The following is a 114754-nucleotide window of genomic DNA, read 5'->3' on the forward strand; positions in this document are numbered from 1 at the left end:
GGGGGGGGTTTTTTTTTTTTCAATAAACCCCTCCCTAAATCTCCCCCCCCGCCCGCCGCGGGGGGGCGGGCGGGGGGGGTTTTGGGGGGGGGGGCGCCCCCCCCCCCCCCCACGACCCGGGAGTGGACGCAATTGCTCGCGCTGACGGTGCGCGTGGCGTCGTTGCCCGGACTGCTGCCCACCTCGACCGTGTTCGGCGTCAAGGAGGAGTTGCCCGACGATCCGGAGCCCGGGACGGTCGGATTGCTGGTCGCCGAGGGGCCTGTCATCGGTGCCGAGGCCGTGACGCCGGAGCGATTCGCGGATCGCCGGCCGTCGGCGCTCATCATGTTGCATCCCCCCTCGGAGACGACTCCGACGCTGCCCGAGAATACGGGCGCTGCGTCGGGGTGTGTGTTGCTTCCGGGCCTTCCCTATCTGGGCCTCGACCACCGGGCAGCCTGGGTGGAAGCGGAGCCGGACGGTACGGTGACGTCCCTGGTGAGCAGGGTCGGAGTCGATCCGAGCAGCGACCCCGACACCGCAATTCTGGCGATGCTGCTGGCCGCGTGACCCGCACCCGCATAAGAGAGTTCGGTTCTCCGAAACTGAGCATGCCCTTTACCGATGCGTTGTCGGGCCGGTATCGTTTGCTTCGCGAAGGGGAGTAGCCCCCAATCGCCGAGTCGACATACTGGCGGCGCCGCGCAGGCGGGCCGCCCGGCACGGCGAACCGGACGGTCGTCCGGTGGGCGAGACCTTCGGCCGTCGGCGCACCGTGCGCCCGACGTCCGGAGGAAGCCCTATTTTCCTCCAGCGGGTGAGGAGGAATGCCGATGTGGTCCGCCGTCGTACTGAGCTTCGCAGTCATCTTCGTTGCCGAACTGGGCGACAAATCCCAGTTGATGGCCATGACGTTCGCGTTGCGATACCGCTGGTGGGTCGTGCTGTCCGGCATCCTGTTCGCCACGACAGCCGTGCATCTCGTATCCGTGGCCGTCGGTCACTACCTCGGCGTCGCCATTCCCGCCGTCGCCATGTCCATCGTCGGCGGCATCGCGTTTCTGTTCTTCGGTCTGTGGACCTTGCGAGGAGATTCGCTCGACGACGCCGAACAATCGAAGGCCGGGCGCATGGTGCGTTCCGCGTTCCTGGCCGTGGTCTCCGCCTTCTTCCTCGCGGAACTCGGCGACAAGACGATGCTCGCGACCATCACCCTCGCCGCCGACAACGACTGGATGGGCGTGTGGATCGGATCGACCGTCGGCATGGTTGCCGCCGACGCGCTCGCGATCATTGCCGGTGTGGCGCTGGGCCGTCACATGCCGGAGAACGCCATCCGGCTCGGCGCGTCCGCGTTGTTCTTCGGGTTCGGCGCGTGGATGCTCGGCGACGGACTCGCGCCGGACTCGCCCGTGGTCGGTCCGGTCGCCGGAGGGATCACCCTCGTCCTCGCCGCTGCGGCGTCGGTCGTCGTCGGGAGGCGGGCGGCACGCCGGACGACTGCGGAGGTTCCGGCTCCCGTCGAGCCCTGATCTCCACCCGGCTTCCTGAGCGTGACCAACGACACCCGCTGAGCTCCGCAGGTCAGGAGTCCGACTTCTCCAGAAGAGTATGCTTGCCGATAGGCAAATACTTGTTCGAGGAGTTGAATGACGCCACCGATAGGAAGCCCACACTTCGACGACGACGACATCCACCGCTTACGCATCGCCCTCGGCCGGATCGCCCGGAGTGTCGGCCGATCCGCAGCCGACGAGGGGCTCACCCGGTCCCAGTCCTTGCTGCTGACGACCGTGGCGAAACACGGGACGATCGGGGTGCGCGAACTCGCGGAGCTCGAGGGACTCAACCCCACGATGTGCTCGCGGATGGTCGGCAAGCTCGAAGAGGCACAACTCGTCACACGTTCCTCCGACGCCGGCGACAAGCGCGTCGTGCGGATCCACATCACCCGGGCGGGGTCCCAGCTGTCGGATGAGCTGCGCGCTCGCCGGACGGCGATGTTCGCCCGGCACCTGGCGGAACTGGACGACGACCGGCTCGACGCACTCCACGACGCCCTGCCCGCCCTCGAAGCACTCGGTGAGCGGATGTGCCGGGGACGGGAGGTGCGTGAGTGACCGTCATCGACGACATCCGCGGACAGACCTTCGCGGCCCTCCGCGGACCCAACTTCCGCCGCTACATCGGCGGTCAGGCGATTTCGCTCGTCGGCACATGGATGCAGACCATCGCCCAGTCGTGGCTCGTCCTGCAGCTGACCGGCTCGGCCACCGCCATCGGCATCGTCCTCGCGCTGCAAACCGTGCCGATGCTGATCCTCGGCCCGTACGGCGGGGTCATCGCGGACCGCACCGACAAACGGCGGCTCATGATCGGGCTGCAGAGCCTCATGGGTGTGCAGGCACTCGTGCTGGGTCTGCTCGTCGTGACCGGAAACGTCGAGTTGTGGCACGTCTACGTCCTCGCCGTACTGCTCGGCCTCAACCAGTGCTTCGAGAACCCCGCACGGCAGTCGTTCATGCTCGAGATGGTCGGGCCCGATGATCTCCGCAACGCGGTGAGCCTCCAATCGGTGCTCGCCTCGTGTTCGCGCATGATCGGCCCGGCGGTCGCAGGCATCGTGATCGCCGCAGGCGGCATCGGACTGTGCTTCCTGCTCAACGCGGCAAGCTTCGTCGCCGTCGTCACGTCGTTGCTGACACTCGACGTCTCGAAACTCGTGCCGTCACCACCCGCGGCCCGCGCGCGCGGCCAGCTACGCGAGGGACTCGCCTACGTGCGGCGCACACCCGATCTCGCGGTGCCTCTGCTGATGATGGCGCTGGTGGGCTGTCTCGCCTTCGAGTTCCAGGTCGTGCTTCCGGTCCTCGCCGACCAGACTTTCGACGCGGGTGCCGAGGCGTACGGCTTGCTCACCGCGGCGATGGGCGCGGGATCGGTGGTCGGTGGTCTCGTAGTCGCGACCTGGGGGCACACCGGCACCAAGCCTCTCGTCCTGACGGCGCTCGCATTCGGTGTCGCAATGGCCGTGGCTGCGGCGTCCCCGACCATGCCCATCCTGGTAGCGACGATGGTCGTCGTCGGCGCTCTGAGCGTGACGTTCACGTCCACCACCAACAGCACGCTCCAGCTCACAGCCGCGCCGACCATGCGTGGCCGGGTGATGGCCCTCTGGTCGGTCGCATTCCTCGGTTCCACCGCGATCGGCGGTCCCATCGCCGGCTGGGTCTGCGAGCAGGGCGGCGGACGAGCCGGGCTGTTGCTGGGAGCGGGCGCGTGCCTCGTCGCCGCCGCGATGGGTGCCGCGGTGATGCGCCGACGGGCTGCGTCCGAGCTGACACCTGCACGCTAGGGTTCGTGACGGACCACACACGCGTGCCGCAAGGCCCGGACGAGGAGTTACGAACAGTGGAAATTCAGGGATCTGCCGCACTGGTGACCGGCGCCGCATCCGGCCTCGGTGCCGCCACCGCCCGTCGCCTCACCGACGCGGGGGCCACCGTCTTCGGTCTCGACCTCGAACAGTCGATCGAGCGCGTCGGCGACGCGGCACCCGAAGGCGTCACGCTCATCCCCACCGACGTGACCAGCGCCGAGGGCGTTCAGTCCGCAGTCGACCGCATCGTCGAGTCGGGACTGCCGCTGCGCACCGTCGTCAACTGCGCCGGCGTCGGCTGGGCCGGCCGGATCCTGTCGAAGAACGGGCCGCACGACCTCGAACTGTTCCGCACGGTCATCACCGTCAACCTGCTCGGCACCTTCAACGTCATGCGTCTCGCCGCCGACGCGATCGCCAAGACCGAGCCGGTCGACGAGTCCGGCCAGCGCGGCGTCGTCATCAACACCGCGTCCGTCGCAGCGTTCGAGGGCCAGGTCGGGCAGATCGCCTACTCCGCGTCGAAGGGCGGCGTGCACGGCATGACCGTTCCCGCAGCGCGCGACCTCGCGCAGTACGGCATCCGCGTCAACACCATCGCGCCGGGCATCGTCGACACCCCGATGCTCGCCGGGGTCACCGAGGAGTACCGCAAGGGCCTCGAGGCGGGCGTGCCGTTCCCGTCGCGCCTCGCACAGCCTGCCGAGTACGCACAGCTCGTGCAGATGATCGTCGAGCACGACTACCTCAACGGCGAGACCATCCGCATGGATGGTGCGCTGCGCATGGCGCCGCGCTGATCCGCGACGCACAACGCTTTCCACGCCGGCGCGGTGGAGTCACGTACTGCGTGCCCACCGCGTCGTCGCGCGCGGTCAGAGATCGTCGATGTGCGGAATCTCGAGCACCGCACGATCGGACATCCACTCCCGCAGGATCTTGGTCGCGACCACGTCGTCCTCGTTGTACTCGAGCAGCCGCGCGCGCTGACTGGGGTCCGGTTCGCCGTCCAGTCCGACCGCCTCGCGGTACCAGCTCATCGACGCCTCTCCCCCGGCCTCGTCGTCGCGCCAGTGGTGACCCGCGATCGGGGCGACCTTCTTGAGCCCCTTCCCGTTCGGGCACACGAACTGGTCGGTGACGGCCTGGTAGATGTCCACCCATTCGGATGATCCGATGAACGCCTTGATCTCCGCTTCGGGGGGCACACCCGGAAAACCGCGGAACCGCCGCGCCGACGACAACAACCACTTGTCTTCCGCCGACCTCGAATAGCAGTAGGCCGCAAAGGTTTTCCCACGACGCTCGGCAGTACGCCGCTGGTCCGACAACCACGCCCAGAACTCGGCGAACGACCGTGCCTCGTCGTCGGTGGGTACCGGAACCCAGGTCGCGAACGGCCGGTACTCCGACTGCGATCCGGAGTTGAGCAGCGTCCCCCACAGATACGCGCCGTGCTCGTGAAAGCTCTCCATGTCGACATCGACCTCGATGTCGGCGCGGTGGACGTGCACGTGGCGATAGCGGCGGACGAGGGGGGCGCCCGCGAGCCACGCCTTCGCGATCACCACCGCGTCCTCGAAGGGACCCTGCGGCCAGATCTCGGGCGGTTCGCCTTCCCAACCCGCGAGACCGTCGATCGTGTGGACTCCGAGTTCGCGGAGGACTTCGGCGCGCTGACCCGACGCCACCAGCGACACGTCGCGTTCGCGGGTGAGTTCGGCCCGGCACCGATCCCACCACGGGCACGTCCTGCACTCCCCGATCTGCGACGGTTTCGTCGGCGTCCGGCCGCGGGCGATCTCGACGCGATCGGTCAACCGGGCGTCGTAGTCGTCGAGGACCGCGGTCAGGTCGTGCACCAGAATGCAGTCACCGCCGTACCCGATCGCACCCCCGACGTGCCCGGGACTCGCGAGACCGTGTCGCTCGAGCATCCGGTACAGGTGCGCGAGGCGCATCTGGTCGCGGACCTGGCTGCGTACTTTGCGGGTCTGGTCCACCACGGGCTTCCACTCGAACATCCCGGTGGTCGTGGCGCCCTGGCCGGGATCGGTGACCTTGTGGTTCACGACGATCACCGGGATGTAACCCCCGCGCACGGTGTCGCGCAGCAGAATCTCCGACCTGCCCCGGCGTCCGGTGTCGACCTCGACGGGCAGCACCGCACCCCAGATCCGGTCGGCGCCGGCGCGACACGCCTCGAGAGTCTGTTCTGCGCGCTGCGACATCGAGCCGTCGGGGCCGATGAGCACCCAGCCCTCGGGGTCCGCCTCGAACAAGTGCTGACGGATCGCCTCACGGTGGGCGGCGGCGGCCTCCTGGCGCTGCCGCGCACCCGCATTCTCGGCGGCACCTGCCAGTTCGTGAGGGAATGTCGCGTCCAGATACACGCGGTGCCGGCACCGCGTCAGCGCACTCGCCTCGACGGAAACGGGTGTTCGCCGCAAATCACGGGTTGGCTCCACAGCGCTCCAGGGTATTCGCTGCGCACGGATCGCCTCGCACCAGCACCATCACGTTAGGCTGACGCGGGGCGCCGGAGCGTCGTGTCGTACCGAATGGAGGGTGCTGTTCGATGGGGTTGTTCACACGGAAACGTCGCGCCACTCGCAAGGCGGAAGCCAAAGCTCTCAAGCACAGGGCGAAGCTCGAAGCGAAGCTGGTGGCGAAGAACCAGCTCAAGAACGACCGGCGAGCAGCGAAAGCGCAGCAGAAGCTGAGCAAGAAACTGGCGAAGTCGCAGGTCAAGCTCGATCAGGAACTGCTGAATTCGCAGGCGAAGATCGAGAAGGAACAGATCGCAACGCTCAAGGCACAGAAGAAGGCCGCAGAGAGCCAGGGCCTGACCGCAGCCAAGGTGCGCCGGTACCTCGGTGTCGCCCGCTTGCTCGCGCCGGTGCTCGTTCCGATCGTCTACCAGGCGGTCACGGCGTTGCGCGGTCAGCTCGACGCGCGGCGGGCACAGCAACTCGGTGTCCCCATCGACGAGCTCGGCTCGTACACGGGCCGCGGTGCGCGCCTGAGTGCACGGATCGCCGGCGCCGAACAGTCGCTCACCAAGATCGAGTCCCTGCACCCGAAGGATGCCGAGACGCAGAAGTTCGCCGCGGCGATCCGCGGTCGTCTCACCGACCTGACCGCGGCGGTGCAGGCTGCCGAGCAGATGCCCGGGGCGCGCCGGAAGTCGGCGCACGCCGCGATCTCGTCCGAGCTCGACGGCATCGAGGCCGATCTGCTCGCCCGGCTCGGGGTCCGCTGACCCGGACGTGAACACGAACCCGGCCCTCCTCGGCAGCACCGCGGGCATCACGACCGCGGCGCTGGCTGCGGCTGCGCACGGCGCGGCCGGTGGCGGTGTGCCCACGGGCCCCGCCTCGGCACTGCTGGTCGCAGTCGCCGCGGGGGTCGGGATCGTGGGCGCGTACGTGCCCACGTTGCCGCCGATCGCGCTTCTCACCGTCGGGCAACTCGGCACCCACGCCGTTCTCTCCGCCCTCACCGAGGGTCACCCGCACACGTCGGGATCGATGTTCGCCGCACACCTCGTCGCCGTCGCAGGCTGCGCGGTGCTGCTGGTCGCCGCCGCCCGTCTCTTCGACGCGTGCAGTACCGCGATCCGGGCCGTAACGCTGCGGCTCGGCGGCGTACACGCGCCGGCGTCTCTCGCCCCGACGAGAACGACCGACCCGCTGGTCTGGGGCCGCGCTCCCCCGGCGATCTCCCGGAGAGGTCCTCCGGTCGCGCGGTGACGCGCAGCCGTATTCGTTCTCCGAGAAAGATCCACCCATGAAGACATCACCTACCCGTGCCCTCGTCGGCGCGGGTGCCACCGCTGTGCTGATGCTGGCCGGTTCCGGTCTCGCGTCCGCACATGTCACGGTCGTCGCACCGGGCGCCGAGCAGGGTGGTTACACCGTGCTGACGTTCCGCGTGCCCACCGAATCCGACACCGCCGGTACCACTGCGGTGTCGGTCGGCCTGCCCGGTCTGAAGTCGGCACGCACCGAACCACTGCCCGGCTGGTCCGCGACGATCGAGAAGGATCCCGACACCCAGCTCGCCACCGCCGTCACCTGGACCGCGGATCCGGGAGTCGCCGTCGGTCCGGGCGAGTTCCAGCAGTTCGTGCTCTCGGCCGGGCCACTCCCCGACGAGGCGGAGGTGTCGTTTCCCGCGGTACAGACCTACAGCGACGGTGAGGTCGTCGCGTGGGACCAGCTCACGACCGGGGACACCGAACCCGAACGTCCCGCTCCGAGCCTGACACTCGCCGCGAGCAGCAGCGACGGGCACGGCGGCGGAGCGCACACCACCGGCACCGACGCCGGCACCACGTCGGACGAGTCGGGCACCGATGTCACTGCACGGTGGCTCGGCGGCATCGGTCTCGTCCTCGGTGCGCTGGGCGTGGCCCTCGGCCTCGGCGCCGTGATCCGGGGACGGCGCTCATGAGACGCCTCTTCGTCGTTCTCGCAGCGTTGTTCACCGCACTGGCGCTCTCGGCCGGTCCCGCGTCGGCGCATTCCGTGGTGCTGTCGAGCTCGCCGGAGGACGGCGAGCAGATCGCGCAGGCACCCGAGCGGGTGAGCGTGACGTTCAACGAGCCGCTGCAGGAGCAGTTCGCGGCGATCACCGTCGTCGGACCGGACGGCAACCTGTGGTCCGTGGGCGACCCCGCCGTCGAAGGCTCCACCGTCAGTGTCGCTGTGGACGGCCTCGGTCCGGTCGGCGAGTACACCGTGGCCTTCCGGGTGACATCCGCCGACGGGCATCCCGTCAGCGGTACCCGCACCTTCACCCTCACGCAGGAGGGCACCGGCGCGCCCGGGAAGCCGGCGTCCGGCACGTCCGACACATCCGAGACGGCCGACGGCAATGAGAGCGGCGACAGCGGACCCGCCGTGTGGTGGTTCGTCGTCACCGGTGCGGTCGTGATCGCCGCCGGACTGGCCTTCGCCCTTCGCAAGCCGAAGGCATGATCGGATGATCTCGGTGCGCCGGCGGTGGCTGCTCGGTGCCGCCGCCGGTGTACTCGCCGGCACCGTCGCCGGAGTGGCCTGCGGCTGGATGCTCGCGACCCCGGAGGCATCCAGCTGGGTTCGGGCACTGTCGGTGGGCACAGGATCGACCGTGCTCGGTATCGCGGTCCTCGCCGCGATGATCCGCGGTGAGCGCCGGCCCGGAATCGAACCCGACGACGTGTGGCGCGCGATCGCCGCGCTGAGCGGAGTGTGGCTCGCGCTCGAATCCGTCCAGCTCGTCCGGGAGGCCGCGTCTGCGGTCGCCGTGCCGGTGGGCGACCTGCGCGCCGGCTTGTTCGCCGAATACCTCTCGACTCCCGGTTCCGGGCGCGTCGAAGCGGCCGCCTGGCTGTGCGTCGCCGTGTGCGGCATCGTCGCGGTGGTGGCGTACCGGCGGTCGGCGACGTGGTCCACCGCACCGGTACTGGTGTTCGCGGCGCTGGCGCTGATCGCGCGGCCCGCGACCGGGCACATGGCTCAGCAGACGCTCGGTTCCCTGCTCAATGCCGCGCACGTCCTGGCTGCAGCCGTCTGGTTCGGGGTGCTGGCGGCACTGGCCCTCCTCGTGCGCAGACGCGGTACGTGGGCGCAGCTACTACCGCGCTACTCGTCGCTCGCACTGCGATGTGTGGCAGTCCTCGCGGTGACCGGCGCCATCGACGCTGCTGTCCGGATCGGGTCGCCGAGCGGATTGTTCGGCACGGGCTACGGCCGCATCGTGCTGGCGAAGACCGCTGTGCTCGCGGTGTTACTGGTGCTGGCGTGGACCTGGCGCCGAACGTGGGTGCCGGGGGCTGTATCGCACCGCGTCACCGCCGAGGAGTCGCTCCGCAACGCGGTCGTGGAGGTGTGCGGCATCGCCGTCGTCTTCGGCCTCGCCGCTGCCCTCGCCACCGCCTCCTGAGCCACCGCCTCCTGAGCTACCGCCTCCTGAGCTGCCGTCACTGCCCCAAGCCGGCGGCGCGGCGCAGGTCACCGACCAGCGACCGGAGCGCGTCGTCACGGTTCGATCGGGCGCGGAGAACCGCGGACGGATGGATGGTCACCACCACCGACGGATCCTGCTCGCCGCGCACCTCGTCGGGCAGGCGCAACACTTCACCGCGGTGTTCGGTGAGCCTGAATCCGTTGCCCAGCAGCGCTTGCGCCGCGCTCGCGCCCAGACACACGACCACCTCGGGCCGTATCGCCTCGAGTTCGGCCAGCAGCCAGGGGCGGCACGCCGCTATCTGTCCGCCCGACGGCTTCTTGTGGATGCGGCGCTTACCGTTCACCGAACGGTCGAAGCGGAAGTGTTTGACGGCGTTGGTCACATAGACCGAGCCGCGATCGACACCCGCCTGCTCGAGGGCCTTGTCGAGCAGATACCCCGCCGGTCCGACGAACGGCTCGCCGGCGCGGTCCTCCTGGTCTCCCGGTTGCTCGCCGACGAGGAGCATCCGTGCGCTCTCGGGCCCCGCTCCGAAGACGGTTCGGTCGGCGGCCTTGTACAAGTCGCATCCGCGGCAACCGCGCGCCGCCGCCGCGAGTGCGGGCACCGCGCGTGTCTCGGGTAGGTACTCCTGGGCACCGGGATAGCTCACCACGACGACGAGATACCCCCGGACGCCGCCGATCCACGCGCGCGGCGACACGAGCGTCCGGGGTGCCGACGGGCGGTGTTATCGACGACGAACTCGTGGAACCACCGGCCTGCGAGACCCGCGACGGTCATCGCGTTGCCGATGACGATGCCGCCGAGCGCCGGCGCGTACAACGACGCGAACCTGTGCGGAACCCCGAACACCCACAACACCGACGTGGCCACCGCTGTGAGCGCGAGGACACCGATCAGTGTGCGGAGGAGAACGTCAGGGTCGTCGATCATCGGTTCGAGCGTGTCCACCCGGTCACGCCACGGCGGCGCCGTGCGCGATACGGTCGAAGCATGGCACGCAAGTCCGCTGTTCGCCGTCACGAACCCGAGTCCGACGACTACCTCTACGAGCCCACCGAACGGAGGATCCGGGGGCAATTGTTCGATCGGACGATCGTCGACAGCAGCCGGGCTCTGCTGGTCTGGGCGCCGGGGAAGCCGGTGCCGTTCTACGCGTTCCCCCGCGACGACGTCCGGCTCGATCTGATCGCGGCGTCACTGTCCCCAAGTCGCAGCCGACCGGATGTGTGGCAGTGGTACGACGTCGCGATCGACGAGCAACGCGCGTATTCGGTGGTTTACCAACTCGACGTCGACGGTCTGGAGGATCGCCTGATCTTCCAGTGGTTCCGGCACGGGGAGACGGGGCCGGGTGACGAGGTCGACGAAGGCGAACGCTGGTTCGAGGAGGAGACAGAAGTGTTCACCCATCCACGCGACCCGCACCATCGGGTCGATGCTTTGCGCAGCGGGCGCCACGTTCGGGTCGAGATCGGCGGCACAGTGGTCGGCGAGACGCGCAATCCGGTGCTCGTCTTCGAGACGGGATTGCCCACCCGCTACTACCTGCCACCGGACGATGTCGATTTCTCTGTCCTCGAGGAATCCGAGTGGCGGACGAGTTGCCCCTACAAGGGGACCGCGCGGTATTGGTCGTTCGTCGGCCAGCCTCCCGCGGAGAACGTGGCGTGGTCGTATCCCGAGCCGTTTGCCGCGGTCGCCGACATCGAGGGCTACCTGTGCTTCTACGACGACGCCGCGGAGATCACCGTCGAGGACTGACCGCAGCACCGCGCGCACCGGTAATGTTGTTCTCATAGAGAGAGAACAACATTTGCAGATTCCTATATTTGCACTAATGTAAAACTTCATGACTGCAGCGGAGCCCAGGGGCCAGGACGCGAAAGGTTCCCATCGCGAGCGCAAGCGGGCCCGCACGTGGGCCGCAATCCATCTCGCCGCGGCCGAGTCCGCCGCCGTGCACGACCGCCTCTCGGACGTGACAGTGGAAGCGGTCGCGGAACGGGCCGAGATCTCGCCGCGCACCTTCTTCAACTACTTCAGGTCGAAGGAGGACGCCGTCCTGGGCCAGCAGGCACCGGTGATCCACGACGACATCGCCGACGGTTTCCACATCGAGGCGGGTGACGACGTCGTCGAGAAGGTCGCGTTCCTGTTGCTCGCGGTGTTCCGCACCTCGGTCCACCGCCTCATCACGTACGGCGAATACGTCACGCTGCTCGACCGCCACCCGGAACTGGCGCGCCGGCGCCTTCAGCACATCGATGCCGTGGAGGCACTCGTCGCCGACCTCGTCACCGCACGCCTCGCCGAGTCTCAGACGCCCGGCACCTCCCCCGACGGACACGACGGGCACACCGTCGAAGAGACAGCCCTGCTGATCGTGACGGTCGCCGGTGCCGTGATGCGCACCGCGATGGCTCCCGTGCTCGACCTGCGGAACGGGACCGAGGGCGACGCGGACTCGATCCTCCGCCGCACCTGCGCACACTTCAGGGAGGTCACGCGAGCGTGAATGCCACCGCCACCGCCGCGCCGCGCAGCCACACCGAATTCGACCGCCGCGCAATCACCTTCATCTTCATCGGACTGATGGCGACGATGCTCGTCGCGTCGCTCAACCAGACCGTGCTCAACCCCGCGCTCCCCACCATCGTCGGCGAACTCCACGGTGTCGACAAGATGCTGTGGATCGTCACCGCGTACATCCTCGCGTCCACGATCACGATGCCGATCTACGGAAAACTCGGAGATCTGTTCGGCCGCAAGCCACTTCTGCTGACCGCCCTGACCATCTTCCTGGTGGGCTCGACCATCAGCGCGTTCGCAGGAGATATCACGTGGTTGATCATCGGCCGCGCCGCCCAGGGTGCGGGCGGTGGCGGACTGATGGTGTTGTCGCAGGCCACTGTCGCCGACGTGATTCCGGCCCGGCAACGCGGAAAGTACCTGGGCATCATGAGCAGTGTCTTCGCGGTGTCCTCGGTCGCCGGTCCCCTGCTCGGCGGCTGGTTCACCGAGGGACCGGGATGGCGGTGGGTCTTCTACATCAACCTCCCGCTGGGCGTACTCGCCTTCATCGCGGTGGCGTTCTTTCTACGGCTACCCCGCACCCGCAACTCGCGGCCCCGCATCGACGTCGCCGGGATGACGGTCCTGTCCCTCGCCACGACGCTTCTCGTCTTCGTCGCCACCTGGGGCGGCTCGCGTTACCCGTGGACCTCTCCCGTGGTGCTGGGTCTCATCGCGGGGACGCTCGCCACGGCAGTTCTGTTCCTGTTCATCGAAAGCCGTGCGGCAGAACCTATTCTGCCGCTGCACCTGTTCCGGGACCGCAACTTCGACGTGAGCACCCTCGCCGGTCTCCTCAACAGCATCGCGTTGTTCGGTGTCGCGGCATACATGCCGACCTACCTGCAGATGGTGGCCGGACGGAGCGCAACGGTCGCTGGCCTGCTCATGTTCCCGATGATGGGATCGATGCTGATCACCTCGACGCTGGCCGGACGTGTGGTGAGCCGGACCGGCCGATACAAGGTGACGCCCATCGTCGGCTCGGTGCTCGTCGCGGTGGCGATGCTGTTGCTGTCCCTGCTCACCGTGGACACACCGATCTGGGTGCTGTGCTGCTTCCTCGCCGTGCTGGGGATCGGGCTGGGCGCATCCATGCAGATCATGGTGCTCGTCGTGCAGAACTCGTTCCCGGTCGAAGAGGTCGGCACCGCCACGGCGGGAAACAACTACTTCCGGCAGATCGGAGCGACGCTCGGTTCGGCCGTGGTCGGCAGCGTGTTCGCCACCCGCCTGAGTGTTCTTCTCCTGGAGCGGGTCCCGGAAGGGGGCCTCGCCGCGGAGGACGCCAATTCCCTCACCCCGGCCATGGTGCACACGCTGCCCGACGCCGTGCAGCAGCCGATCCTCGAGTCCTACAACGATGCCCTCACACCGATCTATCTGGCGATCGGCCCGTTGGCGATGGTGGCCGCGGTACTGCTGTGCTTCGTCGTCGAGAAGCCCCTCGCGACCACCATCACGCGGCGTACGGACCCGGCCGTCAGCGACCCGGCAGCCACGCCATCGCCTTGACGAGCGGGGGCAGCATCTTGGCCCAGACCTGCCTCGGAAGGCCGCGCGGACCGTCGAGGTTCAGCACCCGGGTGACGGCCACGGTCTGCGACTCGGTGTACTTGAGAAGCCCTTCGGCGCCGTGCCGGCGGCCCACGCCGGAGATCCCCACGCCGCCCATCGGAGCATCCATGCTGCCCCACGCCGGTGCGTAACCCTCGTCGACGTTGACAGTGCCGGCGCGAACCTTCGCCGCGATCTCTTCGCCCTGCGCCTTGGTCGCCGCCCACACGGAGGCATTGAGCCCGTACTCGGTGTCGTTCGCACGCCGGATCGCTTCGTCGACGTTGTCGACCGGGTACACCGACACGACCGGACCGAAGGTTTCGTCGCGGTAGCACTCGGCGTCCTCGGGAACGTCGGTGAGCACGGTCGGTTCGTAGAACAGCGGACCGAGGTCGGGGCGGGCCTTGCCGCCTGCCACCAGCGTCGCGCCCTTCGCCACCGCATCGTCGACGTGGCCCGACACCGTCTTGACCTGGGTCTCGTTGACGAGGGAGCCCATCTCGTTGTCGAAGTCGTAGGACGCTCCGAGCTTGATCGCGCGCACGCGGTCGCCGAACATCCGCAGGAACTCCGGAGCGATCGACTTCTCGACGTAGATACGTTCGATGGAGATGCACAACTGCCCGGAGTTCGAGTAGCACGCGCGCACGGCCGCGTCGGTGACCTTGCGCAGGTTCGCTCCCGCGGTGACGATCATCGGGTTCTTGCCACCGAGTTCGGCGGAGAACCCGATCAGGCGCCGACCGGCCTGCTCGGCGAGCAACCGGCCCGTCTGCGAGGAACCGGTGAACATCAGGTAGTCCGAGTTCTCGACGATCGCCGTGCCCACCACCGATCCGGGGCCGGGCACCACGGCGAACACATCGCGCGGCACGCCTGCCTCGTACAGCAGTTCGGCGACTGCGAGAGCGCAGTACGGCGTCTGACTGTCGGGCTTGAGCACCACCGCGTTGCCCGCGAGCAACGCGGGAATCGCGTCGGACACCGCAAGGGTCATCGGGTAGTTCCACGGCGCGATGACGCCGACGACACCCTTCGGATGGTGCAGAACCGTGGTCTTCGTCAGGACGGGAAGCATCCCGGTCGCCCGGCGGGGCTCGAGCAGTTTCGGAGCGACGCGCGCGTAGTGGCGCGCCGTCATCGAGATGTCGAGCACCTCCTCCTGCGCGGACGTTCGGGACTTACCCGTTTCCGCCTGAGCCATGTCCATCAGCCGGTCGCGCCGCGCGAAAACCAGTTCGCGGTAACGGAGGATGATCTCCGCGCGCTCGGCGACGGGCATCCGCGCCCAGGCCGCCTGCGCCGTGCGGGCACGATCGATCGCCGCCTTTGCGTCGTCGGCGGTTCCGACGGGAATGGACGCGATCTCCTTCCCGGTGAACGCCTCGACGACAGGCCGCGTGGGCCGGTCCGCCGTGTCGGGAATGGCGATGAGATCGGCGAGACGTGCGAAGGTCGCAGCGCTCGGAGCAGGCATAAGACACCCCTACCGGTGAGTAGTTCTCGGAGTTACACCAAACGTACCCTCGGAAGGTGGCCCCTGTCACAACCGCCCGCCTCCGTTCGGGTCGTGAGTCGCCCCGCGAAACCGGGCCTCCCGCGCGGCACGGCTTCCTAGACTGGGGCATATGACCACATCGAAGGGCATACCCGATGAGAAGGTCGATCGAGACAAGATCGAGAACCGGGCGCCCTCTGTGGCCCACATGTTCCTCGACCGCATCACCGCGTCTCCCGATGCCGAGGCCTTCCGGTTTCCGATGGGTGCGGAGGAATGGATCGGGGTCACGTGGGCTCAGACGGGTGAGCGCGTGCGCCTGCTCGCCGCCGGTCTCATCGCGCTCGGTATCCAACCCGAGGACCGTGTTTCCCTCGCCTCGACCACGCGGTACGAGTGGGTGCTCGCCGACCTCGCAGTGATGTGCGCCGGCGCGGCCACGACCACGGTCTACCCCACCACGAACGCCCACGACGTCGCGTTCATCGTGGCGGATTCGGGAAGCCGGGTCGTCATCGCCGAGGACGCCGACCAGGTCGGCAAGCTGGTCCAGCACCGGGACGAACTGCCGGATGTCTCCGCGGTGGTGATCGTCGACGGCCACGGGGACGGCGACTGGGTACTCGGTTACGACGATCTCGAGGACCTGGGACGCACGCTGCTCGCCGAGAACCCGAACGCCGTCTCCGACCGTATCCAGCGGATCCGGCCGGATCACCTCGCGACCCTCATCTACACGTCGGGGACCACGGGAAAGCCCAAGGGTGTTCGTCTGCCGCACTCGGCCTGGACGTACGAGGCCGCCGCGATCGACGCCATCGGCCTCCTCGGTCCCGACGACCTCCAATACCTGTGGCTTCCGTTGTCGCACGTGTTCGGGAAGGTGCTGCTGACCCTTCCCCTCCAGATCGGTTTTCCGACAGCGGTGGACGGGCGAGTCGACAAGATCGTCGAGAACCTCGCGGTCGTGCACCCGACGTTCATGGGGGCGGCACCACGGATCTTCGAAAAGGCGCATGCCCGAATCGAATCCATGATGGAAGACGAGGGTGGTGCGAAGAAGAGGATCTTCGACTGGGCCGTCGGCGTCGGGCTGAAGATGTCGCAGGCCCGGCAGGACGGCAGGTCCCCGGGGGCGCGCGACAAGCTCGGCTACGCGCTCGCCGATCGACTCGTGTTCTCCACCGTTCGCGAGCGGTTCGGCGGCAGGTTGCGCTTCTTCATCTCCGGTTCCGCGCCGCTCGATCCGGACATCGGCAGGTGGTTCGACGCGGTGGGTATCCCGGTGCTCGAGGGGTACGGGCTCACCGAGACCGCGGCCGCGTCGTGTGTCAACCGTCCGGACTCCAACCGGATCGGCACGGTCGGGCGTCCGGTGCCCGGCACCGAGATCGCGGTCGCCGACGACGGCGAGGTGCTCATCAAGGGCCCGGGCGTCATGACGGGCTATCACAATCGGCCCGACGCAACGGCCGAGTCGCTCACCGAGGACGGCTGGTTCCGCACCGGTGATATCGGCAGCATCGAGGACGGTTATCTGAAGATCACCGACCGCAAGAAGGACATGTTCAAGACCTCGCAGGGCAAGTACGTCGCGCCGTCCGCGACCGCGGCGACGTTCAAGGGGATCTGCCGGTACGCGTCGGAGATCATCGTGTACGGCGAAGGCAGGCCGTACTGCGTCGCGCTGGTGGGCCTGGACCCGGAGACCGTGACCGCATGGGCCGGGAGGAACGGCCTCGACGGCGCGAGTTTCGCGGAGATCTCACAGCACGAGAAGACGCGCGGCCTGATCTCGACGTACATCGAGGAGCTGAATCTGCATCTCAACCGATGGGAACAGGTCAAGAAGTTCACGATCATCGATCGCGAACTCACGGTGGAATCCGGCGACCTGACGCCGAGCATGAAGTTGCGCCGCAAAGTGGTGGTGGACTCGTTCTCGGACAGCCTGGTGGGTCTCTACGACTGAGGGCTTATGCTGTCGATATGAGTAGTGCACGACCTAATTTGTTTCAGCGCCTCGGATACATGGTCGGTCGCACGTTGCCGCCCGAGATGCGCGAGTGGGTTCGGAACGACATCCTCGGCCCCGGAGGCGCACGGCGCTATCTGCTGCGCTGGAACCTGCCGATCATCCCGCCGTTGATGCTGTTCCTGCTCATCCCGGGCCCGGTCTGGATCCCCTTCGCGATGATGCTGCTGCTGTACCTGCCCTGGGTCTACTTCTCGGCGGCACTCATGCCGGTGTGGCAGCGCCATCGCCTGCAGCAACACGGAATCGATCCCGAACTGCTGAGCGAGAAGGCCCGTGACCGGGCGGCCCGGGAACGCGAGGACTACGAGCGTCGCATGGGCCGGGCCGTCTGAGCCTCGGCGTCACCGTGCGCCGGTACCGGCCTACGACAGCACTTCCACCAGCGTGGTCTCGCTGTCGCCGGTCATGTACTTCTCGACCTTGTCGAGATGGTGACGCCAGAAGGCTTGCGCCCGGCCGGGGTCGCCCGCGCGCAGCAAGGCGACGAGTTTGCGGCTCGCACGCAATGCGACGGCCACACCGGGCCGGTCCGGCTCGGCGCGCGAGGAAATGTACAGGGCGGCATGGGCATCCATGATGTCGAGGAGCATGCCGGCCAGCGTGTTCAGCGTCTCGTTGCCGCCGAGTTCCATGACCGTGCGATGCACCTCGGTGTTCGCCTTCGCGAACGCGTGCGGATCATCCACGAAGGCTTCTCCCCGATCGACCACGGCGGCGAGTTGGTCGATCCGCCCGTCGGGATCGGCCGCGATCAAACCCACCGCCGCGACCTCGAGTTCGGTGCGGGCGCGGTAGACGTCGGCCAGGGGAACGCCCCGATATTGCAGCAGCAGGCCGGCGTAGCGGGCTGCGGTGGACCTGTCGGGCGCCTGCACGCGGGCGCCCCCGTGGGCGCCGCGCAGAACGGTGATGATGCCTTCCGACTCGAGAATCCGGAACGCTTCGCGCAACGTCGGGCGCGAGACGCCGAACCGCTCCATGAGCGCGGCCTCGTTGGGAAGTGGCTCGCCGGCTTCGAGTTCACCGGTGATGATCTGGCGGCGGAGATTCGCCGCGATCAGTTCCCCGGCTTTGGGCACACGCACGATCGTCGAACGTCCGTCGAGTGGCATGTCCCCGTCCTGTTCTCCTAGTCGGCCGTTCACCGGCATAAGTGAACCTTTGTGAAGGATACAAGGATCTAACGCTTTGGCCTGCGAAGAGATTAATCATCAATCTGATTGCCGTGCTCTCGTCCCCGCCGTCCGGACGGCCCGCCGTGCGCCCCTTTATCCTCAGCACATGAGCGAAGCCACTGCCCACGCATTCACCGCAACCGCCGACCTCGCCGACGAGATCGGTCCGGACATCCGTAGCTGCGACACCCAGTTCATCCAGTTCGGTGGCCGCAGCGAGTTCGCCGGCCCCGTCACCACGATCAAATGCTTCCAGGACAACCTGCTCGTCAAGCAGACCCTGTCCGAGCCCGGCAACGGCGGCGTGCTCGTCGTCGACGGTGGCGGCAGCATCCACACCGCGCTCGTCGGCGACATCATCGCCGGCCGCGGGGTCGACAACGGCTGGGCCGGGGTGATCGTCAACGGCGCGGTCCGGGACTCCGCGATCCTGCGCACGCTCGACATCGGGGTCAAGGCACTCGGCACCAACCCCCGTAAGAGCACTCAGACAGGCTCCGGCGAGAAGAACGTGCCGGTCGAGATCGGCGGCGTGACGTTCAACCCCGGCGAGATCGTCTACAGCGACCACGACGGCGTCGTCGTGCGCGCCGAGAACTGACGCCGAACGCAGGTCAGGCGTCGCGCGCGACCCGCGCGCTCATCCCGCCGATCTCGACCACATCACCTACCTGTAGCTGACGGCCTCGTCTCACGTCGACCTCACCGTTGACGGAGACCAGGCCGTCCGCGATGACCTCTTTGGCCTCGGCACCCGACTCGATCAGGCTCGCCAACTTGAGGAACTGGCCGAGCCTGATCGACTCGTCACGGATCGGTACTTCGAAGACATCGGACATGCCAGCCATTGTCCAGCACACTGGTTCGATGAGCCGTCCCGCCATCGTCTGGTTCCGACGCGACCTCCGGCTGCGCGATCTTCCCGCCGTCCTTTCCGCGACCGACATCGCGCAGCAGGGCGTCGCGTTGTTCGTCCTCGACGACGCCTTGCTCCGTCCGTCCGGGCCACGCCGGCGCGCGTTCCTCATGTCGTGCCTCCGTGCCCTCGACGACGACCTGTCCGGCCGACTCCTCGTGGTGCGAGGTGATCCGGCGGACGCCGTGCCCGCGGTGGCTCACGCGTTCGACGCATCCGAGGTTCACATCAGCGCCGATTTCGGTCCGTACGGCGCACGGCGCGACGCGCGCGTCGCCGACGCGCTCGAGGGTGTGGAGCTGGTGTCCACGGGATCGCCGTACGCGGTTTCGCCGGGGCGCATCACCAAACCCGACGGCACGCCCTACAAGGTGTTCTCCGCGTACCGGCGCGCCTGGCTAGAACACGACGTGCGGCCACCCGCAGCGACCGACGCCGGGACCATCGACTGGATCGATCCGGCGGGCGCGCCGGGGCGCACAGCGATCCCCGACGCCGGTGACGTCGCGGTTCCTCCGGCCGGCGAGCGGGCCGCCCTCACCCGCTGGCGAGAGTTCCTCGCCGACGATCTCGAACGGTATGCGACCGACCGGGACCGCCCCGGGGTCGACGGCACGAGCAGGTTGTCGGCCCACCTGAAGTTCGGGTGCATTCATCCCCGCACCCTCGTGCACGATCTGCGCGACCACTCCGGTGCCGGAACCACCACGTTCCGCAGCGAACTCGCGTGGCGCGACTTCTACGCCGATGTGCTGCACCACCGCCCCGACACCGCGCGGCGGAACTACAACAAGACGTTCGACGCGATCCGATACGACACCGGTACCGACGCCGACGCGCTGTTCGCCGCGTGGTGCGAAGGGCGGACCGGGTTTCCGATAGTCGACGCCGGTATGCGCCAGCTTCTGGCGGCGGGCTTCGTCCCCAATCGGGTCCGAATGATCGTCGCGTCGTTCCTCACCAAGGATCTGCACATTCCGTGGTGGCGGGGTGCCCGGCACTTCATGACGCACCTGGTGGACGGCGATCTCGCCTCGAATCAGCACAACTGGCAGTGGACCGCGGGGACCGGAACCGACGCCGCGCCGTACTTCCGGATATTCAATCCCACGGCACAAGGCGAAAAATTCGATCCGGAGGGTGATTACGTCCGGCGCTGGGTACCCGAACTGCGGAGTGTCGTGGGCAGCCGGGTGCACACGCTGCCGGACGGCCCGCCTGAGGGATATCCCGCGCCCCTGGTGGACCACGCTCACGAACGCCGGGTGGCGCTCGAACGGTACGGGGAGATTCGTTCGAAGAATCGACCCATCCACCGGTCGGGTCGCGCCGAATGAGAAACAGGCGGACCGTCCGCCTCCGACAATAAGGAGACACCGTGCTGCGAGATTTCGTCGAGACTGCATTCCTGGCCATCCACACCCCGCTGGTGGAGGGATACCTGTTCCTCCTCAGCGTGCTTCCAGCCTGACCGGAATGCGGCGCCGGGAGTACCGGCGCCGCACACCGGATCCCGACAATCGCGGCACCACAACGGCGGACCCAGCCCGGAGGAAACATGGGCATCGAGTACAGCAGTATCGTCGACGCCCCTCGTGACGACGTGTTCGCGTGGCACACCCGCCCCGGCGCCGTACATCGACTGATTCCGCCCTGGCAACCGATGAGCGTGGTGTCGGAAGCCGATTCGCTGGCCGACGGACGAGCCGTCCTCGGCCTCCCGGGTGGCCTGCGCTGGATCTCCGATCACCAGCCCGAAGGTTACGACCCCCCTCACCGTTTCGTCGATGCACTCGGTCGCGACGGATTGATGTCCCTGCCACCGAACCTGATCCGGTCGTGGCAGCACGAACACCGGTTCGATGTCGTGGACGAATTCCGGACCCGCGTGACCGACAAAGTGGACACACCGGTCCCGGAACGCGTTCTGACCCAGACATTTCGGTATCGTCACCGCCAGCTCGCCGACGACGTTGCCAGCCACCGCCGGGCGCACACCGAGGGAGTTTGTCCCCGCACGGTCGCGGTGACCGGATCGCACGGCGTGGTGGGCAGCGCATTGACCGCTTTCCTGAGCGCCGGTGGCTACCGGGTGGTGCGCCTGGTGCGCCGGCCCGTTCACGGACTCCGGGAAAAGCAACTGGATCAGGAAAGGCAGTGGGATCCGATCGATCCCGCGCCCGACCTGCTCGAAGGCGTCGACGCCGTCATCCATCTGGCGGGCGCCTCGATCGCCGGACGCTTCACCGAGGCGCACAAGGCCGGCATCCGTGACAGCCGGGTCGCGCCGACGTGGCGACTCGCCGAACTCGCCGCCGGCACCAGCAACGGGCCGGCGACATTCGTGTGTGCCTCCGCCATCGGTTTCTACGGATACGACCGGGGTGATGCGCCTCTGGACGAACAGTCCTCGCGCGGAGCGGGTTTCCTCGCCGACGTCGTGGCCGAGTGGGAATCCTCGACGCAGCCCGCGGAGAAGGGTGGTGTGCGAGTGGTCCAGGTTCGGACCGGAATCGTGCAGACTCCACGCGGAGGCACCCTGCAACTGATGCGGCCGCTCTTCTCCGCCGGCCTCGGCGGCAAGCTGGGTAACGGCCGGCAATGGTTGTCCTGGATCGATATCGACGATCTGCTCGACGTCTATCACCGCGCTCTGACGGATCCGTCCGTTTCGGGACCGGTGAATGCGGTGGCGCCGCAGCCGGTCCGCAACGACGAGTACACGCGGACCCTGGCGAGTGTCCTCCATCGTCCCGCGCTGCTGCCCGTCCCCGGTCTCGGTCCCCGCCTGCTGCTCGGGGACGAAGGTGCACGCGAGATCGCCGGCGCGAGTCAGTTCGTCGTTCCCAAAACACTCCTCGACATCGGGCATCGATTCCGCAGACCCGACCTCGAGTCGTCGCTCAGGCACCAACTCGGCCACATCCTGAACGGGAAGTGACGGCCGCGTGACCGCCGGCCGTGTCCTCGTCACCGGCGCCACCGGATACATCGGCGGACGGCTCGCCCCGCGACTGCTCGAAGCCGGCTATCAGGTACGGGTGCTCGCACGCAGTCCGGACAAACTACGCGACGTGCCGTGGGCAGACGATGTGGAAATCGTGCGTGGTGATCTCACCGATCCCGGGTCTCTCCGCGAGGCGTGCCGGGACGTGGATGTCCTGTACTACCTGGTCCATTCGATGGGTGGCCGAGACGAATTCGTCGAAGCCGAGCGGCGAGCCGCGGAGAACGTGGCGTCCGTCGCGCGCGAGTCCGGGGTGTCGCGCCTGGTCTACCTCGGCGGTCTGCACCCCGAATCCGGGCAATTGTCACCACATCTGAGTTCTCGCGCCCAGGTGGGACGGATCCTCCTCGAATCAGGTGTTCCCACCCTGGTTCTCCAGGCGGGCGTGGTGATCGGGTCGGGGTCGGCGTCGTTCGAGATGATCCGGCACCTGAGCAACCGGTTACCGGTGATGACCACACCGCGCTGGGTGAACAACCGGATCCAGCCGATCGCAGTGCGCGACGTCCTGCACTATCTCGTCGCCGCCGCCGACGCGCCCCTTCCCCGCAGTGGGACGTACGACATCGGCGGTCCCGACGTGCTGCGGTACGGCGAGATGATGCAACAGTATTCCGAGGTCGCGGGCCTGGCCCGGCGACGCATCGTCGTGCTTCCCGTCCTGACCCCACGACTCGCCGGCCTGTGGATCGGGCTCGTCACGCCGATCCCGCCGGGACTCGGCCGGGCGCTCATCGAATCGCTGGGTTCGGATGCGGTGATGCGGAATCACGACATCGACGCAGTGATCCCTCCCCCGCCCGGTGGACTCACCGGATACCGCGAGGCGGTGCGCCTCGCGCTCAGCCGGCTCGAACACGGTGAAGTCGAAACAAGCTGGTCGAGCGCATCCCCCGTGGGCGCACCCGCAGATCCGCTGCCGTCCGACCCGGATTGGGCGGGCGAGGTCGTCTATATCGACGAACGCTCCCTCGAATCGGACACCTCGGCGGACCGGGTATTCGCGGTGGTCGAAAGCATCGGCGGCGAACACGGCTGGTACTCGTTCCCGCTCGCGTGGACTGTGCGCGGGTGGCTCGACCGGTTCTCCGGAGGTGTCGGCCTCACCCGAGGGCGCCGTGATCCGCAAAAATTGCACACCGGCGATGCGCTCGATTTCTGGCGGGTCGAACGTATCGAGCGCCCCGAACTCCTCCGGTTACGCGCCGAGATGCGGGCACCCGGTGGGGCATGGCTGGAATGGAGGGTCGAACGGCTCGCGGCCGACCGCACCCGACTGACGCAACGAGCGATCTTCTTTCCCAAAGGTATCGCCGGGCGACTGTATTGGTACTCGCTGCTGCCGTTCCACGGCATCATCTTCCGCGGCATGCTCGAGAACATCGCGGGCACGGCGTCACGATCGGATTCCTGACCGGAACCGAAACGGAAAGGAGGGCCTGCCTTCACGGCACACGGCAAGCCCTCCTCCCTCCCCGACCGGTACTAGACGGTGCAGAGCGGTCTGATCTCCTGCATCCCCTCGGTCGTCGGCGACGTCAGCATCAGGCACGCGTTGTACCCACTGTTTTCGACGACGCGTCGAATCTCTTGCCACGCAGCAGGATCGACCACCGGAGAACGCGACAGCACGAACCCGGACAGGCGTGTCGAATCACCGACGAACGCCCACGAGTAGTCGTCTGCCAGGTAGGTGACGATGTAGTTGGTCGGCCCGTCCAAGGAATCCTGGGACGGTACTCCGGGGAACGACACATGCAGCTGCGCAGTGTCGTTCACCCTTGCATTTCCGACGATGCCGCGACGCTCACCGGTCACCGTGGTGCACGAATTCTCCACTCGGACGTTACGTTCGTCGAGCAACGTGTAGTTCGCTGTGGTGTCGCGCACGCAGTCGATGTTGAACGGCGCCGGATTCGCAGCGAGCTGATACCACTGCCCGACATACCTGTTCACGTCCAACTGCGGGACGGGTGTGAGCGGCGCGGCCTGAGCCGGCGCCGCAAGAACAGCCGCACCCGCGGCGGCGATGAACGCCGCCGCGAGTCCCCGAACGCTGCTTCGGATTTTCCGCATCGATGCCTGACCTTCCCGAGGGGTGTGTTGGAGAGAGCACTTACTGCGGAGTCAGGACGCCGTCGATCAGGTAGACCACGCCGTTCTCGGTCTCGATACCACCGCAGATCACGTTGGCGCCGTTGACCGTCCACATATCGCCGGAACCGGCTACCTCGACAGTCTCGCCCTGCACGGTGGTCTGGGTGCCCGCGACGTCGTCGATGGTGAGCTCACCCGGAACCACGTGGTAGGTGAGGATGTCCGTCAGCGTCCCGGAGTCGGTCTGCAGTGTTTCGATCGTGGCGGGGTCGAGTGCCGCGAACGCTTCGTCAACCGGTGCGAAGACGGTGAATTCGCCGCCGTCGAGTGTTTCGACGAGGTTGACGTCGGGGTTGAGCTGACCGGAGACCGCCTGCGTCAGCGTGGTGAGGATCGGCACGTTACCCGCAGCCTCGGTGATCGTCTGCGTCGAGAGTTCTTCGACGGACGAGGGACCGGTCGGGTTCGCCTCTACGTATGCGGCGCAACCGGGACCGACAGGACCTGCTGCCGCAGCCTGAGCCGAGGTGCTTTCCGTGGTCTCCATTGCCGAACTGGTGGTCGTGGTCGCTGCCGAGGTGTCCGACGCAGAGTCGGAATCGTCGGACGAACAGGCCGCGACACCGAACGCGGACATCGCACCGATTCCGATGACCGCCAGGCTCTTACGTGTAGCGATATTCATGGTTGAAATTCCCTTCGTAAGCCGTGGCCTGGACGACCACGCCGATCGATGTGTCAGGGGTCATTCGCTACCAGTGTGAAGGCGGATGGGTCGTGGCGTGGAGTTTTTCCTTCTACGCCCTTGACCAATCCGCAATGCGGGCTGCAACGAACGACGGGCATGGAGATTGTTCCGGGCCGTTCACGGGCCCACGTGCTGGTGCTTCCGGGCGGCAGGCCGGCCGGCACCGAGCCGCCGCGCCCGTGGCATGCGTCCCAGCTCCGGATGACGGCGTTCACCCACACGCTGAGCTCACGCTTACGCCCGCATCACATCACCGTGGAGCAGGTGCGATACCGCTACAGAGGATGGAACGGCACGCACATGAGTCCGGTCCGCGATGCCCTGGAAGCACTCGACCGCGCCACCCGGCGGGGCCACACCCGGATCGGCCTCGTGGGCCATTCGATGGGTGGGCGGGTCGCCGCACATCTGGCCTCGCAGGGCGGGGTGGAATCCGTCGTGGCCCTGGCACCGTGGTGGCCCGAAAACGACTCCGAGCACATACCCGTCGGCCGTCATCTGCTCGTCGCGCACGGAACCGAAGACCATGAGACGGACCCGCGCGCCACTCAGAGCCAGACGATGGCCGCCCGCGACCGCGGAGTGAACGCGCGCTGGCGTCCCTTGCCCGGAGCCGGCCATTTCCTGCTCACGGACCCCGGCTGGTGGGCCAGAACGACCGCCGATTTTCTGGTGTGCACCCTCACCAGCGAGCCGTTGACCTCCCCTGGAGACGATCATGCTTCCTGACACCCCACGGTCCGCTCACCCGCCCGGCGGTGGAATTGCGGCGCCGGGCGCTGCCGACGCCGCGGCCCGGCGCTCCCGTAATTCACGGCGGTGATGGCCGTGTTGTACTCCGATGTCTTGAGCCGCCGGTTTCGTCCGGCTAGGCTTTCGTTCGATGAGCGGACTGAGGCGATGACCGGCGTCGGTAGAGACACCGACACCCTGGGGGCGCTACTCACGCGCGTCGCGGCACAGGATCAGGCCGCGTTCGCCGAACTCTACGACGCCACACGGGCACGGGTGTTCGGCATGGTCCTGCGAGTCCTGCGCGATCCCGGCTACAGCGAGGAAACGACGCAGGAGGTCTACCTCCAGGTATGGCGATCGGCCGGGAGCTTCGATACGAGCCAGGGATCCGCATTGTCGTGGATCATCACGCTCGCGCATCGGCGGGCCGTCGATCGTGTTCGCAGCGAGCAGTCCGGCGCCGACCGGGAGTCGCGCTACGGCTCGGCGAATGTGGACTCCGCTTTCGACTCCGTGAGCGAAGAGGTCACCCAGCGTGACGATCGCCGCCGCGTCACCGACTGCCTGGGCTCACTCACCGATCTCCAACGCAGATCCGTCGAACTCGCCTATTACGGCGGATACACGTATCGAGAAGTAGCCGAAGAACTTTCATCGACGCTACCCACCGTCAAGTCGCGGATCCGCGACGGACTACTCCGATTGAAGACCTGTTTGGGGGTGAATTCTGATGGCGCTCGAAAATGATCGGGACCTGCTCGACATGGCGCCCGTGATCGCCCTAAACGCACTCGCACCCGACGAGCGGGACGAGGTAACCGCACGGCTGGACGACGCCGCGCCCGAAACGGTCGAGCGTTTCACCGCCGATCTCCGGGACACCCGGGAGACACTCGCCGAGATGTCCGCGGCCACCGCGACCGAGCCGCCCGCCGGGTTACGAGGCCGGTTGCTCGCTCTCGTCGCCGCGGAGAGCGCCACCGACCGTCCCGCGGAGCACGGCGGCGCGGAGAACACCGATCCGGATATCGAGGACTCGCCCACCGACGTCATCTCGCTCGACGAACGTCGCCGGCAGAGCAGGCGACGGAACTTCCTGCTCGCCGCGGCCGTAGCCGTGGTCGTGGCGCTCGGCGGTGTCGTCGTCGCGAACCAGTGGCCCCAGACGACCGACAGTCCCCTCGCCGAGAGGGTGCTCGCCGCCGAGGACGTCCGCACGACCACCGGCACGCTGGAGGGCGGCGGCGTGGTGACGGTCGTCTTCTCCGAGGACGCCGGTGCCGGCGTGCTCGTGATGAACAACGTGGCACCACCCGCCGACGGCACCGTCTACCAGATGTGGCTGATCGGGCCCGACGGACCGGAGTCCGCGGGCACGATGACCCCGGCGGACGTGGCACCGTCCACGACCGCGCTGCTCGAGGACATCTCCGGCGCCACCGCCCTCGGATTCAGTGTGGAACCCGCCGGTGGATCCACCGCGCCGACGTCGATATTCGCCGAACTGCCACTGGATTGACGCGATGTCACCTACGGTCAGCGACGACGACCGTGGCGTCCGACTCGTGCGAGAAAAGTGCTCGTGGGCGGTACCCCGCCTGCGTCAGCATCTCTTCTGCGGCGGGTGCCTGAGTCGCTGCGGTCTCGATCAACAGATGCCCTCCGGGCGCCAGCCAGCGTCCCGCCTCGGCGGCGAGCCGCCGATGGATGTCGAGCCCGTCCTCACCCCCGTCGAGCGCGACGCGCGGTTCGAAGCACCGCGCCTCACGCGGCATCGACTCGATTGCTCCCGACGGGACATAGGGGGCATTCGCGACGAGCACGTCGACGCGACCGAGCAGGGAGCCGGGCAAGGACGCGCACAGGTCACCCTCGAGCACCCGCTCGTAGGGCAGATTGAGCCGCGCGCATCGCACGGCGTCAGGATCGATATCGGTCGCGTACACCTCGCACACGCCCAGCATCGCCACGAGTGCGGACGCCACCGCACCGCACCCGCAGCACACGTCCACGACGACCGGGTTCGGCGGAGCCGCCCGCGCGGCGCATCTCGCCAGGAACTCCGTGCGACGGCGGGGGACGAACACGCCGCGCGTCACCGCGACCCGCATGCCACAGAACTGCACCCACCCGAGGAGATGCTCGAGCGGCTCCCCGGCAATCCGTCTCGCGACGAGAACATCCACTTCCCGCTCGGAGGTTGCGGCATCGGTGAGCAGGCGCGCTTCGTCTTCGGCGAAAACACATCCGCCCCGGCGCAGCGCCGCGACGACGGCGGGCGAGGGCACCTGCTGCGACGAGTTCGGCTGCGGCGGTATCGGCTGTTCGAAAGCCATGGTGAACCCTATCGCGCAACGTCAACCGGTTTGCGTGGATGGATCGCCGGCGGCGGGGGTACTACCGGTCGGGTGAGTGGAGCTGCCCCGGTGCGCGCGGACGAGTTCGACGAGCAGGCGGCGCAACGTCTCCGGATCGGAGACCGACACCGGAGACGCGATATTTTCGCCGACAGCGACGTGGTCGTCTCGCTCGAGTTCGAGCACCCGGCGGTATTCCGCAGCGCCTGTGGCCGTGATCTGCACCCGCATCCGGCGCTCGTCGGCGGGATCGACGGAGCGGGTAGCGAATCCGCCACGCACGAGATGGTCGACGGTGCGGCTCATCGTCTGGTCCGTCACGCGACACGCCCGCGCCATTTCTCGTTGGGACATCGGTTGCGCCGCAATCGAATGCAGCGCGATGACCCCGGCATGAGTGAGCCCCCGCTTGCGAAGCTGCTGCTCCCACGCCTGTTCGACGAGGCGGGCAGCGGTGGAGAGCAACCGCCCGGTGGGCCACGCCTCGAGATCGTCGGATCCCGCATCGTTCAGCACGCTGAATAATCTAGTATTCGGATATTCGCTTACGCCAGGAGGAATCTTGAGCACTGCAACCGCACCCCCGCGAAAGACCGGTCGTTGGAGGTGGCTGCTCCCTGCCCTCCTCCTCATCGCGTGGCTCGTAGCCGCAGGCGGAGGCGGGCCGTTCGCCGGCAGACTCAGCGAAGTCGCGTCCACCGACGCCAGTTCGTTTCTCCCGGCCTCCGCCGAGTCCACCCGGGCCGACGAGCTCTATGCGCAGTTCAGCAGCAGCGAATTCATCCCGGCGATCGTGGTGGCCGAACGCGACGGTGCGATCACCCCCGAAGACATCGAGTTCATCGCGTCCGAATCGGCCGGTCCCCCGCCGATTCCGTCCGAGGACGGCAGCGCGGTGCAGATGATCGTCCCGATCGATTCCTCCGGGGAGATCGGGGACGCCGTCGAAGAACTACGGACAGCGCTGGAGAACGCCCCTGAAGGCTTGACGGTCCACGTGACGGGACCGGCCGGTCAGGCCGCAGACCTGTCGTCTGCCTTCGGGGGCATCGACGGGCTGTTGCTGCTCGTCGCCGGTGGCGTCGTCCTCGTCATTCTCGTGGTGGTCTACCGGAGTCCGATCCTGCCGTTCGTCGTCATCATCTCGGCGGTGTTCGCCCTCGCGCTCGCGAGCCTGGTGGTGTACCAGCTCGCCAACGCCGACATCATCGCGCTGAACGGGCAGAGCCAGGGCATCATGTTCATCCTGGTGTTCGGCGCCGCCACCGACTACGCACTGCTCCTCGTATCCCGATACCGCGAAGAACTCCGGATGGAGCAGGACAAGTACACCGCGATGCGCGCTGCGCTCCGCGGGTCGATCGAACCGATCGCCGCGTCCGCCGGCACCGTCATCCTCGGCGTCCTGTGCCTGCTGCTCTCCGACCTGAACTCCAACCGCGGCCTCGGTCCGGTCGCGGCGATCGGTATCGCCGCGTCCTTCCTCGCCTCCGTCACCTTCCTGCCCGCCGCGCTCGTCCTGCTCGGCCGGACGGCGTTCTGGCCCAGCCGGCCCAAGTACGAACCCGGCACGGACCAGGACGATATCGACAGCGGACACCGCTTCTGGGGCCGTGTCGCCCGGTGGGTCGGCTCCAAGCCCCGACCCATCTGGATCGTGTGCACGCTCGTGCTCGTTGCCTTCGCCATACTCGCTCCCCAGTTCAAGGCCAGCGGTGTCGCGTCCTCCGACGTGTTCCTCCTCCAGACCGATTCGAAGTCCGGCCAGGAGATCCTGGGCGAGCACTTCGACGCGGGCACCGGTTCGCCCACGATCGTCGTCGCGCGTGAATCCTCGCTGGACGCAATCGTCGACGCCACGGCCGGGGTCGAAGGTGTCACGGAGGCCCGACCGGTCACCGGTCCGGGCGACGCACCTCTCGTCATCGACGGACTCGTCGCGGTTCAGGCAACCTTGTCGGATCCCGCCGACTCGCTCGCCGCAGAACAGACCGTCGAAAGAATCCGCGACGTGACCCACGCCGTGCCGGATTCCGATGCGCTGGTCGGTGGCCCCACCGCCGTCGACCTCGACACCAAGGACACTGCCACCCGGGACCGGACCCTCATCATTCCGGTGGTGACCCTGGTAGTGCTGCTGGTGCTCATCGTGCTGTTGCGCGCCGTCGTCGCACCGATCCTGCTGATGCTCACCGTGATCCTGTCGTTCGCAGCCACACTCGGCGTGTCGTCGCTGTTGTTCAACCACGTATTCGGTTTCCCCGGTGCGGATCCGGTGGTGCCGCTGTTCGGCTTCGTGTTCCTCGTGGCCTTGGGTATCGACTACAACATCTTCCTGATGACCCGAGTCCGAGAGGAGACCAAGAAGGTCGGCACCCGGCAGGGCATGTTGCGGGCGCTGACCGTCACCGGCGGCGTCATCACCTCGGCGGGTGTCGTTCTGGCCGCGACGTTCTCGGCGCTCGCTGTGATCCCGTTGCTGTTCCTCGCACAACTGGCGTTCATCGTCGCGTTCGGTGTGTTGCTCGATGCCCTGCTGGTGCGAGCGCTCCTCGTGCCCGCGCTGTCCATCGACATCGGCAAGAAGATCTGGTGGCCGAGTGCGTTGTCCCGGCACGAGCCCGACGAACACGCCGCGACCGACGACGACACGCCCGGCGTGACACCCACAACCGATTCCGGACGAATTCGATAGGGATGCACTCCAAGTGACCGCGCTCCCGCCGGTCACTCGGAGGGTTCCCGACGCCGTGCACCGGCCGTAGCGTTACGGTCGGTGCATGTCTGCGGATCCCACAGCGCCGCCCTCGCCCTCACCCTCCACGGCCCGGGAGCGGCGTACCCCGGAGCCCCACCCGTCGCTGTCGGCACGCCTGAGCAGCCACCTCACCGCCGTTCCGCACATCGCCGGGCTGATCCTCGGCGTGTATGCGATCGCGATGGCCCTGTGGTCGATTTCTCCCACCCTCCGATTTCTGATCCGCACGCCGCGCGAGTACATCGACGAGTACTACTTCGACGCCCCCGACACGAGCCTCTCGCTCGCATTGGTCGTCGGACTGCTCGCCGGAGCAGTCGCAGGGCGTAAACGCATCGCGTGGTGGATTCTCACGATCTACCTCGGTGGCTTCACGATCACCAACCTCGTGTCCGCGATCGTCGAGAGCGACGCGACCCACCTGGTGGCCCTGGTTGTGCATCTCGCAGCGGTGGCCGTCCTCCTCCTCGCGTACCCCGAGTTCTACACCCGGGTCCGGCGCGGCGCGGTGTGGACGTCGGTGGGTGTGCTCGCAGGCGGACTGGTCGCCGGCACGCTCGCCGGATGGGGTCTGGTCGAACTCTTTCCCGGCACCCTGCCGCCCGCCGACCGTTTCCTGTGGGCACTGAACCGTGTTACCGCGCTGGGCTTCATCGACAACGATCAGTTCGCAGGTCGCCCGCACGGATTCGTCAACACGACCCTCGGTCTGCTCGGCGCACTGGCTGTGCTCGCCGCCGTCGTGGTGCTGTTCCGGTCCCAGCGCTCCACCAACGCCCTCACCGGACCCGACGAATCGGCGATCCGGGGGCTCCTGTCCCAGAGCGACGACTCGCTCGGCTATTTCGCGACGCGGCGCGACAAGGCGGTCGAATTCGCGCCGAGCGGCAAAGCTGCGGTGACCTACCGAGTCGAACTCGGAGTCTGCCTCGCGAGCGGCGATCCCATCGGAAACCCGGAAGCCTGGCCCCACGCGATCGACGAGTGGCTCGACCTGGCACGCGCCTACGGCTGGACACCCGCTGTGCTCGGCGCGAGCCGGGAAGGGGCGACGGCGTATCACCGTGCGGGACTGAACGTTCTGGAACTGGGCGACGAGGCAGTGCTGTCCACGGACAGTTTCACTCTCACAGGTCGTGAGATGCGTCCCGTCCGCCAAGCCGTCAATCGCGCGCGGAAATACGGTGCGACAGTGCGCATCACACGCCACCGGGATCTGTCACCGATCGAGATGTCTGCGGTTGCGCAGCGCGCCGACGCGTGGCGCGACACCGAATCCGAGCGTGGGTTCTCCATGGCCCTCGGGCGTCTCGGTGATCCGATCGACGGTGATTGTCTGCTCGTCGAGGCAGTGGTGGAGGGGTCGGTTGTCGCGATGCTGTCGCTGGTCCCGTGGGGCTCCGACGGAGTCTCCCTCGATCTGATGCGGCGCGATCCGCACGCTCCCAACGGCGTCGTCGAATTGATGGTGTCCGAACTGTGCTCCCAGGCAACGGAATTCGGTATCCACCGAGTGTCCCTCAACTTCGCGGTGTTCCGCTCCGCATTCGAAGAGGGTTCACGCCTCGGAGCCGGGCCGATCATGCGACTGTGGCGGTCGATCCTGCTGTTCTTCTCGCGGTGGTGGCAACTCGAGGCGCTGTATCGCTCCAACGTGAAATATCGGCCCGAGTGGGTACCGCGGTATCTGTGCTTCCGCGAGACACGGGAGATCCCGCGGGTCGCGCTCGCCGCAGCCGTCGCCGAAGGATTCCTCACCCTGCCGAGCTTCGGCCGTCGCACCACACGCACCCACACCGGCACCCATTCGTCGTTCCCCCACAACGTCGACTCGGCAGAAGCACTGCACGACGACGGAAGCGCACCCGACTCCGCACCGGACGACGCCGACACCGTCCACGCCCGCAGTGACACCCGTCCGGAACAGGACCGGGTGCGGAGGGCGACCCTCGAACGCATCATCGAGCACGGGGTGGACCCGTATCCCGTCGCGATCGCCCCGACACACACCGCCGCCGAAGCACGTACCGCCCTCACCGGCACGCGCGTCGTGGTCGCCGGACGGTTGATGCGCATCCGGGATTTCGGTGATGTGCTGTTCGCGGTCCTGCGCGATTGGTCCGGCGACATCCAGATTCTCGTCGACAGCCAACGCGTTGCCGGCCAGCGCTTCCTGTTCGATCTCGGTGACCTCGTGGAGGTGACCGGCCGGATGGGACGCAGCCGGAGCGGGGAGATCTCGGTGCTCGCCGACTCGTGGCGGATCGACGGCAAGTGCCTGCACCCCCTACCCGACAAGTGGCACGGGCTCACCGATCCCGAAACGAAAGTGCGGCAGCGTTACCTCGACCTCGCGATCGACACCCGGGCGCGAGGACATCTCGCCGGCCGGAGCGCGGTCGTGCGGTCGCTGCGCGAGGAACTCCAGTCCCGCGGATACCTCGAGGTCGAGACCCCGATCCTGCAGGCGGTACACGGCGGCGCCAACGCGGCGCCGTTCGTCACGCACATCAACGCGTACGACACCGACCTCTACCTCCGGATCGCCCCCGAGTTGTACCTCAAACGACTGTGTGTCGCGGGCATGACGAAGGTGTTCGAGATCGGACGCGTGTTCCGCAACGAGGGTGCCGACTTCAAGCACAATCCCGAGTTCACGATCCTCGAAGCTTATGAGGCACACAGCGATTACGAAAAGATGCGAGTCGTCGCCCGCGAACTGATCCAGGCCGCCGCACGCGCGGCACACGGCCGGGAAGTCGTCCTGCGCCCGAATCCGGACGGCACATCGACCGAGATCGACATCTCGGGAGAGTGGCCGGTCAAGACGTTCCACGACGCGCTCTCCGAAGCACTCGGCACGTTCGTCGATGCACAAACGCCCGTCGAGGTGCTGCGACGTCTCTGCGACGAGCACGGGATCGCCTACAACCCGTCGTGGGACGCGGGCGCAACGGCGCAGGAGATGTACGAGCGCCTCGTCGAGGCCCGCACCGAATTCCCGACGTTCTACACCGACTTCCCGTCGTCGGTGTCACCTCTGACCCGGCCCCACCCGCGTAAACCGGGTGTCGCCGCGAAGTGGGATCTCGTGGCCTGGGGAGTCGAACTCGGCACGGCCTACAGCGAACTCACCGATCCCGTCGACCAGCGTGCCCGTCTCACCCGGCAGTCATTGCTCGCCGCAGGCGGCGACGAAGAGGCGATGCAACTCGACGAGGACTTCCTGGAAGCCCTCGAGTACGCGATGCCGCCTACCGGCGGACTGGGTATGGGTGTCGACCGGATCGTCATGCTCGTCCTCGGCGGCAGTATCCGCGAGTCGCTGGCGTTCCCGTTCGCGAAGCCGCGCCGGCCCTGACAGGCGGTTTCACGTGAAACGGCCGCACCTGGCATCGTGGGGTCCGTGCAGCTACTCCTGATCCGCCACGCGGAGCCCGACAACGCGCGTTCCGGCACCGGGCTCCCGGTCGACCCGCCGCTCACGGAGGGCGGACGACGGCAAGCCGAACGTCTCCCGGACGCGCTCGCGCCGTACCGGATCACGCGGCTGTTCTCGAGTCCCCAACAGCGCGCGGCGCAGACCGCGGAACCGGTTGCCGCGACTCGGCAGCTCGAGGTCGAACAAGTGGAGGATCTCGCCGAGTACGACTACGGCCTCGACCACTACCTCACCATCGAGACCGCCAAGACCGTCGCGTCGGACGCCTACGACCGAATCCGTGCCGGCGAGCTACCGGACTTCGTCGACGCGGAACTTTTCCGCACGCGGGTACTGCGGGGACTCGACCATGTAGTGGCCTCGTGCGATCACTCCGACACCGCCGCGATCTTCGTGCACGGCGGAGTGATCAACATGGTGCTGCAAGACCTGCTCGGCCTTCCGCGGCCCTTGATGTTCCCCATCGAATACACGTCGGTCACCCGCATCCTCGTCTCTCGCACGGGTGCGCGCCGGGTCGCCTCGATCAACGAGACCGGCCATGTGAGGGACACCCTCCGGGTGTGAATCAGCGCTGCCGCGACCCCAGTTACCGCCGGGTACGGGGAGTGGCCAGGCGCATGACGATCCGGGGTGAGCCGCCGAGGGTTCCCCGTACGGGCGCGACCTCGACGAACCCGGCCTTTTCGAACATCGACCGCAATCCCGGGTAGGTGAACACGGCATCGACCTTCTCGCCGGTGTCGAGGGGATAGCCCTCGACGACCTCGGCGCCGTGCTCACGTGCGAACGCGATCGCTCCGAGCAGGAGTTGCTGTCCGATACCTCTGCGGCGACGCCGTCCCTTCGTACGGAGACAGAAGATCGACCACGGGTCGACTTCATCCACCCGCGGATAGGTCTCGGTGTCCTGCAGCGCGGCAACCCGGGAGCGGGGTGCGACGCCCGCCCATCCGACCACCTCGCCGTCGAGATACCCGAGGATTCCCGGGGCCGGACGGTGAGCGCACATCTCGAACACCCGCGCCCGGCGCTCGCCGGCGTCCAAACCGGACGCCTCCGCGCCGAGCCGATAGGTGAGACACCAGCACGCCAGGGCGTCCGGCCGGCGCTTGGGACCCAGCATCTCGGTCACGTCGTCGAAGGCCCGCTGTGTAGCCGGCCGGAACTTCATGACCGTCGACTCGGTGCTCATGAGCTCGGTGAGGTCTCGACCGCCTTCGCCATGGTTCCCACCGTAAACAGATATCCCGGCACGCCTGCGTCGTTTTTACACTCCGGTTATAAGACGAGCGTGGAGCGTGACATCGAACGACTCCGTGGTTCCGGGGTGCCGTTCGTCTTCCCATATGGCCGCGCCGGTTGTGTCGCCCGTCGCGCAGGAGTGGAAGAACCCTGTTCCGGATGCCGACGCCGCGGACCCGGTTGGTACGGTCACCGCCGGAGGTGGCACCGGATGGATGCGGACAGGATCGACGAGCTTGTGCAGAACGGGCTCAGCACACAACACGAACTCGAGGCGGTCCTCGGGGCACCGCATCCGGCGATCGTGGACAAGGCCCGCCCGCATCTGACGCCGCTCATCCGCAACTTTCTGTCGCTCGCCCGCTTCTTCACCCTCGCGACCGCCGATGCAGCGGGCAACTGCGACTGCTCACCTCGCGGCGACCTCACATCCTCGGTGCTGGTCCTCGACGATCACACGATCGTGCTGCCTGACCGGCCGGGAAACCGGCGCGCCGACTCCTACCGGAACATTCTCGAGAACCCGCACGTGGGCTTGCTGTTCTTCGTCCCCGGTGACGAAGAGGTTCTGCGGATCAACGGCCGTGCCACCCTCTCGACCGACCCCGAACTTCTCGAGAAGCTGTCGCTGAGCGGGAAGCCGGCGCTGCTCGCGGTGATCGTCCGGATCGACGAAGTGTTCCTGCACTGCGCCCGCGCGTTGCTCCGCGCAAGGTTGTGGGATGCGGCGACCTATCCGAAACACGAACTCGTCCCCAGCATGCGCGACATGCACGCCGAGCTCGTCTCCATCGACGTCCCCGCCGACGCCGAAGCCGGGAAGCGCGAACTCTATCGCGAATACCTGTACTGAGGTCGTGCCCGGCTCACGCCTTGGATGCGATCCAGTCCCGTAGCCAGCGCGTCGCGGTGGTGCCCACCGCGGCCCACACGTTCTTCACCCCCATCGACCCGTCCCGCTGTCGTCGCCCACTGCGTCGCCCGTTGTTGATCAAGAGAATGTCATATGCCCCGAAGCGAGCGCGAGGTTTCGGTGCCGGTGGCGGGCACGGCGGGGGGATCGCCCTCACCGGATGACGGTGACCCGCCCACCGCCGATGTTCGTCACGAAGACGTTGCCCGTCCCGTAGTCCACATCGGTGCCCGGTACCGATCGGTCGACCACGCTCGCTCCGGTCCCTGCCGGGGGATCGACCACCGCGATATCCGGGCCGAAAAGGTTGGTCACGTAGACATTTCCGGTGATCGGATCGGTGATCACCGCGCCGGGGGGTGGCGGGGGCGACGGGGGCAACGGTCCCGGATCGCCATCCGTGACGGTGACCGCACCGGTGCCGATGTTCGTCACGAACACGCCGTCGGTGCCCGCGTCGACCGACATCTCCGGCATCCCGGGAGCCGGTGGGGGTGTGCTCGGCGCCGCGGGTTCCGGTGTGACAGACCGGCGGTCGACGGCGACCGCGCCCGTTCCGAAGTTCGTCACCGCGACGTTGCCGACGCCGCCGTCGACGCGCATCTCGACGAACGCCGTCGACACCTCGGTGCGTCCCGGCACCCGGCCTTCCGGGTGACTGACGCTCACCGTGCCCGGGCCGACATTGGTGATGCAGGCGTTGCCGGTGCCGCCTTCGACGCCGAGAAGCCGTGGGCCGTCGAAGCCGAACACCGCGGGGACAGGATCGGCCCCGTCCACCGAGACGATTCCGCCGGCGTTCTGGATGCACGCTCCCGCCGGATCGGCAGCGGCCGCCGGAGCCGTCGAGACAGCCACCCCGGCGATGCACGCGCCGACTGCGAGGAGCGTCCATCGTCGTCGCGAAACAGTCATGGGCAAAACGGTAACCGCTCCGTCTCCGGTGGGCGGAAGAACGACGCTAACTCGAACCGGCGATGCGTTTACACCGCCCGCTGACAAACCCTGCTTACAAACCGACTGCGTCCTCGGGCCGCTCGGCGGTTCGCCACCCGGGGATCTCCGCGCCCGACGCCCACGTGGAGTGCGTGCCCGAGCTGACCCGTTCCGGAAGACGAATCCGGGCGACCGGGCCGTCGGCGAGACGCTGTGCGTCGAAGACGAGGCACTCGGACAGATCACGATTCATGTCGACGGTCATGGTGACGAGGTATCCGTCGTCCTCCCCCGAAGACCCGATCCGCGGCGCCATCACGGTTTCGCTTCCGAACACCCCCTCGCCGAGCGCGTAGTGCTCTTCCGCGCCGGTCAGCGAGTCGTGCTTGACGAGGCCGTCGAACAGGAACCACCCGGGCAAGCCCGTCGCCGCGTACGTGTAGCGGTGCGGTACTCCCGTGTGTACGGGGCTGATCATGCCGAACTCCGTGACCCGTTCGGAGAGGCGCTCTTCCGTGACGCCGCCGGTGCGCAGATTCAGGCGCCACCGGTGCAGGTGCGTGCCCATCCTGTCGAGAGCGAGAAAACGGAACATGCGCTCGTAGAGCGACCCGTTCCCGGTGTCCTCCGGCTCGGGTGTCTCCTGGTGGAACCCTTCCAGGACGATCTCGTCACCGTCCTCGTAGGCGTTCGTCCAGTGCAGGACGTAGGTGGGAGCCGCGTCGAACCACCTGATCTCGCTTCCGCCGCCGCGCCGCGGGAGCACGCCGAGGCGCATCGGCATGTCGGGATGGAAACGCGAGACGTACTTACCCGCCGCTAGGGCGTCGGGGATCCAGAAGAGCGGGCAGTCGTTGAGGATGGCGTAGTTCTCGGTGAACGCCATGTCGTGGGGTAGCCGAGGACCGGGCAGTTCGATGTCGGTGTAGTGCACGAGTTTGTCGGACGAGTCGACGACGCCGTAATGCATATACGGCGCGTCCGTTCCGTAGTTGAAGAAGAGCATCTCCCCGGTGCGGTGATCGACCTTGGGATGCGCCGACACTCCGAGATTCGACGGGAAGTCGCCGCCCCACTCCGCTTTTCCGAGAGTCTCGAGCGACATCGGATCCACCCGGTACAAGTCGCCGCACTGCCAGAAACTGGTGAGCGCGACCCCGTTGTGCACGGTGACATCCGTGCTCGATCCGTCCTTCATCCTCGTGCGCGCACCCCATCCGTCGGTGCGTTCCGACTTCGCCGGATTCTCGGCGATTCCCGCCCAGAGTGCGCGGCCGGCTTCCTGCTCGGCGACGAAGCCGTCGGTCCGGACGAAACGGTTCCGGTAGAACGCCTTCCCGTCGCGAAAGCCGACGACATGCACCATGCCGTCACCGTCGAACGGGTGGTAGCGGCCCTGCTGGGCAGGATGCACCGGATTCTCGGTGTTCCGGATGTATACCCCGTCGAGATCGGCGGGCAGTTCCCCGACGATCTCCAGATCGTCGGCGCGGTGCTCGGTGACCTGGGGTCGCCACGGCCCGGTGCGATAGGGATGGTCGTCGTCGGTGGGCAGCGTCGACAATGCGCGGCCGAGAATTTCGAGGTCCATCGATGCTCCTTCGGCTCAGCCGATGATGAGGGATACGGAAGTGGTGGTGCTACCACCGAAGTTGAAGGTGGCCGCCCGTCGGGCGCCGTCGACTTGGTAGGCACCGGCGGTACCGGTGACCTGGCGATGACAGTCCAACGCCATGCGCACGCCCGTGGCACCCACCGGATGTCCTCCGCCCAGGAGTCCCCCGCTGGGGTTCATGGGCATCCGGCCGCCGATCTCGAGATCGCCGGCTTCCACGGCGCGCCAGCTTTCGCCGGGCGGTGTGAGACCGAAGTGGTCTATCGCCACGTACTCGCTGATGCTGAAGCAGTCGTGCGTTTCGATCAGGTCGAGCTCGTCCACGTCTCCGATTCCGGCGCGTCCGTATGCGTCGGCGACGGTGTCCGCGAGGTGCGGAAACATCAAACCGCCGTCCGAACTGCGTGCGAGCTTCTCCTCGAGGGAAAGCCCGACGGTGCGGTGGCCCCATCCGAGAATCCGGGAGCGGGGGTGCGCGTCGAACTCCGGGTGCCGGGCGACGTACCGATCGCTGACGAGGACCACGCCCGCTCCTCCGTCGGTGAGGGGGCCGCAGTCGATCTTGCGCAGGCTGCCCTCCACCAGCGGATTGGCGGCGTCGTCGGCCGTGAACGACTCGGGGGAATAGGACCGCGTCCGGGTCTGCGCGCGGGGATTGCTCCGGGCGTTGCGGATGTTGAGTTCGGAGATGGCCCACAGATGCGCCGGGTCGAGTCCGTACCGTGTCGCGTACTCGCCGGCGACGCGATCGAACATGTAGGGCCACATGAATTTTGCATCCTGTCCCTCTCTACCCACCCACGCGGCGGGACTCATGTAGTTCGTGCCGATGTCACCCGGCACGGTCTTCTCGAGTTCGACGCCGAGGACGAGTGCGCAGTCGTAACGTCCTGATTCGAGGTCGGCCATCGCGGCGAGTATCGCCAGAGAGCCCGACGCACATGCTCCCTCGTGCCGGCTCGCGGGAACGTCCCACAGTTCGGGGATCATGGATGCCGGCATCGCCCCGAGGTGACCCTGCCCGGTGTAGAGCTGGCCGAAGGCATTGCCCACGTGGACGACGTCGACCTCGCTCGCGGCGATCCCCGCGTCGTCGAGCGTGCGGGTCGCGACCTCGGCGGTGAGATCGCCGATGTCGAGGCCTTCCTTGGTGACGTTGCGGGCGAAGTCGCTCTGGTAGCCGCCGGCGATCCACACCTGAGCTGATGTCATGTCGTCTCGCTTTCGAGATCGGTTCGACGGGTCGGTGGAGGTCTTGGGAGAGTAGTTCCGCGACGGTGAAGCCCGCCGTCCCCGTTTAGTACAGTTATTGAAGCATCTTGGTGTGAGCCACGCAACGACGAATGCGCACCGGAGGAGGTTGGCCCGTGACCCGAAGCAACACCGTGCCGAGCGACCGGTCTGCGACCGTCAACCCGGTCGCTGCCACGCTCGACCTGCTCGGCGACCGGCTCACGCTCGCGCTGCTCGGACACGCGTTCGTGAGCGGCACGACCCGGTTCAACCAGTGGCTCGAACTCACCGGCGCCCCGTCCTCGGTGCTGACCGACCGGCTCCAGTCGCTGGCAGCGGCCGGCGTGCTGGAACGCTCCCCTCAGTCGGCCGGCTCGGATCGACACGACTACCTGCTGACCGAACTCGGTACCGCCACCTGGCCGATCCTCGTGTGCATCTGGAGTTGGCAACGGGAGTGGACACCCGAAGGTGCGTGGCAGCCCGATCTGGTGCACGACGTCTGCGGGCACCGTGGGCCCGCGGTCATCCGCTGCGGATCCTGCGGCACCGTCGTCACCACCCACGACACGGACATCGAGATGGACGCGGAAGCGATCTGGACCGTGACCTCGGGTGCCCGGCGGCGCTCCACCCGCGGGCCCGGCGGCAAGAACGTGTCGGCAGACATGCAGTTCAACGCAGTGATGGAGGCCCTCGGGGATCGCTGGAGCGGCGCGATCACCGGTCTCGCACTGGCCGGAGCCCGCCGGTTCGGAGAGTTCCGGTCGGCGCTGGACATCTCCCCGACGACGCTCACCGATCGCCTCGCGCGCCTGTGCGCCGCGCAGATCCTCGGCCACCCGTCCGGTGCCGACCGCCAATACCGTCTGACACACCGCGGTCGCGCGCTGTTCGGCGTGTTCGTCTTCCTGATCCGGTGGTCCACACAGGCATTCCCGGAGGCGCCCGGGCCGCTGCGGATTCTGCACCGCGAGTGCGGCGCGATCCTGCATCCGGAACTTCAGTGCAGGGGGTGCGACGGGCCGGTGGATCGGCACACTGCCCGGATCGAGCCGATGTTGCCCCACCCCTGACGCGGGCCTTTGGTCCCCATCTTGACACCGACCGACGTCACCCGGTATCACTTCGTTAGCTGTAGTGACTCGGGTCACGACATTCAACGAGTCGGAGCAAATCTGTGAATCGGAGCAATCCCCCGTACATCTACGACGCCGTCCGCCTTCCCCGTGCCCGCGTGCGCAAGAGCGGCGGCACCCTGGCAGGCGTACGTCCGGTCGAGCTGATCGCCCGGCTTCTCACCGCACTCGACGAACGCTGCGGTGCATCCGAGGTTGTCGACGACGTGCTCCTCGGGATCAGCACAGCCACCGGAGAACAGGCCGGCGACCTCACCAGAGCGGCCGTGCAGTGGGCGGGCTGGCCCGATCGCATCCCCGGCGGCGTCGTCTCCCGGTTGTGCTGCTCCGGGCTCGATGCCATCGAAAGCGCAGCCGCACGGGTGGCCGCCGGTACGGCGCGCGCGGTGGTCGCGGGGGGCGTCGAATCGATGTCCCGGGTGCCGATGTTCTCCGATTCGCCCCCGATCGCTGTGGACCCCGAACTCGGTGAACGGACCGGGTTCGTCACCATCGGGGTGTCGGCCGATCTCACGGCGGCACGGTACGGGTTCACCCGAGAACTACTCGATGCCTACGCGGTGGCCTCGCACGCACGTGCCGCAACCGCTCCCCCTTCGCCGTCCCTGATCAGCATGAAAGTCGGCGATACCGAACTCGATGCGGACGAGGGCCCGCGCCCCGGAGTGACACTCGACGATTTCGCCGCGCTGCCCGCGCTCTTCGGAGAAGACGCCGGTTGGGAGCGGGTCGCCCGCCGGTTACCGGATTCACCGCGACCGGCGGCGGGATTGCACACGATCGCGACCGCGCCTCAGCTGGCAGACGGAGCCTCTGCGGTTTTGATCGGTGACGCCGAAGCCGGTGCGGCCCTGTCGATGCGGCCCCGCGCCCAGATCGTCGGCACGGCGCAGAGCGCGGTCCGCTCACCGCTTCTCACCGCACCGGTGGTTGCCTCGAACCGCGCGCTCGCACGTGCCGGCATCACCGCGAAGGACCTCGACGTCGTCGAAATCAACGAATCCTTCGCCGTGACACCGCTGATGATGATCGAGGAACTGCACCTCGACCCGGCCCGCGTCAATGTCCACGGCGGCGCTCTCGCCGTCGGGCATCCGCTCGGGGCCACCGGCGGCATTCTCGTGGCTCACGCACTCGACCAGCTCGAACGCACCGGGGGCGAGCACGCGCTCGTCACCATCCCCGCAGCCCTCGGTCTCGGCGCAGCCCTGGTGCTCCGCCGGCTGTGAGCGATACCCGCACCCGCTTTCCCACCCGGACTTCGCGAAAGGCCCCCTGATGTCCACACCGCTTTCCCTCCCGCCCACCGCACGCGCATGTCATCCCGACGCCACGGTCTCCGAATACCTGGAACGAGGCTGGTGGCAGGACGAGACGATCCCGGACCTCTTCGATTCCTGGGTACAGCGCAGGCCTTCGCATGCCGCGACCACCGACCCGGCCAACCTGGTGGATCTCACCGGGGCACAGCCCCGGTCGCTGACGTGGCAGGAACTCGACGAGCACGTGCGGCGGGTCGCAGCGGTATTCCACGCGCGCGGAATACGGCAGGACGACACGGTTGCCGTGCAGATGCCCAATTCGGTCGCCCTCACCGCCACCTACCTGGCACTGTGGCGCCTCGGCGCCGTGGCGACCCCGATGCCGGCGTCGTATCGCCGTCACGAACTGTCCGGCATCGTCGACGCGTGTTCTGCCGTCGCCGTCGTCACCGTCGGTAAGCTCGGCGACCGCTCACTCGCCACCGAGGCGTCGGAACTGGCCTCCGGCCACCGGACCCTCGGCACGGTATTCGCTTTCGGACCGCACGTACCGGAACAGGCCGTCGAGATCGACCCGACGACGGTGCCCGCACCCCACCTCGACGAAGCCGACGCCTACGCGGCTGCGGTGGTGCGCACGGTCAACGACCGGGTCACCGTGTGCTGGACGAGCGGTACCGAGGCAGCGCCCAAGGGCGTACCCCGGTGCCACGCGGATTGGCTCGCGGTGGGCCGAGGGGTGCAGGACGGCCTCGAAACCACGGAGGATTCCGTGCTCGTGAACCCGTTCCCCTTGGTGAACATGGCCGGGTTCGCAGCGGCGTTGCTGCCCTGGCTCCTCGGTGGCGGTCACCTCGTCCACCACCACCCACTGGACATCGCGGTCTATCTGGGCCAGATCCAGCACCACCGGGCCACCCACACCACCATGCCCCCGGCGATCCTGACGATGCTGCTCAAGAACGACGACCTGCGCGGCAAGTTCGACCTTTCGTCGCTCACGCGCGTCGGGGCGGGTGGCGCACCGCTACCGCCGTCCGTCGTGGCGTCCTGGCAGAACGACCACGGGGTCGAGGTGATCAATTTCTTCGGATCCAACGAGGGCGTCTGCCTTCTCGGTGCACCGGGTGATATCCCGGACCCGACCGTGCGGGCGCAGCATCTGCCGAACTACGCGGCGCCGGACCAGTCGTGGGTGGTGCGTCTGAGCCGCAGCACCGAGGTACGCCTCGTCGATCCCGTGACCGGCGCCCTGGTCGACACCATCGGTGGCCGCGGCGAACTCCGGTTGAAGGGCCCCACCGTCTTCGCGGGTTACCTCGAGGGCACCGCGACGTCGTCCCCGTTCGACGAGGACGGCTTCCTCTGCAGCGGTGACGTTTTCGAATTGTGCGGTGAACACGGCGAGTACCTGCGCTTCGTCGACCGGATCAAGGAGATCGTCATCCGGGGCGGCATGAACATCGCACCGGCAGAGATCGAAGGGCTGCTGCAGGACCACCCGGCGGTGGCCGAAGTCGCGATCATCGGTATCCCCGACGAAGTACTCGGCGAAAAATGCTGCGCGGTCGTGGTTCCCACTGCCGGCGCCACCCCGACACTCGACGACCTCACGGCGCACCTTCGCGCACGGGACATCGCTTCGTTCAAACTGCCGGAACGCATCGAAATAGTCGACACCCTGCCGCGCAACGCGGTCGGCAAACTGTTGCGCCGCCACATCCGCACCGACCTCCTGGAATCCCTATGAGCATGTCCACAGCACCCCACTCCACTCCGGTCGCCCTTCCCGCGCGTCTGCGCGTCCCGGTGGTCGCGGCCCCGATGTTCCTGGTATCCGGCCCGGAACTCGTCATCGCAGCGAGCACGGCCGGAATCGTGGGCTCCTTCCCCACGCCCAACTGCCGCACGACCGCCGAACTCGACCGCTGGATGGGGACGATCTCCGACGGGGTCGCGGCCGCGGGACCGGATGCCGCACCCTGGGCGGTGAACCTGGTGACCCACCGCTCCAACCAGCGGCTCGAGGAGGACTTGCGCCTCGTCGCTGAGCATCGCCCACCTGTGGTCATCACTGCCCTGGGGTCTCCGGAACCGGTGATGGAGACGGTCAAGGGATACGGCGGACTGGTACTCGCCGATGTGGTGTCCGTCCGGCTCGCCCGTAAAGCCGCCGGCTTCGGAGTCGACGGACTCGCTTGCATCTCGGCGGGAGCCGGGGGGCACACGGGCCATCTCTCCCCGTTCGCGTTCGTCTCCGCCGTGCGGCAGTTCTTCGACGGGCTGCTCGTCATCGGCGGGGGCATCGCCGACGGCTGGGGTGTGGCAGGTGCCGTCGCGGCCGGCGCCGATCTCGTCTACATGGGCACCCGGTTCCTCACGGCGACGGAAAGCATGGCATCTCCCGACTACAAGCAGATGGTCGTCGAGCACGGACCGGACGATCTCGTCGTCAGCTCCGGCATCACCGGAACCAGCGCCTCGTGGTTGCGTCCCAGCCTGGTTGCGAACGGTCTCGATCCCGACGCCCTCACCGCGCCGGCCAACCGTGACTACAACGCCGGTGCGGACGTGCAAGGACGGTGGAAGAACATCTGGGCTGCGGGCCAGGGTCTGGGCCTCATCGACGGCGTCACGCCGGTGAAATCCATCGTCGACGACCTCGCCGCCGAATACTCGGCCGCGACGAGCCGTTTCGCCGACCTGAATCTTCGGTAGGTCCGGGACACACAAACGGGGCCGCACACTCTCGTGTGCGGCCCCGCCTGTCGTTCGGCAGCGTCAGCGCTGCGGCATCGTGCTGGTGGTGATCGGAACGGGAAGCGCCGTTGCTCCCTCGAGGAATCGATCCACTGCCGCCGCGCATGCGCGACCCTCGGCGATGGCCCACACGATGAGAGACTGGCCACGCCCCATGTCGCCGGCGACGAACACGCCGTCGACATTGGTGGACCACTCCTCGGAGCGGGCGACGTTGCCGCGCTCGTTGAGGTCCACACCGAGATCCGTGAGCAGGCCCGGCTTCTCGGGCCCGACAAAGCCCATCGCGAGGAGGACGAGATCGGCTTCGAGTTCGAAGTCGCTTCCCTCGACCTTCTCGAAACGGCCGTTCACCATGCGCACCTCATGGGCGCGGAGACCCGTGACCTTGCCGTCCTTACCGACGAACTGCTCGGTGTTGACGGAGAAGACACGGTCGCCGCCCTCTTCGTGTGCCGAAGAGACGCGGTACATCAAGGGGTACGTCGGCCACGGCGTCGACTCGGCGCGCTGCTCCGGCGGGCGCGGCATGATCTCGAACTGGCTGACGCTCACCGCACCCTGACGGTGTGACGTACCGAGGCAGTCGGCACCGGTGTCGCCGCCACCGATGATGACGACCTTCTTGCCTTCCGCCGTGATGGTCGGCGCGGGGAGGTCACCGAACTGGACACGGTTGGCGATCGGCAGGAACTCCATCGCCTGATGGATCCCGTCGAGTTCGCGTCCGGGGATCGGCAGGTCGCGCGCGACGGTCGCACCGCCGGCGAGGACCACGGCGTCGAACTGCTCGCGCAGTTCGTCGGCGGTGATGTCGACCCCGACATTCACTCCGGTCCGGAAGACGGTGCCTTCGGCCTCCATCTGTGCGAGACGGCGGTCGATGAACCGCTTCTCCATCTTGAACTCGGGGATGCCGTAGCGGAGCAGTCCGCCGATGCGGTCGGCCCGCTCGAACACCGTGACCGTGTGCCCGGCGCGCGTAAGTTGCTGCGCTGCCGCAAGTCCCGCCGGACCCGACCCGACGACCGCCACCTTGCGACCGGTGAGCTTCGACGGCGGCACCGGCTTGACGCGGTTGTCCTCGAAGGCCTTCTCGATCAGCTCGACCTCGACCTGCTTGATCGTCACGGGATCCTGGTTGATGCCCAGGACACACGACGCCTCACAGGGTGCCGGGCACAGCCGCCCGGTGAACTCCGGGAAGTTGTTGGTGGCGTGGAGACGTTCGATGCCGTCCTCCCACTTGCCCTTGTACGCCAGGTCGTTCCACTCGGGAATCAGGTTTCCGAGCGGGCAACCGTTGTGGCAGAAGGGAATACCGCAGTCCATGCAGCGGCTCGCCTGGGTCTGGAGGGTCTCGAGCGGGAAGGGCTCGTAGACCTCCTTCCAGTCGAGCAGCCGGAGGGGGACGGGACGACGGACCGGAGTCTCGCGCGATCCGTGCTTGAGGAAGCCGCTTGGATCACCCACGAGCTGCCTCCATGATCGCCTCGTCCACGTTCCCACCACGAATGGTGGCGTCCTTGATAGCCATGAGCACCTTCTTGTAATCGCGAGGCATGACCTTCGCGAAGTGGCTGACCTGTTGTGACCAGTCGGCCAGGATGCGGGCTGCAACGTCGGAGCCCGTTTCGTCACGATGCCGTTCGACCGCGCCCTTGAGCCAGGCGAAGTCTTCGCCCTCGAGATCCTCGAGGTCGACCAGCTCGGTATTCAGGTTGTCCTCGAAGTCCTTGTCCGGGTTGTACACGAACGCGACGCCACCGGACATGCCCGCACCGAAGTTGCGGCCGGTCTTGCCGAGGATGACGACCTTGCCACCCGTCATGTACTCGCAGCCGTGGTCGCCGACGCCTTCGACGACGGCCGTGGCTCCGGAGTTGCGGACTGCGAAACGCTCGCCTGCGACACCGCGGATGAGAACCTCACCGCCGGTGGCACCGAACAGGATCACGTTGCCGGCAATGATGTTGTCTTCCGGCACGAATCCCGGTGCGGCGTCGAGCGGGGGACGCACGACGATGCGGCCACCCGACAAGCCCTTGCCGACGAAGTCGTTCGCGTCCCCGTACAAGCGCAGCGTGATACCGCGAGGCACGAAGGCACCGAAGCTGTTACCGGCCGATCCCGTCAAGGTGATGTCGATGGTGCCGTCCGGCAAGCCGTCCTTGCCGTACTTCTTGGTGACCTCGTGGCCGAGCATCGTGCCGACCGTGCGGTTGACGTTCGTGACGGCCGTGTCGATCTCGACCGGCGTGCCGGACTCGAGAGCCGGCTGCGCCTTGGCGATCAGGTCATTGTCGAGCGCCTTGTCGAGAGCGTGGTCCTGTTCCTTGGTGCAGTGCATGTCCTGCTCGCCGTAGATCGGCGAGGTGACCTTCTGCAGCAACGGCGAGAGATCCAGCTTCGACGCCCGGTAGTGGTCCACGGCCTTGCGGGTGTCGAGGCAGTCGACCTGCCCGATCGCCTCGTCGAGACTGCGGAATCCGAGCTCCGCGAGGTACTCGCGCACCTCTTCGGCGATGTAGAGCATGAAGTTCTCGACGAACTCCGGCTTGCCGGTGAAGCGCTTGCGCAACACCGGGTTCTGCGTCGCGACACCCACGGGGCAGGTGTCGAGGTGACAGACACGCATCATGACGCAGCCCGAGACCACGAGCGGCGCGGTAGCGAAACCGAACTCCTCGCCGCCGAGCAGCGCCGCGACGATGACGTCGCGACCCGTCTTCATCTGGCCGTCGACCTGCACCACGATGCGGTCGCGCAGACCGTTGAGCATCAGGGTCTGCTGGGTCTCGGCCAGGCCGATCTCCCACGGTGCGCCGGCATGCTTGAGCGAGGTCAGCGGCGACGCGCCGGTGCCACCGTCGTGACCGGAGATGAGCACCACGTCGGCATGCGCCTTGGACACGCCCGCCGCGACCGTGCCGACACCGAGTTCGGACACCAGCTTCACGTGGATGCGGGCTGCCGGGTTGGCATTCTTCAGGTCGTGGATCAGCTGGGCCAGATCCTCGATTGAGTAGATGTCGTGGTGCGGCGGCGGCGAGATCAGGCCGACGCCCGGCGTGGAGCCACGCACCTCGGCGACCCACGGGTACACCTTGTGCGGTGGGAGCTGACCGCCCTCGCCGGGCTTGGCGCCCTGCGCCATCTTGATCTGGATATCGGTGCAGTTCGTCAGGTAGTGCGACGACACACCAAACCGGCCGGACGCGACCTGCTTGATCGCCGAGCGCCTCCAGTCGCCGTTCTCGTCCGGCGTGAAGCGGTCGGGATGTTCGCCGCCCTCACCGGAGTTCGATCGGCCGCCGAGACGGTTCATCGCGATCGCGAGGGTTTCGTGAGCCTCCGACGAGATGGAGCCGTAGCTCATCGCACCGGTGGAGAACCGCTTGACGATCTCGCTCGCCGGCTCGACCTCCTCGAGAGGCACGGCGGGGCGCAAACCGGTCTTGAACTCGAACAGGCCACGGAGCGACGCGAGCTGCTGCGACTGATCGTCGACGAGCTTCGTGTACTCCTTGAACACCTTGTACTGACCGGTGCGGGTGGCGTGCTGGAGCTTGAACACCGTGTCCGGGTTGAACAGGTGGTACTCGCCTTCACGACGCCACTGGTATTCGCCGCCCACCTCGAGCTCGCGGTGCGCGTGCTCGGAGGGCCGGTCGAGGAATGCCGACCGGTGACGGGCTGCCACGTCGCGGGCGATCTCGTCGAGGCCGACGCCCCCGAGCTGTGACTGCAGGCCCGTGAAGTACTCGTCGACGAGGTCCTGCGACAGGCCGATGACCTGGAACAGCTGCGCGCCCGTGTAGGAGGCGAGGGTGGAGATGCCCATCTTGGACATCACCTTCAGGACGCCCTTCGACGCGGCCTTGATGTAGTTGGCGATGGCCTGCTCGAGGGTCATGCCCTCCGGCAGGTCGCCGTTCTGCAGCAACTCGTCGATGCTCTCGAACGCCATGTACGGATTGACCACGGCCGCACCGAAACCGCACAGCGCGGCGATGTGGTGCACCTCGCGGGCGTCTCCGGCCTCGACGAGCAGACCGACCTGCGTGCGCGTCTTCTCCCGCACGAGGTGGTGGTGCACCGCGGAGGTGAGGAGCAGCGACGGGATCGGCGCGAGCTTCTCGTCGGACTCCCGGTCCGACAACACGATCAGGCGTGCGCCCTTCTCGATGGCCTGGGACACCTGCGCGCGAATGCTTGCGAGCGCCTGCTCCAGGCCGGCTCCGCCTTCCGCGACCGGGTACAGGCCGCGGATGATGACGCTGCTGAAGCCCGGGAACTGCTTCTCGTCGTTGACGTGGATGAGCTTCTGCAGATCGTCATTGTCGATCACGGGTGCAGAGAGCAGGATGCGCCGGCACGACGCGGCGGTCGGGTCGAGCAGGTCGCCCTCGGGCCCGAGCATCCCACCCATGCTGGTGACGATCTCTTCGCGGATCGCGTCCAGCGGCGGGTTCGTCACCTGCGCGAACAGCTGGGAGAAGAAGTCGAACAGCATGCGCGGCCGCGACGACAGCACAGCGATCGGGGTGTCGGTGCCCATGGAACCGAGCGCCTCACCACCGGTGGCAGCCATCGGCTTGACGAGGAGGTCGACCTCTTCGTTGGTGTATCCGAACACCTGCTGCCGCAACACGACCCGCTCGTGCGACATGTAGGTGTACTTCGACTGCGGAAGGTCTTCGAGGCGGGTGACGCCGTTCTCGACCCACTCCTGGTACGGGAGTTCGGCGGCGAGTTCGCGCTTGATCTCCTCGTCTTCGACGATGCGGCCCTTGGCCGTGTCGACGAGGAACATCCGGCCCGGCTGCAGGCGCCGCTTGCTCACGATCTTCTCGGCGGGGATGTCGAGCACACCCACCTCGGACGCCATCACGACCAGGCCGTCGTCGGTGACCCAGGCGCGCGACGGGCGCAGTCCGTTGCGGTCGAGCACCGCACCGATGACGACACCGTCGGTGAAGCACACGGACGCGGGGCCGTCCCACGGCTCCATGAGCGCGGAGTGGTACTCGTAGAACGCACGACGGGCCGGATCCATGGCCGTGTGCCGTTCCCACGCCTCCGGGATCATCATGAGCACCGCGTGCGGCAGGCTGCGGCCACCGAGGTGGAGAAGTTCGAGAACCTCGTCGAACCGCGCGGTATCCGAGGCACCCGGGGTGCACACGGGGAAGATCTTCTCGAGCTTGTCGCGACCGCCGAAGATGTCGCTGTCGATCAGAGCCTCACGCGCACGCATCCAGTTGGCGTTGCCGGTGACGGTGTTGATCTCACCGTTGTGCGCGACGCGACGGAACGGATGCGCCAGAGGCCACGACGGGAAGGTGTTCGTGGAGAAGCGCGAATGCACCAGACCGAGAGCCGACTCGACACGCTCGTCCTGGAGGTCCACGTAGAAGCCCTCGAGCTGCGGCGTGGTGAGCATGCCCTTGTAGACGAAGGTCGACGCCGACAGGCTCGGGAAGTACACGGTCTCGCGGCCGGGGCCGTCCTCGCCGGGGCCTTCGTGGCCGAGTTCGTGCTCGGTGCGCTTGCGCACCACGTAGGCGCGGCGCTCGAGGTCGATGCCGGTCAGGGCGCGGGCGCCCGACGCGACGAAGATCTGGCGGAAGGTCGGCATGGCGTCGATCGCCATGGAGCCGAGTTCCGACGCGTCCACGGGCACCTCACGCCAGCCGAGGACCTCGAGGCCCTCCTCCTCGACGATGCGGTTCACCTGTGCGACAGCCTCATCGGCGGCTTCCGTGCCCTTGGGCAGGAAGGCGATACCGGTCGCGTAGGCACCTTCGGCGGGAAGGTCGAAGTCGACGACAGCGCGGAAGTAGGCGTCGGGAATCTGAATGAGGATGCCGGCGCCGTCGCCGGTGTTCTGCTCCGCTCCCGCAGCACCGCGATGCTCCAGATTGACGAGCGCGGTGATCGCCTTTTCGACGATGTCGCGGCTTCGGCGACCGTGCATGTCGACAACGAACGCGACGCCACAGGAATCGTGCTCGTTCGAGGGGTGGTAGAGCCCTTGAGGCCCGGGGAGAAGAGTCATACCTAGCCTTCGTTGCGTGCGATAGCACCGACGACCAGCAGCGCTGATGGCCATCTACTGCCGTAGACGGGTATCGGCCGGGTGTCCCGATACCTTCGACACCGCCAGTATCCGCTCATCCGCGACGGTGCGGGTGCCTTTTGTCGGCAGCACGAGACGGGTCTGGCGACCGGTGGGACATCGTGGGCCCACCGCTCTGGTGGAAACGATATGCCAGGTCACCGGGGGTAATGCAACATAGGATGCCCTACCTTTGGGCTGACCTGCGTAAATGCCCCGTTGACACGCCTGTGACGAGCCGTTCACATAACCGCGGGTCGCGGCAGGACGGCGTCGAGAATCCTGCCGATGCCGGTCTGTGGGTCCGTCGCATCGTCCTCGGAGGTGAGCCGGTGGAGGATCACCCCGTCGACGTAGTCCACCACGATCCGCGCGGCCGTCTCGGGGTCGTCGGCGCCGAGCACGGCGAGGATCTCCTTGCCCCACGCGCGCAGTTCTCCGCGCCGCGCTCCCACCGACGCGCGCATCGCGGGGACCGTGGTCGACTCGACGAACAGCGCCAGTCGCGCGCGGGTGCGCACGGAATCCGGGCCGGTCGCGTAGAGCACGTACTCCCGCAGCAGAACCTCGAGGCCGCGCCGGTCCGGTGTCGTGCCGTTCGCCGTGAGTGCCGCCAGGTCCTGACGATCACGTTCGAGGAGGCGATCGAGTACGCCCTCGACGAGTGCACCCCGCGTCCGAAAGTAGTTCGACGTCGAACCTGCGGGAACACCCGCACGCGCGTCGACCCGGCGATGGGTGAGGGCGCGGACCCCGTCGGCTCCCAGAACCTCGATGGCGGCGTCGAGCACAGCGGCACGCTTGTCGGTCACGGCCCCAGCATAAACCGGATACTACGTATGTAGTGACACTACACTACATACGTAGTAGATTGTGGTGCATGAGCGAGACACACGCAGGGAAGGCCGCGATTCTCGGTGGGGGCATCGGGGGGCTCACCGCTGCGAACGCGCTCGTCCGCTTCGGCTGGCACGTCGACGTGTTCGAACGCGCCGAGGGCCTGCCTCCCACCGGAACCGCGCTGGGACTGTGGCCCGAGGCACTTGCCTCGCTCGAGGTCGCCGGCCTCGGCGGCGAGGCCGAGAAACGCGGAGTGCTGCAGACCTCGGGGTGGTTCCTGCGCTGGGACGGCCGGCCCATCGCGCGCCTCGAGAATCTCCGGCGGCCGGCGGTCCTCCTGTCGCGACCGCCGTTGCTCGAGCTCCTGTCCGCCGGGTTACCGGATGGCACAGTGCACTTCGGTCACCTTGCCCCAGCTGCACCGGATCTTTCCGGATACGACGTCGTGGTCGGCGCCGACGGCATCGGGAGTGCGACGCGCGACGCCCTCTTCGGGCCGCGGTTCCGGCCGGTCTACACCGGATTCACCGCATGGCGAGGGTGGGTCGACGGTCGTGCCGCCTCGCTGAGCGAAAGCTGGGGCCCGAACGCGCTGTTCGGGATCACACCGCGCGACGGCGACCTCACCAACTGGTTCGCGGCCGTTCGCGCGCCGGCCGACTCGACCGGCGGTGTTCCCGAACTACGCGAGCGCTTCCGCGAGTGGCACCCCGCGGTCGTCGACGTACTCGATCGCCTCGACCCCCCTACGGTGCTGCATCACGACCTGTACCAGTCGCCACCGCTGCCGTCGTACGTCCGCGGCAAGGTGGCCCTCATCGGTGACGCCGCACACGCGATGGCCCCCAACCTCGGCCGCGGTGCCTGCGAAGCGATCGTCGACGCCTCCGCGCTCGCCGTCCTGCTGAGCGAACATCCCGTCGCCGAAGCCTTACGTCGCTACGACCGCGCGCGCCGGCGCCGCACCCAGCGACTCGTGCGGGCCTCCCGGATGCTGGCCGGGGCCGCGACCGCCACCCGGTTCACCACCGTGCGCAACGCAGCGGTCCGCGCCACCTCGAGATTCGCCTGACGCCCGGTTCCTCCGAACCGAACCCACGGCCCTCCACCGGGTCGTAGCGTTCGGGCGCATGAGCCCCGAATTGGAAGGGCACGGTGGCGATCACGCCGCCGCTGTGGCCCGCGCACACGGTGTCGAGACGATGTTCACCCTCTCCGGCGCCCACGTCTTCCCCCTGTACGACGCCGCGGTGAAAGGCGAGTCGCGGATGCGCCTCGTCGACGTGCGGCACGAACAGACGGCGGTGTTCGCGGCGGAGGCGACCGGCAAGCTCGACCGGCATCCGGGCCTGGCGGTACTCACCGCCGGGCCGGGCGTCACGAACGGGATCAGCGCCGTCACGCAAGCTCACTTCGCGGGCTCGCCGCTGGTCGTGCTGGGCGGCCGCGCCCCCAATGCGCGCTGGGGCACCGGCAGTCTCCAGGAACTGGATCAGCCCCCGTTGTTCCGGTCCGTCACCAAGCTGTCGGAGACGGCCCGCACCGTCGGTGAGGTCGGCCCGACGGTGGATGCGGCGTTCACCGCGGCCGAATCCCCGCATCGTGGACCGGCTTTCGTCGACGTCCCGATGGACGAGTTGTACGGACGGGTGACGGCGCCGCGGCCCCGGGCGCATGTGCGTGCCCGGCTCGAGCCGGATGCGGAAGACCTGGCCGAGATCGCGCGACTGCTGACCACCTCGGAACGGCCACTGCTCGTCCTCGGCACCGACGTGTGGGCGGACGGCGCCGAGAACGCCGCCCTCTGGTTCGTCGACGAACTGGGCATACCGGTGATCACCAACGGCATGGGACGCGGCATCGTCCCCGGCGGTCATCCGCTGCTCGTCAGCAAAGCACGGAGCGCGGCGGCCGGCACGTGCGATCTCGTGCTGGTCGTGGGCACACCACTGGATTTCCGGCTCGGGTACGGACGGTTCGGAGGCCGCGACGGCGGTCCGGCGGCCCAGGTCGTGCACATTGCGGACTCCCCCGGCCAGATCTCGGCACATGCCGAACTCGCGGCGTCCGCGTCCGGGGATCTCACGGCGTGCTTCGACGGCATTCTCTCGGCCTTGTCCGCAAGGCCGGATATACGGGCGTGGGCGGACCGGTTGCGCGATCTCACGCTCGAGGCGGCCGCTCGGGATACCGCGCTGCTGTCCGCCGACTCGGACCCCATCCATCCGGCCCGCATCTACGGTGAGCTTCTCCCGCGTCTGGCCGACGATGCCGTCGTCATCGGAGACGGCGGTGACTTCGTGTCCTTCGCGGGAAAGTTCGTCGAGCCGCGGAAGCCGGGCCTGTGGCTCGATCCCGGACCGTACGGATGCCTCGGTGCCGGTCTGGGGGCGGCGATCGCGGCCCGGATAGCGCGGCCGTCGAGCCAGGTCGTGTTGCTGCTCGGCGACGGAGCCGCCGGAATGTCACTGATGGATGTCGACACCCTGGTGCGGCACCGGCTGCCGGTAGTGATCGTGGTGGGGAACAACTCGGCGTGGGGGCTCGAGAAGGGGCCCATGCAGATGTTGTACGGATACGACGTCGCGGCAGACCTCACCCCCGGCACCCGCTACGACCAGGTAGCGGTCGCGTTGGGTGCCGGGGGTGAGTTGGTCGCCGATCCCCGGGCGATCGGCCCGGCCCTGGACCGGGCTTTCTCGTCGGGGATCCCCTATGTGGTGAACGTTCTCACCGACACGGAGGCGGCCTATCCTCGCGCGACCACAGGCATCTGAAAGCCCGTAAACAACAACTGGCCGCAGCGATAAGCATCAGCTGCGGCCAGAGGTAACGAAAGAATAACGCGGTCCTTTCGAAACCGTAAGTCGCGCTCAGGTGAACTCGGTCACATCGCGGTTCGTTCCCAGACTCGGTGGGTGCCGAGCAGCTCCAAAAGCGCGCTGACGGCGTCTTCCGGACCGGTCGCAGAGACGACGCCCGGTGCCGCGACGCCCTCGAACAACGCCAGGCCGTCGCCCCACGCGGCAACCGCCTTCTGGTGCCGGAGCGTCTCGTCGACGAGGATCCGTGCCCGCGGGTCGAGTGCGGGGCTGGCGAAGAGAACCGCGTCGAACTCGACGGACCGTGCGGTGAGGAACGTCCTGGAGATCGGGACCACACCGCCGAGCTTCCCGCCGTGCGGCGCGATGACCAGCGGCACACAATCAGCGCCGTCGATCGCCTTCACGGCGGCCTGCACCTGATCGAGGTCGCTGGTGTCGTCCGCGACGATACCGATGATGCGGCCCTGAACCGGCCACGTCTTGCCCACCTGCGACAGCGCCGCGCTCGGGGCAGGATCGACGAGTTCGATAGTGGGCGCGGGAGCCTCGAGACCGAGTCCTGCCGCCACCGTCGCACACAGATCGGCGTCGATGTTGGCGAGGATCTGGAGCTGGCGCTCCTTGATCGTCTGCTCGTAGCACTTGCCGAGTTCGAACGTGTACGCGTAGGCGACGTGTTCCTTCTCGATCTCCGACAGGCTCTTGTAGAACTGGCGGACCTGCGAGTAGTGGTCGTCGAAACTCCGCGAGAGAGCGCGTTCCTTCTGCGCCGCCGGCAACTCGACCGGGAAGTCGATGAAGGCGCCTTCGTCGGCACCTGCTGCGAACGGGCATCCGGCATCGAGCGAATTCGGCTTGTACGGCGCGACGCCCTTGTGTACCGCGTGCTGGTGGAACCCGTCGCGCAGCATGTCGTTGACGGGGGCATGCGGGCGGTTGATCGGAATCTGGCCGAAGTTGGGCCCACCGAGCCGGGTGAGCTGGGTGTCCAGGTAGGAGAACAGGCGCCCCTGCAACAGCGGGTCGTCGGTGACGTCGATACCGGACACGAGGTGGCCGGGATGGAACGCGACCTGCTCGGTCTCCGCGAAGAAGTTGGTGGGGTTGGCGTTGAGCACCATGGTGCCGATGATCTGCACCGGAGCGAGTTCTTCCGGCACGATCTTCGTCGGGTCGAGCAGATCGATGCCCTCGAAAGTCTGTTCCGGATTGTCGGGGAACACCTGCACCCCGAGATCCCATTCCGGGTATGCCCCGGACTCGATGGCGTCAGCCAGGTCGCGGCGGTGGTAGTCGGGGTCGAAGCCGTTGATCATCTGGGCTTCTTCCCACACCAGCGAGTGGACGCCCAGGCGCGGCTTCCAGTGGAACTTGACGAGAGACGTCTCGCCCGCGTCGTTGATGAGCCGGAAGGTGTGGACGCCGAAGCCCTCCATCATCCGGTACGAGCGCGGAATACCGCGGTCGGACATGTTCCACATCGTGTGCGCGGTCGCCTCGGTGTGCAGCGAGACGAAGTCCCAGAACGTATCGTGCGCGCTCTGTGCCTGCGGAATCTCCCTGTCGGGATGCGGCTTTCCGGCGTGGATGACATCCGGGAACTTGATGGCGTCCTGGATGAAGAACACGGGAATGTTGTTACCGACCAGGTCGAAAGTGCCTTCGTCGGTGTAGAACTTGGTCGCAAATCCACGCGTGTCGCGAACGGTGTCCGCCGAACCCCTCGAACCGAGAACGGTCGAGAATCGCACGAAGACGGGTGTTTCCGCGCCCTTCTTCAGGAAACCGGCCTTGGTGACTGTGGTCGCTGCGCCGTTGGCCTTGAACACGCCGTGGGCGGCAGCGCCACGCGCGTGGACCACGCGCTCCGGGATCCGTTCGTGGTCGAAGTGTGTGATCTTTTCACGAAAGTGGTGGTCCTGCATCAGGATAGGGCCACGCGGACCAGCCTTGAGCGAATGGTCCGTATCGGTGAGACGCGCGCCCTGTGCCGTGGTGAGGAAAGCACCACTCTGCTGGCGGGCGCCGTCGATGTCGACCCGGTTACCCGTGGCTGTCACACCCGCCGGCTGCTGTTGGTCGGGCTTCGCTTCGGGAGCATCAACCGGTGTCGTGGGTTCTGTGAGCTGCGGCTCGATGGACGCGGGTGCGCCCGGAACCTTAGGGGGTTGCCCTGCCATATCGAAAACTCCGATCGGTAAGTGCGCGTTGGTCCTCTCCGAGTACCCGAACGCACCTGCGGCAAACCGAGTCGGAGCCGTCTCAATCCTGTGTGGTCCCGTGGGTCTCGCTCAGCATCGTCGATAGCTCTGCTTCCGTGCGTGTTTTTCCTATGCCGGCCGCCGACAGCACGCCGGAACCGTTCTCCACTTCGAGCACGGCGAGAAGGATGTGCTCGGTTCCCACGTAGTTGTGCCCGAGGCGCAGAGCCTCCCGGAACGTCAGCTCGAGTATCTTCCGGACCTGTGCGTCGTACGGGATCAGTTCGGGCAGCGCCTCACTCGACGGGGCAGGCAGCGTGGCTGCGATCGAGGTGCGCAGCGCCTCGAGATCGGTCCCCTGGGCAATGAGCGCCTGCGCGGCGAACGAGTCGGTCTCGGTGAGGAGACCGAGGGCGAGGTGCGCCGGAGCTATCTCGGGGTTGCCCGCGGCCCGGGCTGCGTTCATCGACGCCATGACCACGTTCTTGGCACGTGGCGTGAACCGGGAGAATCCTTGCTCGGGATCCAGGTCGTTCTCGCGCTTCGGAACGAATCGCTTCTGGGCCGCCTGTTTGGAAACGCCCATGCTGGCGCCGATCTCGGACCACGACGCACCCGAGCGCCGCGCCTGGTCGACGAAGTGGCCGATGAGGTGATCGGCGATGTCGCCCAGGTGATCTGCGGCGATCACGGCGTCGGAGAGTTGGTCGAGGACGTCGGGATGGACTGTCTTGATCCCCTCGATGAGGTCGTCGAGCCGAATGGGATGGGTCGGTCGTAAGGGTTCCATGCGTCAACGCTAGGTTGACGAGTCTGGTTCGTCAACCATTAGTTGACGCCTTGTTTCGGGCTCAGGTGCCGGGCTCAGGTGCCGCCCTCCGGTTATCGTCGAGTTCATGACACGACGAGTGAGTGTGTGGGGCGGCGGGTTCTGGCTCAGTGGAAAGACCCGGGAGGCTGCGCTCGACGCGGCCCGTGAACTCGACGATCTGGGCTACACGCGACTGTGGACGTCGGGTGGATTCGGCGAGGGCGTTCCCCCTGTGTACGGCGAAGTTCTGGATGCGACGACGCGCCTCGGCGTCGCGAGCGGCATCGTCAGCATCTGGCATGCGGAACCGGCCGACGTTGCCGCGACCGTCGCACGGTTCGAGGAGGAACACCCGGGCCGATTCCTGCTCGGCGTGGGTACCAGCCACGCACCCGTCGTCGACGCGAAGGCAGCGCACACCTACACCAAGCCGTACAGCCACATGGTCGAGTACCTCGACGCGCTGGACGCTGCGCAACCGCCGGTTCCCGCCGATCGCCGCGTGCTCGCGGCCCTCGGTCCGCGCATGCTCGCTCTGTCGGCGACACGAGCGGCCGGCGCTCATCCGTACTTCGTTCCTGCGGAACACACCGCGCAGGCACGCGAGATCCTCGGAACCGGGCCGTTGCTCGCGCCTGAGGTCGCCGTCGTGCTCGAGAGCGACGAGACCACCGCCCGTGGCATCGCCCGCGAATACATGCGCGGCTACCTGTCACTGCCGAACTACTCGAACAACCTGCTGCGTCTGGGGTACACCGAGGACGACGTGGCCGGTGGAGGCAGCGACCGGCTGATGGAGGCGCTGATTCCGTGGGGCGACCTCGACCGCGTCGTCGCCGGAATCGAAAAGCATTACAGCGCGGGCGCGGACGAGGTGGCCATCCAGGTGCTGACAGCCGATCCCAACGCGTTCCCGGCCGCCGAATACCGCGAACTGGCATCGGCACTCATCAGCTGAACGCCGTCCCGCGGCTTCTCGCGGAGCGTCAGTCCGTGCGATCGAATCGGGCCGGGAGCCGGAGGTAGAGACGGTCGACGAGGGGAAGCAGCGCAAGGGTGATGCCCGTGACGACGAGCACGGCCAGCGCAAAACCCGAGAGCACGTCGTGCACGAAGTGCACGCCGCCGGCGACCCGGGAGAACCCCAGCAGCAGCGCCACGGGCGCAACGAACCAGATGATGCGCGGGACGGCCAGAACGCAGGCGGTCGCCAGCGACGCGGCGATCACCGAGTGGTTCGACGGCCAGGACCAGTCCCCTACTTCGGGGCACTCCAGGACGGTGGTCACGTCGAATGCCCGGCACGGCCGGGGCTCGGTGATGACCAGTTTGACGAGCTCACTCGTCAGGTACGCCACCACGGCTCCCGCGCCACCGGCCACCATGATCCGGAGCGCGCGGTGGTCGCGCAGCCAGGACCGCACCGCCAGCACCGCAAACGTCGCAACCAGTACCAGCGGCCCCTTCTCCGCGATCACACCCGCCAGCACCCCGAGCGACGACGCCTCGGTGTTGCGGGCGATCGCGGTGTAGAACTCCTCGTGCAGAGGGACAGCCGCCAGGGCGAGGAAAGCCAGGGCGGCGGCGGCGAGCATCGCACGCCGGAGCGTCGACCGGGACAAGCGCGTACGAACGACGGGTGAAGCCTCGACCAAACTCATGGCACGACGCTATCGCGGCGCCGCACCGAGTCGTAGACCGGCAGCCGACCGCGATGCGGGCGTTGCCCGGCCGATCTCTACTCGACCGTCTCCAAGGAGTCCTCCTGCGCGTAGTGCGCGAGAAGTTCTTTTTCCCCGTCGCGCTTCGGGTACACGAAGAACACCAGTAGAGCGCCGAGAACGACGATCACGATCGCTGCGGCGTATGCACGATCGTCACCGTCGAGAAAGGCGGTGCGGGCCGCGGACATGATCTGCTGCGCATATTGCGGGTTGCTCTCCGCGATGTGAAGCGCGCCCGCGAACGACTTTTCGAGGGCGGCCTGCGTTTGCTCGCTGACGGACCGAGCGTCCGGTGTGCTTGCGATCATCGCCGCCCACGAAGCCGTGTAGCCGGCAGTCAGCAGTCCACCGAGCGTCGACTGCATGATGGCGCCACCCAGATCCCGCTGCAGATCCGAGGTACCCGACGCCATTCCGGCCCGTGAGACCGGAACCGAACTCGTGAGCGAGTGGGAGGCGGGTGTCCCTGCGAGGCCGATGCCGGCACCGATCAACATGAATACGAGGGCGATCGACCAGTAGCGGGCGTTCTCGTCCCACAGCACCAGCGCCAGGACCAACGCGAGCGCGATCGGCACGTATCCCGACAACAACGTGAACCGCGAACCGTACGCCTCCACGAGTTTCGCGGATTGCGGCGCCACGAGCACCATCACCGCTGCGGAAGGCAAGGCAGCCGATCCCGCCGCCAGCGTCGAGTATCCGAGAACGTTCTGCAGATACTGCTGGCTGACGTACATCGATCCCATCAACGACCCGAACACGATGATGCCCGCCACCGCCGCGACCCAGAAGATTCGGCGACGCGCGACCCGCAGGTCGAACAGCGGGTTCGGCGCCCGGAGCTGGCGGATGACGAACACGGCCCCGGCTGCCACTGCGATCGCCCCCGCGGAGATGGCGGTGGTCTGCATACCACCCACCGGCGCGAAGGTGATGCCGAGAACGAGCGACCCCACCATCACGACAGACACGACCCCGCCGAGGTGGTCGACCGGAGCGGTGGACTCGTTGACGTGCCTCGGGACGAACACGACCGTCAGGACGAGGGCCGCCACCGCCAGCGGAATCGTCACCAGGAACACCGATCCCCAGTAGAACCACTCGAGCAGTGCTCCTGCCACGAGCGGACCGAGCGACGTGAGACCACCGCCGATGGCGGACCACAATGCGATCGCCCGGGTCCGCGCCGCACCCGACCACAACGCGGTGATCAATGCCAGCGTCGTCGGGAATGCCAGCCCCGCGGATATGCCACCGAGCACCCGCGCAAGAAACAGCACCTCGGTGGTCGGAGCCAGACCGGCGAGCAGCGAGATCGGCACCGACAACGTCATACCGAGCACCAGCATCGTTTTGCGGCCGTAGCGGTCGCCGACCGCACCGAGATAGAGCACCGACCCCGCCAAACCCAGCGAGTATCCGACCGCGATCAGATTCAGGTCGGTTTGGCTGGTATCGAATGCTTTCCCGATGTCGGGCAGGGCCACATTCGCAACGGCGAGATTGAGATTCGCGACCGCCGCGACGAGGATGAGCGTTCCCAGCACCAGCGGCGCTCGGGTGGGCTGATCCGTCGTGGATGGGAGCACGAGAATCAGTGTGCGTCCTGCGACTCAGCATTCGTGCGTCGTTCGGGGAAGTGGTCTCACCACGCGAAACGGCGCCCGGAGCGCGGCAGGAACGAACGATTTTGCGCATCCACGGTTTGATCGTGACGAAACGGGTATAACCACCTCGGCAAAGAAGCAGTATGGGCTAGTCAATCTCTCGACCAAAGTCTCAAGGAAGGACCCGCGCGATGCTCGGACTCGGAATCCTCGGCTGGATCATCATCGGTGGTTTGGCCGGTTGGATCGGCAGTAAGTTCATGGGCACTGACGGCCAGCAGGGCATTCTCCTCAACGTTGTCGTCGGTGTGATCGGCGGCCTGATCGGCGGCTTCCTCCTGAAGCTGTTCGGTGTCGATGTCGAAGGCGGTGGGCTGATCTTCAGCTTCCTGACCTGCCTCCTCGGCGCAGTGATCCTGCTGTTCCTGGTCAAGGCCGTCACCGGCCGTGGCGTTCGCCGCTAAAGACTGAGGTAGCGCTTGGGGGCCCGCCGACGACGCCGGCCCTCGAACGCTCCACAGCTCACCGCCAAGGAAATGCCGGGCCCACACGGGCCCGGCATTTTCGTTGTGTCCGCCACAGCCCGCTTCGTTTCGGGGCCCGCCGGCTCGGGTATTTCATGCGGTATGAGTATCGAAGATGGCCCCGGCGACACCCTCAGCCCGAGCGAGGGTCTCGACGCGGACGAAGTACGCAATGACGACGGCGACGAAGTTGTCGATCCGCCCGAAGGATGGAGCGAAGCCGACAAGTTCGGCACGACCCAGCGCGAAGAGCAGGAAGGCGAATCGCTCGACCAGCGGCTTGCCGAAGAAGAACCGGACATCGAGCCCGAAACTCCGCCGGAAGTGCCGGTCGCGGTGATGCCGGACGACGAACTCACCGAAGACCTCGTGGACGAGATCATCGACGAAGAGGTGGACGAGGACGACGGCACCGTCAAACATGCGGAAGTAGTCGACGGGGTCATCGTCGAGGATTCCCGCGTGGACCGGGGCCAGATCGACGGTAGCCCCGAAGACGGGGATTCGATCTTCCCGATCGTGGAGTAGCACCGAGCGCAAGACCGGTAGGTTCGGCCCAGTGTCGCGTGAGCGTACCGAGATGATTCCGATCACCCTGCGTTGATCCGGGTTTCGCGAAAGAGGAAATTCGATGGTCGTCGAAGCTACCGCTGCGGGAGCAGTCGCCCTCGTCGAGCTGGGCATGGTGCTTACCCCCGGGCCGAACATGGTCTACCTGACGTCCCGCGCGATCGGGCAGGGCCGACGAGCCGGCCTGGTGTCGTTGGCGGGTACCGCGGTGGGATTCCTCTGCTATCTGTTGATGGCGGTAGCCGGTCTGTCTGTGGTCTTCGGTGCGGTCCCTGCGGCGTTCACCGTGCTGAAGCTGGCCGGCGCTGCATATCTCGTATATCTGGCCTGGGGAATGATCCGCCCCGGTGGACGCGGCCTGTTCTCCCCCCGCGAACTGGATCCGGTAAGCGATCGCCGGCTCTTCGGGATGGGCCTTCTGACCAACCTGCTCAACCCGAAGATCGCGTTGATGTACGCCGCGCTGCTCCCCCAGTTCGTGTCTCCCGAGTCGGGCCCGGTGTGGCTGCAACTTCTCCAACTCGGCGCGGTGCAGATCGTGATCGCAGTCGCTGTCAACGGGATGATCGTGCTCGGAGCGGCGAAGATCGCGGGCTTCCTGTTCGCCCGGCCGCGCGTGATGCTCGCTCAGCGATGGGCTGCCGGGACACTGTTGACGGGTTTCGCAGTGAGGACTGCGCTCGGCAAAGGACCTGCGCCCGCCTGAGACGTGCGCCCATTCGTGTCCGAGGTTATTTCCTGCGAGCGAACGCCACCATCGGACGCTCCACCAGGACGTAACTGAGCGCCGCCGCGCCGATTGTCGACGTGACGGTGAGGACCAGCAGTACGGGAGTCCCGCCGACCACTCCCCAGTCATCTGCTCCCACCGAATGAAGCCAGAATGCTATCGGCTCGTTCCAGAGAAAGATCCCGTAGGAGATGATCCCCAGCCCCGCCATGACGGGCAGGGCCAGTAGTCGCCGGGCACGGCCGGACGCCGGGTCGCCGAACACTGCGGGCGCGACGAGGAGCAGCGCGATGACGGTGCCCGCGACGTGCAGGATGTCGCCGGGGTTTCCGACTACGAACCCGAGCAGCAGAAACAGAGCTGTTGCGGCCGCCCAGCATGCGCCCGCGCGGCGTTCGGCGAACCGCACCAGCCGGGGCCGCTCCGGATCGTCGGCCCAGACGATGCTCGCCAGCGCGAGTGCCATGCCGGCCGCGAACCAATCGAGATGACCCAGCAAAGACCAGGCCAGAAATCCTGTCGGGCCTTCACCTCCCCCGAACAGGTAACGGCGGGCGACGAGGCTGAAAATCCCTGCGGCGCACAGTATCAACACCTCGACCTTCAATTGCGTCGACCGGGAACATCCTCGGAGGGTGCGGTGGAGCGCGAACGCGTAGAACGGCAGCAGTACGTAGAACGCGGCCTCGACGGACAGACTCCACGCGGGCGAAAGCCCCGCGAACGTGTGGCCCGGGATCCACGTCTGCGCGAGCCCGTAATAGATCCAGGCATCGCGGTTGAGCACGTCCACCCACGCTGGTATCAGCAGCGCGCAGGCGGTCAGGGCAACCCAGTAACCGGGGACGACCCGGAAGAAGCGGCGTTTCGCATAGCGTCCGATGTTCGGCATCTGCCGTCCGTCGAGCCGCGCCGACGCGAAGGGCCGGTACAACAGGAATCCGGAGAGCACGAAGAAGACCGGAACTCCCAAATTCAGCAATCGCGCGATGTCCCAGGTGTTCTCAGGATCGGGTGTGCTTCTGAGATAGACGTGATAACCGAGCACCATCAGTGCCGCGATCGCCCGCAACGGCTCGAGGAGGACGTACCGACCGGCGCGTGGAGCCGCCGTCGCTGCTTCGGCACTCGCCTGAGGCTGCGCCACCGCAGCCGGTAGCGGTGGAGAACCGTCGATACTCACGAGTTCGAACCCATCGCAGCCGCCTTCACATACCGTAGGTTTGACTAATCACAATATATCAATCTTCCGGTTTGTTTTTGTTTCCGCGGAGTAGCCCTGCGAATACGCGCGCCGGGTCACTACGTTGAAGAAGCCGGAACCACATCGGCCGGAAGGAATCGCTGATGTCCGATACTCCGAATCCAGGCAACACCGGATCACCCGGCCCCGGCTATTACCCCGACCCGTCGGGAGTGATGCGCTGGTGGGACGGAACCCGGTGGACCGATCGCGTACAGAACAGCGGTCCGTCCCCGTCCGCGCCCCAGCCACCACCCCCTCTGCCGCCGAAGAAGTCGCACACGCTCCGCAATGTCCTGCTGGCGTTGCTCGCAGTGTTCGTGTTGGCAATCGGCGGATGCATCGCCGTCCTGGCGGTCGCGGGGAACGAGGTCAACGAGGCGATCGAGTCAGCGGAGGTGGACGACACTGCTCCGGGCGGCCCCGACAACCCGCTGACGATTGCAGAGGGGCAACCGTTCGAGGTCTCCGGATTTCAATATGCGCCCGGGTGGTCCGTTACCCAGGACGCACTCGGTGACGTTCAGGTGGAGGGCCTACGAGTCACGAATGCGCGGGACGACACGGACGGCGCGATCGTAGAGATCAAGCTCATGAACGGAAACGAAGTGGTGGCCCTGGTCAACTGCACGACGGAGCAGATTCAGGTGGGGCAGACGACATCATTGAACTGCGTTGGGGCCGATGACTTCCCGGCGACGTACGACCGGATCACCATCAACGACGCCTTCTGAGCCGATCGCTCGCAGGCACTGTGCCCACAGCGTCCCGGGTCCGCGCAGGTGACGCGTCGACTCTGCGCAACCCGGGCCTTCACGATCGGTTGCGGCGACTCGAGAGACGAGCGAGGTCACGCAGGATGGCGGGCGCGCGGCGTGCCATGGTCAGCACTGCCCGGTCGGCCAGAGTGGGGCGAGGCGCCGCCGCCGGCTGGACGAAACGCTCCCCGTTCGTCACCGCGAACATCCCCACCTCACCGGGGACGCCCTTGAGTCGATGATCACCGAGATCGGTGAAGTCGAGTCCGGCGCCGACCGCAAGATCGCGCACGGTCTGGGAGCACCTCACCTTTCCGGGTCCGGCGGAAGCAGCGATACGCGCGCCGACATGCACGGTCATCCCGGTCAGCTCGGGACCGACGCGGGTCACCGTTCCGACGTGCACCCCGGAACGGACCGACAGCCCGAGGCTCGTCGCGGTCCGGATGATCCGGTGCGCGCATTCGAGAGCGGCCGCGGGACCGTCGAAAACGCTCAAATTCCCGTCACCCGCGAGGCCCACCAACCTTCCCCCGCCTGCTTCCACCTCGAAGCGGACCGACCTGTCGTGTGCGGCGAGGAGAGTCGCGAAATGGAGGTCGCCGACCTCTGCCAGCACGTCGGTCGAGCGGACGACATCGGTGAAAAGCACAGCGCCGAGAAAGCAGTCCGCTTCCACCGGCCGGACCACTCCCGTCGCAAGTTCCTCGACATAGTCGAGCACGGGAATCAACGCCTCACCGAGGGTTGCGCCGGCCGGTACCGGTGGCAGGTCGCGGACCACCCCGTTGGGCACAAGACCCCTGGCCCCACCGCGCGTACGCGCGGCGATACGACTCGACGAACCGATCTCGTTCGGCGACCGTCCGGGCGGCGGGCGGGCCGTCATCCTCGGACACCAGTGCCTCGGACCACGGTTGTGCAAGGACGAGTCCGGTGATCCGGTCGGGGCACCGGGCGGCCGCGAGTGCGGCTGCCCCACAGGTGCTGACCGCTCCGACCATTGTGGCCTGCGCGACACCGGCGTCGTCGAGCACCGCGAGGATGTCGTCGGCCTGCTCGTCGAGTGTCGGGACGTGGTCGACGGGGTCGGACAACCCGAAGCCGCGCCGCTGGAAGAACAGCGAGCGGGCGAAGCTGCTGCAGCGTTCGAAGTTGTAATGCAATGGGGATCGGTCCACATCAGGTCCGGGTGCAGCACGTCCTCGCAGAACCATGCGACCGGGTGGTGCCCTCCCTCCACCACCTGGTACGCCAGTGCGTCACCGTCGCGCTGGATGTACCGCGTCACGGGCGGATCCATGCACACCACGATAGGTGGCGACCCGCCCCCGCCACGATTGAACTCGTGCGCCCGATGGCTGGGTCACTTGCTGTCGACAGCGTGAGCGGCCTGCTCCGCGACGCTCAGATCCGTGTCGGCGCCGACCACCATGGCGACCGTTCACCGAACGGAACGTAACGGTCGGCTTGTGCTTTCCGATGCTCCAGCAGGAGGGTGCGGCAACCGCACCAGAGGAGGACGCTCGTGCTCACTCGAATGCTTACTCGAACCCTAGTAACGGCCGCGATCGCCGTCGGCGCCGTGTTGACTGCAACTTCGGGAGCGTCCGCGGACACACCCGACGACCCGTACGGCTTCCGTGCGATCCGCGACCGCACCGACTACTTTGTCGCCCCGTTCGACCCGGGTGCGTTGGTCGGCGCGAACACCCACAAGCCGATCATCTTGAGCCCGTATGGCGCCAGGCATAAGATCGAGTGTCGCGGCGACGGGCACTACGTGTCGATCCACGACTGCGTGCAGTACGACACGAACGGTGTCGCGCACGAACTTCGCCTGCTGGCCAACCCGATTCGCCCCGTCTACGTGTACATCTGACCCCCCGAGTGCACTTTTCGGCAAGTGCAGGTGGGACGGAGACGAACGAGGGGGGTCGCGTGCTCTTGCTGCCCCGGGCGGCCTTGATCTGGGGTTGGCTGAGGTACAACGCGGAGGACAGATCCGCGTCCCCCAGCCTGGTGCCGCGCAGGTCGGCGCCGCAACCTGGCTCAGGATCGGGCGAGACGGCTCCCGCGCCGGTGTCGCAGTCATCACGGCGCTTGCGGAAGCCTTCTGCGAGGCACCGGGTGATCCAGTAGGGGACTCGTTCCTCTCCTCCTCGAGCACCTATCGCGTAGGTATATCGAGACAAAAACGAGGTCACGATCTCTTGCGAGTTCGTGACCTCGTTCGTCGCAGTTCGTGGAACTGCTTCTGGTGGGCGAAGGGGGACTTGAACCCCCACGTCCCGAAGGACACTGGCACCTGAAGCCAGCGCGTCTGCCATTCCGCCACTCGCCCGAGCAACGCAGAAAACAGTAACACAGCTCCTAATCAAACAACGATTCGCCTGGTCAGGGCGAAAACGGAGCCTCACGGGACCCCTGCGCAGTACCGATCGGAACACGCGCGGGGTGCCACCCGGTCCAAACGTAGAAAAAGTGGATACCATGCAGTTGCACGATCTGCATCACGACACGCGGAGACCTGAAAGGGGGTCGCAAATGGGCATCGCCCAACGATTCGAACGCAAGCTTCAGTCCGCTATCGGCGACGCTTTCGCCCGCGTGTTCGGCGGCGGCGTAGTTCCTCAGGAAGTCGAAGCTGCCCTGCAGCAAGAGGCGACCGACGGCGTCCAGCAGCTCGATCGAGGCCATACGCTGGCCCCGAACAAATACGTGATCACCATCAGCGAATCCGATCATGAGGCCCTCGCTGCCGACCGGGACTTGACTGTCAAGGCCTTCGCGCGTCACCTTGATGACTTCATCCGTGAACAGGGATGGCAGACGTACGGTGACATCCAGGTCGTCTTCGAGTCGTCGTCGGCACTGCACACAGGGCAGTTCCGGACTCGCGGCTCGGTTGATCCAGATGTGGGGCGCTCAGCGGCGCGCGCCCCGGCTCCGCGGAACCCGCAGATCCGCCCAACAGTGACACCCGAACCAGGAGTTGGCCCCATGACGCAGAACCCCGGCTACGAACCGAGCCGTGACCCCGCCGAGGCGGAACCGCAGTACGCACGCAACGGTCACGCGCACGTCGGCCAGGATCAGCGTTACGCACAGGGCTACAACAACGGCGCGGGCTACGCAGGCAGCCAGGCCTACAGCGACCCCCAGCAGGGCGGTTACGACAACCAGCCCCAGGGTGGCTACGGCGACCCGGCCCAAGGCGGCTACGACCAGCAGGCCTACAGCGATCAGAACTACGATCCGCAGGGCTACTCCCAGCCTGCCGGTTACGACCAGCCCGCCGGTTACGACCAGCCTGCCGGATACGACCAGCAGGGCGGCTACGACCAGCAGGGCGGCTACGACCAGCAGGCCTACGGCGCACAGCCCCAGGCATACAGCCAGGACTACGGCCGCGACGGCGCTCAGCAGTACGGGCAGCCGGGCTACGACGATCGTTACCAGGCTCCGCAGCCACAGGGCGGCGGATACGACCAGGGTTACGCCGATCAGGGTTACCAGGCTCAGCCGTACGGCCAGCAGGGCTATGCCGACCCGGCGTACGACCAGGGCCAGGGCTACGCGGCAGCAGAGCCGGCGTACGACCAGGGCTACGCGGGAGGTGGCTACCAGTCCCCCGCGGCCGGTCGCGTGCTGACGGCCACCCTGCAGCTCGAAGACGGCAGCGGCCGCTACTACCAGCTCCGTGAGGGCAGCAACATCATCGGTCGCGGGCAGGACGCACAGTTCCGTCTCCCCGACACGGGTGTCTCGCGTCGTCACATCGACATCCGCTGGGACGGGCAGGTCGCGATGCTTTCCGATCTCGGATCCACGAACGGCACCACCGTCAACGGCGCGTCCATCCAGGACTGGCAGCTCGCCGACGGCGATATCGTCCGGGCGGGCCACTCCGAGATCCTTGTGCGCATTCTCTGAGCTGCGGATATCCGGGGCCTACGGGGTCCGTCGACACCGTCCGACGCGTGTACTGCGCGTCGGACGCTGTATCGAGTCGGCCGTGTCCGTATTGTGAGTAACCGCAGTGCACCGGACGGCATGTGCCGGTCGACCGAGCCGAAGGAGGATGAGCCGTGCAGGGGTTGATTCTGCAACTGACCCGGGCGGGTTTCCTCCTCCTGCTGTGGTTGTTCGTGTGGTCCGTGCTGCGCAGTCTGCGGTCGGACATCTACGCGGGAACTGCTCGACCGTTGCCTCGGTATTCACCGAAGCAGTCGATGATCCCGTCGCTGGGCCGCAACAAAACCGCCAAATATCTCGTGGTGACCCACGGTGCGCTAGCCGGCACCCGGATCACCCTGGGCACCCAGCCCGTCCTCATCGGCCGCGCCGACGACTCGACGCTGGTGCTGACCGACGACTACGCCTCGACCCGGCACGCCCGGTTGTCGCCGCGGGGATCCGACTGGTACGTCGAAGACCTCGGGTCGACCAACGGCACGTATCTGGATCGTGCGAAAGTCACCACCGCTGTCCGCGTCCCTCTCGGTACGCCTGTCCGAGTGGGTAAAACCGTGATCGAGCTCCGCCCGTGACCCTTGTATTGCGTTATGCCGCCCGCAGTGACCGCGGCCTCGTCCGATCGAACAACGAGGACTCCGTCTACGCCGGCGCACGTCTGCTCGCGCTTGCCGACGGTATGGGCGGGCACGCGGCCGGTGAGGTCGCCTCCCAGCTGATGATCGCCGCGCTCGCGCATCTCGACGACGACGAGCCCGGTGGTGACCTCCTCGGAAAGCTCGACTCCGCGGTCCGCGAAGGCAATGCCTCTATCGCCGATCAGGTGGACGAAGAACCCGAACTCGACGGGATGGGCACCACGCTCACGGCCATCCTGTTCGCCGGAAGCAAGCTCGGGCTCGCGCACATCGGCGACTCCCGCGCCTATCTGCTGCGCGACGACCAGCTCACCCAGATCACCCGCGACGACACGTTCGTGCAGTCACTGGTGGACGAGGGTCGTATCACTGCGGAGCAGGCCCACACCCATCCCCAGCGTTCGCTCATCATGCGCGCCCTGACCGGCGCCGAGGTCGAGCCGACGCTGACCGTCCGCGAAGCGCGGGCCGGCGACCGCTACCTGATCTGCTCGGACGGCCTGTCGGATGTCGTGAGCGACGAGACGATCGCCAACACGATGCGCGAGGGCACCCACGACGAGTGCGCCGACCGGCTCATCGAACTGGCGTTGCGCAGCGGTGGCCCCGACAACGTCACCGTGGTCGTCGCCGACGTGATCGATCTCGACTACGGACAGAGCAAGCCGATTGTCGCCGGCGCTGCGTCGGGCGACAACGACGACGACACTCCCCCTCCGAACACTGCTGCCGGACGCGCCGCCGCGATGCGCCCGCCGCGCGCCGCTCCGAAGCGTGTGATCGTCCAGGCGCCCGAGACGCCCCCGAAGAAGCGCAGCCGATTGTGGTGGCCCGTCGTCATCCTCGCGATGGTCGCGCTCCTCGCCGTCGGCCTGGTCGTCGGCCGGCAACTCGTCCGCAACAACTACTACGTGGGCGACAACAGCGGAGCGGTGACCGTCCTGCGCGGCCTGCCCGGAAATGTCTTCGGATACTCGCTCCAGGAAGCCGCCCGCGTCGGGTGTCTCACCGACGACGGCGCGCTGACCCTCACCGCGCCCGGCGATGCGCAGTGCCGCGTCATGCTCGTCGACGATCTCTGGCCTGCCGCTCGTGAACAGGTCCGCGCGGGCTTGCCGTCGGGCTCGCTCGAGGACACGAGCGCTCAGATGGAACGTCTCGCCGAGATGGATCTGCTGCCCGTGTGCTCCGTCGAGGAAGCACCGCCGAGCGAGCCCACTCCGGCACCGCCGGCGACTCCGGCACCCGGAACGGACGGCACTGCCGCACCCGGCGTTCCTCCGGGCGAAGCTTCTGTGCCGACACCACCGGTTGCACCGGCACCCGGGGTGGACGGTCAGCCGCTCCCCGCGCCTGAGACGACAGCGCCCGAGGTACCGGCGGCACCTCCTGCGCCGCCCCAGATACCCGGCCAGAACTGCAGGGTGGGCGCCTGATGTCGGTGACCCATGGCGCGGGGGCCTTCCCAAGTCCCCCGGGTGGCTTCGCTCCGGCACCGGTTCAGTCGACAGGTCGTAATACCGAACTTCTCCTGATCCTGGGTGCGATCGGTATCACCACGGTGTCGCTGATACTCGTCGAGGCGAGCCTCGAGCAGACGATCACCCCGGATCTCCTGAAGTACGGCGTGACGTACGCGGCGCTGTTCCTCGTCGCGCACCTCGCCGTGCGCCGGTTCGCCAAGTACGCCGATCCTTTTTTGCTGCCGATCGTGGCGTTGCTCAACGGACTGGGACTGGTGCTCATCCACCGGCTCGATCTCGCCGACCAGGAGAACGCCCGCTACATGGGTGTGGAAGCGCCGTCACCCGATGCCACGCAGCAGGTGCTGTGGACCGCGCTCGGAATCGTGCTGTTCATCGCGGTCCTCGTGTTCCTGCACGACTACCGTCTGCTCGCGCGGTACAGCTATACCCTCGGCCTGATCGGACTGGTCGCGCTCGCGATTCCGGCGCTGCTGCCGTCCCGGTTCTCCGAGGTCAACGGCGCGAAGATCTGGATCAAGCTGCCCGGATTCAGCATTCAGCCGGGTGAGTTCGCCAAAATCCTGCTGATCATCTTCTTCGCGTCGGTGCTCGTCGCGAAACGCGATCTGTTCACCACCGCCGGCAAGCATTTCCTCGGCATGGACTTTCCCCGGGCGCGTGATCTCGGCCCGATCCTCGCGGCCTGGGTTCTCTCCATCGGTGTGATGGTGTTCGAGAAGGACCTCGGCACGTCGCTGCTGCTGTTCACCACCGTTCTCGTGATGCTGTACATCGCGACCGAACGCGTCGGCTGGCTGGTGATCGGCTTCTCGCTGCTCGCGGTCGGGTTCTATTTCGCGTACCAGATGTTCGGCCACGTCCGGGTGCGCGTCGAGACGTGGCTCGACCCGTTCTCCGACTACAACAACACCGGTTACCAGATCTCCCAGTCGCTGTTCGGTCTCGCGACCGGCGGTGTCGCGGGTACCGGTCTCGGAAGCGGACGGCCGATCCAGGTGCCGTTCGCGAAAACCGACTTCATCGTCGCCACCATCGGCGAGGAACTCGGGCTCATCGGGCTCGCCGCCATCCTGCTGCTGTTCCTGATTCTGGTCATCCGAGGCCTTCGCACCGCCCTGGCAATCCGTGACAGCTTCGGCAAGCTCCTCGCCGCCGGCCTGTCGTTCACCCTGGCGGTCCAGCTCTTCGTGGTGGTCGGAGGCGTGACGAAGTTGATCCCCCTGACGGGCCTGACCACACCGTTCGTGTCGTACGGCGGTTCGTCTCTGCTCGCCAACTATCTACTCCTGGCACTGCTCATGAAGATCTCCCATGCTGCCCGCGAACCCGTGGTTCCGCGCAAGAAGGCCACGCCGATCGCGGACGCGCCGACGGAAATGTTGGGGCGCGAATGAACAACCCGCTTCGTAAGGTTGCGATGGCGGTGATGTTCATGGTCGTCGCTCTTCTCGCCAACGCCACGTATGTGCAGGTCATCAAGGCCGATGACCTGCGCACCGATCCGCGCAACTCCCGCGTGCTGATCGACGAGTACTCCCGTCAGCGCGGTCAGATCTCCGCGGCGGGGCAGGCTCTGGCTGTCTCGATCCCGACCGACAGCCGCTACAAGTACCTGCGCGAGTACCCGGCACCGCCGAATCAGCCGATGAGCCCGCTCGCCTACGCGCCTGTCACCGGCTTCTACTCGATGCAGTACGGGAGCACCGGACTCGAGCGCTCCGAGGATGCGCTGCTCAACGGGTCCGACAACCTGCTGTTCGGTCAGCGACTGTTCGATCTGGTCTCCGGACGCAATCCCCGTGGCGGCAACGTCGTCACGACGATCGACCCTGTCATGCAGCAGGTCGCCTACGACGAACTGACGAGCAGGGGCTACACCGGTTCGGTCGTCGCGATCGAACCCAACACGGGCCGGATCCTGACCATGGTGAGCACGCCCAGTTACAACCCCAACCGGCTCTCCGGACACGACGGGGCAGCGACGTCGGCGGCGTGGGACGAACTCAACGCCGACCCCGACAAGCCGATGCTCAACCGCGCGATCTCGCAGACCTACCCGCCGGGGTCGACCTTCAAGGTCGTCGTCACGGCTGCGGCCCTCGAGTCCGGCGTCACCCCCGACACGCAACTCACCGCTGCCCCGAACATCACCCTGCCCGACACGGCGACCACCCTCGAGAACTACGGTGGTGCCGCGTGCGGTGGCGCACCGACGGTGACGCTGCGTGAGGCGTTCGCGCGGTCGTGCAATACCGCCTTCGTCGAAATGGGCATCGCCACCGGGCGGGAAGCCCTCGTCGACCAGGCCGAAGCGCTGGGAATCGACGAAAACATGGAAGTGCCACTGCCGGTCGCGCCGAGCACCATCGGGCCCATCCCGGACGGGGCCGCTCTGGGCCAGACGAGTATCGGACAGCGCGACGTGGCGCTCACCCCGCTCGAGAACGCGTCGATCGCCGCGACCATCGCCAACGGTGGTGTCCGGATGGAGCCGTATCTCGTCGAGCGTCTGCAAGGTCCTGATCTCGCGGTGCTCGAGGAGACCACACCGGAGTCGCTGGGCCAGGCCATTGCGCCGGAGGTCGCGGCGACCCTCACCGACCTGATGGTGGGTGCCGAGGACTTCGCCGGAGGCCAGGGCATCCCCGGTGTGGAGATCGCGTCGAAGACCGGTACCGCGGAGCACGGCAGCGATCCCCGCAACACCCCGCCGCACACGTGGTACATCGCGTTTGCGCCGGCCCAGCAACCCACCATCGCCATCGCGGTGATCGTGGAGGACGGTGGCGACCGTGCACTCGCCGCGACCGGCGGCTCAGTGGCCGCGCCCATCGGACGAGCCGTGATCTCGGCCGGGTTACAGGGAGGCTGACATGGCTTTGAGCAACGGCGCCATGATCGCCGACAGATACCGACTCCAGCGCCTCATCGCGACCGGCGGCATGGGACAGGTGTGGGACGGACTCGACACCCGGCTCGACCGGAGGGTCGCGGTCAAGGTGCTCAAGGCCGAACTCTCGGGCGACGAGGATTTCCTCGCTCGCTTCCGGTTCGAGGCGCGCACCACCGCACAGCTGAACCACCCGGGCATCGCCGGGGTGTTCGACTACGGCGAGACCACCGACACCGAAGGCCAGTCCATCGCCTACCTGGTGATGGAACTGGTCCACGGCGAACCGCTCAACGCGGTGCTCTCGCGGGTGGGCCGGTTGTCGCTTCCCCACGCCCTGGACATGCTCGAGCAGACCGGGCGTGCGCTGCAGGCCGCGCACAATGCCGGAGTCGTACACCGCGACGTCAAGCCCGGAAACATCCTCATCACGCCCACCGGGCAGGTGAAGATCACGGACTTCGGCATCGCGAAGGCCGTCGACGCGTCTCCGGTCACCCGCACCGGCATGGTGATGGGAACCGCCCAGTACATCGCGCCCGAGCAGGCTCTCGGGCAGGAGGCGACCTCCGCGAGTGACGTGTACTCGCTGGGCATCGTCGGCTACGAGGTGCTGTCGGGCCGCCGCCCGTTCCTCGGCGACAGCGTGGTGACGGTCGCGATGAAGCACGTCCAGGAGACGCCGGCTCCGCTGCCGAGCGATCTCCCGGCCGAGGTGCGCGAACTCATCGGGATCGCGATCTCGAAGGACCCGCTCCAGCGCTATTCCAACGGCGGCGAGTTCGCGAACGCAGTGGCCGCGGTGCGTTCGGGCCGGGCTGCGCCTCCGCCCGGCAACGTGCCGCCGGTGACCAGCGCGAATCGCGTCCTGCCGCCCGGGGTTCCGGGCACCGCGGCGCCGACTGCCGCCACGCGCGCGCTCGATCCGAACCAGTACTACTCGCCGACCGCCTACACCCAGCCGCAGACCGGTGCGCTGCCCCCGACAGCGGGACAACCGCCGGTGTCGGGACCTCCGACGTCGAGTGGGCCCGCCGGTGACGGAGACGGCGGCAAACGCGGGCCGAGCCCGACTACCCTGGCGTGGGCCGCGGGTGCGGCGATCCTGCTTGCCCTCGTGACGCTGGGGATCGTCTTGTTCGGCGGGGACGACGAGGGGACGCGGACACCCGGACCGTCGCCGACGACCCAGGTCACGACGACCCGTCCCACCACCACCACCACGACGACGCGGCCGCCTCGGACCACCACAACCACCGAGGAAACCGTGCCCGCCCCGGCACCGGTGGAGACACCGACGTTCGACACACCCACCACGACCGTCCCGCCGACCACCACGGTGCCGCCGACGACGGATGCTCCCACCACGACCGTCCCCACAACCACGAACGCGACAACCACGACCACCACGACCACGGTGACGGCGCCGGCCGGCGGCGAGACCGAAGGTGAGGCGGACGGAGACGCAGACGGCGGGGACCCCGATCCCGAAGCCAGCAACGGTACGAACAACGCACCGCCGGACACCCAAGGAACGTCATGACCACACCGCGCAAGCTCTCCTCTCGGTACGAGCTGGGTGAGATCCTCGGCTTCGGCGGCATGTCCGAGGTACACCTCGCGCGGGACACACGGCTCGGCCGGGACGTCGCGATCAAAGTTCTGCGCGCGGATCTCGCGCGCGATCCCACGTTCTATCTGCGTTTCCGTCGCGAAGCACAGAACGCCGCGGCCCTCAATCACCCCGCGATCGTCGCGGTGTACGACACCGGCGAGGCCGAGACGGATGCCGGGCCGCTGCCGTACATCGTCATGGAGTACGTCGAGGGCGACACTCTGCGCGACATCGTTCGCCGCGACGGCCCGATGCCGGCCAAGCGCGCGATGGAGGTCATCGCCGACGTCTGCGCAGCGCTGGACTTCAGCCACCGCAACATGATCGTGCACCGCGACGTCAAGCCCGCGAACGTCATGATCAACAAAGCCGGTGCCGTGAAGGTCATGGACTTCGGCATCGCCCGTGCGTTGTCGGACGCCGCAAGCCCCATGACGCAGACCGCCGCCGTGATCGGTACGGCCCAGTACCTGTCGCCCGAGCAGGCGCGCGGCGAGCAGGTCGATGCGCGTTCGGACGTGTATTCCGTCGGCTGCGTGCTGTTCGAAATCCTCACCGGCGAACCGCCGTTCAAGGGCGACTCTCCCGTGGCGGTCGCGTACCAGCACGTCCGGGAGGATCCGCCGCTGCCGTCGTCGGTGAATCCGTCGATTCCGCACGAGCTCGACTCGGTGATCTTGAAGGCGATGGCGAAGAATCCCGCCAACCGCTACCAGTCCGCAGCCGAGATGCGCAGCGACCTGATCCGGGTGCTCAACGGTCAGCGACCCAGCGCCCCGATGGTGATGACCGACGAGGACCGCACCACCCTGCTCGATTCTGCGGACACGAACCCCGGACGGCACGCGCGAGTGTCGCCGGCCGGCCCGGCGGGCACTGCGGGAGGCAACGATTCCGGCGGCGGCGGGTCCGTCGCCAAGCGCGTGCTCCTCGGCCTCGTCGCGCTGGTGGTCGTGGGCATCGTGGGTGTGTTCCTGTGGTCGCTCGGTCCCGGTTCGACCGCCGCGCAGGTGGCGGTCCCCGATGTCCGCAACTTGACCTCGGATGTGGCGGAGAACCAGCTGCAGGAGGCCGGTTTCCGGGTGTCGATTCAGCAGAAGAACGACCCGGTGGTGGCGCGTGGCAACGTCATCAACACCCGGCCCGTCTCGGGTACGCAGGTCGAAGAGGGATCGACGGTGACGCTCGAGGTGTCGAGTGGGCCGGAGCAGGTGCAGATTCCCCGCCTCACCGGAATGTCGCAGCAGCGAGCCGCGCAGGAGCTCGCCGCCGTGGGTCTGCGTCTCAGCTCGGACGTGCAGAGAGCGGCGTCGGACGCCGACGACGTGGATCTCGTGGTCGGACAGAGCCCGGCCGCGGGCGCGAGCATCGAGCGTGACGGCGAGGTCACCATCACGCTGGGAAGCGGACCGGAACTGGTTCGAGTGCCCAACGTGGTCGGTCAGGCCACCGCTGTGGCCACCGGCAACATCGAAGGTGCCGGCTTCGAGGTCGTCGTCGAGCAGGTCGACTCGGGCGAGCCGGACGGCACGGTGGTGTCGACGACGCCCGCGGGCGGCGCGTCGGCGGCCCAAGGGTCGACGGTGACGATCAAGGTGTCCAACGGTGACCGCGTCGAGATGCCGGTGGTCACCAACCGCTCGGTGTCGGAGGCACTGTCGGCGCTGCGGAGCGCCGGGTGGACCGGCTCCGCGTCGGATCTCGTGCAGACTCGCGAAGCCACGCTGTCCCCGGACCTGGTGGGCACCGTGATCACCCAGGCGCAACCTCCGGGCTCGGAGATTTCCAAGACCCAGACGATCACGATCGGTGTCGGAGTTCTCGGTATCCGCTGATCGCTCCCGCCTGACGACGAAGGTCCCGGACATCACGTCCGGGACCTTCGTCGTGTTGCGTGCGGGTCAGGCAGCGCCACCGTCGAGCGCGCGAGCCATTTCGGCCTCGAGCTGCGCGACGAGAGTCTCCTCCGGCGCCTCGCCGCACATCCCGAGCCAGTTCGCGAGCATTCGGTGACCACCCTGGGTGAGCACGGACTCGGGGTGGAACTGCACGCCGTGAATCGGCAGCTCGCTGTGACGCAACGCCATGATGACGCCGCTCTCGGTGTGACCGGTCGCCTCGAGCTCGGCGGGCATGGTTTCGGGGAGGACGGTCAGCGAGTGGTAGCGCGTGGCGGTGAAGGGACTGGGCAGGCCCGCGAGAACACCGGTGTCGTTGTGCCGCACGACGCTGGTCTTGCCGTGCAGCAGTTCAGGGGCCCGGTCGACCGTCGCACCGAAGGCGACACCGATCGACTGGTGTCCCAGGCACACGCCGAGCAGCGGTGTGCTCGTGTCGGCGCACGCCTTGACGAGGTCGATGCTGACGCCGGCGCGCTCGGGGGTGCCCGGGCCCGGGCTCAGCAGCACACCGTCGAAGTCCTGGGCGACACGGGCCAGGGCGCCGGGCGCGGTGAGCCGGTCGTCGTCGTTGCGCCACACGTCGGCCGTCGTGCCGAGCTGCCCGAGATACTGGACCAGATTGAAGACGAAGCTGTCGTAGTTGTCGACGACCAGGATGCGCATGCCACGAGAGTACCCACAGGTCAGCGGGCGGGCGCGCCCCCGGTATAGGCCGGGACGGACTTGTCGTCACCCTCAGTCTGCGTGTAGCCCAGCCCGTAGCGGGTCGCGTATTGCTTGAAGAGCCGGATACCCGGTTCGGCCGCGAGGGCAGCCTCGAGACGCGACCGGTCGCCGAGGGCAGTGATGACGTAGGGCGGGGAATACGTGCGGCCGTGGAGCAGCAGAGTGTTGCCGATACAGCGCGGCGCCGACGTCGCGACGATCCGCTGGTCCTGCATCGAGATGGCCTCGGCGCCGCCTGCCCACATCGCGTTGAGCACGCTCTGGACGTCCTGCTGGTGCACCACGAGGTCGTCCGGCGACGCACCGGACGGATACTTACCGTCGGCGTCGCGCGACGCATCGGTGAGGGTCACGGTGATCCCCGGTCCGCGCAGAGCGGTCTGTCCCGCCGGATCCGCGACGGCGGAGAGTTCGTCGAGCACGGACGCGACGTCGCCGTCGGTCGCGGCGACGCGGGCCTGCACCTGCGCGACCTGCTGGGCGAGGTCGTCACGGGTGGTCGCGAGGTCGTCGGTTCCGGATTGTGCGGCCCGGACCAGATCGGACAGACGCTGCGAGTCACCGACTCGAAGTTCGTTGCCGTCTGAGACGCCGCGGGTGGTGCCGATCAACAGACCGCCCACGAGGCACACGGCCAGGGTCGCGGAACCCCAGGCCACTCGACGCAGCCGCCACTCGGACACCTCACCCCTCCGTTCCGGCCTTACGTTAGCGTGAACAGGACAGCGTTAGCGTATACAGCACAGGTAGCTGCCCAACTTACTCCGCTCGTCCGGCACGGGCGGAGTCGCAAGAACGAGGACACGATGCCCAAGTCGAAGGTACGTAAGAAGGACGACAGCGCGACCCCCCGGACGGTGAGCCGCACACCGGTGAAGGTGAAAGCTGCGCCGTCGAGCACCCTCTACGTGTCGGTGATGCTCGGCCTGATGATCATCGGTTTGCTGTGGTTGGTCGTGTATTACCTGGCCGCAGAACAGATTTCGTGGATGAATTCGCTGGGTGCCTACAACTTCCTCATCGGATTCGGGTTCATGGTGGCCGGTCTCGTCATGACAATGAGATGGCGCTGAAATCGCGCCTCGTTCTGTGGATTACATCTTTGTTATTCATCCCCACCTGGGGATAACCCTGTGTACAAAGCGATGTGAGGGCTGACGTGAGCGCCGAGAACACACCACGGTGGTCGACTCCGCCCGGCGCCGTCGTGGCCCTCGCAGTCGGAGGCGTCGCGCTCGCAGTTGCTGCGGTGACGGCGGTCGACGCGGCCGGCCGCGTCCTCGTGGGGGTCGCGGCCGCACTGGTGCTCGCATTCGCTGCCTCGGCCTGGCGCCAGCGTCCCCGCCTCGAGGTTCTACCCGAATCCTCGGGACTCGCCGTGACCCGGCTGACCGGACGACGCGAGTACCCGGCCTCGGCGCTGCACCGCGTGCGACTCGTGGAGTACCCCCGCATGGGCCGGCGGGTGCCCATGCTCGAAATCGACACGATCGATCCTCGCGACGGCTCCGAGAGCCTGATGATCTTCGGTCGCTGGGATCTGGGAGCCGACCCCCGCGAGGTGCACGAAGCACTCGGCGCGCGGGGGCTGGCGCCCGATCACAAGCCCAGCTGAGCCCGTAGGCGAAGAACCGCGACCACGACCACCGCCACGACGAGGATGGCGACCGCACCGAGTGCGACCCATCCCGTGCGAGCCGCCCGAGCGCGATCGTTGCCGGCACGAAGCGATTGCGGCCCGTACAGCAGTGCCGCGGTGGCGGCCGCACCTGCCACCAGACCGCCGAGATGCCCCCACAGGGAGATTCCCGGGATCGTGATGCTGATGACCACATTCAGCGCGACGACCGCCAGCACCGGAACGGGACTGCGGCGGAGCCTCATGAGGATCACCGCTTGGGCGCCGAGCAATCCGAAGACCGCACCGGACGCGCCGGCCGTGACAGCCCCCGTCTGCAGGAGCATCACCGCGGCGGAACCGCCGAGGATCGAGATCACGTAGACCGACAGGTAGCGGGCGCGGCCGAGAACCAGTTCGGTGTCGCGGCCGATGATCCAGAGCGCGAACATGTTGATCGCGAGATGCATCAGGCCGAAGTGCAGGAATCCGCTGCCGAGAATCCGGATGTAGTCACCGTTGGCGGCGATTGCCGGCGGCCACAGAGCCCAGTCGAGAAACAGCGGTGACGACCGCTCGTTGTTCATCACGCTGCCGGACTGCGCGGCGGTGACGAGGAAGACCAGGACGTTCAGCGCGATGAGCGCGTACGTCACGATCGGGGTCGTCTTCGCCGAACGTGCGGGCGCACCTGAGATGGTCCGGGCCTCCGGGGCGGAACGGGCGGCCTCGGCGACACAATCCACGCAGTGCTGGCCGACCGCGGCCGGACGCAGGCACTCGGGGCAGTACGGACGCCCGCATCGAGTGCAGGTGAGCAGAGTGGGGCGATCGGGGTGGCGGACGCACCTCGGCTGGGGCTGCCGGCCACCACCCTCGGCCGCAGGACCCCAGCCGGGGTTCGTCATGGCACTTCTCTCAGGAGATGGTGATGCTGTTGATGACGACCTCGTCGACCGGACGGTCGGCGCGATCGGTGCTGGTCGTGGCGATCTCGTCGACGACCTTCTTCGAGTCGGCGTCCACGACCTCACCGAAGATCGTGTGGCGACGGTTGAGGTGCGGCGTCGGGCCGACGGTGATGAAGAACTGCGAGCCGTTGGTGCCCGGGCCGGCGTTGGCCATGGCGAGCAGGTAGCCGCGGTCGAACTGCAGTTCGGGGTGGAACTCGTCGCCGAACTGGTAGCCCGGGCCGCCGCGACCGGTGCCGGTGGGGTCGCCGCCCTGGATCATGAAGCCGTCGATCACGCGGTGGAACACCGAGCCGTCGTAGAACGGTCCGCTGGACTCGCCCTTCGCGTTCGCGGACTTGTATTCCTTGGTTCCGGTGGCGAGTCCGACGAAGTTTTCCACGGTCTTCGGAGCGTGGTTGCCGAAGAGCGCGATCACGATGTCTCCGCGGTTGGTGTGGAGGGTGGCGGTTGCTGTCTGATTCGGTGACGTCATTCCTCTATGGTGCCATTCCTGGCTTCGGCGCTTACGCGGTCCTTCCCCTGTCTGCACCGCACGACGGACGGGGAACCGGTGGTGCGGTATGGAAGAGTGGGACGTATGACGAAGGTGAGCGACTCCAGCACCCGCAGCGGTTCCCTCCCCGACCTCGTATATCCCCTGGCACAGACGGGAAGCCTGAGCGACGCACTGCACGTCGCCGGCGAGGGCGCGGTCACCCTGGCGCAAGGTTCTGCGGCGGCAGGCCTTGTGCTCTCCCGCCAGGGACTGGAACTGACGAAGAATGTCGTCGAGCGGGTGCAGGATGCCCGGCGGGAGAAGGCTGCGCTCGCTGCCGCACCTCGTCGCCGCACAGCACCCCGCCCCGGACGCAAGGCGCTCGTCACGACGGGTGCTCTCGCCGCGGTCGTGCTCGGCGCACTCGCGTTGTACCGGAGTCGTCGGCCGGCACACCCGCCCATCGCGCCGGAACCCCCGCGCGTGCGTCCGGCGGCAGGCCACACCGCTCCCGCCACCGACTGACCCTGTCGGCGGGCGCATCTCAGCCGAGCATCCTACATCCCGCTCTCGTGCGGCGGCCGGATCCGGATCAGCGGTGGGCGGGCATGCCCGGGACCCCGGGCATGCCCGGGACAACGGGATCCGGCACGGACGGCGAGTCGGCCGGCACGCCACCGTATTCTCGTTCGGCGCTGCGTATCTGGTGATCGACGATGCGACACGAGACGAAGTACAGAAGCACGACGAGTGCGAGAAGGACGGGTACGGACGCAAGAAGGGCCATGGTCGCCTCCAGTTCGATCCGAAGATCGACGAGGGTTGACGGGCGGACGCGTCGGCGATGACTACTCGAGAGTAGGCCCGTATCGCGCACCCGGCATCTCGAGGAGCCGCTACCCCGTCGTGATCTGTTTCACATTCTCCGGCGCAAGGCCTGCGATTACTCACCGGTATCGGTCCGTCCAATCCTGTGACGTGCCACACAAAAAAGGTGAATACTCGCCGGTAGGCAAGCCCTTCTGGAGGCAGACATGGCAGAAACGCGCGTCACCGAACAGCAGGCCCGTGAGGTCGCCGAAGAAGCACGAGAAGCGGACTGGACGAAACCGTCGTTCGCGAAACACCTCTTCCTCGGCCGGTTCACCCTCGACCTCGTCCACCCCTTCCCCCGTCCCACCCCCGACGAAGACGCCCGCACCGAAAAGTTCCTCACGTCGCTGCGGAACTTGTGCCGGGACATGAGCGGCCCGACCATCGAGCGCGAGGCACGCATTCCCGACGAGTACATCCGCGGGTTGGCGGAACTCGGCTGCTTCGGCATGAAGATCCCCGAGGAGTACGGCGGGCTGGGCCTGTCGCAGGTCGCCTACAACCGGGCGCTGATGCTCGTCGCGTGCGTACACCCCAGCCTGGGAGCGTTGCTGTCGGCACACCAGTCGATCGGTGTGCCCGAACCACTGAAACTCGCGGGCACCCCCGAGCAGAAGAAGCGGTTCCTGCCGCGCTGCGCGCGTGGCGCGATCTCGGCGTTCCTGCTGACCGAACCGGACGTCGGTTCCGACCCCGCACGACTCGCCACGAGTGCGGTTCCGGTGGAGGACGGCCGGGCGTACGAACTCGACGGCGTGAAACTGTGGACGACCAACGGTGTCGTCGCCGAACTCCTTGTGGTCATGGCGCTGGTCCCGAAGAGCGAGGGGCATCGCGGCGGTATCTCGGCGTTCGTCGTCGAAGCCGATTCTCCCGGCATCACCGTCGAACGCCGCAACTCCTTCATGGGTCTGCGAGGCATCGAGAACGGCCTGACCCGCATGAACAAGGTGCGCGTGCCCGCCGAGAACCTAGTGGGACGTGAAGGCGACGGCCTCAAGATCGCCCTCACGACACTCAACGCCGGACGGCTTGCCATCCCGGCGATGTGCGCCGGGGCCGGCAAGTGGGCACTCAAGATCGCCCGCGAGTGGTCGGAAGCCCGGGTGCAGTGGGGCAAGGCACTCAGCGAACACGAGGCGGTGGCCGCCAAGATCTCGTTCATCGCGGCGACCTCCTATGCGCTCGAGTCCGTGGTCGAACTGTCCGGACAGATGAACGACGAGGAGCGCAACGACATTCGCATCGAGGCCGCGCTCGCGAAGTTGTGGGCCAGCGAGATGGGCTGCGCTATCGCCGACGAGTTGATCCAGATCCGCGGTGGCCGCGGTTACGAGACAGCCGAGTCGCTCGCCGCACGCGGTGAGAGAGCCGTGCCCGCAGAACAACTCGTCCGGGACCTGCGCATCAACCGCATCTTCGAAGGCTCGAGCGAGATCATGCGGCTACTGGTGGCGCGGGAGGCCGTCGACGCACACCTCCGCGCCGCCGGCGACCTGATCGACCCCAAGGCGTCTCTCGAGACCAAGGCGCGCGCCGCGGCGAAGGCGAGCGGTTTCTACGCCAAGTGGTTGCCCTCACTGGTGGCAGGCAAGGGTCGTCTTCCTGGGGCTTTCACCGAATTCGGTATCCTCGCAGCACATCTCCGGTTCGTCGAACGTAGCTCGCGCAAACTCGCCAGATCGACGTTCTACGGCATGGCCCGGTGGCAGGGTGGTCTCGAGAAGCGCCAGAACTTCCTCGGCCGCATCGTCGACATCGGTGCCGAACTGTTCGCCATGTCGGCCAGTTGTGTGCGCGCCGAACGTCAACGCGCCGACGGTCATCCGGGTGCCGATGCCGCATACGAACTCGCCGACGCCTTCTGCCGGCAGTCCCGGCTACGGGTAGAGGCGCTGTTCGACGGATTGTGGAGCAACACCGACGATTCCGATCGAAAGCTCACCCGCGGTGTTCTCGACGGTCGTTACAGCTGGCTCGAGAACGGCATCCTGGATGCGAGTGAAGGAACAGGCCCGTGGATCGCGGAATGGACACCGGGTCCGTCCACGGAGGAGAACGTGGCTCGCCGGATCATCGACACCAGAAACGTCGTATAGGCGCAGAACCACAACGGCCCGCCCTCGTGACGAGGGCGGGCCGTTGGCGTTCGGGATCGCGTCAGAACGCGCCGCAGTTGGACGGTGCGGGTGCGTCACGCAGACGCGCGTCGAGGTACTGGACCGCGTTCGGCAGCCCCGTGAGCAGGGGTACCGCGTGGTTGATCACGAAGCCCGGCAGGATCGGCGGTGTGAGGTTCGCGTCGAACTGGACGGTAACCCCCTTCTCGCACCAGTCCAGCGCGAGCTGGCGACCCTGCCCGTACGGAACGGTGTCGTCCTGCGTGCCGTGCTGGAGGAGCACCGGGATCTGCGGGGTCAGACGGCCTATGCGCTGCTCGTCGATCGCTTTCTGGACCTGGGGAAGCCGGCCGACCACCACGTCGAGCGGTTCACCGGTGCGCGTGAAGTCTGCGGTCCGCTGGAACGCGAGAGTGGCGACGGTTTCCGGAACGCACTGGTTCGCTACCGAGGCGAGCATCGCGCGGCCGCGATCGTTGATCTCCGCCTCCACCTCGGAGCGGATCTCCGGGTACGCCTCGATCAGCCCGTTGATCGTGTAGCCCACGGCGCCGGTCAGAAGGGTGCCGTCGATCTGCTTCAGCGTGGCCAGGAGGTCGGCGGGAGGCGCACCGACGTAGGCGCCCTTGAGGTTCAGTTCCGGGGCGTACGTGGGAGCGAGTTCGGCTGCGGCACCGCTCGCACCGCCACCCTGGGAGTATCCGTACAGCCCGACGGGGCTGTCGGGGGTGAGGCTCGTTCCGGGAAGATTCAGCGCCGCCCGGACCGAATCCAGCACCGCGTACGCCTCGGCGGCCCGGTTCACGTACGTGTGGTGCCCGGGAGTACCGAGTCCGTCGTAGTCGGTCACGACAACTGCGATGCCCTGGAGCAGCAATGCGTTGATCGACAGCAATTCGTACTCGGTGAAAAGATCGAGCGGCGGGTTGTACTGCACCAGCGCACCGAGATTGCGCGACGGAGCGCACTGGTCGCCCTGCCCGTGGGTGCCGACCGCCACTGCGACGAGTGGGCGAGGTCCCTCACCGTTCCACACGGTCGACGGTTCGAGGTACGTGCCGCTCACCGCGTTGGGTGCGCCCTTCGCATTGTTCGAGCGGTACAGCAACCGCGTTCCCTGCGCGGGGAACACACCGTTGCCCGTCGGAACCCGGATGGCGAGGTCGGACGGTTCGCTCCGGAGGATGTCTCCGGGGCTTCCCGCCGGCTCCAGCGCGGGCGGCGTGTAGAAGTCACCCTCGGCGTGTGCCGTCGCCGGCGCCACCAGAAGTCCTCCCACGAGGGCTGCGGACGTCAACGCCGCTGCCGCCCATTTCCGGGTCCTGCTCATTCCCATATTTCCTCCACCACATCCCGGACCTAGGCGTGCCTTCGGTCACATGGTACGGACTGTAACACGTACATTACCGGCCGGTAAGGCGATGCTCCGGCACAGGACCCGAGGTGAGACGGCTCCGGAAACCCAGTCGAGGAACGCCTGGCGCGGGCTCGGTTCGCCCGCACGAAGGGATGACAGTTGCGCGAGGACCCAAATGTGGTATGTCCTGATCATGACGATCGGGGTCGCGGCGGGGCACAACCACACGGAGTGGTCCCGGTAGCAAGATGTACCCGGATCGACAGACGAGGGGAGAGTCATGGCAATCGGGGTGGGGCTCCGAATCGGAAGGGTCGTGTCCACAGCAGTGGTCGCGTCCAACGAACCCGGCACTCCCGACCCGGTCGTCATCGCACGCGACACCGTTCTCCATATCGGCCGGGACGACTCGACCTTCCTCGGCGGCTCCGCGCGGGCCGACGACGAGGTCCGCACGCTCAGCGGTTTCCTTTCCCGCGTAGGCGACCCCGCAGGAGTGTCGGCGAGTGACGGTCGCGTCTACCGCGCGGAGGATGCCATGGCGACAGCCATCCACTGTCTGCTCACCGAGTGCCATCCCCTGCCGACGTTCGGCGGCATGGACAAGGACAGCGACCCCGGATACACCGCCACCTACCCCTCCCACTGGGACCCCGCGACCGTTGCGACCTTGCGATCCGCGCTCGACCTCGCCGATCTCCGGCACGTCGATCTGGTGTCGGACGCGCAGGCTGCGGCCACCTGGTATGCCTCCGAGATCTCGGAGACGCCCGGTCAGCTCGTCGGGGTCTATCACGTCGACGACGTGGGTTCGACTGTGACGCTGGTGCGCTCGGGTGTCCCCGTCGGCAAGGCATTCCGGGTTCCCGTCAAGAACGCACCGTCGCCCGCGGCCCAACTCGCGTCGGCACTCGGTTCGTTCGGGTGGTTGTCGGACAATCTCGACGCTGTGGTCGTCATGGGTGACGGACTCGTCGCGCGTGATCGCTCGCATATCCAGGAGATCGCCAACAGCCTCGCCACCAAATTGATGGTGCGTAGTCTCGTCGGACCGGGGCCCGAGCAGACCGCGGCGCTGGGCGCGGCGATTCTCGCCGCGGGCTTCACTCCGGCGCGCGAGACGAAGAAGACCCGGATCGGTCTTCCGCCCTCCTACGAGGAAACGGACGTGCTCACCGGTGGTCTCGCACGCCTGAAAGCCATCGAGGATCTGTACGAGACAGAGGATTCCGCCGCCGCCGTCGCGGTGACGGTAGAACCGGACGCCGCAACCGACGAACCTCCGCACACGGCGCGAAGCCAGGCCGACACCGTGCGGATAGCCGCTGCCGTGCTGCTGGCGGTGCTGGTCGTCGCCGTCGCCGTCGCGGTCCTGACCTGATCCGGCCGTGATCTAGAGAGGACTTCCTTCTCCTCCGTCGGCGATCGACGCCAGTTCGGCTGCGTCCTCCGCACCGAACTTCTCCTCGAGCGATTCCGGTGAGTAATCGAGATCGATCTCCTCCACCGGCCGACCGCGTGCAGATTCGATGGCGCCCAGACGCCGCTCGGCCCGGTCTGCGGCGTAGGAGACGAATTCGTCGGGATCCAACCCGTACGGCTGCTCGTCGAACTGATCGTTGACCCACCCGATCATGCCGAGTGCCATCGGAAGCAACTCGTCCATACGCTGTTGCACCACAGCCCAATTCGAGTCGTCTGCCGCGACGTGCCGGCGGCAGGTGAAGGTGCCCCAGGCCATGTGCCGGCGCTCGTCGTCGCCGATACGCCGGACCAGTTCCTGCATCCCGGGAAGGATGCCGCGCGTCGTGCAGACCTTCTGCCACGCGTAGTAACCGGTGAGCGCGAGGCTCCCCTCGATCACGTGGTTGTAGGTGACGCTCGCGCGTACCTGGTTGGCCGGCGACGGATCGGACTCGAGCAGTCGCAGCGAGTTCGGCAACTCGTCGTAGAACAGCTGCCGATAGAACGGGTTGTCGGCCACATAGGGATGCAGGTCGGAGGTGAGCCCCACCGCATCCATCCACAGCCGGAACACCTGAAGGTGCTTGGCCTCCTCGAAGCAGAACTGCGTCAGATACATTTCGTCGCCGATCCGCCCCTCGGCCTCCATCGCACGCACGAACGGCTGGATGTCCTGGGTGACGGCTTCTTCTCCCGCGGCGAACTGTGCGACGAGGAAAGTGGAACTGCGGCGCTGCTCGGAGTTGAGCGCCTGCCAGTCGGCGGCGTCGCGCGAAAAATCGAGATCTGCGGGATCCCAGAATTTCGCGTTGCCCTTCGCGAAGAGTCGGAGCGGGAAGGCGTCCCAGTTGAGGCCGCCTTCCCGCAGCGACGCGAACCCGAGACGTGTCTGTGTGCTTCCGGTCACACCCCGAGGGTAACCCCGCCCCGGGTGTCTAGGAAGCATTCGTCACCGGCACGTCCGGCGGGAGTTCACCGGCCCAGGAGCGTGTCTCCCGGATAGCCCTCCGGACCGAAACCGGGCGGAACGACGAACACCGCAGATCCGACGGGCGTGATCCACGGATTGAGCGCATCGTGCTCGGCGAGGCGCTGCTGCACGGGGACGAACTGACGGTCCACGTCGACCTGGTACGCAGCGAACAACAGTCCTGCGCCGTCGTCGTCGTAGTTGTATCCCCGACGCAGGAACTGCTCGTCGGCGGTCCGCGGCCGTGCCCTCGCCACGTGTGATTCCGGTGGAATCACCGGAATCCCGTACCGGTCCGTAGCCTCGAAATCCGCGTCGTCATGCTCCTCGGTCCCGGTGAGAGGAGCACCGTTCGACAGCGTCCGGCCCACCGCGAGCTCTCGTGCGGGCCGGTCGAGTTCGTCCCACGTGTCGAGTTCCATCCGGATCCGGCGAAACACGAGCGAGGTGCCGCCGCGAAGCCACTCCGGGTCGCCCTGGTTCCAGACCTGACGGTCGAAGTCCGGGCCGTCGGCCGCCGGATTGACGGTGCCGTCCACCTGGCCCATCAGATTCCTCATCGTCATCCCGTCGGGCCTGGTGCCCACGGCATGCCGGAATCCCCGCTGCACCCAGCGCACGGTGGCCAGCGAGCGCACGTTCTTGGTCAAGGTGCGCGTGGCGTGGGAAACCACCACGGGATCGTCGGCACACACCTGCAGCACCAGGTCGCCCCCCGACCACCGGTCTTCGAGGCGATCCACCGCGAACTCGGGAAGGGGTTGTAACCACGCCGGACGCCGGTCGGCCAGTCCGGCGGCGTCGAACACCGCCGGTCCGAAACCGACGGTGATCGTGAGCCGAGCCGGATCGACCGCGAGTTCCGGTTCGGTGTCCCCCAGCGCGGGCCGTCCGGCAGTGAGGCGCCGTATGTCCTCTGCCCACACCTTCATGATTCCGGCGAGACCGGCGCGGTCGACACCGTCCGCCAGATCGAGTGCCGCGAACGAGGCGAACGCCTGCGGCGGTGTATCGATGCCGGCTTGGTGAAGGCCGTGAGGGTCGACTGTGGCCGCACCCATCCGCTCGGGCGCCCGGGATGCCACGGCCGCGCCACCGCCGACCGCCGCGAGACCGGCAGCCCCTACGGCTGCCAGACCTCCGCCGAGTAAGTGACGGCGGCTGAACTCAGCCACCGTGACCCGCCCCGGTCGTCGCCGGCTCGTACTCCTCCTGTGCCCCCGCGTAGTCGCGGACCTGAGCGGTGAAGTCCTTCACGGATCCGTCCTCGAATTCCAGGGAGAAGGTGACGTCGCTGCCGGGCCTGATCGGTTCGACGATGTCCATGAGCATCAGGTGGTCGCCGCCGGGAGCGAGGCTGTGGGTGCTTCCGGCACCGATCACGAGCCCGTCGGCCATTTCGCGCATCACCATCGCGCTTCCCCCGTCCGGGGCCATCTCGTGCAATTCGGTACGGCTCGCGTTCGGGCTCGATACGGCGACCACGTGCAGGTCCGTATCGGCCGTGTTGGACAGCTCGGCAAAGGCGCCGGTCATACCCGCGTCGGCGGCCTTGACCCAGGCGTCGGACACCGTCAGCGCCTCGGCGGCAGTGGGCGGCGCATCGGTCGATCCGCAGGCGGTGAGCAAGGTCAGAGCTGCGGCAACTCCCGCAACGGCCACGGTACGAACGGTTTTTCTCGTCATCGGTAACTCCAGGGGAAGTGGGTTGGCGCGCGCGGGCGCCGACCGCCGTATGCACGGTGGTCGAGGAGGAAAAGGGAGGTCAGACCGTGACGAGCGGTGGTCCACGGGTGGAGATTCCCGTGGCGAAGACCTGCATCCGGCGCATCGCGGGCCGGTAACCCACGGGGAGTGCGGCGGGAACAGGGAGAGAGGAAGAGAGACCGTGGATCGCGGCGATGCGGCGCACCGCGTTCAGCGCGAGGGCGCTACCCCGTTCTGCGCCGCGTATCAGGGCGGACGCAACGAGGACCGCCGCCAGGTGAGCAGCAAGCATTCCCGGACCGGGGAGATGAAAGTGGCCGCTGCCCAGCGACAGCGCGATATGACCGAGGACCTGCCCGGCCAGGAGTAGTGGTACGACCGCGAGTCGGGTTCCTGCCGCAACGGCGCCCGCGATCACGGCGACGGAGAGAAGAACCGTGAGGGCTGTAGTGCCCGGATATGCGCCCTCCGCAACGGCGTGCGCGACGGTCGCGACCACACCACAGGTGCCACCCACGAAGCCGCCGCGCATGCGCGCGAGAAGCTGGGGGTCGGCGGCCATGCCCCGATGATACGTCTGGTACTACAGAGCGTCGTATGTGGTGCAGCACTGTCCGCGAGGGGTCTCACGTGAAACGGCCTGCACGCAACAAGCGTGCCGACGGCCACGTGGACAGGCTCAACTGGTCGAGGCCGTGACCGGCAGCAATACGGTCGGCCGCGTCCTTACCAGTCCTCGCCACCACGATCGCGGCACAGGCGGCGATCGGTTCGACGATCTTGTGGACCTGCAACGCGTGCCGACGGCCAGGATCGTCGACATTAGGCCTCTGCCGTCCCGCAGGGGCTCACTCCGCACGAGTTACGCCATACAGCTGCGTCACTGGCAATCACGGCCCGCGCGAACATCAAGACGCTGCAGCGCATGCTCGGTCACGCCAGCGCAGCACTGACCTTGGACCGGTACGGACACCTTTTCGACGACGACCTCGGGATGATCGCTGAATGCCTCGACAAGCTCGCCCGTCCGCACGTCGCGTGAACCAGCCCCTCTCGTGAGAGACCGCGATACGGTGCGACGTGCCCGAAATTGCACGCCGTCGCCTTTCCCAACCACCACCGCCGCATGTGGTCTATGAAGCGATCACCGAACCGGACCGGGACCCGATGCGACCTTGGCTAACCCTGCATGAGGACGAACAACGCCCCGTCGTACTCGAAGCCGTCGAGCCCAACCTGGTGGTGTGGAGCTCGCTGTGGCCGTCACGTCCGGATGCTCGGATCCAATTCGATCTCACCGGGGGTCCGGGCGGTACCACGTTGCACTGGACGCTGTCAGTCGACGATCCTGCCCCGGACGACGACACGATCGTCAGGATGCGGAAGAGAATCAACGAGTTGATCAACGCGAACCTGCGCTTCACGTTCGGGCAGTAGGACTGCCCAAGATCCACCCGGATGTGGGCACATTGTGGGCAGAGACGAGTGAAGGGCGCTTCCCGGTTTCCGGAAAACGCCCTTCAACTGCACTAACTACTGTGGAGCCTAGGAGATTCGAACTCCTGACATCTGCCTTGCAAAGGCAGCGCTCTACCAACTGAGCTAAGGCCCCGTACGCCGACTAGCGACTGGGTACCTCGTGCCATTCGTCCTCACTACGCAGCATGCGAGCAAGTCCGACGACCGCCAGAAAACCAGCTCCCACAGCGATCAGGAACTTCATTTCTGGCTGCCTTTCGGGCACGGGAGTGGGCCTAGGAGGACTTGAACCTCCGACCTCTTCGTTATCAGCGAAGCGCTCTAACCGCCTGAGCTATAGGCCCTCGAACCGGATGGAACACTACCCCACCGAAGCCGGATGATTCAAATCGCCTCGACGGGGCAGCATTCCTGCAGGTCAGTCCGGGTCTGCGAGCGTTACCTGAACACCACCGACGAGGTCGGTGCACAGGTTGTAGATGAAGGCTCCGAGGGTCGCGAGGGCGGTCATGAGAACCATGTTGGCCAGGCCGATCACGGTCGCGTACCCGAACACCTGCCCGACCGTGACGAGTCCCTCACTGCCCGCATCGCTCACGATGTCGGTGAACGCGCTGTTGAGCCTGTCCCACACGCCCATCCCGGCGAGCACGGCGTAGAGCAGACCGACCGCGATCATCCACACGAAAAACAGCGAGACGGAAATCACGGACGAGATCTTCAGCATCGACCACGGGTCGATACGCCGCAATTGCACCGTGGCGCGCAGTGCGTCACCGGTGGCAACACTGCCGGCGGCCGGGGCAATCGCCGTCGGACCCACCTTGGGAGTCTCCCCCGTTGTCGGCGCGACAGGCGTCGGATGCTTGACGGCAGAAAGATCGGGCAGATCCTTCGCAAGATCCTTGCGCTCGATATGCCGCGTCGGCCCGTCGATGACTGCGGCTTTCGCCTTCGCCGCAGCACGGTCGTTGCTCGCGCGCTCGTTGGTGGTGCGCTCGTTGCTGGTGCGCGGAGCCGACGCCGAGGACCCGGAGTTACCGGAGTTCATCGAGGCCGCTGCCGTGCCCGTCACGACCGGGCGGGTCGACGGTGCCGGATTCTGAGCTGCGGCGGGCTTGCCGGCGGGGGGCTGGCCGCCCGTCGACGATCGCGAAGCGGAGGATCCGCCACCCGCCGCCGGACCGGACTTGCCGAGACCGGGCCCGACTCCGGGCAGGTTGGTCTGTGGCGTCTTCTGAGGCGAGGAACCGCCCTGCGCGGTCCCTTGCTGCCCGCGCTGCCACGGCGGGGTCTGGCCACCCGGGCGTGCAGTCTGGTTCGCAGGCCTCGCCGGGCGGGACTGATCGTTGCCCTGCGACGACTGTGCTGTCGCCGCTCCGGACGGTGCCCCGCCCTGATTCCCGGTGCCCTGATTCGCAGTGCCCTGGTTCGCCGTGGGAGCCTCCGGTTGCGGCGCTGCCGCGGCCTGGCGGCCCGGCTCTTCGTTCCGTACCTGCGACTCGCTCCGCACGGACTCCTCGCGCTGTGCAGGCTTCGCCGCACCGGCCGCCGGACCCTTACCTTCGGAACTCGGCGTCTCGCGGGCCTTCTCAAGGGCCTTCCCGGAAACCTCCGCCGGCTTCGACGGAGCGGATTGCCCAGCCGGACCACCGCTCTGCGGAGGTCCGGCAGGCTTGTCCACCGCCGTGTTCTGAGGTGCCCGGTCCTGCTGCGGTGCCCGGTCCTGCTGCGGTGCCCGGTCCTGCGGTGCCCGGTCCTGCGAGGATGCCCCCTGCGGAGCCGGCCCCTGTGAAGGCGCCGCACCGGATGAAGCGGACGACACCTCCTGCCCATTGCGATCCTCGGGTTTCCGGCCGGGTTGCCCCTGGCCGTTTCCGTTGGGTCCCTGGGGAGTGCTCACTTACGACTCCTTAGCTCCGGATACGTCTGCGTCGTCCAGCTCGTCGGCATTGCGGGCGATCGCCAACAGCGTGTCGCCCTCGGCGAGGTTCATCAGGCGCACACCCTTGGTCTGCCGACCAGCCTTGCGCACCTGCTTGGCGACAGTACGGATGACACCACCGTTCGAGGTGATCGCGTACAGCTCGTCATCGTCCTCGACGATCCGAGCACCGACCAGGGTGCCACGCCGGCGGTCGTACTGGATGGTCAAGACACCCTTACCGCCGCGGCCCTGAACCGGGTAATCCTCCATCGGCGTCCGCTTCGCGTATCCACCGGAGGTCGCGACCAGCAGGTAGGTGCCTTCCTTGACGACGTTGAGCGACAGCAGGCTGTCCTCACCGTTGAACCGCATGCCCTGGACGCCGGAGGTTGCGCGTCCCATCGGACGCAGCGCTTCGTCGGTGGCGGAGAACCGGATGGACTGTCCCAGCTTCGAGACGAGCAGCAGGTCGTCGTCGGCGGAGCACAGAACCGCGCCCACCATTTCGTCGTCCCCGCGCAGGTTGATCGCCACGATGCCGCCGCTGCGGTTGGAGTCGAAGTCCGACAACCGCGACTTCTTCACCAGGCCGTTGCGCGTCGCGAGCACCAGGTACGGCGCGTCCTCGTAGCTTGTCAGACGGATGACGCCCTGGATCCGCTCGTCGGGCTGGAAGGCCAGCAGGTTCGCGACGTGCTGACCGCGTGCGGTGCGGTTCGCTTCCGGCAGTTCGTATGCCTTCGCCCGGTAGACGCGGCCCTTCGTCGTGAAGAACAGCAGCCAGTCGTGCGTGGAGGTCACGAAGAAGTGCTTGACGATGTCGTCCTGCTTGAGCTCGGCGCCCTTGACACCCTTGCCCCCGCGCTTCTGCGAGCGATACAGATCGGTGCGGGTGCGCTTGGCGTAGCCCGTCTCGGTGATCGTGACGACCACGTCTTCACGAGCGATGAGGTCCTCGTCGGTGACGTCGCCGTCGGCGGCGACGATGCGCGTCCGGCGATCGTCGCCGTACTTCTCGGCGATCTCCTTCAGCTCGTCACGGACGATGGCGCGCTGCCGCTCGGGCTTCTCGAGAATGTCCTTGTAATCTTCGATCTCCCGCTCGATCTCTGCGAGGTCGTCGATGATCTTCTGACGTTCCAGAGCGGCGAGGCGACGCAACTGCATCGCGAGGATCGCATCGGCCTGGATCTCGTCGACCTGGAGCAGGTCGATGAGGCCGCCACGCGCGATGTCGACGGTCTGCGACCTGCGGATGAGTGCGATGACCTCGTCGAGCGCGTCGAGTGCCTTCACCAGGCCGCGCAGGATATGAGCCCGTTCCTCGGCCTTGCGCAGCAGGTAGCGCGTACGCCGGACGATGACCTCGACCTGGTGCACGACGTACAGCCGGATCATCTGGTCCAGGCGCAGCGTGCGCGGGACACCGTCGACGATCGACAGCATGTTGCAGCCGAAGCTCGTCTGGAGCTGGGTGTGCTTGTACAGGTTGTTCAGAACGACCTTCGCCACCGCGTCACGGCGGACGGTCACGACGATCCGCATACCCACGCGGTCCGAGGACTCGTCGTGGATATCGGAGATGCCGGCGATCTTGCCGTCGCGGACCTGCTCGGCGATCGAGGTGATGAGGTTGTCCGGGTTGACCATGTAGGGCAACTCGGTGATCACGATGGTGGTGCGGCCCTTGGGGTCGTCTTCGATCTCCACGACACCGCGCATCTTCACCGAGCCACGACCCGTGGTGTAGGCGTCGTGAATGCCCTGCGATCCGGTGATCAAACCCGCGGTCGGGAAGTCGGGGCCCTGGATCCGCTCCATCACCGCAGCGAGGGTCGTTTCCTCATCGGCTTCGAAGTTCTCGAGTGCCCAGTAGATCGCCTCGGCGACCTCTCGGAGATTGTGCGGGGGGATGTTGGTCGCCATGCCCACCGCGATGCCACCCGAACCGTTGATCAACAGGTTGGGGATACGGCTGGGGAGAACTGTCGGTTCCTGGGTGCGGCCGTCGTAGTTCGGCTGGAAATCGACCGTGTCGTGGTCGATGTCGCGCAGCATCTCCATCGCGAGCGGGGTGAGCCGGCACTCGGTGTATCGCATGGCGGCGGCACCGTCGTTGCCGCGGGAACCGAAGTTGCCCTGTCCGTCGACGAGCGGGTACCGCAAAGCCCACGGCTGCGCCATGCGCACCAGGGTGTCGTAGATCGAAGAGTCGCCGTGCGGGTGGTAGTTGCCCATCGTCTCGGCAACGGCACGCGCCGACTTCACATAGCCGCGGTCCGGCCTGAACCCGTTGTCGAACATCGCGTACAGCACGCGGCGGTGGACGGGCTTGAGTCCGTCACGCACGTCGGGCAGAGCACGCCCCACAATCACGCTCATCGCGTAATCGATGTAGCTGTTCTGCATCTCCAGCTGGATGTCGACGGGCTCGATGCGGTCGTGCCCCGGCCCCTCCGGAGGCAACGTGGTGTCGGTCATGAGCTCCTTCTTCTACTCGGCTCGAACGGCCGCTCGCGGTCTTCCGCGCGGCAGACGTCTCGCAACCACCCGAGTCTATAGGTGCAGGTCACCCCACGCCGCGAAGGACAGGCACTTTCCCCTCACGTCTCCGCAAGGGAGAGGTAGATCACACACAAAAAGGCCGTTCTGCACCACGTCACGTCCCACTTCCCGCGTCGGTCCGGAGTTCGATCAGGTCCTCGTGCCGGCCCCTCTCGTCCTCCGGTGCAAGTACCAGCGCGGTGATCGGCACAGCCAGCACGATGATGCCGAGAATGAACGCGGGGAAGAGAAACGACAGGACGCTCATGCCGCTCGGTTCCGGGGCTTCGGGATCGACGACCACGTGGACCCCCGCCATTCCGGTGTAGTGCAGCGCGACCACTGCGGAAGCCATGACGAACGCCGCGATCAGACGGATGTGGACCCGTTCGGCGCTCCGCGCGAGAGCGAGCGCAAGCGTCGACGCGACCACACCGATGCCCACCGACAGCAGGACGAACCTCGCATCGTGGTCGATGGTGCCCTGGACCCTCATCGCGGTCATCCCGATGTAGTGCATGAGGCTGACCGCGAGACCCATCACCAGGCCACCGATTCCCGGACGGACCCCTCGAGGAAGCCGCTCGAGCATCGCGGAGCGGACAGTCACGATCCAGATGCCGAACATGGTGGTCGCCACCGCTGCCAGCACCGAGAGCACCGTGGGCCCGAGGTGGTATCGAATCACGGTTCCCGGCACGGAGAACCCCACCATCCCGATGAAGTGCATGAGCCAGATCCCCACGCCGCCGATGGCCAGGGACGCCATGGGCAACCACCAGTTGCCCCCGTTGCGTCCCGAGTCCTCGTGCGACCGGCGAATGCAGGACAGCCCGGTATAGGACCCGGCTACGGCGGTCGCGTAGGCCAGCACGAAGACCCACGGCCCCATCGAGAAATGGTGCACGCCGGACTGTTACCGCGTGGGGGTCCGGAACGTCTCCGCGTTCCACTCGTCGGCTTCACGCTCGAGTTGCGCCGCGACGCGGTCCGGGGCGAGCAGCACCGCGACAATCGGAACGACCAGCATGAGCAGTCCGGCGACGAACAACGGGAACAGAATCGAGAACACCTCGATGCCGGCGGGTGCCGGCACCGTCGCGTCGGGAGTCACCCGGATGGACGCCGCAGCGAGGAAGTGCACGACGATCACTGCGGCGCCGCCGAGGACCCCACCGATCAACCGCTTGGGCCATGTGTCCGCGTGCTGCACCAGCCACATCAGACCCGCCGCCGTCACGAACGCGAAGAGCACGCCGGCACCGACGAAGATGAGGTTGAAGGAGACCTCTCCCTGGGTCCGGACCGACCACATGATGACGTAGGGCACAGCGGCGAGTCCGGCGCCGAGTACAAGAGCAGCCGGCTCCGTCCTCGACGAGGAACCGTCCGACGGCGACGCGATCAGCAGAGCCATGAACACCGTCACCAGCGCGAGCAGCATCGAGAACACGATGGTGACCAGGTCGTACCGGACGACACTGTTCTCCACCGCGAACCCGGCCATCGGCAGGAACTGTGCAAGCCACACGCCGACTCCGCCGAGGACGAGGCATGCGACCACCAGCCAGAATCGGCGAACGCGGCCGCTGCCCGCGGTACGAACCTTCCGGACGCTGGTGACCCCGACGAACACCCCGATCGCCGAGGTGAGGTACGCCAGCAAGATCACCCATGGACCCATGGTGAAAAGCTGGAGCCCCTCGACCACTACGGGGCCACCGGCTGGTGCAGCTTTCGCAGCGCGTATTCGGTGACGGTCACCAATGCCTGCTTCGCCGATTCACGGGACCGCGCGTCGATCGACACGATCGGGACATCGGGTGAGATCGCCATGGCCTGGCGGATGTCCTCGAGCGGGTAGCGCGGCGCGTCGTCGAATTCGTTGATCGCGACGATGAACGGGAGGTTCCGCGCCTCGAAGAAGTCCACGGCCGCGAAACTCTCGTCGAGCCGACGCGTGTCGATCAGCACGATTGCACCGATCGCACCTCGAATGAGGTCGTCCCACATGAACCAGAATCGGTGCTGGCCCGGAGTACCGAACAGGTACAGCACGAGGTCCTCGGCCAGACTGATACGGCCGAAGTCCATCGCCACCGTCGTCGTCGCCTTCTGCGGCGTCGCGGTGAGATTGTCGACTCCGTCGCTGGCGTTCGTCACGAGCGCTTCGGTGCGGAGGGGGACGATTTCGGACACCGCCCCGACCAGCGTGGTCTTTCCGACACCGAAGCCACCCGCGATCACGATCTTGGTCGAGGTCACGCGCTTGGTGGCGCTAGAGTTCGCGAAGTCCACTGAGGACCCTTTCAATCAGCTCACGACGCTCCGCGTCGCTCGAATCGTCTTTCAGCGTGGCCAGGATCTGTACGTGTCCGGCTTCGACAAGATCGGCAACGAGGACGCGTGCCACTCCCAGCGGCACGCCCACCCTCGCCGCGATCTCGGCAACCGAGGGCGACTCCTTGCACAACTCCAAGATCGTGGCGTTGATGTTGTCCAGGTCACGGGCCCGAGGGTTCGTGCCCGGGATCGCCTGGATCAGTGCTTCCAACGCCAGTTCGACCGCAGGACTCGTACGTCCCGAAGTCAGCGAGTAGGGCCGTACCAGGCTGGGCTGATCCGGCACCGACTCAGGTTTGCGCGATTCCATGGCCACCTCGACGTCAGGACCCTTGGCCGACCCGGGGGGTTGCCTCGACCGAGGCACCCACCCGGTCCACCAAGAGCGCCATCTCGTAGCCGACCTGTCCGATATCGCACTCCGACGCGGTCAAAGCCGCGAGGTGCGAACCGTCACCGACACTCATGAGCAGCAGGTAACCGTGCTGCATCTCGACGACCGACTGGAGAACTCCGCCACCGTCGAACAACTGCGAGACACCGTTGGACAGGCTCGCGAGGCCGGAAGTGACGGCAGCGAGCTGCTCGGCACGGTCGACCGGAAGGTGGGCGCTGGCAGCCATCAGCAGGCCGTCGGCGGACACGAGTACGGCATGCGAGACACCTGGAACTTCGCGCGCAAAGTTGGAAACCAACCAGTCCAGTGGACGGGCCACGTCGGATCCATGATCAATGTTCATCGAACTCCCTGTTCATTGTTCTCGCGATTGCTGGTATTCGCCGAGGTGCGACCGTTACGGACGCCCTGCTGGTGGCGACTCAGGTTCGCCCGAATGGCTTCCGGGTCCCGGCGTCGGATCGTCTTGGGCAGCTCCCCGGTGGCGGGAGCCCTCACCGCACCCGGAACGAGGCGGTGACCCGGCTCGCGCCTCGGAAGGCCGGCCGTCGTGTGTTCTTCCACCGATACTTCTGCTGCTCGCTGTGCTGCTTCCCAGCCCGCGTCGGCAGCCGAGCGCCATTCCTTCTTCCGGCGGTCCTCCGGAAGACTGTTCGGATCGACAAGCCAATCCGACATCATGTTGGAGAAGATCGGCGTGTGGGGTGCGGGCTGCGGCCGGAGCCCGACCGAATCCGGCCTGGGCTGGAAGAACGACGCTGTCTTCGCGGAGTTCGTCCGGTAGCGATGGCGAGCGGCGTTCTGCGCGTCGCTCTGCTTCGACACCGATCCGCCGTCGGCAATACTCGCCGACGGGATAGGCGTCGGACCCGCCAGTGCGGCAGCCGAGGGTTCCTGCGCGGTGGCAGGACGCGGCGGAAGCCCTGGGGTCGCCCCGGGCCGGCGACGCGGAAGACCTCCGGCCGGTGCGCTGTCCGGGCGAGGTTGCGGCCCACCGGCAATACCGGGCGTGGCACCTGGACGACGCTGCGGCAACCCGTTCGGAGCCTCGTGTTGCGGCTGCTGCTGCGACGGCCGACGAGTCTGCGGCGGCTGCACCTGCGAGTGCTGCGGTTGCGAATGCGGCTGCGAATGCTGCGCGTGCGAATGCTGGTGAGGACGCTCAGGAGTCGTCTGCTGCTGCGGTGACGGCGGTGCGCCGCGTCCTTGCAATCCGGGCGTAGCGCCGGGCTGACGCTGCGGCAGTCCCGACGGACGGGTTCCCTGCTGTGCATCCGGACGCTGCTCCTGCGGGGCAGGTCCCGAACGAGCCGGGAGTCCGGGAGTATTACCCGGTTGACGCTGCGGGAGACTCGACGCTTCTTGTTCCCGAACAGGTTCCGGCTGCTGCCGGTGCGTGGGCGGCTCGGTCGCCGCGTGGCTGCCGGTCCGTTCGGCCGGACGCTCGTCCCGCGACATCCGACGGTCGCGCTCGTCCTGCTGGGGACGCTCCTGACGGGATTCCTGCTCCGCCTGCGCCTCTCGCTCCTGACGACGAGCATGCTCGTCCTGCCACACGCGGTCCTGGGTGGGACGGTTCTGACCGTGCTGGCCGCGGGGAGGAATCGCCGACACGAACGCCGCGGCGGCGTCGGGCTGGATCCTGCGCGGGGCCTGCTGCGGCTGCGGCAGGCCGGAGGTAGCGCCGGGCTGACGGGTCGGCAAGCCAGGAGTCGCACCCGGCTGACGGGTCGGCAAACCGGGAGTCGCACCCGGCTGACGGGTCGGCAAACCGGGAGTCACACCCGGCTGACGGGACGGAAGACCCGATGCCGCTGCGCCGGGGTTGCGGGTAGGCAGACCCGATGCCGCTGCGCCGGGGTTCCGGGTGGGCAGACCCGAGTTCGAACCCGGCTGGCGCGGAGGAAGTCCCGGTGCTGCGCCCGGCTGACGCGTCGGCAGACCGGAACGGTCGCCTTGGCCTCGCTGGGGCTGGCCCGGAGCACCTGATTCGCGAAGTGCCGACAACTCGTGCGCACCGGTCGACTCGCGCGGAGCCATGCCCCGAGATGCCGGCCCGAAGCCCGCACGCTCGTCGTCGCGGGACCGCTCGTCGTGACCCGGTGCGGAATCGCGGCGGGCACCCTGAGCCGGATCTCTTCTCTCCGAAGACCGCTCATCCTGTGCGTAGTACGACCGGTCGGGCGCCTCGATGCGGATCGGCTGCGACGGCGGGTTGAACTCCGCGTCGGAACGGTCGTACGCATCGACACGGACCGGCTGCGACTTTTGATCCGACTGCGGCCGGGGCTGCGGCTGCTGCTCGGACTGCGGCCGGGGCTGCGGCTGCTGATCGGACTGCGGCTGCGGCCGGGGTTGCGAGGGCGGCTGAGACTGCGACCGCGCCGGTTCGTATTCCTTCTCGCGGGAAGGCGGCGGCAGCTGGGGAGTCTCCTGCGACGACGGCGAGGACAGCGTCTCGGGCGCAGACACGGGCTCCGCGTCGATGATTCGCGGTTGCGGACCCGTCTGGGACAACGCGAGCGGCGACACGAGCAGCACATCCGGGATGTGAACGCTCGCGGTGATGCCGGGGTTGCGTGCGGTGTCGAAGGTCGGGCGCAGTCGCACGGTGAGACCGTGACGCTCGGCCAGCCGGGACACCACGAACAGACCCATGTGACGGGCGGTGTCGGGACCGACCGCGCCACCACTCGTCAGTCGCTCGTTGATGATCTCGAGCTCTTCGGGAGGTATTCCGATACCGCGATCGGCGATCTCGACGAGCAGTCCACCGTCGACGGCGCGCGCGAAGCTGAACGTGACGGTGCTGTCGGGTGGAGAGGCCCGCAACGAGTTGTCGACCAATTCTGCGAGGAGATGCACGATGTCGGTCGCTACCGCGCCGCTGAGCGCACCGTCCGGTGTCGAACCGATCTGGACCCGCTGGTAGTCCTCGACCTCGGACATCGCAGCACGCAGGATGTCGCCGAGCTGTACAGGCGCCGAGTGACCGCGGCGGATGCGCGTGCCGGAGAGGATCAACAGGTTGTCGCCGTTACGGCGCATACGAGCCGCAAGGTGATCGAGCCGGAAGAGGCTCTCGAGACGGTTGGGGTCCTTCTCCTCGTACTCGAGACGTTCGATGAGTCCGAGCTGCTGCTCGACGAGGGACTTGCTTCGCCGGGCCAGCGTCTCGAACATGTCGTTGATCTGGAGCCGGAGGTGGGCCTGCTCGCCCGCGAGACGCAGTGCCTGGCCGTGCATGTCGTCGACCGCGCGCGCCAGCTGACCGATCTCCTCGGTCGTGTGGACGGGAACGCGGGTGAACTCGATGTCCTCGATGCTGTCGCCGACCTTGATGCGGTCGATCGCCTCGGGAAGCTCCTGGCGGGCAACCTTGAGGGTTCCGTACCGCAGCCGGCGGATGGGCCCGACGAGAGACCGGGACACGAGCAGCGCGAGGACGAGAGCCGCGAGCAGAGCCGCGAGCACGATCGCGGTGTCGCGCAAGGCCGCTGCCCGGGTCTCCGCGGCACGATCCTGAACGGTCGTCGTGATCTGCTGCGCTGCAGCGTCGATGATGCCGCCGTACACGTCGACGCTGTGCAGCAGCGACGCTCGGACGTTGAGGATCGGGAGCGGGCCTTCGCCGGCAGCCGCGACCATGTCGGTGCGTTCCTTGACACCGGACCGCAGGTCGGCAATCTGCGCGTCGGCCATCGGGTAAGAACGCGAAAGAAGATCGAGCATCGCGAGCTCGCCGCCGGAGGCGGTCACGAGCGCGGTATCGGGCTTCTCGGGGTTCTCGAGAATGTCGAGCACACCGAGTACCTGGCCGAAGAGGTAGCGCTGGGAGTACCAGGCGTTCACGAGTTGATTGCCGTAGTCGAGGATCTCGCGGTCGTCGACGCCGTCGAGGACCGATTCCACGATCCTGTTGAGGTTGTCTCGCACCTCGCTGGTGACGGTGGCGATCTCGGCGATCGCGACGGGCCCGGCCTTCATCTTGGTGTAGAGCGCCTCCGCATTGGCGATCGTGCGGTCGAGGTCCGAGACGAGCGCCTCGTCGAACTCGGGGCTGGCAGCGATCGTCTTCATCGTGACGAAGCTGGCGCCGAGGGTATCCATCTCCTCGGGCGTGATCGTTCCGGCCGCCACGTTGCCCGTCGCTGTCGCGAACGCAGTCGAGAAGTCGACGATGTCGGGCACTACCGCGACCTGGTCGGCGGCGGAGGAGAAGTGCACCGCATTGGTGAGTTCGTTCTCGACGCGAAGACCACCCAGGACCATCGCCACTATCACGGGGACAGCGAGGACGGCGGTGACCTTCGTGCGAAGACCCCACCCCTCGATGTTCCACCACCGCTGCCGGGGCGGCGACTTGTCACTCATGGATTACAGCTCTCCTTCCACCCCGTTCGCGCCAGGCGACGAGCGCCAACCGGCGCACCGCTCGAAACTGAGTGCGTTTTCGATCGATGCAGTCGAACGAGACGTTCCTGGGTGAGGGCACCATAGCGGTACATACAGGGAATACGGAAGGCGCACGGTCATACGCTCCTGCGAAATGCACCCGACCCCCTGTACGGCAGCCACACATGGCGGTGGCCCAATGGACTGTACTAGCGGGTAGCCAGCCAGCGCGACCAGCGTGTCACTGTCACCTGTCACATCATCGGGACCCCTAATGTGATGTCTCTCACAAAAGGGATCCCGATGTGGCCAGCTTTCGCTCAGCGACCGCCGAGCGACCCCGCGTCAGACGTCGAGGAACCGCACGTCTTTCGCGTTGCGCGTGATGAAGCTTCTGCGTGCCTCCACGTCCTCACCCATGAGGACGCTGAACAGTTCGTCCGCGGCGGCAGCATCGTCGAGCGTCACCTGACGGAGAACGCGAACGGCGGGATCCATGGTGGTTTCCCACAGTTCCTTCGCGTTCATCTCGCCGAGGCCCTTGTAGCGCTGGATGCCGTCGTCCTTGTTGATCTTCTTACCGGCCTCGAGACCCACCTTGAGCAACGCGTCCCGCTCACGGTCGGAATACGCGAACTCGGGCTCGCTCCGCTGCCACTTCAGCTTGTACAGCGGCGGTTGCGCCAGATAGACGTGACCGTCTTCGACGAGCGGCCGCATGAACCGGAACAACAGGGTGAGAAGCAATGTCGCGATGTGCTGGCCGTCGACGTCGGCGTCGGCCATCAGCACGATCTTGTGGTATCGCAGCTTCGCGATGTCGAATTCTTCGTGGATGCCCGTGCCGAAAGCCGTGATGATGGACTGGACTTCGGCGTTCTTGAGCACCCGGTCGATGCGGGCCTTCTCGACGTTGATGATCTTTCCGCGCAGCGGGAGGATCGCCTGGTACATCGAGTCGCGGCCCGACTTCGCGGAACCGCCTGCCGAGTCGCCCTCCACGATGTAGATCTCACACTTGCTCGGATCCTTGGAACGGCAGTCGGCGAGCTTGCCCGGCAGGCCACCGATATCCGTAGCGCTCTTGCGCCGCACCAGTTCTCGCGCCTTCCGGGCCGCGAGCCGGGCGTGAGCGGACGACACTGCCTTCGTGACGATCGTCTTCGCGTCGGCCGGATTCGCCTCGAACCAGTGCGAGATGTGCTCGTTGCACGCCTTCTGCACGAACGACTTGACCTCGGTGTTGCCGAGCTTCGTCTTGGTCTGTCCTTCGAACTGCGGCTCGGCGACCTTGACGGAGACGATGGCCGCGAGACCCTCACGGATGTCGTCACCCGTCAGATTGGGATCCTTCTCCTTGAGAAGTTTCTTGTCCTTCGCGTACTTGTTCACCACGGTGGTCAGGGCCGCACGGAACCCTTCCTCGTGCGTACCGCCCTCGTGGGTGTTGATGGTGTTGGCGAAGGTGTGGACGGACTCGGAGTAACCCGAGTTCCACTGCATCGCAACCTCGAGTTCGTGGCCCGTGCCCTTGGCCGTGAAACCCACCACCGAGTTGTGGATCGGCGACTTCGTGCGGTTCAGGTGGCGCACATAGTCTTCGAGACCACCCGGGTAGTGGTAGACGCGCGTCTTGACCTTATGGACCTCGGGCTTCTTGGCCTCGATTTCCTGATCCTCGGCGGTCTTCGGCGCGTCCGCGGTCTCGAGAACGACCTCGTCGGTCACTTCCTCGGGAAGCACGCGCTCGTCGGAGAGCGTGATGGTCAGTCCCTTGTTCAGGAACGCCATCTCTTGCAGCCGGCGCGCGACCGTCTCGAAGTTGAAGGTGGTCGTCTCGAAGATGTCCGGGTCCGGCCAGAAGCGGACAGTGGTGCCGGTCCGTGTCGACGGCTCACCCTTGACCAGCTCACCGGGCTTGGAATAGGTGTACGTCTGTTCCCAGTGGTACCCGTCGCGGTCGATCTCGACCTCGAGTGTGGTCGACAGCGCGTTGACCACGGAGATGCCGACACCGTGCAGACCACCGGACACGGCGTACGAATCCGAGTCGAACTTGCCGCCGGCGTGCAGCTGGGTGAGGACGACCTCGATGGTCGGAACGCCCGACGAGTGCATCCCGACAGGGATGCCGCGGCCGTCGTCGACGACCTGCACGCCACCGTTCTCGAGAAGGGTGACCTCGACCTGCGTCGCGTACCCGGCCATCGCCTCGTCGACCGAGTTGTCGACGACTTCCCAGATCAGGTGGTGCAGACCACGCTCTCCGGTGGAACCGATGTACATACCTGGGCGCTTGCGTACCGCCTCGAGTCCTTCGAGGACGGTGATGGACGACGCACCGTAGTCATTGTTGCTCTTGTTCGACTTCTGGGCAGCCACGGGTGGGTAGCTCTCCTTCTCCGCCTCGGCCCCGCACAACGCGCGCGGCATTCTTCATCCATCCTACGTGCCCGACCCTCGTATGCCGGGGGCGACACAGGATGCGGTTGCTTACCCCGCTGATATCCCCGCAGCGGGCTTCGCGCGCATCAACACAAGTAAATTCCTACGTGGGGTTCATTCCGCGCTCGTGATGCTCGCGGGCGACCTGGATCACCCATACGTATCGCGAGGACCACGCCCACGGACGTGCCGCTCACCTTTACGCCAACTCGGCGCCGTAGGCCCGCTGATGCGTAGTTGCTTCACCACGCCGTGGCCGACCGCCGCGGCGATCTTCGCCAGGATCTGCGACTGCATCATCCGCAACTGGGTTGCCCAGGCCGTGGACTCGGCAGAGATATGCAGGATGCCGTCGCGCAGTGTCGTCGGCTGGGCGTGGCCGGCGATGTCCTCGCCCACCACACGCGCCCAACTGCCGAGGACCGTGCCCTCGGATACGTGCGTCGACCAGCCTCGTTGCTTGGCTACCGCACCGGTCAGGGCGCCCAGAGGCTGCGGATCCCGGTCGTCGGGTCCGGGCCCGGACCAGCCGCGGCGACGTCGGCGAGGACGCAGGTTCCCGCGCGACGCGCGACCCTGTCCCACTGCCTTGCCGCTGGCCTTGGCTGCTGCTCGAGCTTCCTCGAGCGCGCGCCGTGCGAGGTCGACACCCTTCAGTTCGGGTTCGCCGGACGGCGAACCGTCCTGTGGCCGTGACTCGTCACTCATCGGATCTCCCCACCGGTTGTGCGTCTGCCCATTGCACCGATCCCAGCACAGAGATCCGACCGTTGTCGGTGTCTTTCACGTCCACGGGGAACCGCGCGCCGCTCAACTCGTCCGGCACGTCCTCGGGAACAGCCGCGGTGATGAGTACTTGCTCCGCCGTCGCAGCGACCTCCGCGAGTGCGGCGCGGCGACGGCGATCGAGTTCGGCGAAGACGTCGTCGAGCAACAGCACCGGGTCGGTACCGTCCGTGCGGAGCAGAGCGAAGGCGCCGAGCCGGAGCGCGAGCGCGAACGACCACGATTCGCCGTGACTCGCATATCCCTTCGCACCGTGCTCGCCGAGGACCAACTCGAGATCGTCGCGGTGCGGGCCCACCAGGCACACCCCGCGTTCTATCTCCTTGTTTCGCGCTTCCGCCAGACGGTGCAGGAACACGGTCTCGAGGAATTCGCGGTCGTCCGGTGCGGGAACGCGGGCCGGATCGGAGAACTCGTCGGGCAGTGCATCACCGAGGCTGCTGCGATATCGCAGGCGTGCGGGACGGGATTCGGGCGCGATCGAGCGGTATGCCTCCGACACGTGCGGGGCCAGAGCGTGCAACAACTCGAGCCGGGCCGCAAGCAACTCCGATCCGTGTGCGGCGAGGTGCCCGTCCCAGACATCGAGGGTGGCCAGCGCGCTCGTACCGTCGGTCGAGCGCGTGCCCCGGCGCAGCGCGCCTCCGGCTGTCTTGAGCAGCGCCGAACGCTGCCGCAGCACCTTGTCGTAGTCGGCTCGGACGCCGCTCATCCGCGGGTAGCGGGTGGTGAGCAGTTCGTCGAGGTACCGGCGCCGGTCACCCGGGTCGCCGCGGACGAGCGACAGATCTTCGGGCGCGAACAACACGCTCCTCAGAATCCCCAGGATCTCCCGGGGGCGGCGAGCCGGCGACTGGTTGATGCGGGCGCGATTCGGCTTGCCCTCGTTGATCTCGATGTCGATGCCCAGCTCACGACCCGCATTGACGACCTGGGCGCCGGTGAATGCCCGCGTCGTACCGGCACGCAGCAGCGGTGTGTCGGACGCGACGCGGTGCGATGACAGGGTCGACAAGTATCCGAGAGCCTCGAGCAGGTTCGTCTTGCCGTGTCCGTTGCGACCGACGAAGACCGTCGCTCCTGGCGACAGCTCCACGGAGACGGCTTCCCAGGAGCGGAAGTCGCGCAACGAGAAGGTGCGAACGTACACGGACCGTCCAAATCTGGCGCGCCGGTCAGCCCGGCAGGCGCACCGGCATCAGCAGATAGGTGTAATCGCTCTCGGGAGCAGCGAAGGTACCCGAAGCGTCGGGCGACGGTTCTTCCTCGAGTGCGGGCCGGAGCACGGCGGGCCGGCTCGCGGTCGTGAATCCGAACGAGACCTTGTCGGTGTGCAGCGACGTCAAACCGTCGAGCAGATAGCCGGGGTTGAACGCGATGACCAGCGGTTCACCGTAGAACTCGGCGGGATGTGATTCTTCGGCGCGACCCGCATCGTCGCCACCGGCGGACAGGAGCACGCCGCCGTCGGTGAACTCGAGTCGGACCTGAGCGCCACGCTCGGCAACGAGCGCGACACGCTTGATCGCCTCGACGAGCGGAGCGATCTCGACGGTGGCCATCGCTGTGTGCTCGTTCGGCAGCAGCTGGCGGAACTTGGGGAATTCGGCATCGAGGAGCCGGGTGGTGGTGCGACGGCCGTCGGCAACGATGCCGAGCAGACCTTCGGCGCCCACCGAGGAGCCGCTGCCCAGTGCGAGCTGCACGGGCGAATTCGACGACCCGCCAACGGTCTTCGCGGCCTCCGACAGAGTCTTCGCCGGTACGAGCACTGCGGCCGTGGTGGTGTCCGTGGTCGGCATCCACTCGAGTTTGCGCACCGCGAGGCGGAACCGGTCGGTGGCGGCGAGCACCACGTCGGTGCCGTCGATCTCGACCCGGATACCGGTGAGCATCGGCAAAGTGTCATCCCTGCCCGCTGCCACCGCGACCTGGCTGATGGCCTCGGCGAACAGGTCGCCGGCGAGCGAGCCGGTCTGCTGGGGCAGCTCCGGGAGCTGGGGATAATCCTCGACGGGCATCGTCGGGAGCGAGAACTTTGCGCTGCCGCACGTGATGAGTACACGCGTGCCGTCGAGAACCACGTCGACCGGTTTGTTGGGCAGCGAACGGGTGATGTCGGCGAGCAACTTGCCCGACACGAGAGCCTGGCCGGTGGTGATGACTTCGGCCGCCACGTGGACCTGCGCCGAGACCTCGTAGTCGAAGCCTGAAACGGTCAGGCCCTGCTCTTCAGCTCCGAGAAGCACGCCGCCGAGGACGGGCACAGGGGGTCGTGACGGCAGACTCCGGGCAACCCACGCGACAGAGTCGGCGAAGTCCTCGCGAGCAACACGAAACTTCATGCTTCCAAGCTCCATCGCCCGGTGGATCCCTTCGATCGTGGTCTCGACAAGTCGTACGAAGTCTGACACAAGGCCCCGACTCCGCGGGGCGGCGTCGGGGGATGCGGCTCCACGGTATGCCTTCCCTGGCTGGTTGGAAAGCCGGGGCCGGGAGTGGGCACCTCACTCGAGACGCCTGTGGAACAGCTCATCCACACACCTGTTTTTAAATAGTATTTCTCAGAAGAACTCACAGAAGTAGTAATAGGTCCTGTGCAATCTGTGGACCGATCGACGTCTAGGCTGGTGGGGTGCCCTTCTCGAGGGCCCACACTCGAGGATGAACTCGAGGACTACTCGAGGATGGAATGTGGACTCCTCGAGACTGTTAGCACTCCGTCCACCGCCCGTCCACAAAGATCCCATGTTGTACACACCCTTGTCCACAAGTGTGAGTACCCGGACTTTCTCGAGATGCGGGACGGAAAACAGACAGGGAGCGCCCGTGCGGGCACTCCCTGTGGACAGCTTTCTGTGGCGTGGGCTACCGCTTGGACCTCTGCTTGATCCGCGCGGTGAGTTCCTGAACCTGGTCGTATACCTTCCGGCGTTCCGTCATCTCTTTGCGAATCTTCTTGTCCGCGTACATAACTGTGGTGTGATCGCGTCCGAATGTCTGACCGATCTTCGGCAGTGACAGATCCGTCAGTTCTCGGCAGAGATACATCGATATCTGTCGGGCCTGCGCGAGTGGACGCGCCTTGCCCGGACCGCACAGGTCGTCGATGGACGTGCCGAAGTACTCCGCGGTCACCGCCATGATGGTCGCTGCGTTGATCTCGAGAGCCGTCGAATCGGGCATCAGATCACGCAGCACCACCTCCGCCAGCGTCAGATCGAGCGGTTGCCGGTTCAGGGACGCGAAGGCGGTGACGCGGATCAGCGCACCCTCGAGTTCGCGGATGTTGCGTTCGATCCGGCTGGCGATCAGCTCGAGGACGTCATGGGGAACGTCGAGCCCGTCCATGCGCGCCTTCTTGCTGAGAATCGCGATGCGCGTCTCGAGTTCGGGCGGCTGGACATCGGTGATCAGGCCCCACTCGAACCGGGTGCGCAGGCGTTCCTCGAGCGTCGCCAGCTGCTTGGGAGGACGGTCCGACGAGACAACGATCTGCTTGTTCGCGTTGTGGAGCGTGTTGAAGGTGTGGAAGAACTCCTCCTGGATACCTTCCTTGCCCTCGATGAACTGGATGTCGTCGACCAGGAGGATGTCCGTCTCCCGGTACCGCCGCTTGAACGCGACCTTGCGGTCGTCGCGGAGGCTGTTGATGAAATCGTTCGTGAATTCCTCGGTGGAGACGTACTTGACCCGCATCCCGGGGAACAGCCGCTGGGCGTAGTGCCCCGCAGCGTGCAGCAGATGGGTCTTGCCGAGACCGGACGCACCCCAGATGAACAGCGGGTTGTATGCCCTGGCCGGGGCTTCGGCGATCGCGACGGCCGCGGCATGGGCGAAGCGGTTCGACGCGCCGATCACAAAGGTGTCGAACGTGTATTTCGCGTTGAGGCTGCTGCTGCCCATGGCAGGCGTCTCGGGAGGCGGCGGCTGCGTGAAGTAGGACGGCCACGACTCGCGGACGGCGGTCAATGCCTCCCGGTCGTCGTCCACTTCCTCGTGGTCACCGGGGTCACCGTCGAGCATGTCGTGGTCGCGAGCTGTGGTGTATCTCCGCCGGAGATGCCCGATGCCTTCCCCCGGAGCCATGCCGTCGCGGGAGGATCGACCGTCTCGAGGCGAACCGCCATCTCGAGATCCCGCCGGCTCCCGCCGTGCATCGCGGGCGCGGCTCTCTCCACTGCGGGTATCCCCGGTGCCCCGGTCCTCGGGAAGGCCCTCGAGGGGCAGAGTGTCGCGGGGTTCCGCGTACGGATCCTCCGCGGGGTCGTCGATGCGTTCGCGGGGCTCGACCCGAACGCCCAGTCCTTCCACGCGATGACCCAGGTAGCGGGTGAGCACCCGGAGAATAGGTTCGCGCAGGTCACGCTCGATGGATTGCTGGGCCAACGTGGACGGGACCGACAGCAGCGCGAAACCCTGGGCCAGCGTGATCGGCTTGACCAGCGCCAGCCACGCCTTCTGGCTCTTGGTCAGTACTCCGTCGTCCGCTGTCAGCTCGGCGACGACGTCCGCCCACACATCGGCAAGCGCGTTCGGCTCGTCGTTCACGTAGCTTCCTCCCACAGGTCGACATGATTTCCACACGATTATCCACAGGTGTGGACAACCGGGGGGGACGACCCGGTGGATGTCTGCAGAAGTGGTGCAACTCTGTGCACAGATGAAGTGGAAGACCGATTTCTCGGGGCCTGTCGGTGTGCCGACACTTCGTGATCAGTCTGGCACACGAGATCGGCTCCACCCGGTGCCGCTGTGCGGCGCGTCAGGAGCAGCAGCACGCGACCGGCGGCCGCGCACATCGTCTATGGGTGTGCGGCGAATGGGCGAGACGGCCTATGCGCTGCGGGTTCGCTGACGAAGCCATGCGAGAGATCGTAACCCACCGTGATGTGGGACACACTGCTGTTCGGGGCCCGACTTTCGACGGATCGCACCCGGCATACGGGACCGCGCGGGCACAGAGACCGCAGTTTGATTTCGCGTCCGAATCCGCGTAGCCTCGAACAGTCACTCATGCAGAAGTGATAGGTCCGTGCTGCACTCATTGCGCACGGGTCGTGCGAAAATCCGTACACGTTAGACCGATGGCGCCTGCCGGCGTCACATATATCTCGAGGAGTGTTGACCGTGGCTAAGGGCAAGCGGACGTTCCAGCCGAACAACCGACGCCGCGCGCGCGTCCACGGCTTCCGTCTCCGGATGCGGACCCGTGCGGGTCGCGCGATCGTGACGGCGCGTCGCCGTAAGGGCCGCGCCGAACTCACCGCCTGATCCCGTAACGGGAGCTCGGGGTGTTACCTGAGCCGTATCGACTGCGGCGCCGCACGGACTTTTCCGATACCGTCCGTCGCGGTCGCCGTCAGGGGCGGCGGGACCTGGTGATTCACGCTCTCGAGCGTGATCGGTCCGAGTTCTTGGTGAGTGTCGACGGTCCCCGTTTCGGGCTCGTCGTGAATAAGGCTGTCGGGCCGGCGGTGATTCGACATCGAGTCGCACGCCGGCTTCGTCATATCTGTGCCGGCCTCGTCGAGCGAGTACCTGAGAACACAGACCTCGTGCTGCGTGCTCTTCCGGGCTCGGCGACCGCGGATTCGCGGGAACTCGACAAGCAGGTCCGGTCGGGTCTGGCCAGGCTCGGACTTCTTCTCGACGCATCTCCCACCGGCGAGGAGCCGTCCTCCAGCGTCCCGGCCGAGAGCGCGGGCGTCCACGCCGATGCCGGGAAGCCCGCATGACCGCCCCGAACGCGAGCGGGAACACCATCCGTTCGGCGCCGGCGAGGGCATTGATCTTCTGTATCGAGCTCTACCGCACGTATGTGTCGCCCACCCGGATGCCGACGTGCCGATTCGTCCCCACCTGCAGCGAATACGCGGTCGACGCGCTACGCACGCGAGGGTTCCTGGTCGGGTCGGTGCTGACGGCGCTGCGGCTGCTCAAATGTGGCCCCTGGCACCCTGGAGGGTGGGATCCGGTACCCGAGCGAAGTCATCGGTCGTCCCATGTGGGTACCTGACCGGAGCGAAGACCTGAGACCGACGCCTCTCCGTGGCGACATGGACGACCAGAGGAGTACATAGAGCCGTGCTCGACTTCATCTACTATCCCGTGTCCTGGATCCTATGGGTCTGGCACAAAGCCTTTTCGTTCGTGCTCGCTCCCGACAGTGGCTGGACCTGGGCGTTGTCGGTGGTGTTCCTCGTGTTCACCCTCCGCGCCATTCTGTACAAGCCGTTCGTCAAGCAGGTTCGCACGACCCGGCAGATGCAGGAACTTCAGCCGCAGATCAAGGCGCTGCAGAAGAAGTACTCCAACGACCGGCAGCGCCAGGCACTGGAGATGCAGAAGCTCCAGAAGGAACACGGCTTCAACCCCCTGATGGGTTGCCTGCCGGTCCTGCTGCAGGTGCCGGTCTTCATCGGTCTGTTCCACGTGCTGCGGTCCTTCAACCGCACCGGTACCGGTTTCGGCCAGCTCGGCCTGACGCCGGAAGAGAACGCACGTGTCGGCAACTACGCCTTCAGCCCGGAAGATGTCGAATCCTTCCTGAGCGCACGTCTGTTCGGTGCCCCGATCTCGTCGTGGATCACTCAGCCGATCGCCTCGCTCGAGGCCTTCGCGCCGTTCGGTGACATCCCCTCGCGGTGGCAGATCGCGGCCGTCGCCGTTCCCCTCATGATCGTGGCCGGCATCGCCACGCACTTCAACGCCCGGGCTTCGGTCGCCCGCCAGAGCGCACAGGCTGCCGCGAACCCGCAAGCTGCGATCATGAACAAGCTGGCGCTCTACGTATTCCCGCTGGGTGTGCTCGTCGGCGGTCCGTTCCTCCCGATCGCCATCATCCTGTACTGGGTGAGCAACAACGTGTGGACGTACGGCCAGCAGCATCTCGTCTTCCGGAAGATCGATCAGGAAGAAGAAGAGAAGCGGGCAGCGGCACTCGCACGCCGCAACGAGAACGCCCCGAAGCCGGGTGCCCGTCCGAACAAGCCGAAGAGAAAGAAGGGCGCCGTCGCTTCGGCGGAGAGTGCTCCTGCCGACGGTGCGACCGTCGAGGAGACGCCCCAGGTCTCGCTGACCAAGGACGCAGACGCTCAGTCGAACGGCAACTCGACGCCCACGTCCGGTTCCGGATCGTCGGCCCCGAAGCCGGGTAGTCGTCCCAAGAACTCCAAGCGCAAGCGGCGCTGACCGAAGTAGAAGAGAGCTGATCATGGCCAGTGACCTGGACAAGGCACAGGAGGACATCGAGGTGACCGGCGAGGCGCGCGAGCCTGAACTCGACACCGACGTGGTCGACGACGAGGACTTGATCGAAGAGGGGGAAATCGCCGGCGACTATCTCGAACAGTTGCTCGACGTGCTCGACTTCGACGGCGACATCGATCTCGACGTCGAGGGTGACCGGGCCGTCGTGAGCATCGACGGTGGCAAGGATCTGAGCAAGCTCGTCGGAACCAACGGAGACGTCCTCGACGCCCTCCAGGAACTCACCCGTCTCGCCGTGCAGCAGGCCACCGGGGAACGCAGCAAGCTCATGCTGGACATCGCAGGCTGGCGTGCGGGCAAGCGCGCCGAGCTGACCGAGCTGGGTACCTCCGCCGCGAAGCGGGTCCTGGCCGGCGGCGGTCGTGAGGAACTCGCTCCGATGACTCCCTTCGAACGCAAGATCGTGCACGACGCGGTGGCGAAGGTCGACGGGGTCTCCAGCGAGAGCGAAGGTGCCGAACCGTATCGGCGCGTTGTGATCGTGCAGGATTGAGCCGTCCGCTTTCGGCTCGAAGAGGGACCCTGAACACTCGGGGTCCCTCTTTTTATTCGATGGAGGCCAGCGGGACCGGCACCGCCGGCGCACCGTCGGCAGGAGAGGATGTTTCACGTGGAACAAGACGAGGCAGGATTGCTGGCCACCGCTCAGCAGATCTTCGGCGGGCGATTCGAGCTTGCCGAGCGTTACCATCGCTCACTGTCGGTCGACGGAGTCGAGCGAGGACTGATCGGTCCGCGTGAAGTGTCCCGATTGTGGGAGCGCCACATCTTGAATTGCGCGGTGTTGGGCGAACTCATCCAGGAGGACGAGACCGTCGTCGATGTCGGCAGCGGTGCGGGGTTGCCGGGTATTCCGCTCGCAATTGCTCGACCCGACCTGAGGATCACTCTCGTCGAGCCGCTCTTGCGGCGCACGGTCTATCTGGCGGAATTTGTGGAAGCCAACGGTCTCGACAATGTCTTGGTGGTGCGAGGCCGCGCGGAGCAACCCAGCGTGCTTCAGGAAGCCGGTGGGGCCGACGTGGTCACGTCGCGAGCGGTCGCGGCGCTGGCGAAACTCGCCAAGTGGTCCCTGCCCCTGATCCACGA

105 protein-coding genes, 3 tRNA genes and 1 pseudogene (1 of these 109 running past the window's edge) are annotated in these 114754 nt (G+C 66.9%); 59 read left to right on the plus strand and 50 right to left on the minus strand.

Annotated features, from left to right (window positions below):
- Window positions 1-81 precede the first annotated feature (81 nt).
- The 5 genes from ACFWU2_RS00620 to ACFWU2_RS00640 all read left to right on the plus strand — a co-directional run bounded on the left by ACFWU2_RS00620 (window position 82) and on the right by ACFWU2_RS00640 (window position 4161).
- On the plus strand, window positions 82-552 hold the full coding sequence (locus ACFWU2_RS00620; RefSeq protein WP_378598741.1) for a peptidase: 471 nt from the start codon (window positions 82-84) through the stop codon (window positions 550-552).
- Window positions 553-815: 263 nt separating this feature from the next.
- On the plus strand, window positions 816-1514 hold the full coding sequence (locus ACFWU2_RS00625; protein ID WP_378600167.1) for a TMEM165/GDT1 family protein: 699 nt from the start codon (window positions 816-818) through the stop codon (window positions 1512-1514).
- Window positions 1515-1631: 117 nt separating this feature from the next.
- Complete coding sequence (locus ACFWU2_RS00630) at window positions 1632-2102, plus strand: MarR family winged helix-turn-helix transcriptional regulator (RefSeq protein ID WP_378598744.1); 471 nt, start codon at window positions 1632-1634, stop codon at window positions 2100-2102.
- Window positions 2099-3337: an MFS transporter gene (locus tag ACFWU2_RS00635; RefSeq protein ID WP_378598747.1), complete on the plus strand. Its 1239-nt coding sequence runs from the start codon at window positions 2099-2101 to the stop codon at window positions 3335-3337. The genes ACFWU2_RS00630 and ACFWU2_RS00635 overlap by 4 nt, the downstream gene beginning before the upstream one ends.
- A 56-nt stretch (window positions 3338-3393) precedes the next feature.
- Complete coding sequence (locus ACFWU2_RS00640) at window positions 3394-4161, plus strand: SDR family NAD(P)-dependent oxidoreductase (protein WP_378600171.1); 768 nt, start codon at window positions 3394-3396, stop codon at window positions 4159-4161.
- 75 nt (window positions 4162-4236) lie between these two features.
- Here the strand turns inward: ACFWU2_RS00640 and ACFWU2_RS00645 are convergent, their stop codons facing one another.
- Window positions 4237-5829, minus strand: a complete 1593-nt coding sequence (locus ACFWU2_RS00645; RefSeq protein ID WP_378598750.1) for a TM0106 family RecB-like putative nuclease — start codon at window positions 5827-5829, stop codon at window positions 4237-4239.
- Between the two features lie 110 nt (window positions 5830-5939).
- Here ACFWU2_RS00645 and ACFWU2_RS00650 point away from each other — a divergent pair, with 110 nt between their 5' ends.
- From ACFWU2_RS00650 to ACFWU2_RS00670, 5 genes are read left to right on the plus strand one after another with little or no spacing between them, the layout of a single operon-like run.
- Window positions 5940-6623, plus strand: coding sequence for a DUF6474 family protein (locus tag ACFWU2_RS00650; protein ID WP_378598753.1), 684 nt, complete (start codon window positions 5940-5942; stop codon window positions 6621-6623).
- Between the two features lie 7 nt (window positions 6624-6630).
- Window positions 6631-7113: a hypothetical protein gene (locus ACFWU2_RS00655; RefSeq protein ID WP_378598755.1), complete on the plus strand. Its 483-nt coding sequence runs from the start codon at window positions 6631-6633 to the stop codon at window positions 7111-7113.
- A 37-nt stretch (window positions 7114-7150) separates the two neighbouring features.
- Window positions 7151-7816 carry a YcnI family protein gene (locus ACFWU2_RS00660; protein WP_378598758.1) on the plus strand — a complete coding sequence of 222 codons (666 nt, stop codon included), beginning with the start codon at window positions 7151-7153 and terminating at the stop codon, window positions 7814-7816.
- On the plus strand, window positions 7813-8343 hold the full coding sequence (locus ACFWU2_RS00665) for a copper resistance protein CopC (RefSeq protein ID WP_378598761.1): 531 nt from the start codon (window positions 7813-7815) through the stop codon (window positions 8341-8343). Before ACFWU2_RS00660 ends, ACFWU2_RS00665 begins: the two co-directional genes overlap by 4 nt.
- A gap of 4 nt (window positions 8344-8347) precedes the next feature.
- Window positions 8348-9289, plus strand: a complete 942-nt coding sequence (locus ACFWU2_RS00670) for a copper resistance D family protein (protein ID WP_378598763.1) — start codon at window positions 8348-8350, stop codon at window positions 9287-9289.
- 37 nt (window positions 9290-9326) lie between these two features.
- Here ACFWU2_RS00670 and ACFWU2_RS00675 read toward each other — a convergent pair whose 3' ends face one another.
- Both ACFWU2_RS00675 and ACFWU2_RS00680 read right to left on the minus strand, forming a co-directional pair.
- A complete protein-coding gene (locus ACFWU2_RS00675; protein WP_378600175.1) occupies window positions 9327-9971 on the minus strand; it encodes a UdgX family uracil-DNA binding protein in 645 nt (214 codons plus the stop codon).
- The gene (locus tag ACFWU2_RS00680) at window positions 9965-10252 is read right to left on the minus strand and encodes a hypothetical protein (protein ID WP_378598766.1); all 288 of its coding nucleotides are present in this window, start codon (window positions 10250-10252) and stop codon (window positions 9965-9967) included. The genes ACFWU2_RS00675 and ACFWU2_RS00680 overlap by 7 nt, the downstream gene beginning before the upstream one ends.
- Window positions 10253-10312: 60 nt before the next feature.
- On the opposite strand from ACFWU2_RS00680, the gene ACFWU2_RS00685 reads away from it, so the two are divergent.
- From ACFWU2_RS00685 to ACFWU2_RS00695, 3 genes are all read left to right on the plus strand, one after another.
- A complete protein-coding gene (locus tag ACFWU2_RS00685; protein WP_378598769.1) occupies window positions 10313-11083 on the plus strand; it encodes a DUF427 domain-containing protein in 771 nt (256 codons plus the stop codon).
- 88 nt (window positions 11084-11171) lie between these two features.
- Complete coding sequence (locus tag ACFWU2_RS00690; protein WP_378598771.1) at window positions 11172-11837, plus strand: TetR/AcrR family transcriptional regulator; 666 nt, start codon at window positions 11172-11174, stop codon at window positions 11835-11837.
- On the plus strand, window positions 11834-13408 hold the full coding sequence (locus tag ACFWU2_RS00695) for an MDR family MFS transporter (RefSeq protein WP_378598774.1): 1575 nt from the start codon (window positions 11834-11836) through the stop codon (window positions 13406-13408). Before ACFWU2_RS00690 ends, ACFWU2_RS00695 begins: the two co-directional genes overlap by 4 nt.
- Here the strand turns inward: ACFWU2_RS00695 and ACFWU2_RS00700 are convergent.
- Window positions 13377-14930 carry a succinic semialdehyde dehydrogenase gene (locus ACFWU2_RS00700; RefSeq protein WP_378598777.1) on the minus strand — a complete coding sequence of 518 codons (1554 nt, stop codon included), beginning with the start codon at window positions 14928-14930 and terminating at the stop codon, window positions 13377-13379. The genes ACFWU2_RS00695 and ACFWU2_RS00700 overlap by 32 nt on opposite strands.
- 151 nt (window positions 14931-15081) lie before the next feature.
- Between ACFWU2_RS00700 and ACFWU2_RS00705 the strand changes: the two genes are divergently transcribed.
- Both ACFWU2_RS00705 and ACFWU2_RS00710 read left to right on the plus strand, forming a co-directional pair.
- The gene (locus tag ACFWU2_RS00705) at window positions 15082-16923 is read left to right on the plus strand and encodes an AMP-dependent synthetase/ligase (RefSeq protein ID WP_378598780.1); all 1842 of its coding nucleotides are present in this window, start codon (window positions 15082-15084) and stop codon (window positions 16921-16923) included.
- 17 nt (window positions 16924-16940) lie between these two features.
- A complete protein-coding gene (locus ACFWU2_RS00710; RefSeq protein ID WP_378598783.1) occupies window positions 16941-17321 on the plus strand; it encodes a DUF5313 family protein in 381 nt (126 codons plus the stop codon).
- Between the two features lie 30 nt (window positions 17322-17351).
- Here the strand turns inward: ACFWU2_RS00710 and ACFWU2_RS00715 are convergent, their stop codons facing one another.
- Window positions 17352-18101 carry a FadR/GntR family transcriptional regulator gene (locus ACFWU2_RS00715; protein ID WP_378598786.1) on the minus strand — a complete coding sequence of 250 codons (750 nt, stop codon included), beginning with the start codon at window positions 18099-18101 and terminating at the stop codon, window positions 17352-17354.
- A gap of 169 nt (window positions 18102-18270) precedes the next feature.
- Here ACFWU2_RS00715 and rraA point away from each other — a divergent pair, with 169 nt between their 5' ends.
- Window positions 18271-18765: a ribonuclease E activity regulator RraA gene (gene rraA, locus ACFWU2_RS00720; RefSeq protein ID WP_169620837.1), complete on the plus strand. Its 495-nt coding sequence runs from the start codon at window positions 18271-18273 to the stop codon at window positions 18763-18765.
- Between the two features lie 13 nt (window positions 18766-18778).
- On the opposite strand, the gene ACFWU2_RS00725 is transcribed toward rraA, so the two are convergent.
- Entirely contained in the window at window positions 18779-19003 is a 225-nt protein-coding gene (locus ACFWU2_RS00725) for an RNA-binding S4 domain-containing protein (RefSeq protein WP_378598791.1), read from the minus strand.
- 28 nt (window positions 19004-19031) lie between these two features.
- Here ACFWU2_RS00725 and ACFWU2_RS00730 point away from each other — a divergent pair, with 28 nt between their 5' ends.
- The 3 genes from ACFWU2_RS00730 (at window position 19032) to ACFWU2_RS00740 (ending at window position 23501) form a co-directional block, all read left to right on the plus strand.
- Complete coding sequence (locus tag ACFWU2_RS00730; protein WP_378598794.1) at window positions 19032-20417, plus strand: cryptochrome/photolyase family protein; 1386 nt, start codon at window positions 19032-19034, stop codon at window positions 20415-20417.
- A gap of 221 nt (window positions 20418-20638) precedes the next feature.
- Window positions 20639-22021: a TIGR01777 family oxidoreductase gene (locus ACFWU2_RS00735; RefSeq protein ID WP_378598797.1), complete on the plus strand. Its 1383-nt coding sequence runs from the start codon at window positions 20639-20641 to the stop codon at window positions 22019-22021.
- A 7-nt stretch (window positions 22022-22028) separates the two neighbouring features.
- A complete protein-coding gene (locus ACFWU2_RS00740) occupies window positions 22029-23501 on the plus strand; it encodes an SDR family oxidoreductase (RefSeq protein WP_378598800.1) in 1473 nt (490 codons plus the stop codon).
- Window positions 23502-23572: 71 nt separating this feature from the next.
- On the opposite strand, the gene ACFWU2_RS00745 is transcribed toward ACFWU2_RS00740, so the two are convergent.
- Together ACFWU2_RS00745 and ACFWU2_RS00750 are read right to left on the minus strand one after the other, a co-directional pair.
- The gene (locus ACFWU2_RS00745; protein ID WP_206038684.1) at window positions 23573-24163 is read right to left on the minus strand and encodes a lipocalin family protein; all 591 of its coding nucleotides are present in this window, start codon (window positions 24161-24163) and stop codon (window positions 23573-23575) included.
- Between the two features lie 40 nt (window positions 24164-24203).
- Entirely contained in the window at window positions 24204-24869 is a 666-nt protein-coding gene (locus ACFWU2_RS00750; protein WP_378598803.1) for a fasciclin domain-containing protein, read from the minus strand.
- A gap of 159 nt (window positions 24870-25028) precedes the next feature.
- On the opposite strand from ACFWU2_RS00750, the gene ACFWU2_RS00755 reads away from it, so the two are divergent.
- From ACFWU2_RS00755 to ACFWU2_RS00765, 3 genes are all read left to right on the plus strand, one after another.
- Entirely contained in the window at window positions 25029-25661 is a 633-nt protein-coding gene (locus ACFWU2_RS00755; RefSeq protein ID WP_378598806.1) for an alpha/beta hydrolase, read from the plus strand.
- Between the two features lie 171 nt (window positions 25662-25832).
- Window positions 25833-26414: a sigma-70 family RNA polymerase sigma factor gene (locus ACFWU2_RS00760; protein WP_378598809.1), complete on the plus strand. Its 582-nt coding sequence runs from the start codon at window positions 25833-25835 to the stop codon at window positions 26412-26414.
- Complete coding sequence (locus tag ACFWU2_RS00765) at window positions 26398-27186, plus strand: anti-sigma factor (protein WP_378598812.1); 789 nt, start codon at window positions 26398-26400, stop codon at window positions 27184-27186. Before ACFWU2_RS00760 ends, ACFWU2_RS00765 begins: the two co-directional genes overlap by 17 nt.
- 7 nt (window positions 27187-27193) lie before the next feature.
- Here ACFWU2_RS00765 and ACFWU2_RS00770 read toward each other — a convergent pair whose 3' ends face one another.
- The gene (locus ACFWU2_RS00770) at window positions 27194-28003 is read right to left on the minus strand and encodes a putative protein N(5)-glutamine methyltransferase (protein WP_378598815.1); all 810 of its coding nucleotides are present in this window, start codon (window positions 28001-28003) and stop codon (window positions 27194-27196) included.
- Between the two features lie 21 nt (window positions 28004-28024).
- Window positions 28025-28540: a MarR family winged helix-turn-helix transcriptional regulator gene (locus ACFWU2_RS00775; protein ID WP_378598818.1), complete on the minus strand. Its 516-nt coding sequence runs from the start codon at window positions 28538-28540 to the stop codon at window positions 28025-28027.
- Between the two features lie 46 nt (window positions 28541-28586).
- Between ACFWU2_RS00775 and ACFWU2_RS00780 the strand changes: the two genes are divergently transcribed.
- The 3 genes from ACFWU2_RS00780 (at window position 28587) to ACFWU2_RS00790 (ending at window position 34791) form a co-directional block, all read left to right on the plus strand.
- Window positions 28587-30719: an MMPL family transporter gene (locus ACFWU2_RS00780; protein WP_378598821.1), complete on the plus strand. Its 2133-nt coding sequence runs from the start codon at window positions 28587-28589 to the stop codon at window positions 30717-30719.
- An 85-nt stretch (window positions 30720-30804) separates the two neighbouring features.
- Window positions 30805-34143, plus strand: coding sequence for a bifunctional lysylphosphatidylglycerol synthetase/lysine--tRNA ligase LysX (gene lysX, locus ACFWU2_RS00785; protein WP_378598825.1), 3339 nt, complete (start codon window positions 30805-30807; stop codon window positions 34141-34143).
- A gap of 45 nt (window positions 34144-34188) precedes the next feature.
- Window positions 34189-34791, plus strand: coding sequence for a histidine phosphatase family protein (locus ACFWU2_RS00790; protein WP_378598833.1), 603 nt, complete (start codon window positions 34189-34191; stop codon window positions 34789-34791).
- A 22-nt stretch (window positions 34792-34813) separates the two neighbouring features.
- Here the strand turns inward: ACFWU2_RS00790 and ACFWU2_RS00795 are convergent, their stop codons facing one another.
- Window positions 34814-35419, minus strand: a complete 606-nt coding sequence (locus tag ACFWU2_RS00795) for a GNAT family N-acetyltransferase (protein WP_378598836.1) — start codon at window positions 35417-35419, stop codon at window positions 34814-34816.
- Between the two features lie 261 nt (window positions 35420-35680).
- Between ACFWU2_RS00795 and ACFWU2_RS00800 the strand changes: the two genes are divergently transcribed.
- Window positions 35681-36322, plus strand: a complete 642-nt coding sequence (locus ACFWU2_RS00800) for an MSMEG_1061 family FMN-dependent PPOX-type flavoprotein (RefSeq protein WP_378598839.1) — start codon at window positions 35681-35683, stop codon at window positions 36320-36322.
- A 13-nt stretch (window positions 36323-36335) separates the two neighbouring features.
- Here the strand turns inward: ACFWU2_RS00800 and ACFWU2_RS00805 are convergent, their stop codons facing one another.
- The 4 genes from ACFWU2_RS00805 to ACFWU2_RS00820 form a co-directional block, all read right to left on the minus strand.
- A complete protein-coding gene (locus ACFWU2_RS00805) occupies window positions 36336-36539 on the minus strand; it encodes a hypothetical protein (RefSeq protein ID WP_378598842.1) in 204 nt (67 codons plus the stop codon).
- Window positions 36536-37297 carry a hypothetical protein gene (locus tag ACFWU2_RS00810; RefSeq protein WP_378598845.1) on the minus strand — a complete coding sequence of 254 codons (762 nt, stop codon included), beginning with the start codon at window positions 37295-37297 and terminating at the stop codon, window positions 36536-36538. The genes ACFWU2_RS00805 and ACFWU2_RS00810 overlap by 4 nt, the downstream gene beginning before the upstream one ends.
- A gap of 94 nt (window positions 37298-37391) precedes the next feature.
- A complete protein-coding gene (locus ACFWU2_RS00815) occupies window positions 37392-38909 on the minus strand; it encodes a carotenoid oxygenase family protein (protein WP_378598848.1) in 1518 nt (505 codons plus the stop codon).
- Between the two features lie 15 nt (window positions 38910-38924).
- On the minus strand, window positions 38925-40145 hold the full coding sequence (locus tag ACFWU2_RS00820) for an acetyl-CoA acetyltransferase (protein ID WP_378598851.1): 1221 nt from the start codon (window positions 40143-40145) through the stop codon (window positions 38925-38927).
- A gap of 155 nt (window positions 40146-40300) precedes the next feature.
- On the opposite strand from ACFWU2_RS00820, the gene ACFWU2_RS00825 reads away from it, so the two are divergent.
- From ACFWU2_RS00825 to ACFWU2_RS00840, 4 genes are all read left to right on the plus strand, one after another.
- On the plus strand, window positions 40301-41242 hold the full coding sequence (locus tag ACFWU2_RS00825; protein WP_378598854.1) for a winged helix-turn-helix transcriptional regulator: 942 nt from the start codon (window positions 40301-40303) through the stop codon (window positions 41240-41242).
- 104 nt (window positions 41243-41346) lie between these two features.
- On the plus strand, window positions 41347-42534 hold the full coding sequence (locus ACFWU2_RS00830; protein ID WP_378598857.1) for an acetyl-CoA C-acyltransferase: 1188 nt from the start codon (window positions 41347-41349) through the stop codon (window positions 42532-42534).
- 49 nt (window positions 42535-42583) lie between these two features.
- Window positions 42584-44317: a class I adenylate-forming enzyme family protein gene (locus ACFWU2_RS00835; RefSeq protein WP_378598860.1), complete on the plus strand. Its 1734-nt coding sequence runs from the start codon at window positions 42584-42586 to the stop codon at window positions 44315-44317.
- The gene (locus tag ACFWU2_RS00840; RefSeq protein WP_378598863.1) at window positions 44314-45285 is read left to right on the plus strand and encodes an NAD(P)H-dependent flavin oxidoreductase; all 972 of its coding nucleotides are present in this window, start codon (window positions 44314-44316) and stop codon (window positions 45283-45285) included. Before ACFWU2_RS00835 ends, ACFWU2_RS00840 begins: the two co-directional genes overlap by 4 nt.
- A 63-nt stretch (window positions 45286-45348) precedes the next feature.
- Here ACFWU2_RS00840 and ACFWU2_RS00845 read toward each other — a convergent pair whose 3' ends face one another.
- The 3 genes from ACFWU2_RS00845 to ACFWU2_RS00855 form a co-directional block, all read right to left on the minus strand.
- Window positions 45349-46800: a glutamate synthase subunit beta gene (locus ACFWU2_RS00845; protein ID WP_378598866.1), complete on the minus strand. Its 1452-nt coding sequence runs from the start codon at window positions 46798-46800 to the stop codon at window positions 45349-45351.
- Window positions 46793-51388: a glutamate synthase large subunit gene (gltB, locus tag ACFWU2_RS00850; RefSeq protein WP_378598869.1), complete on the minus strand. Its 4596-nt coding sequence runs from the start codon at window positions 51386-51388 to the stop codon at window positions 46793-46795. The genes ACFWU2_RS00845 and gltB overlap by 8 nt, the downstream gene beginning before the upstream one ends.
- Window positions 51389-51690: 302 nt before the next feature.
- Window positions 51691-52260 carry a TetR/AcrR family transcriptional regulator gene (locus ACFWU2_RS00855; RefSeq protein WP_378598872.1) on the minus strand — a complete coding sequence of 190 codons (570 nt, stop codon included), beginning with the start codon at window positions 52258-52260 and terminating at the stop codon, window positions 51691-51693.
- A 68-nt stretch (window positions 52261-52328) separates the two neighbouring features.
- On the opposite strand from ACFWU2_RS00855, the gene ACFWU2_RS00860 reads away from it, so the two are divergent.
- Window positions 52329-53360 (plus strand): FAD-dependent monooxygenase, encoded by a 1032-nt coding sequence (locus ACFWU2_RS00860; protein ID WP_378598875.1) that lies wholly within the window; start codon window positions 52329-52331, stop codon window positions 53358-53360.
- Window positions 53361-53418: 58 nt separating this feature from the next.
- Window positions 53419-55065, plus strand: coding sequence for an acetolactate synthase (locus ACFWU2_RS00865; RefSeq protein WP_378598877.1), 1647 nt, complete (start codon window positions 53419-53421; stop codon window positions 55063-55065).
- 110 nt (window positions 55066-55175) lie between these two features.
- On the opposite strand, the gene ACFWU2_RS00870 is transcribed toward ACFWU2_RS00865, so the two are convergent.
- Both ACFWU2_RS00870 and ACFWU2_RS00875 read right to left on the minus strand, forming a co-directional pair.
- A complete protein-coding gene (locus ACFWU2_RS00870) occupies window positions 55176-57293 on the minus strand; it encodes a catalase (protein ID WP_378598880.1) in 2118 nt (705 codons plus the stop codon).
- 82 nt (window positions 57294-57375) lie between these two features.
- Window positions 57376-58104, minus strand: coding sequence for a Clp protease N-terminal domain-containing protein (locus ACFWU2_RS00875; RefSeq protein ID WP_378598883.1), 729 nt, complete (start codon window positions 58102-58104; stop codon window positions 57376-57378).
- A gap of 118 nt (window positions 58105-58222) precedes the next feature.
- On the opposite strand from ACFWU2_RS00875, the gene ACFWU2_RS00880 reads away from it, so the two are divergent.
- Window positions 58223-59083, plus strand: coding sequence for an LLM class F420-dependent oxidoreductase (locus tag ACFWU2_RS00880; RefSeq protein ID WP_378600178.1), 861 nt, complete (start codon window positions 58223-58225; stop codon window positions 59081-59083).
- A 28-nt stretch (window positions 59084-59111) separates the two neighbouring features.
- On the opposite strand, the gene ACFWU2_RS00885 is transcribed toward ACFWU2_RS00880, so the two are convergent.
- Together ACFWU2_RS00885 and ACFWU2_RS00890 are read right to left on the minus strand one after the other, a co-directional pair.
- Window positions 59112-59786, minus strand: coding sequence for a phosphatase PAP2 family protein (locus ACFWU2_RS00885; protein ID WP_378598887.1), 675 nt, complete (start codon window positions 59784-59786; stop codon window positions 59112-59114).
- A gap of 77 nt (window positions 59787-59863) precedes the next feature.
- Complete coding sequence (locus ACFWU2_RS00890; RefSeq protein ID WP_378598890.1) at window positions 59864-61441, minus strand: MFS transporter; 1578 nt, start codon at window positions 61439-61441, stop codon at window positions 59864-59866.
- Window positions 61442-61650: 209 nt separating this feature from the next.
- Between ACFWU2_RS00890 and ACFWU2_RS00895 the strand changes: the two genes are divergently transcribed.
- The 3 genes from ACFWU2_RS00895 (at window position 61651) to ACFWU2_RS00905 (ending at window position 63259) form a co-directional block, all read left to right on the plus strand.
- Window positions 61651-61923 carry a GlsB/YeaQ/YmgE family stress response membrane protein gene (locus ACFWU2_RS00895; protein ID WP_378598893.1) on the plus strand — a complete coding sequence of 91 codons (273 nt, stop codon included), beginning with the start codon at window positions 61651-61653 and terminating at the stop codon, window positions 61921-61923.
- A 162-nt stretch (window positions 61924-62085) separates the two neighbouring features.
- A complete protein-coding gene (locus ACFWU2_RS00900) occupies window positions 62086-62511 on the plus strand; it encodes a hypothetical protein (protein ID WP_378598896.1) in 426 nt (141 codons plus the stop codon).
- A gap of 103 nt (window positions 62512-62614) precedes the next feature.
- Window positions 62615-63259, plus strand: coding sequence for a LysE family translocator (locus tag ACFWU2_RS00905; protein WP_378598899.1), 645 nt, complete (start codon window positions 62615-62617; stop codon window positions 63257-63259).
- A 25-nt stretch (window positions 63260-63284) separates the two neighbouring features.
- Here ACFWU2_RS00905 and ACFWU2_RS00910 read toward each other — a convergent pair whose 3' ends face one another.
- Complete coding sequence (locus tag ACFWU2_RS00910) at window positions 63285-64466, minus strand: acyltransferase family protein (RefSeq protein WP_378598902.1); 1182 nt, start codon at window positions 64464-64466, stop codon at window positions 63285-63287.
- Window positions 64467-64630: 164 nt separating this feature from the next.
- Here ACFWU2_RS00910 and ACFWU2_RS00915 point away from each other — a divergent pair, with 164 nt between their 5' ends.
- Window positions 64631-65260, plus strand: coding sequence for a DUF2510 domain-containing protein (locus ACFWU2_RS00915; RefSeq protein ID WP_378598905.1), 630 nt, complete (start codon window positions 64631-64633; stop codon window positions 65258-65260).
- 79 nt (window positions 65261-65339) lie between these two features.
- Here the strand turns inward: ACFWU2_RS00915 and ACFWU2_RS00920 are convergent, their stop codons facing one another.
- Complete coding sequence (locus tag ACFWU2_RS00920; RefSeq protein ID WP_378598910.1) at window positions 65340-66080, minus strand: adenylate/guanylate cyclase domain-containing protein; 741 nt, start codon at window positions 66078-66080, stop codon at window positions 65340-65342.
- On the minus strand, window positions 66022-66465 hold the full coding sequence (locus ACFWU2_RS00925) for an alpha/beta fold hydrolase (RefSeq protein ID WP_378598913.1): 444 nt from the start codon (window positions 66463-66465) through the stop codon (window positions 66022-66024). The genes ACFWU2_RS00920 and ACFWU2_RS00925 overlap by 59 nt, the downstream gene beginning before the upstream one ends.
- A gap of 407 nt (window positions 66466-66872) precedes the next feature.
- On the opposite strand from ACFWU2_RS00925, the gene ACFWU2_RS00930 reads away from it, so the two are divergent.
- Entirely contained in the window at window positions 66873-67166 is a 294-nt protein-coding gene (locus ACFWU2_RS00930; protein WP_378598916.1) for a hypothetical protein, read from the plus strand.
- Window positions 67167-67542: 376 nt separating this feature from the next.
- Here ACFWU2_RS00930 and ACFWU2_RS00935 read toward each other — a convergent pair.
- Window positions 67543-67628 (minus strand) — tRNA-Leu (locus tag ACFWU2_RS00935).
- Between the two features lie 203 nt (window positions 67629-67831).
- Between ACFWU2_RS00935 and ACFWU2_RS00940 the strand changes: the two genes are divergently transcribed.
- From ACFWU2_RS00940 to pknB, 7 genes are all read left to right on the plus strand, one after another.
- Window positions 67832-69220 carry an FhaA domain-containing protein gene (locus ACFWU2_RS00940; RefSeq protein WP_378598919.1) on the plus strand — a complete coding sequence of 463 codons (1389 nt, stop codon included), beginning with the start codon at window positions 67832-67834 and terminating at the stop codon, window positions 69218-69220.
- Between the two features lie 155 nt (window positions 69221-69375).
- Entirely contained in the window at window positions 69376-69837 is a 462-nt protein-coding gene (locus ACFWU2_RS00945) for an FHA domain-containing protein (RefSeq protein ID WP_378598923.1), read from the plus strand.
- On the plus strand, window positions 69834-71336 hold the full coding sequence (locus ACFWU2_RS00950) for a PP2C family protein-serine/threonine phosphatase (protein WP_378598926.1): 1503 nt from the start codon (window positions 69834-69836) through the stop codon (window positions 71334-71336). The genes ACFWU2_RS00945 and ACFWU2_RS00950 overlap by 4 nt, the downstream gene beginning before the upstream one ends.
- Window positions 71336-72781: an FtsW/RodA/SpoVE family cell cycle protein gene (locus ACFWU2_RS00955; RefSeq protein ID WP_378598929.1), complete on the plus strand. Its 1446-nt coding sequence runs from the start codon at window positions 71336-71338 to the stop codon at window positions 72779-72781. The genes ACFWU2_RS00950 and ACFWU2_RS00955 overlap by 1 nt, the downstream gene beginning before the upstream one ends.
- Window positions 72778-74259, plus strand: coding sequence for a peptidoglycan D,D-transpeptidase FtsI family protein (locus ACFWU2_RS00960; RefSeq protein WP_378598932.1), 1482 nt, complete (start codon window positions 72778-72780; stop codon window positions 74257-74259). Before ACFWU2_RS00955 ends, ACFWU2_RS00960 begins: the two co-directional genes overlap by 4 nt.
- A 1-nt stretch (window position 74260) precedes the next feature.
- Window positions 74261-75820, plus strand: coding sequence for a serine/threonine-protein kinase (locus tag ACFWU2_RS00965; RefSeq protein WP_378598935.1), 1560 nt, complete (start codon window positions 74261-74263; stop codon window positions 75818-75820).
- Entirely contained in the window at window positions 75817-77727 is a 1911-nt protein-coding gene (pknB, locus tag ACFWU2_RS00970) for a Stk1 family PASTA domain-containing Ser/Thr kinase (RefSeq protein WP_378598938.1), read from the plus strand. Before ACFWU2_RS00965 ends, pknB begins: the two co-directional genes overlap by 4 nt.
- A 66-nt stretch (window positions 77728-77793) precedes the next feature.
- Here the strand turns inward: pknB and ACFWU2_RS00975 are convergent, their stop codons facing one another.
- Window positions 77794-78456, minus strand: a complete 663-nt coding sequence (locus tag ACFWU2_RS00975) for an aminodeoxychorismate/anthranilate synthase component II (protein ID WP_169620876.1) — start codon at window positions 78454-78456, stop codon at window positions 77794-77796.
- 20 nt (window positions 78457-78476) lie between these two features.
- Entirely contained in the window at window positions 78477-79202 is a 726-nt protein-coding gene (locus ACFWU2_RS00980; RefSeq protein ID WP_378598941.1) for a DUF881 domain-containing protein, read from the minus strand.
- 123 nt (window positions 79203-79325) lie between these two features.
- On the opposite strand from ACFWU2_RS00980, the gene crgA reads away from it, so the two are divergent.
- Both crgA and ACFWU2_RS00990 read left to right on the plus strand, forming a co-directional pair.
- Window positions 79326-79592 (plus strand): cell division protein CrgA, encoded by a 267-nt coding sequence (gene crgA, locus ACFWU2_RS00985; RefSeq protein ID WP_378598944.1) that lies wholly within the window; start codon window positions 79326-79328, stop codon window positions 79590-79592.
- A gap of 86 nt (window positions 79593-79678) precedes the next feature.
- A complete protein-coding gene (locus ACFWU2_RS00990) occupies window positions 79679-80134 on the plus strand; it encodes a PH domain-containing protein (protein WP_378598947.1) in 456 nt (151 codons plus the stop codon).
- Here ACFWU2_RS00990 and ACFWU2_RS00995 read toward each other — a convergent pair.
- Window positions 80119-81045: a rhomboid family intramembrane serine protease gene (locus ACFWU2_RS00995; protein WP_378598950.1), complete on the minus strand. Its 927-nt coding sequence runs from the start codon at window positions 81043-81045 to the stop codon at window positions 80119-80121. The genes ACFWU2_RS00990 and ACFWU2_RS00995 overlap by 16 nt on opposite strands.
- Window positions 81046-81055: 10 nt before the next feature.
- Window positions 81056-81583, minus strand: coding sequence for a peptidylprolyl isomerase (locus ACFWU2_RS01000; RefSeq protein WP_169620881.1), 528 nt, complete (start codon window positions 81581-81583; stop codon window positions 81056-81058).
- A gap of 105 nt (window positions 81584-81688) precedes the next feature.
- On the opposite strand from ACFWU2_RS01000, the gene ACFWU2_RS01005 reads away from it, so the two are divergent.
- From ACFWU2_RS01005 to ACFWU2_RS01015, 3 genes are all read left to right on the plus strand, one after another.
- Window positions 81689-82111: a hypothetical protein gene (locus ACFWU2_RS01005; RefSeq protein WP_378598953.1), complete on the plus strand. Its 423-nt coding sequence runs from the start codon at window positions 81689-81691 to the stop codon at window positions 82109-82111.
- A gap of 73 nt (window positions 82112-82184) precedes the next feature.
- Window positions 82185-82412 carry a hypothetical protein gene (locus ACFWU2_RS01010; protein WP_378598956.1) on the plus strand — a complete coding sequence of 76 codons (228 nt, stop codon included), beginning with the start codon at window positions 82185-82187 and terminating at the stop codon, window positions 82410-82412.
- A gap of 208 nt (window positions 82413-82620) precedes the next feature.
- On the plus strand, window positions 82621-84558 hold the full coding sequence (locus ACFWU2_RS01015; RefSeq protein ID WP_378598959.1) for an acyl-CoA dehydrogenase family protein: 1938 nt from the start codon (window positions 82621-82623) through the stop codon (window positions 84556-84558).
- 61 nt (window positions 84559-84619) lie between these two features.
- On the opposite strand, the gene ACFWU2_RS01020 is transcribed toward ACFWU2_RS01015, so the two are convergent.
- Complete coding sequence (locus tag ACFWU2_RS01020; protein ID WP_378598962.1) at window positions 84620-85909, minus strand: lipase family protein; 1290 nt, start codon at window positions 85907-85909, stop codon at window positions 84620-84622.
- Window positions 85910-86216: 307 nt separating this feature from the next.
- Here ACFWU2_RS01020 and ACFWU2_RS01025 point away from each other — a divergent pair, with 307 nt between their 5' ends.
- The gene (locus tag ACFWU2_RS01025; RefSeq protein WP_378598965.1) at window positions 86217-87317 is read left to right on the plus strand and encodes a hypothetical protein; all 1101 of its coding nucleotides are present in this window, start codon (window positions 86217-86219) and stop codon (window positions 87315-87317) included.
- A gap of 12 nt (window positions 87318-87329) precedes the next feature.
- Here ACFWU2_RS01025 and ACFWU2_RS01030 read toward each other — a convergent pair whose 3' ends face one another.
- The 4 genes from ACFWU2_RS01030 to ACFWU2_RS01045 form a co-directional block, all read right to left on the minus strand.
- Window positions 87330-88346 carry a R2-like ligand-binding oxidase gene (locus tag ACFWU2_RS01030; RefSeq protein ID WP_378598968.1) on the minus strand — a complete coding sequence of 339 codons (1017 nt, stop codon included), beginning with the start codon at window positions 88344-88346 and terminating at the stop codon, window positions 87330-87332.
- Between the two features lie 26 nt (window positions 88347-88372).
- Window positions 88373-89545, minus strand: a complete 1173-nt coding sequence (locus ACFWU2_RS01035) for a Dyp-type peroxidase (protein WP_378598971.1) — start codon at window positions 89543-89545, stop codon at window positions 88373-88375.
- Window positions 89538-90056, minus strand: a complete 519-nt coding sequence (locus ACFWU2_RS01040; RefSeq protein ID WP_378598974.1) for a copper chaperone PCu(A)C — start codon at window positions 90054-90056, stop codon at window positions 89538-89540. The genes ACFWU2_RS01035 and ACFWU2_RS01040 overlap by 8 nt, the downstream gene beginning before the upstream one ends.
- 79 nt (window positions 90057-90135) lie before the next feature.
- Entirely contained in the window at window positions 90136-90639 is a 504-nt protein-coding gene (locus tag ACFWU2_RS01045; RefSeq protein WP_378598977.1) for a hypothetical protein, read from the minus strand.
- A 267-nt stretch (window positions 90640-90906) separates the two neighbouring features.
- On the opposite strand from ACFWU2_RS01045, the pseudogene ACFWU2_RS01050 reads away from it, so the two are divergent.
- Together ACFWU2_RS01050 and ACFWU2_RS01055 are read left to right on the plus strand one after the other, a co-directional pair.
- Window positions 90907-91119, plus strand: a pseudogene (locus tag ACFWU2_RS01050) (tyrosine-type recombinase/integrase); the annotation flags it as partial.
- Window positions 91120-91244: 125 nt separating this feature from the next.
- On the plus strand, window positions 91245-91514 hold the full coding sequence (locus ACFWU2_RS01055) for a hypothetical protein (RefSeq protein ID WP_378598980.1): 270 nt from the start codon (window positions 91245-91247) through the stop codon (window positions 91512-91514).
- Between the two features lie 102 nt (window positions 91515-91616).
- Here the strand turns inward: ACFWU2_RS01055 and ACFWU2_RS01060 are convergent.
- From ACFWU2_RS01060 to dnaA, 15 genes are all read right to left on the minus strand, one after another.
- A tRNA-Ala gene (locus tag ACFWU2_RS01060) sits at window positions 91617-91689 on the minus strand.
- Between the two features lie 137 nt (window positions 91690-91826).
- Window positions 91827-91900, minus strand: a tRNA-Ile gene (locus tag ACFWU2_RS01065).
- A gap of 74 nt (window positions 91901-91974) precedes the next feature.
- A complete protein-coding gene (locus ACFWU2_RS01070; protein ID WP_378598983.1) occupies window positions 91975-93069 on the minus strand; it encodes a DUF3566 domain-containing protein in 1095 nt (364 codons plus the stop codon).
- A 390-nt stretch (window positions 93070-93459) separates the two neighbouring features.
- Window positions 93460-95964: a DNA gyrase subunit A gene (gyrA, locus tag ACFWU2_RS01075; RefSeq protein ID WP_378598986.1), complete on the minus strand. Its 2505-nt coding sequence runs from the start codon at window positions 95962-95964 to the stop codon at window positions 93460-93462.
- Between the two features lie 178 nt (window positions 95965-96142).
- Window positions 96143-96919, minus strand: coding sequence for an MHYT domain-containing protein (locus ACFWU2_RS01080; RefSeq protein WP_378598989.1), 777 nt, complete (start codon window positions 96917-96919; stop codon window positions 96143-96145).
- Window positions 96920-96943: 24 nt separating this feature from the next.
- Complete coding sequence (locus ACFWU2_RS01085) at window positions 96944-97711, minus strand: MHYT domain-containing protein (RefSeq protein WP_378598992.1); 768 nt, start codon at window positions 97709-97711, stop codon at window positions 96944-96946.
- Between the two features lie 26 nt (window positions 97712-97737).
- Complete coding sequence (locus ACFWU2_RS01090; RefSeq protein WP_169621077.1) at window positions 97738-98292, minus strand: ATP/GTP-binding protein; 555 nt, start codon at window positions 98290-98292, stop codon at window positions 97738-97740.
- Between the two features lie 13 nt (window positions 98293-98305).
- Window positions 98306-98680 (minus strand): DUF742 domain-containing protein, encoded by a 375-nt coding sequence (locus ACFWU2_RS01095; protein WP_378598995.1) that lies wholly within the window; start codon window positions 98678-98680, stop codon window positions 98306-98308.
- Between the two features lie 13 nt (window positions 98681-98693).
- A complete protein-coding gene (locus ACFWU2_RS01100) occupies window positions 98694-99110 on the minus strand; it encodes a roadblock/LC7 domain-containing protein (protein WP_072701130.1) in 417 nt (138 codons plus the stop codon).
- A complete protein-coding gene (locus tag ACFWU2_RS01105; protein ID WP_378598999.1) occupies window positions 99107-103141 on the minus strand; it encodes an ATP-binding protein in 4035 nt (1344 codons plus the stop codon). Before ACFWU2_RS01105 ends, ACFWU2_RS01100 begins: the two co-directional genes overlap by 4 nt.
- 366 nt (window positions 103142-103507) lie before the next feature.
- Window positions 103508-105544, minus strand: a complete 2037-nt coding sequence (gene gyrB / locus ACFWU2_RS01110) for a DNA topoisomerase (ATP-hydrolyzing) subunit B (protein ID WP_378600183.1) — start codon at window positions 105542-105544, stop codon at window positions 103508-103510.
- Between the two features lie 213 nt (window positions 105545-105757).
- A complete protein-coding gene (locus tag ACFWU2_RS01115) occupies window positions 105758-106315 on the minus strand; it encodes a DUF721 family protein (RefSeq protein ID WP_378599002.1) in 558 nt (185 codons plus the stop codon).
- Window positions 106308-107543: a DNA replication/repair protein RecF gene (recF, locus tag ACFWU2_RS01120; RefSeq protein WP_378599005.1), complete on the minus strand. Its 1236-nt coding sequence runs from the start codon at window positions 107541-107543 to the stop codon at window positions 106308-106310. Before recF ends, ACFWU2_RS01115 begins: the two co-directional genes overlap by 8 nt.
- Window positions 107544-107568: 25 nt before the next feature.
- Complete coding sequence (dnaN, locus tag ACFWU2_RS01125; RefSeq protein ID WP_169652309.1) at window positions 107569-108753, minus strand: DNA polymerase III subunit beta; 1185 nt, start codon at window positions 108751-108753, stop codon at window positions 107569-107571.
- 508 nt (window positions 108754-109261) lie between these two features.
- Window positions 109262-110944 carry a chromosomal replication initiator protein DnaA gene (dnaA, locus tag ACFWU2_RS01130; protein ID WP_378599010.1) on the minus strand — a complete coding sequence of 561 codons (1683 nt, stop codon included), beginning with the start codon at window positions 110942-110944 and terminating at the stop codon, window positions 109262-109264.
- Between the two features lie 579 nt (window positions 110945-111523).
- Between dnaA and rpmH the strand changes: the two genes are divergently transcribed.
- The 6 genes from rpmH to rsmG all read left to right on the plus strand — a co-directional run.
- Entirely contained in the window at window positions 111524-111667 is a 144-nt protein-coding gene (gene rpmH / locus ACFWU2_RS01135; protein ID WP_169620900.1) for a 50S ribosomal protein L34, read from the plus strand.
- Between the two features lie 20 nt (window positions 111668-111687).
- Window positions 111688-112131 carry a ribonuclease P protein component gene (gene rnpA / locus ACFWU2_RS01140; RefSeq protein ID WP_378599013.1) on the plus strand — a complete coding sequence of 148 codons (444 nt, stop codon included), beginning with the start codon at window positions 111688-111690 and terminating at the stop codon, window positions 112129-112131.
- Window positions 112128-112412 carry a membrane protein insertion efficiency factor YidD gene (gene yidD, locus ACFWU2_RS01145; RefSeq protein WP_378599016.1) on the plus strand — a complete coding sequence of 95 codons (285 nt, stop codon included), beginning with the start codon at window positions 112128-112130 and terminating at the stop codon, window positions 112410-112412. The genes rnpA and yidD overlap by 4 nt, the downstream gene beginning before the upstream one ends.
- 68 nt (window positions 112413-112480) lie before the next feature.
- On the plus strand, window positions 112481-113587 hold the full coding sequence (gene yidC / locus ACFWU2_RS01150) for a membrane protein insertase YidC (RefSeq protein ID WP_378599019.1): 1107 nt from the start codon (window positions 112481-112483) through the stop codon (window positions 113585-113587).
- A gap of 22 nt (window positions 113588-113609) precedes the next feature.
- Complete coding sequence (locus tag ACFWU2_RS01155) at window positions 113610-114158, plus strand: protein jag (RefSeq protein WP_378599022.1); 549 nt, start codon at window positions 113610-113612, stop codon at window positions 114156-114158.
- Window positions 114159-114266: 108 nt separating this feature from the next.
- On the plus strand, window positions 114267-114754 hold the 5' portion of the coding sequence (gene rsmG / locus ACFWU2_RS01160) for a 16S rRNA (guanine(527)-N(7))-methyltransferase RsmG (RefSeq protein WP_378599025.1). Its footprint extends 193 nt past the window's final position; 488 of the gene's 681 nt are visible here — the first part of the coding sequence; the start codon lies at window positions 114267-114269; its stop codon lies beyond the right edge, outside the window.

Origin of the sequence: Rhodococcus sp. NPDC058639, assembly GCF_042717545.1 — a bacterium.
Taxonomy (GTDB): Bacteria; Actinomycetota; Actinomycetes; order Mycobacteriales; family Mycobacteriaceae; genus Rhodococcus.

What these genes read in the sequence shown, in the direction of transcription:
- ACFWU2_RS00625 (WP_378600167.1), top strand. Translation starts at nt 816, where the DNA reads ATGTGGTCCGCCGTCGTACTGAGCTTCGCAGTCATCTTCGTTGCCGAA.
- ACFWU2_RS00630 (WP_378598744.1), top strand. Translation starts at nt 1,632, where the DNA reads ATGACGCCACCGATAGGAAGCCCACACTTCGACGACGACGACATCCAC.
- ACFWU2_RS00650 (WP_378598753.1), top strand. Translation starts at nt 5,940, where the DNA reads ATGGGGTTGTTCACACGGAAACGTCGCGCCACTCGCAAGGCGGAAGCC.
- ACFWU2_RS00660 (WP_378598758.1), top strand. Translation starts at nt 7,151, where the DNA reads ATGAAGACATCACCTACCCGTGCCCTCGTCGGCGCGGGTGCCACCGCT.
- ACFWU2_RS00665 (WP_378598761.1), top strand. Translation starts at nt 7,813, where the DNA reads ATGAGACGCCTCTTCGTCGTTCTCGCAGCGTTGTTCACCGCACTGGCG.
- ACFWU2_RS00670 (WP_378598763.1), top strand. Translation starts at nt 8,348, where the DNA reads ATGATCTCGGTGCGCCGGCGGTGGCTGCTCGGTGCCGCCGCCGGTGTA.
- ACFWU2_RS00680 (WP_378598766.1), bottom strand. Translation starts at nt 10,252, where the DNA reads ATGATCGACGACCCTGACGTTCTCCTCCGCACACTGATCGGTGTCCTC.
- ACFWU2_RS00685 (WP_378598769.1), top strand. Translation starts at nt 10,313, where the DNA reads ATGGCACGCAAGTCCGCTGTTCGCCGTCACGAACCCGAGTCCGACGAC.
- ACFWU2_RS00690 (WP_378598771.1), top strand. Translation starts at nt 11,172, where the DNA reads ATGACTGCAGCGGAGCCCAGGGGCCAGGACGCGAAAGGTTCCCATCGC.
- ACFWU2_RS00700 (WP_378598777.1), bottom strand. Translation starts at nt 14,930, where the DNA reads ATGCCTGCTCCGAGCGCTGCGACCTTCGCACGTCTCGCCGATCTCATC.
- ACFWU2_RS00705 (WP_378598780.1), top strand. Translation starts at nt 15,082, where the DNA reads ATGACCACATCGAAGGGCATACCCGATGAGAAGGTCGATCGAGACAAG.
- ACFWU2_RS00710 (WP_378598783.1), top strand. Translation starts at nt 16,941, where the DNA reads ATGAGTAGTGCACGACCTAATTTGTTTCAGCGCCTCGGATACATGGTC.
- ACFWU2_RS00715 (WP_378598786.1), bottom strand. Translation starts at nt 18,101, where the DNA reads ATGCCACTCGACGGACGTTCGACGATCGTGCGTGTGCCCAAAGCCGGG.
- rraA (WP_169620837.1), top strand. Translation starts at nt 18,271, where the DNA reads ATGAGCGAAGCCACTGCCCACGCATTCACCGCAACCGCCGACCTCGCC.
- ACFWU2_RS00725 (WP_378598791.1), bottom strand. Translation starts at nt 19,003, where the DNA reads ATGTCCGATGTCTTCGAAGTACCGATCCGTGACGAGTCGATCAGGCTC.
- ACFWU2_RS00730 (WP_378598794.1), top strand. Translation starts at nt 19,032, where the DNA reads ATGAGCCGTCCCGCCATCGTCTGGTTCCGACGCGACCTCCGGCTGCGC.
- ACFWU2_RS00735 (WP_378598797.1), top strand. Translation starts at nt 20,639, where the DNA reads ATGGGCATCGAGTACAGCAGTATCGTCGACGCCCCTCGTGACGACGTG.
- ACFWU2_RS00745 (WP_206038684.1), bottom strand. Translation starts at nt 24,163, where the DNA reads ATGCGGAAAATCCGAAGCAGCGTTCGGGGACTCGCGGCGGCGTTCATC.
- ACFWU2_RS00750 (WP_378598803.1), bottom strand. Translation starts at nt 24,869, where the DNA reads ATGAATATCGCTACACGTAAGAGCCTGGCGGTCATCGGAATCGGTGCG.
- ACFWU2_RS00755 (WP_378598806.1), top strand. Translation starts at nt 25,029, where the DNA reads ATGGAGATTGTTCCGGGCCGTTCACGGGCCCACGTGCTGGTGCTTCCG.
- ACFWU2_RS00760 (WP_378598809.1), top strand. Translation starts at nt 25,833, where the DNA reads ATGACCGGCGTCGGTAGAGACACCGACACCCTGGGGGCGCTACTCACG.
- ACFWU2_RS00765 (WP_378598812.1), top strand. Translation starts at nt 26,398, where the DNA reads ATGGCGCTCGAAAATGATCGGGACCTGCTCGACATGGCGCCCGTGATC.
- ACFWU2_RS00770 (WP_378598815.1), bottom strand. Translation starts at nt 28,003, where the DNA reads ATGGCTTTCGAACAGCCGATACCGCCGCAGCCGAACTCGTCGCAGCAG.
- lysX (WP_378598825.1), top strand. Translation starts at nt 30,805, where the DNA reads ATGTCTGCGGATCCCACAGCGCCGCCCTCGCCCTCACCCTCCACGGCC.
- ACFWU2_RS00795 (WP_378598836.1), bottom strand. Translation starts at nt 35,419, where the DNA reads ATGAGCACCGAGTCGACGGTCATGAAGTTCCGGCCGGCTACACAGCGG.
- ACFWU2_RS00800 (WP_378598839.1), top strand. Translation starts at nt 35,681, where the DNA reads ATGGATGCGGACAGGATCGACGAGCTTGTGCAGAACGGGCTCAGCACA.
- ACFWU2_RS00810 (WP_378598845.1), bottom strand. Translation starts at nt 37,297, where the DNA reads ATGACTGTTTCGCGACGACGATGGACGCTCCTCGCAGTCGGCGCGTGC.
- ACFWU2_RS00815 (WP_378598848.1), bottom strand. Translation starts at nt 38,909, where the DNA reads ATGGACCTCGAAATTCTCGGCCGCGCATTGTCGACGCTGCCCACCGAC.
- ACFWU2_RS00820 (WP_378598851.1), bottom strand. Translation starts at nt 40,145, where the DNA reads ATGACATCAGCTCAGGTGTGGATCGCCGGCGGCTACCAGAGCGACTTC.
- ACFWU2_RS00835 (WP_378598860.1), top strand. Translation starts at nt 42,584, where the DNA reads ATGTCCACACCGCTTTCCCTCCCGCCCACCGCACGCGCATGTCATCCC.
- ACFWU2_RS00840 (WP_378598863.1), top strand. Translation starts at nt 44,314, where the DNA reads ATGAGCATGTCCACAGCACCCCACTCCACTCCGGTCGCCCTTCCCGCG.
- gltB (WP_378598869.1), bottom strand. Translation starts at nt 51,388, where the DNA reads ATGACTCTTCTCCCCGGGCCTCAAGGGCTCTACCACCCCTCGAACGAG.
- ACFWU2_RS00860 (WP_378598875.1), top strand. Translation starts at nt 52,329, where the DNA reads ATGAGCGAGACACACGCAGGGAAGGCCGCGATTCTCGGTGGGGGCATC.
- ACFWU2_RS00865 (WP_378598877.1), top strand. Translation starts at nt 53,419, where the DNA reads ATGAGCCCCGAATTGGAAGGGCACGGTGGCGATCACGCCGCCGCTGTG.
- ACFWU2_RS00870 (WP_378598880.1), bottom strand. Translation starts at nt 57,293, where the DNA reads ATGGCAGGGCAACCCCCTAAGGTTCCGGGCGCACCCGCGTCCATCGAG.
- ACFWU2_RS00875 (WP_378598883.1), bottom strand. Translation starts at nt 58,104, where the DNA reads ATGGAACCCTTACGACCGACCCATCCCATTCGGCTCGACGACCTCATC.
- ACFWU2_RS00885 (WP_378598887.1), bottom strand. Translation starts at nt 59,786, where the DNA reads ATGAGTTTGGTCGAGGCTTCACCCGTCGTTCGTACGCGCTTGTCCCGG.
- ACFWU2_RS00895 (WP_378598893.1), top strand. Translation starts at nt 61,651, where the DNA reads ATGCTCGGACTCGGAATCCTCGGCTGGATCATCATCGGTGGTTTGGCC.
- ACFWU2_RS00900 (WP_378598896.1), top strand. Translation starts at nt 62,086, where the DNA reads ATGAGTATCGAAGATGGCCCCGGCGACACCCTCAGCCCGAGCGAGGGT.
- ACFWU2_RS00905 (WP_378598899.1), top strand. Translation starts at nt 62,615, where the DNA reads ATGGTCGTCGAAGCTACCGCTGCGGGAGCAGTCGCCCTCGTCGAGCTG.
- ACFWU2_RS00915 (WP_378598905.1), top strand. Translation starts at nt 64,631, where the DNA reads ATGTCCGATACTCCGAATCCAGGCAACACCGGATCACCCGGCCCCGGC.
- ACFWU2_RS00940 (WP_378598919.1), top strand. Translation starts at nt 67,832, where the DNA reads ATGGGCATCGCCCAACGATTCGAACGCAAGCTTCAGTCCGCTATCGGC.
- ACFWU2_RS00955 (WP_378598929.1), top strand. Translation starts at nt 71,336, where the DNA reads ATGTCGGTGACCCATGGCGCGGGGGCCTTCCCAAGTCCCCCGGGTGGC.
- ACFWU2_RS00960 (WP_378598932.1), top strand. Translation starts at nt 72,778, where the DNA reads ATGAACAACCCGCTTCGTAAGGTTGCGATGGCGGTGATGTTCATGGTC.
- ACFWU2_RS00965 (WP_378598935.1), top strand. Translation starts at nt 74,261, where the DNA reads ATGGCTTTGAGCAACGGCGCCATGATCGCCGACAGATACCGACTCCAG.
- pknB (WP_378598938.1), top strand. Translation starts at nt 75,817, where the DNA reads ATGACCACACCGCGCAAGCTCTCCTCTCGGTACGAGCTGGGTGAGATC.
- ACFWU2_RS00975 (WP_169620876.1), bottom strand. Translation starts at nt 78,456, where the DNA reads ATGCGCATCCTGGTCGTCGACAACTACGACAGCTTCGTCTTCAATCTG.
- crgA (WP_378598944.1), top strand. Translation starts at nt 79,326, where the DNA reads ATGCCCAAGTCGAAGGTACGTAAGAAGGACGACAGCGCGACCCCCCGG.
- ACFWU2_RS00995 (WP_378598950.1), bottom strand. Translation starts at nt 81,045, where the DNA reads ATGACGAACCCCGGCTGGGGTCCTGCGGCCGAGGGTGGTGGCCGGCAG.
- ACFWU2_RS01000 (WP_169620881.1), bottom strand. Translation starts at nt 81,583, where the DNA reads ATGACGTCACCGAATCAGACAGCAACCGCCACCCTCCACACCAACCGC.
- ACFWU2_RS01005 (WP_378598953.1), top strand. Translation starts at nt 81,689, where the DNA reads ATGACGAAGGTGAGCGACTCCAGCACCCGCAGCGGTTCCCTCCCCGAC.
- ACFWU2_RS01015 (WP_378598959.1), top strand. Translation starts at nt 82,621, where the DNA reads ATGGCAGAAACGCGCGTCACCGAACAGCAGGCCCGTGAGGTCGCCGAA.
- ACFWU2_RS01020 (WP_378598962.1), bottom strand. Translation starts at nt 85,909, where the DNA reads ATGAGCAGGACCCGGAAATGGGCGGCAGCGGCGTTGACGTCCGCAGCC.
- ACFWU2_RS01025 (WP_378598965.1), top strand. Translation starts at nt 86,217, where the DNA reads ATGGCAATCGGGGTGGGGCTCCGAATCGGAAGGGTCGTGTCCACAGCA.
- ACFWU2_RS01030 (WP_378598968.1), bottom strand. Translation starts at nt 88,346, where the DNA reads ATGCTTCCTAGACACCCGGGGCGGGGTTACCCTCGGGGTGTGACCGGA.
- ACFWU2_RS01040 (WP_378598974.1), bottom strand. Translation starts at nt 90,056, where the DNA reads ATGACGAGAAAAACCGTTCGTACCGTGGCCGTTGCGGGAGTTGCCGCA.
- ACFWU2_RS01045 (WP_378598977.1), bottom strand. Translation starts at nt 90,639, where the DNA reads ATGGCCGCCGACCCCCAGCTTCTCGCGCGCATGCGCGGCGGCTTCGTG.
- ACFWU2_RS01055 (WP_378598980.1), top strand. Translation starts at nt 91,245, where the DNA reads ATGCGACCTTGGCTAACCCTGCATGAGGACGAACAACGCCCCGTCGTA.
- gyrA (WP_378598986.1), bottom strand. Translation starts at nt 95,964, where the DNA reads ATGACCGACACCACGTTGCCTCCGGAGGGGCCGGGGCACGACCGCATC.
- ACFWU2_RS01080 (WP_378598989.1), bottom strand. Translation starts at nt 96,919, where the DNA reads ATGGGGCCGTGGGTCTTCGTGCTGGCCTACGCGACCGCCGTAGCCGGG.
- ACFWU2_RS01085 (WP_378598992.1), bottom strand. Translation starts at nt 97,711, where the DNA reads ATGGGTCCATGGGTGATCTTGCTGGCGTACCTCACCTCGGCGATCGGG.
- ACFWU2_RS01095 (WP_378598995.1), bottom strand. Translation starts at nt 98,680, where the DNA reads ATGGAATCGCGCAAACCTGAGTCGGTGCCGGATCAGCCCAGCCTGGTA.
- ACFWU2_RS01100 (WP_072701130.1), bottom strand. Translation starts at nt 99,110, where the DNA reads ATGAACATTGATCATGGATCCGACGTGGCCCGTCCACTGGACTGGTTG.
- ACFWU2_RS01105 (WP_378598999.1), bottom strand. Translation starts at nt 103,141, where the DNA reads ATGAGTGACAAGTCGCCGCCCCGGCAGCGGTGGTGGAACATCGAGGGG.
- ACFWU2_RS01115 (WP_378599002.1), bottom strand. Translation starts at nt 106,315, where the DNA reads ATGAGTGACGAGTCACGGCCACAGGACGGTTCGCCGTCCGGCGAACCC.
- dnaN (WP_169652309.1), bottom strand. Translation starts at nt 108,753, where the DNA reads ATGGAGCTTGGAAGCATGAAGTTTCGTGTTGCTCGCGAGGACTTCGCC.
- yidD (WP_378599016.1), top strand. Translation starts at nt 112,128, where the DNA reads ATGACCGCCCCGAACGCGAGCGGGAACACCATCCGTTCGGCGCCGGCG.
- ACFWU2_RS01155 (WP_378599022.1), top strand. Translation starts at nt 113,610, where the DNA reads ATGGCCAGTGACCTGGACAAGGCACAGGAGGACATCGAGGTGACCGGC.